Source organism: Streptomyces sp. NPDC091416 (assembly GCF_044756845.1).
GTDB lineage: Bacteria > Actinomycetota > Actinomycetes > Streptomycetales > Streptomycetaceae > Streptomyces.
Window position 1 is genome coordinate 238,828 of the sequence record NZ_JBIVTU010000005.1, and the last position, 113,562, is coordinate 352,389.

General features: G+C 71.7%; 101 protein-coding genes (2 of these 101 cut by a window edge). 51 read left to right on the forward strand and 50 right to left on the reverse strand.

Going from position 1 to position 113,562, the window contains the following annotated elements; all coding sequences use genetic code 11:
• Window positions 1-921, forward strand: the 3' portion of a protein-coding gene (locus ACIQMX_RS17260; RefSeq protein WP_402478811.1) for a cytochrome P450. 90 nt of this gene lie to the left of the window's left edge; 921 of the gene's 1,011 nt are visible here — the last part of the coding sequence; the start codon falls outside the window, past its left edge; it ends in the stop codon at window positions 919-921.
• On the opposite strand, the gene treY is transcribed toward ACIQMX_RS17260, so the two are convergent.
• Window positions 866-3,274, reverse strand: coding sequence for a malto-oligosyltrehalose synthase (gene treY / locus ACIQMX_RS17265; RefSeq protein WP_402478815.1), 2,409 nt, complete (start codon window positions 3,272-3,274; stop codon window positions 866-868). The two genes, ACIQMX_RS17260 and treY, sit on opposite strands and share 56 nt — an antisense overlap.
• A 66-nt stretch (window positions 3,275-3,340) precedes the next feature.
• The gene (gene glgX / locus ACIQMX_RS17270; RefSeq protein WP_402478817.1) at window positions 3,341-5,515 is read right to left on the reverse strand and encodes a glycogen debranching protein GlgX; all 2,175 of its coding nucleotides are present in this window, start codon (window positions 5,513-5,515) and stop codon (window positions 3,341-3,343) included.
• Window positions 5,516-5,901: 386 nt separating this feature from the next.
• Here glgX and ACIQMX_RS17275 point away from each other — a divergent pair, with 386 nt between their 5' ends.
• Window positions 5,902-7,134 (forward strand): SAV2148 family HEPN domain-containing protein, encoded by a 1,233-nt coding sequence (locus ACIQMX_RS17275; protein WP_402478820.1) that lies wholly within the window; start codon window positions 5,902-5,904, stop codon window positions 7,132-7,134.
• Window positions 7,135-7,212: 78 nt separating this feature from the next.
• Complete coding sequence (locus ACIQMX_RS17280; RefSeq protein WP_402478823.1) at window positions 7,213-7,959, forward strand: 3'-5' exonuclease; 747 nt, start codon at window positions 7,213-7,215, stop codon at window positions 7,957-7,959.
• A gap of 63 nt (window positions 7,960-8,022) precedes the next feature.
• On the opposite strand, the gene ACIQMX_RS17285 is transcribed toward ACIQMX_RS17280, so the two are convergent.
• Entirely contained in the window at window positions 8,023-8,889 is an 867-nt protein-coding gene (locus ACIQMX_RS17285) for an aminoglycoside phosphotransferase family protein (protein ID WP_363073343.1), read from the reverse strand.
• Window positions 8,890-9,014: 125 nt separating this feature from the next.
• On the opposite strand from ACIQMX_RS17285, the gene ACIQMX_RS17290 reads away from it, so the two are divergent.
• The 7 genes from ACIQMX_RS17290 to ACIQMX_RS17320 all read left to right on the forward strand — a co-directional run bounded on the left by ACIQMX_RS17290 (window position 9,015) and on the right by ACIQMX_RS17320 (window position 15,925).
• Complete coding sequence (locus ACIQMX_RS17290) at window positions 9,015-9,965, forward strand: carbohydrate ABC transporter permease (protein WP_402478826.1); 951 nt, start codon at window positions 9,015-9,017, stop codon at window positions 9,963-9,965.
• Window positions 9,962-10,801, forward strand: a complete 840-nt coding sequence (locus ACIQMX_RS17295; protein ID WP_363073339.1) for a carbohydrate ABC transporter permease — start codon at window positions 9,962-9,964, stop codon at window positions 10,799-10,801. The genes ACIQMX_RS17290 and ACIQMX_RS17295 overlap by 4 nt, the downstream gene beginning before the upstream one ends.
• Window positions 10,801-12,093 carry an ABC transporter substrate-binding protein gene (locus tag ACIQMX_RS17300; RefSeq protein ID WP_402478829.1) on the forward strand — a complete coding sequence of 431 codons (1,293 nt, stop codon included), beginning with the start codon at window positions 10,801-10,803 and terminating at the stop codon, window positions 12,091-12,093. Before ACIQMX_RS17295 ends, ACIQMX_RS17300 begins: the two co-directional genes overlap by 1 nt.
• A gap of 436 nt (window positions 12,094-12,529) precedes the next feature.
• Window positions 12,530-12,610 (forward strand): tryptorubin family RiPP precursor, encoded by an 81-nt coding sequence (locus ACIQMX_RS17305; RefSeq protein WP_402479412.1) that lies wholly within the window; start codon window positions 12,530-12,532, stop codon window positions 12,608-12,610.
• 114 nt (window positions 12,611-12,724) lie between these two features.
• On the forward strand, window positions 12,725-13,771 hold the full coding sequence (locus ACIQMX_RS17310; RefSeq protein ID WP_363073333.1) for a cytochrome P450: 1,047 nt from the start codon (window positions 12,725-12,727) through the stop codon (window positions 13,769-13,771).
• Between the two features lie 283 nt (window positions 13,772-14,054).
• Entirely contained in the window at window positions 14,055-15,257 is a 1,203-nt protein-coding gene (locus ACIQMX_RS17315; RefSeq protein WP_363073331.1) for a S8 family peptidase, read from the forward strand.
• A gap of 284 nt (window positions 15,258-15,541) precedes the next feature.
• Window positions 15,542-15,925, forward strand: a complete 384-nt coding sequence (locus tag ACIQMX_RS17320; RefSeq protein ID WP_363067088.1) for a nuclear transport factor 2 family protein — start codon at window positions 15,542-15,544, stop codon at window positions 15,923-15,925.
• A 27-nt stretch (window positions 15,926-15,952) separates the two neighbouring features.
• On the opposite strand, the gene ACIQMX_RS17325 is transcribed toward ACIQMX_RS17320, so the two are convergent.
• Together ACIQMX_RS17325 and ACIQMX_RS17330 are read right to left on the reverse strand one after the other, a co-directional pair.
• On the reverse strand, window positions 15,953-16,783 hold the full coding sequence (locus ACIQMX_RS17325; RefSeq protein ID WP_363067214.1) for an ATP-binding cassette domain-containing protein: 831 nt from the start codon (window positions 16,781-16,783) through the stop codon (window positions 15,953-15,955).
• 20 nt (window positions 16,784-16,803) lie between these two features.
• Entirely contained in the window at window positions 16,804-17,673 is an 870-nt protein-coding gene (locus tag ACIQMX_RS17330; RefSeq protein ID WP_402478833.1) for an aldo/keto reductase, read from the reverse strand.
• A 96-nt stretch (window positions 17,674-17,769) separates the two neighbouring features.
• Here ACIQMX_RS17330 and ACIQMX_RS17335 point away from each other — a divergent pair, with 96 nt between their 5' ends.
• Both ACIQMX_RS17335 and ACIQMX_RS17340 read left to right on the forward strand, forming a co-directional pair.
• The gene (locus tag ACIQMX_RS17335; RefSeq protein ID WP_402478836.1) at window positions 17,770-18,354 is read left to right on the forward strand and encodes a TIGR03086 family metal-binding protein; all 585 of its coding nucleotides are present in this window, start codon (window positions 17,770-17,772) and stop codon (window positions 18,352-18,354) included.
• Between the two features lie 83 nt (window positions 18,355-18,437).
• Window positions 18,438-19,070: a DsbA family protein gene (locus ACIQMX_RS17340; protein WP_402478839.1), complete on the forward strand. Its 633-nt coding sequence runs from the start codon at window positions 18,438-18,440 to the stop codon at window positions 19,068-19,070.
• A gap of 132 nt (window positions 19,071-19,202) precedes the next feature.
• Here ACIQMX_RS17340 and ACIQMX_RS17345 read toward each other — a convergent pair whose 3' ends face one another.
• From ACIQMX_RS17345 to ACIQMX_RS17410, 14 genes are all read right to left on the reverse strand, one after another.
• Window positions 19,203-19,961, reverse strand: coding sequence for a sirohydrochlorin chelatase (locus tag ACIQMX_RS17345; RefSeq protein ID WP_402478842.1), 759 nt, complete (start codon window positions 19,959-19,961; stop codon window positions 19,203-19,205).
• A 7-nt stretch (window positions 19,962-19,968) separates the two neighbouring features.
• Window positions 19,969-20,892, reverse strand: coding sequence for an ABC transporter permease (locus ACIQMX_RS17350; protein WP_363067093.1), 924 nt, complete (start codon window positions 20,890-20,892; stop codon window positions 19,969-19,971).
• Complete coding sequence (locus ACIQMX_RS17355) at window positions 20,879-21,667, reverse strand: ABC transporter ATP-binding protein (RefSeq protein WP_363067094.1); 789 nt, start codon at window positions 21,665-21,667, stop codon at window positions 20,879-20,881. Before ACIQMX_RS17355 ends, ACIQMX_RS17350 begins: the two co-directional genes overlap by 14 nt.
• A gap of 33 nt (window positions 21,668-21,700) precedes the next feature.
• Window positions 21,701-22,816: an aliphatic sulfonate ABC transporter substrate-binding protein gene (locus ACIQMX_RS17360; RefSeq protein WP_363067095.1), complete on the reverse strand. Its 1,116-nt coding sequence runs from the start codon at window positions 22,814-22,816 to the stop codon at window positions 21,701-21,703.
• A 243-nt stretch (window positions 22,817-23,059) separates the two neighbouring features.
• Window positions 23,060-24,403: a GTP-binding protein gene (locus ACIQMX_RS17365; protein WP_363067096.1), complete on the reverse strand. Its 1,344-nt coding sequence runs from the start codon at window positions 24,401-24,403 to the stop codon at window positions 23,060-23,062.
• 1 nt (window position 24,404) lies between these two features.
• On the reverse strand, window positions 24,405-25,340 hold the full coding sequence (gene cysD / locus ACIQMX_RS17370; protein ID WP_363067097.1) for a sulfate adenylyltransferase subunit CysD: 936 nt from the start codon (window positions 25,338-25,340) through the stop codon (window positions 24,405-24,407).
• On the reverse strand, window positions 25,337-25,882 hold the full coding sequence (cysC, locus tag ACIQMX_RS17375; RefSeq protein ID WP_402478848.1) for an adenylyl-sulfate kinase: 546 nt from the start codon (window positions 25,880-25,882) through the stop codon (window positions 25,337-25,339). Before cysC ends, cysD begins: the two co-directional genes overlap by 4 nt.
• A 23-nt stretch (window positions 25,883-25,905) precedes the next feature.
• Complete coding sequence (locus ACIQMX_RS17380; protein ID WP_363067099.1) at window positions 25,906-26,622, reverse strand: phosphoadenylyl-sulfate reductase; 717 nt, start codon at window positions 26,620-26,622, stop codon at window positions 25,906-25,908.
• Window positions 26,619-26,798, reverse strand: a complete 180-nt coding sequence (locus ACIQMX_RS17385) for a hypothetical protein (protein WP_363067100.1) — start codon at window positions 26,796-26,798, stop codon at window positions 26,619-26,621. Before ACIQMX_RS17385 ends, ACIQMX_RS17380 begins: the two co-directional genes overlap by 4 nt.
• Window positions 26,795-28,492, reverse strand: coding sequence for a nitrite/sulfite reductase (locus ACIQMX_RS17390; protein WP_363067101.1), 1,698 nt, complete (start codon window positions 28,490-28,492; stop codon window positions 26,795-26,797). The genes ACIQMX_RS17385 and ACIQMX_RS17390 overlap by 4 nt, the downstream gene beginning before the upstream one ends.
• A 114-nt stretch (window positions 28,493-28,606) precedes the next feature.
• A complete protein-coding gene (locus tag ACIQMX_RS17395; RefSeq protein ID WP_310739661.1) occupies window positions 28,607-28,690 on the reverse strand; it encodes a putative leader peptide in 84 nt (27 codons plus the stop codon).
• 181 nt (window positions 28,691-28,871) lie between these two features.
• Window positions 28,872-29,468, reverse strand: coding sequence for a GNAT family N-acetyltransferase (locus tag ACIQMX_RS17400; protein ID WP_363067102.1), 597 nt, complete (start codon window positions 29,466-29,468; stop codon window positions 28,872-28,874).
• A gap of 81 nt (window positions 29,469-29,549) precedes the next feature.
• Window positions 29,550-30,806: a GAF domain-containing protein gene (locus ACIQMX_RS17405; RefSeq protein WP_402479415.1), complete on the reverse strand. Its 1,257-nt coding sequence runs from the start codon at window positions 30,804-30,806 to the stop codon at window positions 29,550-29,552.
• Between the two features lie 288 nt (window positions 30,807-31,094).
• Window positions 31,095-32,732 (reverse strand): acyl-CoA dehydrogenase family protein, encoded by a 1,638-nt coding sequence (locus ACIQMX_RS17410; RefSeq protein WP_402478854.1) that lies wholly within the window; start codon window positions 32,730-32,732, stop codon window positions 31,095-31,097.
• A gap of 74 nt (window positions 32,733-32,806) precedes the next feature.
• Here ACIQMX_RS17410 and ACIQMX_RS17415 point away from each other — a divergent pair, with 74 nt between their 5' ends.
• On the forward strand, window positions 32,807-33,916 hold the full coding sequence (locus ACIQMX_RS17415; RefSeq protein WP_402479418.1) for a YihY/virulence factor BrkB family protein: 1,110 nt from the start codon (window positions 32,807-32,809) through the stop codon (window positions 33,914-33,916).
• Between the two features lie 9 nt (window positions 33,917-33,925).
• Here the strand turns inward: ACIQMX_RS17415 and ACIQMX_RS17420 are convergent, their stop codons facing one another.
• Window positions 33,926-34,288, reverse strand: a complete 363-nt coding sequence (locus ACIQMX_RS17420; RefSeq protein ID WP_402478857.1) for a CU044_2847 family protein — start codon at window positions 34,286-34,288, stop codon at window positions 33,926-33,928.
• A gap of 57 nt (window positions 34,289-34,345) precedes the next feature.
• Here ACIQMX_RS17420 and ACIQMX_RS17425 point away from each other — a divergent pair, with 57 nt between their 5' ends.
• Entirely contained in the window at window positions 34,346-35,077 is a 732-nt protein-coding gene (locus ACIQMX_RS17425) for a helix-turn-helix domain-containing protein (RefSeq protein ID WP_363067105.1), read from the forward strand.
• Here ACIQMX_RS17425 and ACIQMX_RS17430 read toward each other — a convergent pair.
• The 4 genes from ACIQMX_RS17430 to ACIQMX_RS17445 are packed head-to-tail and all read right to left on the reverse strand — an operon-like array spanning window position 35,059 to window position 38,910.
• Window positions 35,059-35,526: a VOC family protein gene (locus ACIQMX_RS17430; protein WP_402478859.1), complete on the reverse strand. Its 468-nt coding sequence runs from the start codon at window positions 35,524-35,526 to the stop codon at window positions 35,059-35,061. The genes ACIQMX_RS17425 and ACIQMX_RS17430 overlap by 19 nt on opposite strands.
• An 18-nt stretch (window positions 35,527-35,544) precedes the next feature.
• Window positions 35,545-37,119 carry a 3-hydroxyacyl-CoA dehydrogenase gene (locus tag ACIQMX_RS17435; RefSeq protein ID WP_402478862.1) on the reverse strand — a complete coding sequence of 525 codons (1,575 nt, stop codon included), beginning with the start codon at window positions 37,117-37,119 and terminating at the stop codon, window positions 35,545-35,547.
• A gap of 49 nt (window positions 37,120-37,168) precedes the next feature.
• Entirely contained in the window at window positions 37,169-37,945 is a 777-nt protein-coding gene (locus ACIQMX_RS17440; protein WP_402478864.1) for a CoA-transferase subunit beta, read from the reverse strand.
• A gap of 47 nt (window positions 37,946-37,992) precedes the next feature.
• Complete coding sequence (locus ACIQMX_RS17445) at window positions 37,993-38,910, reverse strand: CoA-transferase (protein WP_363067217.1); 918 nt, start codon at window positions 38,908-38,910, stop codon at window positions 37,993-37,995.
• A 160-nt stretch (window positions 38,911-39,070) separates the two neighbouring features.
• Here ACIQMX_RS17445 and ACIQMX_RS17450 point away from each other — a divergent pair, with 160 nt between their 5' ends.
• Together ACIQMX_RS17450 and ACIQMX_RS17455 are read left to right on the forward strand one after the other, a co-directional pair.
• Window positions 39,071-39,961: a LysR family transcriptional regulator gene (locus ACIQMX_RS17450; protein ID WP_402478867.1), complete on the forward strand. Its 891-nt coding sequence runs from the start codon at window positions 39,071-39,073 to the stop codon at window positions 39,959-39,961.
• Window positions 39,962-40,078: 117 nt separating this feature from the next.
• A complete protein-coding gene (locus ACIQMX_RS17455; protein WP_363067110.1) occupies window positions 40,079-41,305 on the forward strand; it encodes an acetyl-CoA C-acetyltransferase in 1,227 nt (408 codons plus the stop codon).
• A gap of 30 nt (window positions 41,306-41,335) precedes the next feature.
• Here ACIQMX_RS17455 and ACIQMX_RS17460 read toward each other — a convergent pair whose 3' ends face one another.
• Window positions 41,336-41,863 (reverse strand): cupin domain-containing protein, encoded by a 528-nt coding sequence (locus tag ACIQMX_RS17460; protein ID WP_402478869.1) that lies wholly within the window; start codon window positions 41,861-41,863, stop codon window positions 41,336-41,338.
• Between the two features lie 434 nt (window positions 41,864-42,297).
• On the opposite strand from ACIQMX_RS17460, the gene ACIQMX_RS17465 reads away from it, so the two are divergent.
• On the forward strand, window positions 42,298-43,251 hold the full coding sequence (locus ACIQMX_RS17465) for a nitroreductase/quinone reductase family protein (protein WP_402478871.1): 954 nt from the start codon (window positions 42,298-42,300) through the stop codon (window positions 43,249-43,251).
• Window positions 43,252-43,914: 663 nt separating this feature from the next.
• Here ACIQMX_RS17465 and ACIQMX_RS17470 read toward each other — a convergent pair.
• The 5 genes from ACIQMX_RS17470 to ACIQMX_RS17490 form a co-directional block, all read right to left on the reverse strand.
• Window positions 43,915-44,346 carry an NUDIX domain-containing protein gene (locus ACIQMX_RS17470; RefSeq protein WP_402478875.1) on the reverse strand — a complete coding sequence of 144 codons (432 nt, stop codon included), beginning with the start codon at window positions 44,344-44,346 and terminating at the stop codon, window positions 43,915-43,917.
• Between the two features lie 305 nt (window positions 44,347-44,651).
• Complete coding sequence (locus tag ACIQMX_RS17475) at window positions 44,652-46,115, reverse strand: sialate:H+ symport family MFS transporter (RefSeq protein WP_402478878.1); 1,464 nt, start codon at window positions 46,113-46,115, stop codon at window positions 44,652-44,654.
• A gap of 64 nt (window positions 46,116-46,179) precedes the next feature.
• The gene (locus tag ACIQMX_RS17480; protein ID WP_363067115.1) at window positions 46,180-46,860 is read right to left on the reverse strand and encodes an N-acetylmannosamine-6-phosphate 2-epimerase; all 681 of its coding nucleotides are present in this window, start codon (window positions 46,858-46,860) and stop codon (window positions 46,180-46,182) included.
• Window positions 46,857-47,813 carry an ROK family protein gene (locus tag ACIQMX_RS17485; protein WP_402478881.1) on the reverse strand — a complete coding sequence of 319 codons (957 nt, stop codon included), beginning with the start codon at window positions 47,811-47,813 and terminating at the stop codon, window positions 46,857-46,859. The genes ACIQMX_RS17480 and ACIQMX_RS17485 overlap by 4 nt, the downstream gene beginning before the upstream one ends.
• Window positions 47,810-48,769 (reverse strand): dihydrodipicolinate synthase family protein, encoded by a 960-nt coding sequence (locus tag ACIQMX_RS17490; RefSeq protein ID WP_363067117.1) that lies wholly within the window; start codon window positions 48,767-48,769, stop codon window positions 47,810-47,812. Before ACIQMX_RS17490 ends, ACIQMX_RS17485 begins: the two co-directional genes overlap by 4 nt.
• Before the next feature lie 150 nt (window positions 48,770-48,919).
• On the opposite strand from ACIQMX_RS17490, the gene ACIQMX_RS17495 reads away from it, so the two are divergent.
• Window positions 48,920-49,615, forward strand: coding sequence for a FadR/GntR family transcriptional regulator (locus ACIQMX_RS17495; protein ID WP_402478885.1), 696 nt, complete (start codon window positions 48,920-48,922; stop codon window positions 49,613-49,615).
• An 86-nt stretch (window positions 49,616-49,701) separates the two neighbouring features.
• Here ACIQMX_RS17495 and ACIQMX_RS17500 read toward each other — a convergent pair whose 3' ends face one another.
• Window positions 49,702-50,292, reverse strand: coding sequence for a TetR/AcrR family transcriptional regulator (locus tag ACIQMX_RS17500; protein WP_402478887.1), 591 nt, complete (start codon window positions 50,290-50,292; stop codon window positions 49,702-49,704).
• A 117-nt stretch (window positions 50,293-50,409) separates the two neighbouring features.
• Here ACIQMX_RS17500 and ACIQMX_RS17505 point away from each other — a divergent pair, with 117 nt between their 5' ends.
• The gene (locus ACIQMX_RS17505) at window positions 50,410-51,534 is read left to right on the forward strand and encodes an ABC transporter permease (protein WP_363067120.1); all 1,125 of its coding nucleotides are present in this window, start codon (window positions 50,410-50,412) and stop codon (window positions 51,532-51,534) included.
• Window positions 51,531-52,214, forward strand: a complete 684-nt coding sequence (locus tag ACIQMX_RS17510) for an ABC transporter ATP-binding protein (protein ID WP_402478891.1) — start codon at window positions 51,531-51,533, stop codon at window positions 52,212-52,214. The genes ACIQMX_RS17505 and ACIQMX_RS17510 overlap by 4 nt, the downstream gene beginning before the upstream one ends.
• Before the next feature lie 15 nt (window positions 52,215-52,229).
• Here ACIQMX_RS17510 and ACIQMX_RS17515 read toward each other — a convergent pair whose 3' ends face one another.
• The 5 genes from ACIQMX_RS17515 to ACIQMX_RS17535 all read right to left on the reverse strand — a co-directional run bounded on the left by ACIQMX_RS17515 (window position 52,230) and on the right by ACIQMX_RS17535 (window position 58,229).
• Window positions 52,230-53,411: an FAD-dependent monooxygenase gene (locus ACIQMX_RS17515; RefSeq protein ID WP_402478894.1), complete on the reverse strand. Its 1,182-nt coding sequence runs from the start codon at window positions 53,409-53,411 to the stop codon at window positions 52,230-52,232.
• A 106-nt stretch (window positions 53,412-53,517) separates the two neighbouring features.
• Window positions 53,518-54,954 carry an exo-alpha-sialidase gene (locus ACIQMX_RS17520; protein WP_402478897.1) on the reverse strand — a complete coding sequence of 479 codons (1,437 nt, stop codon included), beginning with the start codon at window positions 54,952-54,954 and terminating at the stop codon, window positions 53,518-53,520.
• 67 nt (window positions 54,955-55,021) lie between these two features.
• Complete coding sequence (locus tag ACIQMX_RS17525) at window positions 55,022-56,305, reverse strand: GDSL-type esterase/lipase family protein (protein WP_363067124.1); 1,284 nt, start codon at window positions 56,303-56,305, stop codon at window positions 55,022-55,024.
• 30 nt (window positions 56,306-56,335) lie between these two features.
• Entirely contained in the window at window positions 56,336-57,337 is a 1,002-nt protein-coding gene (locus ACIQMX_RS17530) for an acetylxylan esterase (protein ID WP_402479420.1), read from the reverse strand.
• 172 nt (window positions 57,338-57,509) lie between these two features.
• Window positions 57,510-58,229 carry a FadR/GntR family transcriptional regulator gene (locus tag ACIQMX_RS17535; protein ID WP_402478900.1) on the reverse strand — a complete coding sequence of 240 codons (720 nt, stop codon included), beginning with the start codon at window positions 58,227-58,229 and terminating at the stop codon, window positions 57,510-57,512.
• 170 nt (window positions 58,230-58,399) lie between these two features.
• Between ACIQMX_RS17535 and ACIQMX_RS17540 the strand changes: the two genes are divergently transcribed.
• The 5 genes from ACIQMX_RS17540 to ACIQMX_RS17560 all read left to right on the forward strand — a co-directional run bounded on the left by ACIQMX_RS17540 (window position 58,400) and on the right by ACIQMX_RS17560 (window position 65,072).
• Window positions 58,400-59,995, forward strand: coding sequence for an ABC transporter substrate-binding protein (locus ACIQMX_RS17540; RefSeq protein WP_402478902.1), 1,596 nt, complete (start codon window positions 58,400-58,402; stop codon window positions 59,993-59,995).
• Between the two features lie 215 nt (window positions 59,996-60,210).
• A complete protein-coding gene (locus ACIQMX_RS17545; protein ID WP_402478905.1) occupies window positions 60,211-61,161 on the forward strand; it encodes an ABC transporter permease in 951 nt (316 codons plus the stop codon).
• A 1-nt stretch (window position 61,162) separates the two neighbouring features.
• Window positions 61,163-63,136: a dipeptide/oligopeptide/nickel ABC transporter permease/ATP-binding protein gene (locus tag ACIQMX_RS17550; protein ID WP_402478908.1), complete on the forward strand. Its 1,974-nt coding sequence runs from the start codon at window positions 61,163-61,165 to the stop codon at window positions 63,134-63,136.
• Complete coding sequence (locus tag ACIQMX_RS17555) at window positions 63,133-64,140, forward strand: ABC transporter ATP-binding protein (RefSeq protein ID WP_363067130.1); 1,008 nt, start codon at window positions 63,133-63,135, stop codon at window positions 64,138-64,140. Before ACIQMX_RS17550 ends, ACIQMX_RS17555 begins: the two co-directional genes overlap by 4 nt.
• Window positions 64,137-65,072 carry a dihydrodipicolinate synthase family protein gene (locus ACIQMX_RS17560; protein WP_402478911.1) on the forward strand — a complete coding sequence of 312 codons (936 nt, stop codon included), beginning with the start codon at window positions 64,137-64,139 and terminating at the stop codon, window positions 65,070-65,072. Before ACIQMX_RS17555 ends, ACIQMX_RS17560 begins: the two co-directional genes overlap by 4 nt.
• Window positions 65,073-65,145: 73 nt before the next feature.
• Here the strand turns inward: ACIQMX_RS17560 and ACIQMX_RS17565 are convergent, their stop codons facing one another.
• Window positions 65,146-66,048: a chaplin family protein gene (locus ACIQMX_RS17565; protein WP_363067218.1), complete on the reverse strand. Its 903-nt coding sequence runs from the start codon at window positions 66,046-66,048 to the stop codon at window positions 65,146-65,148.
• 382 nt (window positions 66,049-66,430) lie between these two features.
• Between ACIQMX_RS17565 and ACIQMX_RS17570 the strand changes: the two genes are divergently transcribed.
• The 6 genes from ACIQMX_RS17570 (at window position 66,431) to ACIQMX_RS17595 (ending at window position 69,657) form a co-directional block, all read left to right on the forward strand.
• Window positions 66,431-66,832 (forward strand): rodlin, encoded by a 402-nt coding sequence (locus ACIQMX_RS17570; RefSeq protein ID WP_148016803.1) that lies wholly within the window; start codon window positions 66,431-66,433, stop codon window positions 66,830-66,832.
• Window positions 66,833-67,125: 293 nt separating this feature from the next.
• Complete coding sequence (locus ACIQMX_RS17575) at window positions 67,126-67,359, forward strand: chaplin (protein WP_363067132.1); 234 nt, start codon at window positions 67,126-67,128, stop codon at window positions 67,357-67,359.
• A gap of 442 nt (window positions 67,360-67,801) precedes the next feature.
• Entirely contained in the window at window positions 67,802-68,092 is a 291-nt protein-coding gene (locus tag ACIQMX_RS17580) for a hypothetical protein (protein ID WP_363067133.1), read from the forward strand.
• Between the two features lie 188 nt (window positions 68,093-68,280).
• Window positions 68,281-68,691 carry a rodlin gene (locus tag ACIQMX_RS17585; protein WP_363067134.1) on the forward strand — a complete coding sequence of 137 codons (411 nt, stop codon included), beginning with the start codon at window positions 68,281-68,283 and terminating at the stop codon, window positions 68,689-68,691.
• Between the two features lie 252 nt (window positions 68,692-68,943).
• The gene (locus ACIQMX_RS17590; protein WP_402478916.1) at window positions 68,944-69,138 is read left to right on the forward strand and encodes a hypothetical protein; all 195 of its coding nucleotides are present in this window, start codon (window positions 68,944-68,946) and stop codon (window positions 69,136-69,138) included.
• 108 nt (window positions 69,139-69,246) lie between these two features.
• Entirely contained in the window at window positions 69,247-69,657 is a 411-nt protein-coding gene (locus ACIQMX_RS17595; protein ID WP_363067136.1) for a rodlin, read from the forward strand.
• A gap of 124 nt (window positions 69,658-69,781) precedes the next feature.
• Here ACIQMX_RS17595 and ACIQMX_RS17600 read toward each other — a convergent pair whose 3' ends face one another.
• Window positions 69,782-70,282 carry a DUF5949 family protein gene (locus tag ACIQMX_RS17600; protein ID WP_363067137.1) on the reverse strand — a complete coding sequence of 167 codons (501 nt, stop codon included), beginning with the start codon at window positions 70,280-70,282 and terminating at the stop codon, window positions 69,782-69,784.
• A 377-nt stretch (window positions 70,283-70,659) separates the two neighbouring features.
• On the opposite strand from ACIQMX_RS17600, the gene rsgA reads away from it, so the two are divergent.
• Both rsgA and ACIQMX_RS17610 read left to right on the forward strand, forming a co-directional pair.
• On the forward strand, window positions 70,660-71,847 hold the full coding sequence (gene rsgA, locus ACIQMX_RS17605; protein WP_363067138.1) for a ribosome small subunit-dependent GTPase A: 1,188 nt from the start codon (window positions 70,660-70,662) through the stop codon (window positions 71,845-71,847).
• Between the two features lie 71 nt (window positions 71,848-71,918).
• Window positions 71,919-73,286, forward strand: a complete 1,368-nt coding sequence (locus ACIQMX_RS17610; RefSeq protein ID WP_402479422.1) for a bifunctional transcriptional activator/DNA repair enzyme AdaA — start codon at window positions 71,919-71,921, stop codon at window positions 73,284-73,286.
• A gap of 5 nt (window positions 73,287-73,291) precedes the next feature.
• On the opposite strand, the gene ACIQMX_RS17615 is transcribed toward ACIQMX_RS17610, so the two are convergent.
• From ACIQMX_RS17615 to ACIQMX_RS17625, 3 genes are all read right to left on the reverse strand, one after another.
• Window positions 73,292-75,565, reverse strand: a complete 2,274-nt coding sequence (locus ACIQMX_RS17615) for a glycosyl hydrolase family 95 catalytic domain-containing protein (protein WP_402479425.1) — start codon at window positions 75,563-75,565, stop codon at window positions 73,292-73,294.
• A 300-nt stretch (window positions 75,566-75,865) separates the two neighbouring features.
• Complete coding sequence (locus ACIQMX_RS17620; RefSeq protein WP_363067139.1) at window positions 75,866-76,348, reverse strand: DUF456 domain-containing protein; 483 nt, start codon at window positions 76,346-76,348, stop codon at window positions 75,866-75,868.
• Window positions 76,349-76,439: 91 nt separating this feature from the next.
• On the reverse strand, window positions 76,440-77,429 hold the full coding sequence (locus tag ACIQMX_RS17625) for a helix-turn-helix domain-containing protein (protein WP_402478922.1): 990 nt from the start codon (window positions 77,427-77,429) through the stop codon (window positions 76,440-76,442).
• 210 nt (window positions 77,430-77,639) lie between these two features.
• On the opposite strand from ACIQMX_RS17625, the gene ACIQMX_RS17630 reads away from it, so the two are divergent.
• The 9 genes from ACIQMX_RS17630 to ACIQMX_RS17670 all read left to right on the forward strand — a co-directional run bounded on the left by ACIQMX_RS17630 (window position 77,640) and on the right by ACIQMX_RS17670 (window position 90,968).
• Window positions 77,640-81,407 carry a S8 family serine peptidase gene (locus ACIQMX_RS17630; RefSeq protein ID WP_402478925.1) on the forward strand — a complete coding sequence of 1,256 codons (3,768 nt, stop codon included), beginning with the start codon at window positions 77,640-77,642 and terminating at the stop codon, window positions 81,405-81,407.
• A gap of 141 nt (window positions 81,408-81,548) precedes the next feature.
• Window positions 81,549-83,180, forward strand: coding sequence for a protein phosphatase 2C domain-containing protein (locus ACIQMX_RS17635; protein WP_402478928.1), 1,632 nt, complete (start codon window positions 81,549-81,551; stop codon window positions 83,178-83,180).
• A gap of 113 nt (window positions 83,181-83,293) precedes the next feature.
• Complete coding sequence (locus ACIQMX_RS17640; RefSeq protein ID WP_402478930.1) at window positions 83,294-85,036, forward strand: pyruvate dehydrogenase; 1,743 nt, start codon at window positions 83,294-83,296, stop codon at window positions 85,034-85,036.
• A gap of 85 nt (window positions 85,037-85,121) precedes the next feature.
• Window positions 85,122-86,303, forward strand: a complete 1,182-nt coding sequence (locus ACIQMX_RS17645; protein WP_402478933.1) for an NAD(P)/FAD-dependent oxidoreductase — start codon at window positions 85,122-85,124, stop codon at window positions 86,301-86,303.
• 78 nt (window positions 86,304-86,381) lie between these two features.
• Window positions 86,382-86,720 (forward strand): (2Fe-2S)-binding protein, encoded by a 339-nt coding sequence (locus tag ACIQMX_RS17650; RefSeq protein WP_402478936.1) that lies wholly within the window; start codon window positions 86,382-86,384, stop codon window positions 86,718-86,720.
• On the forward strand, window positions 86,701-88,164 hold the full coding sequence (locus tag ACIQMX_RS17655) for an NAD(P)/FAD-dependent oxidoreductase (protein WP_402478939.1): 1,464 nt from the start codon (window positions 86,701-86,703) through the stop codon (window positions 88,162-88,164). The genes ACIQMX_RS17650 and ACIQMX_RS17655 overlap by 20 nt, the downstream gene beginning before the upstream one ends.
• Before the next feature lie 64 nt (window positions 88,165-88,228).
• Window positions 88,229-89,137: a dihydrodipicolinate synthase family protein gene (locus tag ACIQMX_RS17660; protein WP_363067147.1), complete on the forward strand. Its 909-nt coding sequence runs from the start codon at window positions 88,229-88,231 to the stop codon at window positions 89,135-89,137.
• A gap of 90 nt (window positions 89,138-89,227) precedes the next feature.
• Entirely contained in the window at window positions 89,228-90,229 is a 1,002-nt protein-coding gene (locus ACIQMX_RS17665) for a proline racemase family protein (RefSeq protein ID WP_363067148.1), read from the forward strand.
• 70 nt (window positions 90,230-90,299) lie between these two features.
• Window positions 90,300-90,968, forward strand: coding sequence for a GntR family transcriptional regulator (locus tag ACIQMX_RS17670; protein WP_363067149.1), 669 nt, complete (start codon window positions 90,300-90,302; stop codon window positions 90,966-90,968).
• 252 nt (window positions 90,969-91,220) lie between these two features.
• On the opposite strand, the gene ACIQMX_RS17675 is transcribed toward ACIQMX_RS17670, so the two are convergent.
• Window positions 91,221-92,684 carry an aminopeptidase P family protein gene (locus ACIQMX_RS17675; protein WP_402478943.1) on the reverse strand — a complete coding sequence of 488 codons (1,464 nt, stop codon included), beginning with the start codon at window positions 92,682-92,684 and terminating at the stop codon, window positions 91,221-91,223.
• 247 nt (window positions 92,685-92,931) lie between these two features.
• On the opposite strand from ACIQMX_RS17675, the gene ACIQMX_RS17680 reads away from it, so the two are divergent.
• On the forward strand, window positions 92,932-95,316 hold the full coding sequence (locus tag ACIQMX_RS17680) for a M9 family metallopeptidase (protein WP_402478946.1): 2,385 nt from the start codon (window positions 92,932-92,934) through the stop codon (window positions 95,314-95,316).
• A gap of 77 nt (window positions 95,317-95,393) precedes the next feature.
• Here the strand turns inward: ACIQMX_RS17680 and ACIQMX_RS17685 are convergent, their stop codons facing one another.
• From ACIQMX_RS17685 to ACIQMX_RS17695, 3 genes are all read right to left on the reverse strand, one after another.
• A complete protein-coding gene (locus ACIQMX_RS17685; protein WP_363067152.1) occupies window positions 95,394-95,783 on the reverse strand; it encodes a barstar family protein in 390 nt (129 codons plus the stop codon).
• An 82-nt stretch (window positions 95,784-95,865) separates the two neighbouring features.
• Window positions 95,866-96,258, reverse strand: a complete 393-nt coding sequence (locus tag ACIQMX_RS17690) for a ribonuclease domain-containing protein (RefSeq protein ID WP_402478949.1) — start codon at window positions 96,256-96,258, stop codon at window positions 95,866-95,868.
• A gap of 112 nt (window positions 96,259-96,370) precedes the next feature.
• On the reverse strand, window positions 96,371-97,456 hold the full coding sequence (locus tag ACIQMX_RS17695) for a helix-turn-helix domain-containing protein (RefSeq protein ID WP_363067154.1): 1,086 nt from the start codon (window positions 97,454-97,456) through the stop codon (window positions 96,371-96,373).
• Between the two features lie 99 nt (window positions 97,457-97,555).
• Here ACIQMX_RS17695 and ACIQMX_RS17700 point away from each other — a divergent pair, with 99 nt between their 5' ends.
• Window positions 97,556-98,866, forward strand: coding sequence for an MFS transporter (locus ACIQMX_RS17700; RefSeq protein WP_402478953.1), 1,311 nt, complete (start codon window positions 97,556-97,558; stop codon window positions 98,864-98,866).
• Here ACIQMX_RS17700 and ACIQMX_RS17705 read toward each other — a convergent pair.
• Complete coding sequence (locus ACIQMX_RS17705; protein WP_402478955.1) at window positions 98,856-99,446, reverse strand: TetR/AcrR family transcriptional regulator; 591 nt, start codon at window positions 99,444-99,446, stop codon at window positions 98,856-98,858. The two genes, ACIQMX_RS17700 and ACIQMX_RS17705, sit on opposite strands and share 11 nt — an antisense overlap.
• Before the next feature lie 221 nt (window positions 99,447-99,667).
• On the opposite strand from ACIQMX_RS17705, the gene ACIQMX_RS17710 reads away from it, so the two are divergent.
• Both ACIQMX_RS17710 and ACIQMX_RS17715 read left to right on the forward strand, forming a co-directional pair.
• Window positions 99,668-101,578, forward strand: a complete 1,911-nt coding sequence (locus ACIQMX_RS17710) for a serine/threonine-protein kinase (protein WP_402478958.1) — start codon at window positions 99,668-99,670, stop codon at window positions 101,576-101,578.
• Window positions 101,579-101,724: 146 nt separating this feature from the next.
• Window positions 101,725-102,123 (forward strand): ATP-binding protein, encoded by a 399-nt coding sequence (locus ACIQMX_RS17715; RefSeq protein WP_363067158.1) that lies wholly within the window; start codon window positions 101,725-101,727, stop codon window positions 102,121-102,123.
• A gap of 53 nt (window positions 102,124-102,176) precedes the next feature.
• On the opposite strand, the gene ACIQMX_RS17720 is transcribed toward ACIQMX_RS17715, so the two are convergent.
• Window positions 102,177-103,253, reverse strand: coding sequence for a DUF2637 domain-containing protein (locus tag ACIQMX_RS17720; RefSeq protein ID WP_363067159.1), 1,077 nt, complete (start codon window positions 103,251-103,253; stop codon window positions 102,177-102,179).
• A 224-nt stretch (window positions 103,254-103,477) separates the two neighbouring features.
• Window positions 103,478-104,326 carry a (2Fe-2S)-binding protein gene (locus ACIQMX_RS17725; RefSeq protein WP_402478961.1) on the reverse strand — a complete coding sequence of 283 codons (849 nt, stop codon included), beginning with the start codon at window positions 104,324-104,326 and terminating at the stop codon, window positions 103,478-103,480.
• 146 nt (window positions 104,327-104,472) lie between these two features.
• Between ACIQMX_RS17725 and ACIQMX_RS17730 the strand changes: the two genes are divergently transcribed.
• Window positions 104,473-105,234, forward strand: coding sequence for a GntR family transcriptional regulator (locus ACIQMX_RS17730; protein ID WP_402478964.1), 762 nt, complete (start codon window positions 104,473-104,475; stop codon window positions 105,232-105,234).
• 105 nt (window positions 105,235-105,339) lie between these two features.
• Here the strand turns inward: ACIQMX_RS17730 and ACIQMX_RS17735 are convergent, their stop codons facing one another.
• A complete protein-coding gene (locus ACIQMX_RS17735; protein ID WP_363067162.1) occupies window positions 105,340-106,125 on the reverse strand; it encodes a hypothetical protein in 786 nt (261 codons plus the stop codon).
• A gap of 207 nt (window positions 106,126-106,332) precedes the next feature.
• A complete protein-coding gene (locus ACIQMX_RS17740) occupies window positions 106,333-108,057 on the reverse strand; it encodes a PucR family transcriptional regulator (protein ID WP_402478968.1) in 1,725 nt (574 codons plus the stop codon).
• 257 nt (window positions 108,058-108,314) lie between these two features.
• Here ACIQMX_RS17740 and ACIQMX_RS17745 point away from each other — a divergent pair, with 257 nt between their 5' ends.
• From ACIQMX_RS17745 to ACIQMX_RS17760, 4 genes are all read left to right on the forward strand, one after another.
• The gene (locus ACIQMX_RS17745) at window positions 108,315-109,205 is read left to right on the forward strand and encodes a xanthine dehydrogenase family protein subunit M (RefSeq protein ID WP_363067164.1); all 891 of its coding nucleotides are present in this window, start codon (window positions 108,315-108,317) and stop codon (window positions 109,203-109,205) included.
• A 2-nt stretch (window positions 109,206-109,207) separates the two neighbouring features.
• Entirely contained in the window at window positions 109,208-109,801 is a 594-nt protein-coding gene (locus tag ACIQMX_RS17750) for a (2Fe-2S)-binding protein (protein WP_363067165.1), read from the forward strand.
• Window positions 109,802-109,989: 188 nt separating this feature from the next.
• On the forward strand, window positions 109,990-112,374 hold the full coding sequence (gene pucD, locus ACIQMX_RS17755) for a xanthine dehydrogenase subunit D (protein ID WP_363067166.1): 2,385 nt from the start codon (window positions 109,990-109,992) through the stop codon (window positions 112,372-112,374).
• Between the two features lie 257 nt (window positions 112,375-112,631).
• Window positions 112,632-113,562: the 5' portion of an NCS2 family permease gene (locus ACIQMX_RS17760; RefSeq protein WP_363067167.1), read on the forward strand. Its footprint extends 527 nt past the window's final position; the window shows 931 of its 1,458 coding nt (coding positions 1-931); the start codon lies at window positions 112,632-112,634; the stop codon falls past the right edge of the window.

The window sequence follows — 113,562 nt, forward strand, 5'->3', positions numbered from 1 at the left end:
GCCGCCCGGGCCGGCGGCGGCCCCAGTCTCCTCGCGCCCGGCGCGGCCCACGACCCGTACCGCCTCTACCGGGTGCTCCGCGAGGAGTACCCGCTCTGCTACGACGCACCGCTCGGCGCCTGGCTGGTCAGCCGGTACGACGACGTGGCCACCGCCCTCACCGACCCCCGGTTCGCGGGCTTCCCGCACGACGGAGCGCCCCGGGGCGGCCCCGCGCCGCTCGGTCTCTGCCACGGATACTTCCGCTGCCTGCCCAGCGACCCCTACGCGGTCGTGCCCGCCTCCGTACCCGGGCATCTGGCCGAGCGCGTCGAACGTACGGCCTACGTGCTGGCCCGGCGCATCGCCACCCGCCCGCAGGCCGATCTCGTCGAGGAGTTCTGCCGCTGGCTGCCCACCGGCGCGCCCGCCGACGCGCCCTGCACCCGCCGCACCGCCCTGCGCGAGACGGCACTCGCCTCCTTCCTCGCCAATCTGCTGGACGACCCGGACCTGATGGCCGTCATGCGGATCGAACCCGCGCTCGCCGGGCGGGCCTGGACCGAGTCGCTCCGCCGCGACCCACCCGTCCAGATCGTGCTGCGCCGTACCGTCGCCGAGGTCACCCTCAGCGGCGGCACCCTGCCCGCACGGGCCCCCGTCGCCTGTCTGATCGGCTCGGCGGGCCGGGACCCGGAACGGTTCGCCGCACCGGACGTCTTCGACCCGTTCCGCCGCGACCAGGACCGCTCCACACCCGGGCCCGCGGGCTGCCCCGCCGTCATGCTCGGCCGGCTGGAGGCCGAACAGGGCCTGCGCGCCCTGCTCGACGCGATGCCGGACCTGCGCTGGGCGGAGGGCTTCCGCCCAGCGGCCACCGGCCTGCTCACACGCGGCCCGCGCTCCCTGCTGGTCCGGCCCCGGAACCTCCGGACCGGCTGAGCAGCGCCACCGGCCGCTCCGCGAACAGCTCCGCCGCCCGCACCGCCCCGCCGGTGAACTTCCGGCCCGGCGTCAGCAGGTCGTGCCACACCCCTTCGTCCGGCAGCGTCAGCTCCGTCCCGCGCCAGCCGCCCGACTCCGCCAGCCGCAGCGACAGCCGGGTCACCGCGGTGACCACCTCGCCGGAGCGGCAGAAGGCGAGCAGGTGCGCCGCCGCGGGACCGGACGAGGCCAGCGGGGTGTACGTGCCCGACTCGCCGAACACCTCGGGCCGCTCCCGCCGCAGCCGCAGCGTCGTCCCGGTGAGGCCGGCCTTCTCGTCGTCGGGCGCCCCGTCGGGCGGCTGCCGGAACGGCGTCCGGTTGTCCGGGTCGACCAGCGCCAGATACTCCCGCTCCGTTCCCTGGTAGAGATCCGGCACCCCCGGCATCGTCAGATGCACCAGCGCGGCGCCCAGCGTGTTGGCCCGCACGTGCGGGGCCAGCGTCGCGGCGAACCGTTCCAGGAGTGTCCGGACCGGGCCCGCGCCGGCGGCCGGACCGGCGGCGACGAAGTCCGTCGCCGCCCGCTCGTACACCGGATCGGGCTCGGTCCAGCTCGTGAACAGGCCCGACTCGCGCACCGCCTTCAGCAGCGCGGGCTCCAGCCGCCGGGCCTGCTCGTCCGGCGGGAACCCCACACAGCCGACCGCCGTCTGCCACGCCTGCCAGGCGAGCTGCGGATCGGGGGCCGCGGGGGCCGTCCGCGTCAGCTCGGCGACCAGATCCGTCCAGGGACCGGGGCACTGCGACAGCACCGCGATACCCGCCCGGACGTCGGCGCTGCGCTTGGTGTCATGCGTCGTCAGCGCCGTGCCGGTGGCGGGCCAGTCGCGGGCGAGTCGCCCGCAGAAGGCATGGAACGCCTCCGGTGCCACCGCCGGCTGCCCGGGATCGCCGCCCACCTCGTTGGCCGAGATCAGCGGCACGTACCGGTAGTACGCCGTGTCCTCGACCGCCTTGGCGTGCAGCGCGGACGCGGTCTGGGCGAACCGGGCGCAGAACGCCGCCCGGTCCCCGCCCCCGCCGAGCCGGCCCAGAGCCAGCTCCCGCACCACGTCGACGGCCGAGGCCTCCTCCCGTACCGCGAACGCGGCCTTGGCGTCGCTCACCGCGACCGGGGCGAGCGCCGCCTCGGCCGTCTCGGTGCAGGGTCCGCCCGCCGTCACGTACGGGCGGTAGACCGGGACCCGGACCAGCAGTTCGCGCACGGCGGTGTGCAGGGCCCAGGGGGCGTGGTCGCGCAGCGCGGGATCCTCGGCGCAGATGCGCGAGGCCAGCCGGGTCAGCAGCTCCGTCTCCGCGGCCAGCTCATGGGTGACCACCCGGTACGCCGCCCGGCGCACCGTCGCCGCCCAGTAGCCGCCGCGGTCGCCGGCCGGGGCGGCGGACTCGCGGTAGCCGCCGAGCAGCTCGGTGGCGCCCACCGGGTCGACGAAGAGACCGTCGATCCGGTGCAGCGCGTCGTACCCGGTCGTCCCGGCGACGGCCCAGCCCGCGGGCAGCGGCTCCGGGCCGGTGAGGATCTTCTCCACCACCGTCCACACACCGCCGCTGGCCACGGAGAGCCGCTCCAGGTAGCCGTCCGGATCGGCCAGCCCGTCCGGGTGGTCGATCCGCAGGCCGTCCACGACCCCGTCCCGGACCAGTTCCAGGATCTTCGCGTGGGAGGCGGCGAAGACCTCGGGGTCCTCGACCCGCACCCCGATCAGCTCCGAGATGGTGAAGAAGCGCCGGTAGTTCAGCTCGGTGCGGGCCAGCCGCCACCAGCCGAGCCGGTAGTGCTGGGCACCCAGCAGTTCCGGCAGATCGAGATGGGCGGTGCCCTCCCGCAGCGGGAACTCCTGCTCGCCGTAGCGCAGCACGTCCCCGTCGACCCGCAGCCGGTCCATCTCGTCGCCGACGCGTCCGGCGAGGACGGGCAGCAGGATCCGGCCGTTGCCCGCAGCCCAGTCGACGTCGAACCAGCGGGCGTACGGGGAGGCGGGCCCTTCGCGCAGGACCTCGCGCAGCGCGTGGTTGTGGCGGGGGTCGGCGGCCATGTGGTTCGGCACGATGTCCAGGACGAGGCCGAGCCCGTGCTCGCGCGCGGTGCGGGCCAGCCGGCGCAGTCCCTCCTCGCCGCCCAGCTCGGCGCGTACCCGGCCGTGGTCGACGACGTCGTAGCCGTGCAGCGAGCCGGGCACGGCTTCGAGGACGGGGGACAGGTGCAGATGGGAGACGCCGAGCGAGGCGAGGTACGGCACGGCGTCCTCGGCGGCCGAGAACGGGAACTCCGGCTGGAGCTGGAGCCGGTACGTGGCGGAAGGCGTCATGGGAACGTTCGTACCCAGATCCGGGCCGCCTCTGTCACCCGGACACGCACGAGTGCACGGCCGGTCTCATGCCGGCCGTTGCAGCACCACCATGCTCCGCCCCACCAGCGTCACCCGATCGCCCGCCGCCACCTTCGGACCCGCCCCGGTCAGCACCCCGTCCGGGCGGGCCGTGTCGACCACCGCCAGCCACTGCCTGCCGTGATTGACCGGAACGGCGAATTCCAGGGTCTCGGCGCTCGCGTTGAACATCAGCAGGAACGAGTCGTCGGAGATCCGCTCGCCGCGCGGCCCGGGCTCCGAGATGGCGTGCCCGTTCAGGAAGACCGTCAGCGCCTTGGCGTGCGCCGCCTGCCAGTCCCGCTGGGTCATCTCCTGGCCCTCGGGCGTGAACCAGGCGATGTCCGAGAGCTCGTCGTGCGTACCCTCCACGGGACGTCCGTGGAAGAAGCGCCGGCGACGGAAGACGGGATGGTCGCGGCGCAGCCACACCATCGCCCGGGTGAACTCCAGCAGACTGCTGCCGAGGCCGCCGTCGTCCTGCCCGGCTTCCTCGCCGTCACCGTCGTCCTCGTCGCCCGCCGCACCGGCCGGGGCGGGCCAGTGCACCCACGACAATTCGCTGTCCTGGCAGTAGCCGTTGTTGTTGCCGCGCTGCGTCCGGCCGAACTCGTCGCCGTGGCTCAGCATCGGCACGCCCTGCGACAGCATCAGCGTGGCGATGAAGTTGCGCATCTGACGCTCGCGCAGCTCCAGTACCTCGGGCCGGTCCGTCTCGCCCTCCACCCCGCAGTTCCAGGACCGGTTGTGGCTCTCGCCGTCCCGGTTGCCCTCGCCGTTGGCCTCGTTGTGCTTGTCGTTGTACGAGACGAGGTCGTGCAGGGTGAATCCGTCGTGGCAGGTGGCGAAGTTGATCGAGGCCAGCGGTCTGCGTCCGTCGTCCTGGTACAGGTCGGAGGAGCCCGTCAGCCGCCCGGCGAACTCGGCCAGCGTCCGCGGCTCGCCGCGCCACAGGTCCCGGACCGTGTCCCGGTACTTCCCGTTCCACTCGGTCCACAGCGGCGGGAAGTTCCCCACCTGGTAGCCGCCCTCGCCCACGTCCCACGGCTCGGCGATCAGCTTCACCTGGCTGACCACCGGGTCCTGCTGCACCAGGTCGAAGAACGACGACAGCCGGTCCACCTCGTGGAACTGACGGGCCAGTGTGGCCGCCAGATCGAAGCGGAATCCGTCCACGTGCATCTCGGTCACCCAGTAGCGCAGCGAGTCCATGATCAGCTGGAGCACGTGCGGGGAGCGCATCAGCAGGGAGTTCCCGGTCCCCGTGGTGTCCATGTAGTAGCGCTGGTCGTCGGCGAGCCGGTAGTACGAGGCGTTGTCCAGCCCCCGGAAGGACAGCGTCGGCCCCAGATGGTTGCCCTCCGCCGTGTGGTTGTAGACCACGTCGAGGATCACCTCGATGCCGGCCTGGTGCAGCGCGCGGACGGCCTGCTTGAACTCCAGGACCTGCTCGCCCCGGTCGCCCCAGGAGGCGTAGGCGTTGTGCGGGGCGAAGAAGCCGATGGTGTTGTAGCCCCAGTAGTTGGCGAGCCCCGCGTCCGCCAGCCGGTGGTCCTGGACGAACTGGTGCACCGGCATCAACTCGATGGCCGTGACGCCGAGCTCCGTCAGATGCGCGATGACCTCCGGATGGGCGAGCCCGGCGTACGTACCGCGCAGCTCCTTCGGCAGCCCCGGGTGGAGCATCGTCAGGCCCTTCACATGGGCCTCGTAGATCACCGTGCGGTGGTAGTCCGTACGGGGCCTGCGGTCGTCGCCCCAGTCGAAGTACGGGTTGACCACCACCGAGGACATCGTGTGGGGCGCCGAGTCGAGGTCGTTGCGCGCGTCGGGCCGGCCGAACGGATAGCCGTAGACCGCCTCGCCCCACTGGATCTGCCCGGCGACCGCCCGCGCGTACGGATCCAGGAGCAGCTTGGCCGAGTTGCAGCGGGCTCCGCGCTGGGGTTCGTACGGGCCGTGGACCCTGAACCCGTACCGCTGACCGGGCATCACCCCGGGCAGATACGCATGGCGGACGAAGGCGTCGGTCTCCCTCAGCTCCACCGCCGTCTCGGAGCCGTCGTCGTGCAGCAGGCACAACTCGATTCGGTGGGCGGCCTCCGAGAAGACCGCGAAGTTCGTCCCGGCGCCGTCGTACGTGGCACCGAGGGGGTACGCCTGTCCCGGCCAGACCTGCATAGGTTCGACTCTTCCCCTTCTGATGCGGTTGCCTGGGGATTGCGGGCTCCCTGGGGCAGATCTTCCCCGAAAGAGCGGCCCTTACCTAGGACCGGCCGGTTAACGGGGGCGGCGTCGCGGACACCGCCCGGGCCGGTCAACTTCGGGCCCCCTCGCGTCGCCCGGAACCGGAATCCGGCACCTCGCTCGGCCGCCTGTCCGGAATGCGGCTTCGGCTGGGGTGTTTAATCACTATGAATCCGCTCACTCCGGCAGATCTCGTCACGCGGAACATACGTGTGCCGTAGGGGAGTTGGGAAAGGAGCCTGCGCATCCGGCTGCACCGGCTCCCGCTCCCGGAGTACCCTTCCTTGATCGTTGGTGGGGGAGTGGAAGGCGGTGCGCGGGTGAGCTCGGGAGGGTTCGAGCTGCCCCCAGGTGACACGGGTCACGAGGGGGATCCGGCCGATGTCCCACCCGGGGCGGTCTCGCTGGCGCAGCCCCTGGAGATCGGTGCGGAACTGGAGTGGGGCGCGGAAGCCTGGAGCGAGGTGCGCACCCGCGCCCAGCGGGCCGGGCGCGCCTACATCTGGCTGAATCTCGTCGAGCAGCGGCTGCGCGCCGTGGTCGCCGCGGTGCTCCGGCCGATCTACGAACCGGTCCACGGCGAGGACTGGGTGGTGGCCGCGGCGGGACCCGCCGGGCAGGAGTGGGTGCAGCGCGCCGTCGCCGTACGCGAGGTGTCCCGGCGCAAGGGCTATCTGCTCGATCCGGCCGACGACAACGTCCTGAGCTTCCTCACGCTGCCGCAGCTGCGTGAGCTGATGGTCCAGCACTGGCCCTGCTTCGAGCCCTACTTCGACGACCGCCGCGACGTCGAGCTGGCGCTCGACGAGCTGGAGGTCGCGCGCAATGTGGTCTCCCGCAACCGCGCCCTCAACGAGGCGGTGCTGGCGCAGGCCGAGCGGGCGTCCGCCCGGCTGCTGGAGATCCTCGGCAGCGGCGCCGGCGTCCCGTCCGCCGACCGGCTTCCGGTGGACGCCGTGGAGGAGCTCGTCGGCGACCGGTACGCGGACGTGGTCTCCGTCCACCCCGACCGGGTGCGGCTCCAGCGCCAGCTGCCCGCCGAGGACCTCTTCGGCGGGGCGCGCCGGCTGGACGCCATCGGGATAGGGCTCAACCTGCTGGTGCAGAACTTCTCCGGGCGCCGGCTGATCCGGCTCGCCGAGTCGGGCTGCCGGGTCCGGCTGCTCTTCATCAACCCGGCCAGCAGCGCGGTCAAGCGCCGGGAGCGGGAGCTCGGCCTCAAGAAGGGCGAGCTGAGCCGGTCGGTGGAGATGAACATCCTGCACATGCGCCGGGTCCGCTCCAAGCTGCGCGACCCCGGGGCCTTCGAGATCCACGTCTTCGACGAGACCCCACGCTTCACCGCCTACCTGGTGGACGGCGACGGCTCCGACGCCGTGGGGGTCGTCCAGACGTATCTGCGCCGGGCACGCGGCATGGAGGCACCGGTGCTGGTGCTGCGGGGCGGCGGACGATCGGTCGTCCGGGCGGGCCAGGACAGCGAGCACGGGCTGTTCGAGACGTACCGCGAGGAGTTCGAGTCCGTGTGGACGGACTCCCGGCCGGTCTCCTGAGGGACCGTCCCTCCTCGTTGTCAGTGCCCCGTGCGAGGGTGGTCGTCATCTGGGGGAGCACCACGAAGGAGGTACGGGATGAGCTGGCACCGGCATGCGCTGGTCGGCTTCGACCTGGAGACGACGGGTACGGAACCGCTGGAGGCCCGGATCGTGACGGCCGCGGTCATCCGCGTCGACGGCCGGGACGGTGAGCCGGTGAGCCGGCACACCTGGCTGGCCGACCCGGGGATCAGGATCCCCGCACAGGCCTCGGCGATCCACGGCATCAGCAGCGAGCGGGCGGCGGCGGAGGGCCGGCCGGTGCGCGAGGTGGCCGACGAGATCGCCGACACGCTGACCGGGTACTGGCGGCGCGGCGTTCCGGTCGTCGCGTACAACGCGGCCTTCGACCTGACGCTGCTGACGGCCGAACTGCACCGCCACGGGCTGCCCTCGCTCAGCGACCGGCTCGACGGCGCGGGGATCGGACCGGTCATCGACCCGTACACGATCGACCGGTCCGTCGACCGCTATCGCAAGGGCAAGCGCAACCTCGAAGCGGTCTGCGTCGAATACGGCGTGGTCCACCAGGGAGCGCACGACGCGGCGGCGGACGCGCTGGCAGCGGTGCGCGTGGCGTACGCGATAGCCGCACGGCACGGCTCGGTGGCCGCCCTGACGGCGCAGGAGCTGCACGAGCGCCAGATCGTCTGGTACGAGGAGTGGGCCGCCGACTTCCAGCAGTTCCTGCGCCGCAAGGGGACGGCGGACGCGGTCATCGACGGCCGCTGGCCGGTGCGGGAGCCGGCACTCGAAACGCGGCCGGGCCCGTCCGGCGACTGAGAGGGACCGGCCGGCAGGGGCGGCGTCACGCCCCGGTGTCCGGCCCCTCCGAGGACGGAGCGCTCAGAACGGGTACCACCGCACCGCCGTGTCCCCGTCCCGCAGGGACGCCACCCGGCGGCGGAACTCGGCGAGTGCCTTCGGGTTGGCCGGGGCATGCTGCGCCACCCATGCGCAGCTGGCCGTCTCCCGCGCTCCGCGCAGCACCGCGCAGCCGTCCCACTCCCGCACGTCCCACCCGTACGCCGAGGTGAACGCGTCGTACGCCTCGGCCGCCAGACCGTACCGGTCGCGGGACAGGGCCAGCACCACGAGGTCGTGCTCGCGCAGATCCGCGGAGAAGGTCTCCAGGTCCACCAGGACCGGCCCGTCCGGACCGACGTGGACATTGCGCGCGAGCGCGTCGCCATGGACGGGGCCCGGGGGCAGGTGGGGGACCAGGCCGGCGGCCGCCGCCGCGAAGCCGTCGCGGCGCTCGCGCAGATATGCGGCGTCGGCCGGATCGATCGCCTCGCCCGCCAGGCTCAGCCACCGCTCGACACCGCCCAGCAGTTCCCGGCGGGGCAGGGCGAGGTCCACAGGCTCCGGCAGGGCGTGCACCGCGCGCAGCAACGGCGCCAGATCCCGCGGCTCGGCGGGCCGCACCGCGTCCGGCAGCCGGTGCCACAACGTCACCGGGTGACCCTCGACCAGCCGTGCCTCCGGCTCGGCCGCCCGCACGGCGGGAACGCCGGCCGCGGCGAGCCACCGCGCCACGGCCACCTCGCGCTCCGCCCGGTCCCGCAGTTCCGGGCTCCGCACGGCGTCCCGGCCGATCTTGACGACCAGGTCGCCCACGGCGAACACCGCGTTCTCGCCCAGCGCGATCAGCTCCGCGTCACCGGGCAGTCCGGCGGCGGTCAGCACCTCGCGCGCTCGCATCTCGTTCATGGATCCGATTTTCGCACCCGTGCAGGTTGTCTTGACGAACCGACGGCCCGTCAGCACGATGACGGAGGCCACCTGAGCGGCCAGAACGGTATAAAGCCGATCGAATGACGCAAGGGGGCTCATCTATGACATTAGCGAATGCAACCGTGCAGTCCGGGCGGCACGGTCCACCGGGCAGTCCGGTCGGCCGACGACCCGGGCCGGTCGACCGGAACGCCGGAACCTGGTTCCTGGTGCTGCCCGCCCTGATCCCCATCCTGATCCTCAGCGTCGGGCCACTGCTCTACGGCATCGCGCTGGCCTTCACGGACGCCCAGTCGGGCCGCACCCGGTCCACCCAGTGGGTCGGAGCACTGAACTTCCAGGACCTGCTCCACGACGGGCTGTTCTGGGAGTCGTTCCGGATCGGGCTGGTCTGGGCGGTCGGTGTCACCGTCCCGCAGTTCGTCCTGGCCCTGGGCCTGGCGCTGCTGCTCAACGAGAGACTGCGGATGCGCTGGCTGGCCCGCGCCCTGGCCATCATCCCGTGGGCGATGCCCGAGGTCGTCGTCGGCATCATGTGGCGCCTCGTCTACAACCCGGACGCCGGAATCCTCAACGAGACCATCCGGGACCTCGGGCTCGGTGACGGCCGGGACTGGCTGACCGGTCTCGCCACCGCGCTGCCCGCGGTGATCCTCGTCGGCGTCTGGGCCGGCATGCCGCAGACCACGGTCGCCCTGCTGGCCGGACTGCAGAACACCCCGCACGAACTCCACGAGGCCGCCGCCCTGGACGGCGCGGGCGCCTGGCGCCGGTTCCGTACCGTCACCTGGCCCGCGCTCAGGCCCGTCGCGCTGTCCATTACCGCGCTCAACTTCATCTGGAACTTCAACGCCTTCGCCCTGGTCTACGTGCTGACCAACGGCGGCCCCGGCGGCCGTACCCGGCTGCCGATGCTGTTCGCGTACGAAGAGGCCTTCCGGTACGGACAGTTCGGTTACGCCGCCGCGATGGGCTGTGTGATGGTCGCGGTGATCTCCGTGCTCCTCGCCGTGTACCTCGCCGGACGGCTCAGGGGAGGCGAGGACCGATGAGTTTGCGTACCAGCCGGCCCGTGCGCGCCGGACAGTACCTCGCACTGTTCTGCTACCTGGTCTTCCTTGCCGTCCCGTTCCTGTGGCTGATCTCCACCGCCTTCAAACCCGCACCCGAACTCGGCTCCCTGCATCCCACCTGGATCCCCGAGAACCCGACGCTGGACAACTTCCGGCAGGCCTTCGACGAGCAGCCGCTGCTGCGGGCCGCCGCGAACTCGCTGATCGCCGCGCTCTCGGCCGGTGTCATCGCCGTCGTCATCGCGACCCCGATGGCCTATGTGATGGCCCGCCACCGCTCACGGCTCTCCACGGCCGCCACCGGCTGGGTCGTGGTCAGCCAGGCGTTCCCCTTCGTCCTCCTGATCATTCCGCTCTTCCTGGTCCTCAAGAACCTGCATCTGATCAACACCCTGTGGGGGCTGATCATGGTCTACGTCGTCTGGGCGCTGCCCTTCGCGCTGTGGATGCTGGCCGGCTACGTACGGGCCGTTCCGCCCGAACTGGAGGAGGCGGCGGCGGTCGACGGGGCCGGCCGGCTGCGGACCCTGGTCTCGGTCACCGCACCGCTGCTGGCCCCCGGGATCGTCGCCACCGCGCTCTTCGCCTTCATCACCGCATGGAACGAGTTCTTCTTCGCGCTCGTCCTGCTCAAGACACCGGAGAAGCAGACCTTGCCGGTCGTACTGACCCACTTCCTCGGCGCGGAGGGCGCCAGCGACCTCGGACCGCTGGCCGCCGCCGCGTTCCTCGCCACCCTTCCCTCACTCGTCCTGTTCGCCGTCATCCAGCGGCGGATCACGGGCGGCATGCTCGCAGGGGCGGTGAAGAGCTGATGCGCGCACTGGCACGCACGGCAGCGGCGGCTGCCACCGCGCTCACCCTGCTGCTCACCGGATGCGCCGGGGACGGCGACGACGGCGCGGACGGGAGGATCCGGATCCGCTTCCAGTCGCTCGCCTGGCAGCAGGAGTCCGTCGACATCAACAAGCAACTGGTGAAGGAGTGGAACGCGAGCCATCCCGGCGTCGAGGTCCAGTACGTCCAGGGAAGCTGGGACAGCGTCCACGACCAGCTCCTCACCTCCTTCGAAGGGGGCGAAGCCCCCGACGTCATCCATGACGCGTCCGACGACCTCGCGGACTTCGCGTACGGCGGCTACCTCGCCGATCTCCGTACGCTCCTCCCCGACCGGCTCACCGACGACATCCCCGCGCAGAGCTGGCGGACCACCACCTTCGACGACGGCGTCTACGGGGTGCCGTTCCTCCAGGAACCGCGGGTCCTGATCGCCAACACCACCCTCCTGAAGGACTCGGGAGTCCGCATTCCGACCCCCGAGAAGCCCTGGAGCTGGCCGGAGTTCCGCCAGGTCACCAAGGAGCTGACGGGCAAGGGCCGTTACGGGATCGCCTGGCCGCTCAAGGAGCCGGTCTCCGTCACCCTGAACCTGGGTCTGTCGGCGGGCGGCCGGCTGTTCCACCGCGGCGCCGACGGAAAGGTGACGGTCGAATCGGGCGAGGGCGACCAAGTGGTCCCGGGCACCATCCACGACCAGGTCAACACCGACCACAGCGCCGCCCGCACCGCACTCGGCATGGGCGGCGGGGACACGCTGCCAGGCCTCTTCGGCGGGAAGTACGCGATGGTCCCGCTCGGGTTCTCCTACCGCCAGCAAGTGGTCGAACAGGCCCCGAAGGGCTTCGAGTGGACGGTACTGCCCGCTCCGGCCGGCAGTGAGGGCCTGGCCCAGGGAGTCAGCCCGCAGACCCTGTCCGTCGCCGAGGACAGCCCGCACAAGAAGGAGGCCGTGGAGTTCATCGACTTCCTGCTGCGGCCGGCGAACATGGTGCGCCTGGCCAAGGGGGACTGGATGCTGCCGACCGGCACGGCCGCACTGGCCGACCCCTCGCTGCACACCGCCGACCTGGGCTGGGCGACCGGCGCCGCGCTCGCCTCCGCGCTGCGCCCGGCGCCGGCGCAGTCCGTGCGCGGCTATCCCGAATGGAAGGACAAGGTCGCCACGCCCGCGCTTCAGGAGTACTACAGCGGTGCCATCGGCGAGGACGAGCTGAGGAAGCGTCTGGTGGAGGACGGGAACCGGGTCCTGGCCCGCTATCAGCGATGAATTCGGCCGAAGCGGCAGGGCATTACCGACCGGTCCGTCTCCTTCTCGCACCGAGGCGCGGCCGGTTCGGGCCCGGAAGGTGCCCCGGAACCCCGGCAGACATTCCTGAACAGCGTAAATTCAGACAGTCACCGGCCTGAATTCGCCTCTTCACTCGCTTGTCAGGACGTGGGCGTTCGAGTATGCCGGGGGAAACGTTCCGTTTCTTTTCGGCGCATCAGGTTTCGACGGTGCCGGGATGGATTTCGATCGGAACGGAACGCGCGGGCGCTTTTGGCGGAAGGATGATCATTGACAACCTCAATTGCTCTGAGCTGTACTCCTGTCGGCGGTCGGCGTGGTGCGGAATTCCCCGTAAAGGGAAGCCCGGATCACGAACATGACCAAGCCGTGTTTTCGTACAGGTAAATTCACAGCAAAAGATGGAGGTGACGTTATGAAGTTCCTTTTTCAGCTGAAGAGCAAGATGACGCCGGAGAAGAGCCTGAAGTCGTACGCCTGGTACCTCTGGTACTGAACCGGCGGACGAGTCCAGCCGGCCGAGGGGTTCCTGCCCTCGGCCTGAGCCCGTGCCCGGCGTGGCCGTACAGGCCCGCCGGGCACGGGCGCCTCCCGTCTCTTGGAGATCACGATGCACATGTCCGGTACCGGCAGCCGCGCCCGGGACGTCGTCTTCGCGCCGAGGCTCCAGGCGCTCCTGCGGGAGCACCGGGGCGAGGAGATCTTCCGGCTCGACGCCGACACCGTCGGTGTGGCCGGAGCCGGCCTGATGGACCGTATCCTCGCTGCCCGGCCCGCCACCGAGGGTGAGCGGCCCACCTTCAAGCCCCTCCACGGTCGGTCCGTCTCGCGAGCCGAGGCCGCCACCGTCATGCAGGCCGTCGGCCGCGACGTGCGTACGGCTCTGAAGAAGCCCGTCCCCGAGAACGTCGACCTCAGCGGTGAGTGGCCGCACGTGGGCCACGTGTATCTGCGTGACCTGATCCTCGGCGCCGACCCCTACCGGCTGCGCGTCCTCATGGACCGCGTCCTGGAACTGACGCCCAGACTGACCTGGTCGGTCATCGCCGCCGGTGCGGCCCTGCCGGGACGGCTCCGGCCAGGCGCCCCCGTCTCCGCCATCGCCGGACTGACCGCCGAGGCCAAGGGCTACGGGGACCGCCGCTATGCCATGGGTCTCTACCGCCGGGGCGCGGCCCCCGTCTGCTTCACCGTCTCGACACTCGTCGCCAACGCGCTCTGGCTCGGATCGCCGTTCGACGACGCGACGCCGAACCGGGGCATCATCCACGAGTCGCTGCGGCTGTTGCCGCCCTCCTGGAACATCCTGCGAAGGGCCTCGCCGGAGTATCCCGCGATCGATCCCCGGATCGGCCCCGGCGACGACATCCTGCTCCTTCCTCTGCTGAGCCACCGGGACCCCGCGCTCTGGGAGGACCCGGACGTGTTCCGGCCCGAGCGCTGGGACGGGCTCGACCCGGACGACCTGCCCGGCTACCTGCCCTTCGGCCATGTGTCCGAGCGCTGCTGGGGACGGCACATGGTGATGCCGCTGGCCGAGAGGCTGCTCGACCTGGTGCGCGGCGGCGGTCTGACCGTCGACCCCGCGCAGACGGCATCCGACGTCCCCCTGGCCGGGCTGATGGGGGTGACCGGCGTGCGGGTCGTCCGCCGCTGAACCCGCCAGCCGCCGCCCCGTTCGTGACGGATCGTCATGGACGGGGCGGCGCTCTGTGCGGGGGTGCTCGACTGACGGGGCGGCCGCCCCGGCCGTGGGTGCTTGTGACGGACTTGGGTGCGGCCGGTCGATTTTCTGTGACGAACCGCTGCCGGGGAAGTCGCAGGCGCCGGAGGGGTCTTGATCTGCGCGCGTCAATCGGGAAGGGTTTCGCATCAGCCCCCGGAGATCTTCCGGCCGAGGGCCAATCCCCCCACAAAGAATGACGAGGAGACCCCTCTTCATGGCAATTCACAAGCGTGCACGCCGGTTCAAGCTGGCCGCCTCCATCACCGCGGTGGCAGCCGCCGCCGGAGTCACCCTGATGACCGGTCCGTTCGCGGGAGCGGCACCCGCTCCCGCGATGGGCAAGATCTACGGTGCCGACGCGGCGACCGCCGTCTCCGGCAGCTACATCGTGATGCTGGACCAGAAGGCCGACAAGGCGAAGCTCGCCAAGGAGTACGGCGGCAAGCTGAAGCGGAACTACAGCTCCGCCATCAACGGCTTCTCCGCCAGCGGCCTTTCGGAGACCGAGGCCAAGCGCCTCGCCGCCGACCCGGCCGTCTCCAAGGTCGTCCAGAACAAGAAGTTCCACGCGAGCGCCACCCAGGACAGCCCGCCGTCCTGGGGTCTGGACCGCATCGACCAGGCGGAGACCGCCGGGGACAACGCGTACACCTACCCGGACAGCGCGGGAGAGGGTGTCACCGCGTACGTCATCGACACCGGGGTCCGCACCACGCACCAGGAGTTCGAGGGCCGGGCGAGCTCGGGCTTCGACGCCGTGGACAACGACGACAGCGCCGACGACGGCAACGGCCACGGCACACACGTGGCCGGCACCATAGCCGGGGCGACGTACGGCGTCGCCAAGAAGGCCAAGATCGTCGCCGTCCGTGTCCTGGACGACTCCGGCTCGGGCACCACCGAGCAGGTCGTCGCCGGCATCGACTGGGTGACCGAGAACCACCAGGGCCCGTCCGTCGCCAACATGAGCCTCGGCGGCGGCGCGGACGAAGCGCTCGACGCGGCCGTCCAGAAGGCCATCGCCTCCGGAGTCACCTTCGCGGTGGCCGCCGGGAACGACTCGAGCGACGCCGGCGAGGGCTCCCCGTCGCGCGTCCCGGAGGCGATCACGGTCGCCTCCTCCACGGTGGACGACGAGCAGTCGTCGTTCTCCAACTACGGCTCGGTCGTGGACATCTACGCTCCGGGCTCGGACATCACCTCGTCGTGGAACGACAGCGACGAGGGTTCCAACACCATCTCCGGTACGTCCATGGCGACCCCGCATGTCGTCGGTGCCGCCGCCGTGTATCTGGCGGGGCACCCGGACGCCACCCCGGCGGAGGTCGCCACGGCGCTGACCGGCGGAGCCACCCCGGACGCCATCGGCAACGCCACCGAAGGAACGGCGAACAAGCTGCTGAAGATCGTCGAGTAACACGGGCACCGGGGCCCTTCGTCCGGATCGCGACACAGCCGCGCGTGCCGGGCCTCGCGAGCCCGGCACGATCCGGGCGAAAGGCCCCGGCCGGCCGGCGGCCGCCGTGCTCTCCCCCACGGGGCGCGGCGGCCGCACGGCTCGGGCGGATCGTCCTATGGTGTGCCCATGATGATGTACGCGGTGCCGTCGTCCGGAACGGGCGGGAGCGGCCACCGGAGGCCCGTCGCGGCCGGGCCGCACGCGCTGCCCGCCGAACCGGCAGCCGCCCCCGGACGCGGCGCATGAGCGAGCCGACCCCCGGAGTGGCCGCGGCGGTCGAGGGCGAACTCCGCCTCATGGACCCGAGGGTCCGGGCTTCCACCGAACTCCTCGTCCAGGTCCTGCACCCCGACTTCCACGAGGTCGACTCCACCGGCCGCCACTGGGACCGCGCGATGGTCATCACCTCGCTGATCTCGGACGAGGCGCCACGGCCCGGACAGCTCACCGCCTCACGGATGCGCGGTGTCCAGCTCGCCGAGGAGCTCGTCCACGTCACCTTCGACACCGAGGCCAAGGGCAAGCGCGCCCACCGCAGTTCGCTGTGGCGGCTCACCGACGCGGGCTGGCTCCTCTACTACCACCAGGCCACCCCCTTCGTCACCGCGGCGGACGCCGACGCGTGAGAGGCGCCGGAGACCTCGCGGGCAGGGTCAGCCCCGGGCCGGCCGCTGGGCCCGCGCCGTCCACCGCCCGTCCGTGCGGGCGATCCGCACCGGATGACCGAAGCAGTCGCTGACCCGGTCCGTGGTCAGTACCTCGTCGGCGGACCCCGAGGCCGTACAGCGCCCGCCGCGCAGCAGCATCGCGTGCGTCGTGGAGGCCGGCAGCTCCTCCAGATGGTGCGTGACCAGCACCGTCGCCAGTTCCGGATGCTCCTCGCGCAACGCGTCCAGACTGTCCAGCAACTGCTCCCGGGCGGCCAGGTCGAGCCCGGTGGCCGGCTCGTCGAGCAGCAGCAGCCGGGGCTGCGGCATCAGCGCACGGGCGATGAGCGTACGGCCGCGCTCACCCTGCGAGAGGGCCGGCCAGCGCGCGTGCGTCTTCCCGCCCATCCCCAGCATCCCCAGCAGCCGCTCGGCCCGCTCCCGCTGCTCCGCCCCGGGCGACCAGCGCGGCAGCGGCTCGACCGAGTTGGTCAGGCCGGTCAGCACCACCTGGCTCACCGTCAGCGGAGAACGCAGCGGATGACGCGGATCGACATGCCCCAGCAGGGTGCGCAGCTCCCGCAGATCCACCCGGCCGAGCGTGCGCCCCAGCACCTCCACCGTGCCCCGGGTCGGGTGGGCGACCGCGCCCAGCAGCTTGAGCAGAGTGCTCTTGCCCGCACCGTTGGCACCCAGGAGGGCCCAGTGCTCGCCGCCGCGCACGGTCAGCGAGACCGAGTCCAGCAGGACGTTTCCGTCGCGTACGAGTGAGACGTCATCGGCCCGGATCACCGGCACCCCGGCGGACGCGGCGGGTCGGGCCTGGGCGGTGGTCATGGTCACGTGCGGGTACTCCTTCATGCGGGTGCGAGCGCCTCCAGGCGGCTCATGTCCTCGGTCGCCAGCCGTACCTCCGCCGCTCCCAGGTTCTCCGAGAGATGGACGGCCGACCCGGTGCCCGGGGTCGGGCACAGCACGGGGGAGCGGTGCAGCAGCCAGGCGAGGGCGATCTGCCCGCGGGTGGCACCGTGGCTCCGCGCGACCTCGTCGAGGGCGGCGGCGGCCTCGCCCGTCAGTGCGCCGTTGGCCAGGGGGAACCACGGGAGAAACGCCAGGCCATGGGATTCGCACACCTTCAGCACCGCGTCCGAGCCGCGGTCGAGGAGGTTGAAGCGATTCTGCACGGAGGCGATCCCGGTCAGGGAGAGCGCCTGCTCCAGCTGGTCGGCGGTGAGGGTGTCCAGACCGATGCAGCGGATCTTACCTTCCTGCCGCAGCGCGTCCAGAGCGCCCAGCTGCTCCGCCATCGGCACCCGGGGGTCCAGCCGGTGCAGCTGGTACAGGTCGATCCGGTCGGTCCGCAGCCTGCGCAGGCTGGCCTCGCACATCGCGCGCAGCTGCTCGGGCCGCCCCGCGATGTGCCAGGCGTCGTCGCCGGTCCGCACGACTCCGCCCTTCGTCGCGATCACGAGGTCGTCGCGGTACGGGTGCAGCGCTTCGGCCACCAGTTCCTCGGCGACGCCGGGGCCGTAGTTGTCGGCGGTGTCGATCAGCGTGACCCCCTGCTCGACCGCCGACCGGAGCACCGCCAGCGCGTCCCGGCGCTCGCCTCGCGGGCCCCAGTACCCGGGGCCGGTCAGCTGGGCGGTCCCGTAGCCGAGACGTCGTACGGGCAGCTCCCCGCCCAGGAGGAACGAAGCGGCAGGTGAGGAGAGCGAGGAAGACATGAAGGAACAGTAGTCCGGCGCTCCGGCGCCTTTCCGACCGGTTCCTGTCGCGTTTGTTCAAGACCGGGCGCGGGGGGCCTTCCTAGGCTGACGCGCATGAAGACCGAGCACACCCACATGACCGAATGCGCCGCCGAAGCCGCCCGGGTGGCCCGCGGCGTCCGCCCCGAACAGCTCGACGCCCCCGTCACTCCCTGCGCCGGCTGGGACGTCCGCGGCCTCGTCAACCACTGGGTCCTCTACACCTCGCACGGCATGGAGCACCGCGCCCTGCGCACGGAGATCCCCGAGGAACTCACCACCCGGGACTTCACGGCGGACGCCGACTGGGCCGAGCGCTACGCGGCGCAGCTGGACCGTGCCGTTGCCGCCTGGTCGGATCCGGCCGCCTGGGAGGGGGAGATCGGCACCGGTGACTCGGCCGCCCCGGCCGCGGACACCGCCGCGATGCTCATCGAGGAGACGGCCCTGCACGGCTGGGACGTGGCCCGGGCCACCGGCCAGGAGTTCCGGCTCTCCGACGAGGCGGCCGCCCACGTCCTGGCGATCGTCGAGAGCACCGCCGCGCTCTACCGCCAGTACGAAGGGTTCGCCGGAGAGGTCACGGTGGATCCGGGTGCCGACGACTTCACCCGCGCCCTGGCCCTGAGCGGCCGTGATCCGCAGTGGACCGCCGGCTGAGGGCTGCCCTGCGGGAATTGGCCCAGTCCCATGGGTACTGAATGGCCCGTGGGACTGAGCCACCGGCTGGCTAGGCTCCTCGCATGACCACTCACCGCAGTCCTGGTACGGCCGGGGCCGTCGTCGACTTCTACTTCGACCCCGCCTGCCCGTTCGCCTGGATCGCCTCCCGCTGGATGCTGGAGGTGGAGCAGCGGCGCGACATCGAGCTCCGCTTCCACGTGATGAGCCTCTACCTGCACAACGCGGGCAATGAACTCCCCGACTGGTACCGCACCCTCGTCGACAAGTCGATCGGCCCGGTACGCGTCGCCGTCGCCGCGGCGGAACTGCGCGGCGAGGCCGTGCTGCGCGAGCTGTACACGGCCTACGGAACGCGGATCCACCAGCAGAAGAACGAGGACTTCGACGAGGTGATCGAACGGTCCCTCGCCGAACTCGGCCTTCCCGCCGAGCTGGCCGCGGCCGCGCACGACCCGTCGTACGACGAAGCGGTGCGGCGCAGCCACGACGCCGGAAAGGACCCGGAGGCGGACGGCTACGTGGGCACGCCCACGCTCCACGTCGACGGGACCGTGTGGTTCGGTCCCGTGCTCCGGGCGGTGCCGCGCGGAGAGGAGGCGGCGCGCCTGTTCGACAGCTTCCGGGTGCTCGCCGTCCACCAGGACTTCTTCGAGCTCAAGCGGACCCGTACGGGCGGTCTGGACCTGGGCTGAGCGAAGGCCCGGCGCCCCGGACCGCACAGGCGAGCGCCAGGATCTCGGGACCGCCGTCGTTGTTCAGGTCGCCGGGCGCGACGAGAGGGCGTGCTGTGAAGGCCCCGCCGGCCCGGCGACTCTGAACGCGCCCTACGCGCTGACCCGCGCGGTCCGGGCCGCCCGGACGCGGGCCTCGTCGTACCGGTCGAGCAGCAGCCGCGCCAGCTCCGGCGAAGGGCCCAGCACGCCGGCCAGCACATCCGCACCGGCCTCGGCCGCCCCCGCCGCGATGCGGTCCGGGAGGCGGCCGGGCGCGATCACGTACGGGGCGACCGCCACCCGGCGCACACCGTCGGCCCGCAGGGCCCGTACCGCGTCCTCGGTACGGGGATGGGATGCGGAGGCGAACGCAGGCCGCACGGAACACCAACCGGTGTGCCGCAGCTCCCGCGCGATTTCAGCGATCACTGCGATCGCCTCCGGGTCTGTGGAGCCCGCCGAGGCCAGGACGAGCCCGGTCGAGCTTCGGTCGCCGGGGCGGACCCCGGCTTCGTCCAGCCGCCGCTCCAGGGCGGAGTTCAGCAGCGGCGACGGGCCGAGCACCTCGGCCTGCCGCACCCGCAGCCGCGGCAGCCGGGCGCGCGCCTCGCGCAGGACCGCCGGGATGTCGGACTTGGCGTGGAACGCCCGGGTGAGCAGCAGCGGCAGCGCCACCACCTCACCCGCCCCTTCCGCGTCCAGCCGCTCCAGGACCCGCGGCACCGACGGGGCGTTGAAGTCCAGGAACCCGGTCTCCACCCGCAGCCCGGGCCGCAGCGCCCGTACTCGCGCGGTGAGCGCGTGCACGGTCGCCGCGTGCCGCGGATCGCGGCTGCCGTGGGCGATGACGAGAAGGACCGGAGATGTCATCGGAGACTCAGTTCTTGACGAGGAGACCGCGGCTGCGCAGCACCCACCGCTCCAGCGGACTGAAGATGAGCAGATCGATCGCGATGCCGACGAACAGGATCAGCAGAATGGCGAGGAAGATCCCCGGCATGTCCGCGTTGTTGCGGCCGTTCTCCAGCAACTGACCGAGTCCCAGCCCGAGGTCGGGCGACGAGGCGATGATCTCGGCGGCCATCAGCGAGCGCCAGGAGAAGGCCCAGCCCTGCTTCAGTCCGGCCAGATAGCCCGGCAGGGCCGCCGGCATGACGATGAGCCAGGTCCCCCGCAGACCGGTCGCGCCGAGGGTCCGGCCCGCCCGGAGGAAGAGCGGCGGCACCTGGTCGACGCCGGAGACCAGGCCGTTGGCGATCGAGGGCACCGCGCCCAGCAGGATGACCGCGAACATCATCGAGTCGTTGAGCCCGAGCCAGATCACGGCCGGCGCCACCCACGCCACGGACGGCAGGGACTGCAGCCCGGACAGGATCGGGCCGATCGCGGCACGGACGAACCGTACCCGGGCCACCAGCAGACCCAGCGGCGTACCGATGGCGACGGAGAGCAGGAAGCCGAGCAGACCGCGCGAGACGCTGGTCCAGACGACCTCCAGCAGGGTCCCCTGCCGCCACATGTCGCCCACGCTCTCCCCGACCGCGGCGGGCGAGGGCAGCTTGTAGTCCTCGGTCACCTGCGCCCAGACGAGCAGCTGCCAGACGACGACGACCAGGGCGACCGCCAGCAGCGGCGGCAGCACCTTGCGCAGCAGGACCTCGCGCACCGGGGTGCGGTGCACCTGCACGGCGTCCAGCGCGTCCAGGCCGGCCTCCAGACCGGCCAGGTCGTCCGGCTTCACCGCGTCCGGCCCGGCCCCGCCGGACCCCGGTGCGCCCGACTTGGTATCAGTGCTGGCCATGACGGCGGATCTCCCCACGCAGTTGTTCGGTGATCTCGACGGACAGTTCCGCCACGGCGGTGTCCTCGATGCGGCGCGGCTGCTCGATGTCGACCGTCCACTCGTGGGCGATCCGGCCGGGGCGGGAGGAGAGCAGCACCACGCGCTCGGCGAGACGTACCGCCTCGCGCACGTTGTGCGTGACGAACAGGACCGAGACGTTCGTCTCGCGCCAGATCCGGGTCAGCTCGTCGTGCAGCACGTCCCGGGTGATGGCGTCGAGCGCGGCGAACGGCTCGTCCATCAAGAGCAGTTGACTGTCCTGAGCGAGCGCGCGGGCCATCGCCACCCGCTGCCGCATGCCGCCCGACAGCTCGTGCACCCGCTTGCCGTACGCCCCGCCCAGGCGCACCAGCTCCAGCAGCCGCTCCGCCTCCGCACGGCGTTCCGACTTCGGCACGCCCCGCAGGCGCAGTGCCAGTTCGATGTTCTTGCCCGCGGTCAGCCACGGGAACAGGGCGTGCTCCTGGAACATCAGGGCCGGGCGCCCGCCGGGGGTCTCGATGGTTCCCCCGGTCGGGCGGTCGAGTCCGGCCACCAGGTTGAGCAGCGTCGACTTTCCGCACCCGGAGGCTCCCAGGAGGGTGACGAACTCGCCCGGGGCGACATCGAGCGTGATGTCGTCCAGGACCAGCTGCGCTCCCGTGGGTCCGGCGAAGGACTTCGAGACATGTGCGATACGGGCGGCGTGCCCGACCTCGACACGGTCCTCGGCCTTGGTGAGGGTGTTCGCCATGGTCGTCACCTCCTGGGGTCTTCGAGCGGCTGGTTACTTGACGCCGAGACCGGCGTCGGCGACCTCGGGCTTGCCCGCGGCCTTGAGGATCTTGTTCAGCGGCTTCAGGTCGTAGATGCCGTTGAGGTCGGGCTCCTCCAGCAGGCCTGCCTTCACCGCGTGCTCGGCCTGCGCGTCGAGCGTGGCGGCCAGCGGGTCGTCGGTGATCTGGATCGACTTCCAGGCCGGGTCGATGATCTCGGCCGGCAGCGCCTTGCCGGTGAGCTTCTTCAGCGCGGCGTTCGCGGAGGCCTTCGCCTCGTCGGGGTTGGCGTTGATCCACGCGTTCGTGTTCACCGAGCCGCGCAGGACCGCCTCGACGACGTCCGGGTGCTCCTTGAGGAACTTCTGCGACACGATGATGTTCGTGATCACGAACTTGTCGCCGGGCCACAGCGTCGACTCGTTCAGCAGCTCCTTCGCACCCTCGGCGACCAGCTTGGAGGCGGTCGGCTCGGGCACCCAGGCGCCGTCGATGGAACCGGACCTGTAGGCGTCCGGGGTCACCTTGTTGTCCGTGCGGACGACGGAGACGTCACCCTTGCCGCTCTGGGCGTCGACCTTCCAGCCCTTCTCGGAGATCCAGTTGAGGAAGGCCACGTCCTGGGTGTTGCCGAGCTGCGGGGTGGCGATCTTCTTGCCCTTGAGGTCGTCCAGGGTCTTGATCTTGTCCGGGTTGACGACGAGCTTCACGCCGCCGGAGGCCGAACCGCCGATGATCCGCAGGTTCTTGCCCTTGGACTTGGTGAAGCCGTTGATCGACGGCGAGGGGCCGATGAAGCCGATGTCGATCGAGTCGGCGTTGAGCGCCTCGATCTCGGACGGGCCCGCGTTGAACGTCGACGTCTTGAGCCGCGTGCCGCCGAGCTCCTTCTGGAACAGGCCCTCCTGGTCGCCCACGAGCGCGGTGGCGTGCGTGAGGTTCGGGAAGTACCCGATCCGCACGGTGTCGGCGGAGAGCTTCTTTCCGTCGGCGGCGACGTTCGCCTTCCCGGCGTCGTCGTCCTTCGCCTCGGAGCCGTAGCCGCAGGCGCTGAGCACCACGGCGAGCAGCGGCAGTGCGGCGGCAGCGGCGAGGCTGCGGCGGAGCGTGGTACGGGGGGCAGACACGGGAGGCTTTCCTCTCGTTGGCCCGGCTCTCAGGCCCCCCGGAAGTAAGGGGGAGCGGCCGGGAAGTCGGCAGGTCTTCGTCTGAACTGGCGGTACAGGCGGTGCGGTTGGTGCTGCCGGGCGCGCAGGCAGTGCGCGTACGTCATCGCGCACATCGCGCAACCCCGCCCTGTCCGCTGCCGAGGGCGCCGCTGCCGACACGGCCGCCCTCCTTCGCGAAGGTCGAGAAGATGTCACGGCTCATCAGAAGTCCCACTCCGCGTCGTCGTCCGACGGGGCCCCGGTCTGCGCCACGGCGGCGAAGGAGGCGCCCGCCATGCCGGCCGAGAGGGTGGTGCCGTCCGCCGGGTCGATCAGCAGGAACGAGCCGGTGCGCCGCGAGTCGGCGTACGCGTCGAGCGCGAGCGGCTCGGCGGTACGGACCACGACGCGGCCTATGTCGTTGGCGACGAGCTGCCCGGGGGCCGGGTGCTGGGAGAGGTCGTCCAGGGTCAGCCGGGACGGGATGTCCTTGACGATCGCCTTGACCGTGCGGGTGGTGTGCTTGATCAGCACCCGCTGGCCGACGGTGAGCGGCTGGTCCGCGACGTGGCAGACGGTCGCCTCGACGTCCTGGGTGACCGCGGGCGAGTCGTTCGCCGGGGCGATCAGGTCGCCGCGCGACACGTCGATGTCGTCGGCCAGGCGCAGGGTGACCGACTGGGGGGCCCAGGCGATGTCCACGCCGGCGCCGAGCAGGTCGATACCGGTGATCGTCGACGTCACGCCGGAGGGCAGTACGGTGACGGGCTCGCCGACGCGGAACACACCGGCGGCGATCTGGCCCGCGTAGCCGCGGTAGTCGGGGTGCTCGGCGGTCTGCGGCCGGATCACGTACTGGACGGGGAACCGGGCATGGCAGGCGGTGAGGTCGTGGCTGACCGGGACCGTCTCCAGGTGTTCCAGGACGGTCGGGCCGCCGTACCAGTCCATGTTCGCGGACGGCTCCACGACGTTGTCGCCGGCCAGCGCGGAGATCGGGATGGCGGTGATCTCCGGGACGCCCAGGGAGGCCGCGTAGGCGGTGAACTCCTCGGCGATGGCGGCGAAGACCGGCTCCGCGTAGTCGACCAGGTCCATCTTGTTCACGGCCAGCACCACGTGCGGGACCCGGAGCAGGGCCGCGACGGCGGCGTGCCGGCGGGTCTGCTCGACGACACCGTTGCGGGCGTCGACCAGGACCACGGCCAGCTCGGCCGTCGAGGCGCCCGTCACCATGTTGCGGGTGTACTGCACGTGGCCCGGGGTGTCGGCGAGGATGAACCGGCGCCGGGTGGTGGCGAAGTAGCGGTAGGCGACATCGATGGTGATGCCCTGCTCGCGCTCGGCCCGCAGCCCGTCGGTCAGCAGCGCCAGGTCCGGCGCCTCCTGGCCGCGCTTGCGGGACGCGTCCTCGACCGCCTCCAGCTGGTCGGTGAGGACCGACTTGGAGTCGTGCAGGAGCCGTCCGACGAGGGTGGACTTGCCGTCGTCGACGGACCCCGCGGTGGCGAACCGCAGCAGGGTGGTGGTCGACAACTGCTCGGCCAACTGGGTGGGTGTGGTCATGTTAGAAGTACCCCTCGCGCTTACGGTCTTCCATCGCGGCCTCGGACATCTTGTCGTCGGCGCGGGTCGCGCCCCGTTCGGTGAGCCGGGAGGCGGCGATCTCGGTGATCACGGCGTCCAGCGTGGTGGCGTCGGAGTCGACGGCACCGGTGCAGGACATGTCGCCGACCGTGCGGTAGCGCACCTGACGGGTCTCGACCGTTTCGTGTTCCTTGGGGCCGCCCCAGTCGCCCGCGGTCAGCCACATGCCGGAGCGGTTGAACACCTCGCGCTCATGGGCGAAGTAGATCTGCGGAAGCTCGATGCCCTCGCGCTCGATGTACTGCCACACGTCGAGCTCGGTCCAGTTGGAGATCGGGAAGACCCGGACGTGCTCACCGGCGGCGTGCCGGCCGTTGTACAGCTGCCACAGCTCGGGGCGCTGTCGGCGCGGGTCCCACTGGGAGAACTCGTCGCGCAGCGAGAAGACCCGCTCCTTGGCGCGCGCCTTCTCCTCGTCGCGCCGGCCGCCGCCGAACACGGCGTCGAAGCGGTGCTGCTGGATCGCCTCGGTCAGTGGCACGGTCTGCAGCGGGTTCCGGGTGCCGTCGGGGCGCTCGCGGAGCTTCCCGGCGTCGATGTACTCCTGGACGGAGGCGACGTACAGGCGCAGCCCGTGCTCGGCGACCGTGCGGTCGCGGTACTCCAGGACCTCGGGGAAGTTGTGCCCGGTGTCCACGTGCAGCAGCGTGAACGGCACCGGCGCGGGCGCGAACGCCTTGAGCGCCAGGTGCAGCATCAGGATCGAGTCCTTGCCGCCGGAGAACAGGATCACCGGCCGCTCGAACTCTCCCGCCACCTCACGGAAGATGTGCACCGCCTCGGACTCCAGGGAGTCCAGGTGGCTGAGTGCGTACGGATTGTCGGTGCCTTCCGACACAGTCGCGACGGTCGTCACGCTGCACCCCTCTCGCTCAGCAGCGCATACAGCTCCGCCGCGGACTCCTGCACGGTCTGCCGGTGCGACTCGATCCGCAGATCGGGCGACTCGGGCGCCTCGTAGGGGTCGTCCACCCCGGTCAGCCCGCTGATCTCGCCCGCCGCCTGCTTGGCGTACAGCCCCTTCACATCGCGCACCGAGCACACCTCGACCGGAGTGGCGACATGCACCTCCAGGTATGTGGTGCCCTCTGCCTGGTGCCGCTTGCGGACCGCGTCACGGCTGTCCGCGTACGGGGCGATGACCGGGACCAGCACCTTCACGCCGTTGGCCGCCAGCAGTTCGGCGACGAAGCCGATCCGCTGGACGTTGGTGTGGCGGTCCTCGCGGGTGAAGCCGAGGCCCGCCGAGAGGAACTCGCGGATCTCGTCGCCGTCGAGCACCTCCACCCGGTGGCCCTCGCCGCGCAGCCGCCCGGCGAGTTCGTACGCGATGGTGGTCTTGCCCGCGCTCGGCAGACCGGTCAGCCAGACGGTGGCTCCCGTCTCCGTCACGCTCATCGAAGTCTCCTGATCAGTCGTCATCAGTCGTGCAGCCCGCATTCGGTCTTGCCGCGGCCGGCCCAGCGGCCGGCCCGCGCGTCCTCACCCTCCAGCACCCGGCGGGTGCAGGGGGCGCAGCCCACGGAGGCGTAACCGTCCATCAGCAGCGGGTTGGTGAGCACCCCGTGCTCGGCGACGTACGCGTCTACGTCGTCCTGGGTCCAGCGGGCGATGGGGGAGACCTTGACCTTCTGCCGCTTCTCGTCCCAGCCGACCACCGGGGTGTTCGCCCGGGTGGGGGACTCGTCCCGGCGCAGCCCCGTCGCCCAGGCCGCGTACGCGGTCAGGCCTTCTTCCAGGGGCTTGACCTTGCGCAGCTTGCAGCAGAGGTCCGGGTCGCGGTCGTGCAGCTTCGGTCCGTACTCGGCGTCCTGCTCGGCCACGGTCTGCCGCGGCGTCAGCGTGATGACGCGGACGTCCATCACCGCCTCCACCGCGTCACGGGTGCCGATCGTCTCGGGGAAGTGGTAGCCCGTGTCGAGGAAGACCACGTCCACCCCGGGCAGCGCCCGGGAGGCGAGGTGGGCGACGACCGCGTCCTCCATCGACGACGTCACACAGAACCGCTTGCCGAAGGTGCGGGTGGCCCACTGGAGGATCTCCAGGGCGGAGGCGTCCTCCAGCTCCCGTCCCGCGCGCTCGGCCAGCTCCCTGAGCTCGGCCGCGGAGAGCTCCTCGGTCTGCAGAGTGTCCGTCATATCCCGTCCCCTTCACCGTCGTTGCGCTCCAGCCCCCGGGCCAGCAGGCCCAGGAACTTCAGCTGGAACGCCCGGTTGCAGGAGGCGCATTCCCAGGCCCCGTGTCCGCTCTCGTGCGGACGCAGGTCCTCGTCACCGCAGTACGGGCAGTGGAACGGCGCGGCGCGCTCGCTCATGACAGCGACTCCGCACTGGCCCGCGCGGCCCAGGTCGCGAAGCGCTCGTCGTCCTCGCGCTCCTTCCGGAAGTTCTCCAGGACCCGCTCGACGTAGTCGGGCAGTTCGGCCGAAGTGACCTTCAGACCACGGACCTTGCGGCCGAATCCGGCCTCCAGGCCGAGCGCGCCGCCCAGGTGGACCTGATAGCCCTCCACCTGGTTGCCCTCGTCGTCCAGCATGAGCTGGCCCTTGAGGCCGATGTCCGCGGTCTGGATGCGGGCGCAGGCGTTCGGGCAGCCGTTGATGTTGATGGTGAGCGGCTCGTCGAACTCCGGGAGGCGGCGCTCCAGTTCGTCGATGAGCGCGGCGCCGCGCGCCTTCGTCTCGACGATCGCCAGCTTGCAGTACTCGATGCCGGTGCAGGCCATCGTGCCGCGGCGGAACGAGGACGGCCTCACCTGGAATCCGAGCGCCTCGAGACCGGCGGACAGGGACTCGACCCGGTCCTGCTCCACATCGAGAATGATCATCTTCTGCTCGACGGTGGTGCGGACCCGCCCGGAACCGTGCGCCTCGGCGAGGTCGGCGATCTTGGCGAGGGTGGAGCCGTCGACCCGTCCGACGCGCGGCGCGAAACCGACGTAGGAACGGCCGTCCTGCTGCGGGTGGACGCCGATGTGGTCCCGCCAGCGGCTGCTGGGCTCCGCGGGCGCGGGTCCGTCCAGCATCGGGCGCTTCAGGTACTCGTCCTCCAGCACCTGGCGGAACTTGGCGACGCCCCAGTCGGCGATCAGGAACTTCAGCCGGGCGCGGTTGCGCAGCCGGCGGTATCCGTAGTCGCGGAAGATCCCCACGACACCGGCCCACACGTCCGCGACCTCGTCCAACGGCACCCAGGCGCCCAGGCGTTCGGCCAGCCGGGGGTTGGTGGAGAGGCCGCCGCCGACCCAGAGGTCGAAGCCGGGGCCGTGCTCGGGGTGCTCGACACCGACGAACGCGATGTCATTGATCTCGTGCACCACGTCCTGCACCGGGGAGCCGGAGATCGCGGTCTTGAACTTGCGCGGCAGGTTGGAGAACTCCGGGCTGCCGATGTAGCGCTCGTGGATCTCGTCCAGCGCCGGCGTGCCGTCGATGATCTCGTCGGCGGCGATGCCGGCCACCGGTGAACCGATCATCGTGCGGGGGCAGTCACCGCACGCCTCGGTGGTGGAGAGACCGACGGCCTCCAGCTTCTCCCAGATGGCCGGGACGTCCTCGATGCGGATCCAGTGCATCTGGACGTTCTGGCGGTCGGTGATGTCCGCGCTGCCGCGGGCGTACTCCTCGGAGATCTCGCCGATGACGCGCAGCTGAGCGGTCGTCAGCCTCCCGCCGTCGATGCGGACCCGCATCATGAAGTACTTGTCCTCGAGCTCCTCGGGCTCCAGGACCGCCGTCTTGCCGCCGTCGATGCCCGCCCGCCGCTGCGTGTAGAGGCCCCACCAGCGCATGCGTCCGCGAAGGTCGTTGGGGTCGATCGAGTCGAACCCGCGCTTGGAGTAGATCGTCTCAATGCGCGTCCGCACGTTGAGACTGTCGTCGTCCTTCTTGAACTGCTCATTGCCGTTCAGCGGGGTGTAGTGCCCCAGGGCCCACTGACCTTCGCCGCGGTGGCGTCCCGCTTTGCGGCGGGGCGCGGCGGGCGCGGGCTGTTCCGGGGTAGCGGCCATGACAATACGTCCTTCGGGACTGCAGGAGGGCGGCTCTGAACTGCACACTCGCGTCTGGGCGCGGCGGTGCGCAGGGTTTGCAGAGAAAGGGTGATCGCGGCGGTGCTGGAACTCTCAGCTCGCCGGACAGATGGCGCTGGACATGCGGCCGAGGTCGACGTGGCGTCGACTCACCAAGGCAATTCCAGTTCCAGGCATGACGGAAGCGTGTCACGCGGGTCTCCGGGCAGTCCACCACTATCCATGATGTGGACGAGACAGTCCCGGCAGGTGAGACAATGTGGCGCCCGTCACGTAACTGACGGGCGCCCGGCGGCCGGAATACCGGACAACCATGTGCATTTCTTACCGGGATTTCCGGCCGGCTCCACGGAAATGACTACCGGCCGGATTCGGGCCACGGGCCCGGGGTGGCGACATCGGGCTCCAGCTCCGTCCGGGTGTCGAACAGCCGGAAGCCGCGGCGCAGATAGTTGCCCATCGCGTGCGGACCGTCCTTGGAGCACGTGTGGACCCACACCCGCTTCGTCGCGGGCCGCTCCGGCCACCGCTCCGCCAGGTCCCAGGCGCGGGCGACCCCGTACGAGAGCAGATGGCCGCCGATCCGGCGGCCCCGGAAGGCCGGGAGGAGACCGAAGTACATGATCTCGACCGCGCCGTCGTCCTGCGGGTCCAGCTCCACGTACCCCGCCGGCGTCCCGTTCACGTACGCCACCCAGGTCTCCGCGCCCGGCCGGTCCAGCACTTCCCGCCACTGCGCGTATGTCATCGACAGCCGGTCCGTCCACTGGATGTCGCCGCCGACTGCCGTATAGAGGAAGCGGCTGAACTCGGGCAGCGGGACCTCGGACCGCACGATCCGTACGTCCGGGCCGGGCTCGGCCGAGGGCCGCAGATCGTCGGCGGAGGTCTGCTCCAGGGACCAGACGGTCACCTCGGCCAGGGCGGGATCGGATGGACGCTCGGGGTTGCTCATGACTGCCAGAAAACCATGCCCCGCCCACCCGGCCCAAGCCGGTACCCGCGACGAGGCGCCCCGGACCTGCGGGAACGGGGTTCAGGAGGCGCTGCGGGCCGCCACCACCACGGGCGCCTTCGACCGGGGCAGCAGATCGCCCGGGTGCTCCGGACCGATCACCTCCACCTCGACGCCCTCGCCGAAACGGTACGGGCGGTGCGCCAGTACCTCCGCGAGATGGCGCCGCAGCCGCGAGATCTCGGCCCGGACCGTCACCGTCCTGGTCGGATCGCCGAAGATGTCCTCGGCCAGTTCGGACGCCGTACGCCCCTCGGGGCACCGGGCCAGCGCGTACAGCAGCTCGGCGTGGCGCGGGGACAGCCGCTGCGTCCACGTGCCCACCGGGCTCACCAGGTTCACCGTGAGGCTGCCCGGCATGCTCAGATCCAGCACGACCCGGCGCGGCGGGGTGTCCATCGTTCCGTCCGCCACCTGCACCAGCCACCCGCCCGGCAGCGGCTCCACCCGGCACATCCCGAGCGAGGGCAGCCACGCCGGGCCCGGCTGCACGGACTTGGGCAGCGGCAGCCGGTCCACCGGCGGCATCCCGGTGACCGCGGCCAGCCAGCCGTTCGTGTCCACCGCCATCGCCCGGCCCCCCAGCCGGCACAGCATCGGAGCCGCCACCGAACGCAGCCGGTCGATCGCCTGGAGGTGCCGGGTCCTGATCTCGCTCTCGGCCAGCCGGGCCACCGAACCGACCAGGGCGAGCGTCGTGGGATGGAAGGTGCTCGCCGGACCGCTGATGTCGACGATCCCCATCAGCCGGCCGTCGCGCGGGTCACGCACCGGGGCCGCCGCGCACGTCCACCCGTGCAGACTGCGCACGAAGTGCTCCGCGGAGTGGACCTGCACCGGCGCGCGCGAGGCGAGCGCGGTACCGATCGCGTTGGTGCCGGTGATCTCCTCCGACCAGGCGGCGCCCTCGGCCAGACAGATGTCGTCGGCCCGGCGCAGGATCCCCGTGTTGCCCTGCCGCCACAGCACCCGGCCCTCCACGTCGGTGACCACCATGATCTGCTGCGAGGCGTCCGCGATGCTCACCAGACCGTCACTGAGCAGCGGCATGACCTCGCCCAGCGCCGAACTCCGGCGCCGGTGCTCGATCTCCTCCAGCTCCAGCAGCACGCTCTGCGTGGTCTGCTCCGGATCGATCCCGCTGCGCAGCACCCGGTCCCACGAGGCCCCGATCTCGGCCCGCGGCCGGACCGGCATCCGCCGGCCCTCCATCCGCGCCTCCCGGGCACGGTGGAGCAGGCGCGCGGCCCGGCCCGCGTCCCGCTCGGCAGGCCGCATCACATCGACAGGACTTGTCTCCACGTCGGATCCCCCCAGGTGCCAGTGCCAGCGTCAGTACCAGGACCGTGCCAAGGGCCACGGGGTCATCCTGCCGCTTCGCGGGTCCCTTTGCCGCAACTCCACACAATGGTTGCAACCCTCTGCAACTCTGGCGACGGCACCCCCGCCGTACGAGAGTGGCGGAACACCGCACGGCGGGGTTTCGGCCCCGAAGTCCGGTGTGTACAGCATGGGGGGTGGTGCCGTGTCGGCGCAGCACCACCCCCTGTTGCTGCCCCGCCCGGATCAGCGCTCCACGGGCCGGGCCCGTTCCACGACCGAGGCCAGGTCCAGGGTGTGCGGCAGCGTTCCGAACGCCGAACCCCACTCACCGCCCAGGCGTGACGCGCAGAAGGCGTCGGCCACCTCGGACGGGGCCCAGCGCACCAGCAGCGAGCCCTGGAGCACCAGCGCCATCCGCTCCACGAGGCGGCGGGCCCGCGCCTCGATGCCCTGCAGATCGGCGAGCTCGGTGAGCAGGTCCCTGATCGCCCGGTCGAGCCGGTGGTCGGCGCCCCGAGCCCGCCCGACCTCCTGGAGGAACGCGTTCAGCGCCAGCGGCTCGCGCTGCAGCGCACGCAGCACATCCAGTGCCTGTACGTTCCCCGAGCCCTCCCAGATCGAGTTGAGCGGCGCCTCGCGCAGCAGCCGGGGCATGCCCGACTCCTCCACATAGCCGTTGCCGCCCAGGCACTCCAGCGCCTCGGCCACCAGCGGGGCGCACTGCTTCGTCACCCAGTACTTCGCCGCGGGCACCGCGATGCGCAGGAATGCCGACTCGCTCTCCGTCCCGGCGTCGTACGCCGCCGCGAGGCGCATCGCCAGGACCGTCGCCGCCTCCGACTCCAGCGCCAGATCGGCCAGCACGTTGCGCATCAGCGGCTTGTCGGCCAGCGGCCCGCCGAACGCGCTGCGGTACGTGGCGTGGTGGACCGCCTGCGCCACCGCCTGCCGCATCAGCGCCGCCGAACCGGTCACACAGTCCAGCCGGGTCGCCGCCACCATGTCGATGATGGTGCGCACCCCGCGCCCCTCCTCACCGATCCGGCGCGCCCACGTACCGTCGAACTCGACCTCGGCCGAGGCGTTGGACCGGTTGCCCAGCTTGTCCTTGAGCCGCTGGATCGCGAACACGTTGCGCGTGCCGTCGGGCAGTACCCGGGGCAGCAGGAAGCACGTCAGCCCGCCCGGGGCCTGCGCCAGCACCAGGAACCCGTCGGACATCGGAGCCGAGCAGAACCACTTGTGCCCGGTGAGCAGATACTCCCCGTCACCGGACAGGGGCTCGGCGCGCGTCGTGTTGGACCGCACGTCCGTGCCGCCCTGCTTCTCCGTCATGCCCATGCCGAGGAGCGCCCCGGTCTTCTGCCCGGCCGGCCGCAGCTCCTCCTCGTACACCCGTGAGGTCAGCAGCGGCTCCCACTCCGCCGCCACGGCCGGATCGGTCCGCAGCGCGGGTACCGCCGCGTGTGTCATGGAGAGCGGGCAGCCGTGCCCTGCCTCGGCCTGCGTCCACACCAGGAAGCCGGCGGTCCGCCGCACATGCCCGCCCGGCCGGTCCCAGGCATCGGTCAGACCGGCGGTGACGGCGTGACCGAGCAGCCGGTGCCAGGCCGGATGGAACTCCACCTCATCGACGCGGTTGCCGTAGCGGTCATGCGTGCGCAGCCTCGGCGGATTCTCGTTGGCCTGCACCCCCCACTCCGCGGCCTGGGGCGATCCGGCGGACCGGCCGAGCTCGGCGAGCCCGTCCCGGGCGTCATCGAGCAGGTCCGCCGAAAGGTGCCGTTCCACGGCTTCGGTGAGGACCCGGTCCGCGCCGAAGACGTCGTAGCCGAGGAGCGGAGGGGCCTGGTTGGACACGGTGTGGGTGGTGGCTGCCATGCCGATACGGTAAGGACGTGCAGGCAGCAAATGAAACACCCGAGCGGTCACCGGGCCGGCTCCACCGGGCCAGAGTGCTCTACCGCAACGTGTCCAAGCGGCAACTGGCCTGGCAGTTGCTGAAGGACACCGTGAACTCGTGCATGGAGTACCGCATTCTGGGACTCGCCGCCGAGGCGGCGTTCTTCACCCTGCTGTCCCTGCCCCCGCTGCTCCTCGGACTGATCGGCCTGCTCGGATACGTCGACGAGTGGACCAGCACCGCGACGGTCGCCTCCATCGAGCGCAACATCCTGAGCGCCGCCCACACGGTGCTCTCCGAGCGCGGCGTCAACGACTTCGCCAAACCGCTCCTGGCCGACGTCACCACCGGAGCCCGGCCCGACGTCATCTCCCTCGGCTTCGCGATCGCGCTCTGGTCCGGCTCCCGCGCGGTCAACGTCTTCATCGACACGATCACGGTCATGTACGGGCTCGACGGCCAGCGCGGCATCGTCAAGACCCGGATGCTCGCCTTCCTGCTGTACGTGGTGGCGCTGCTGCTGGGTGCGGTCGTGCTGCCCCTGCTGGTGGTCGGTCCCGACCGGGTCGTGGAGTTCATCCCCTGGGGCACCGAGGTCATAAGCGTCCTGTACTGGCCCCTGGTGATACTGCTGTCCATCGCCTTCCTGACGACGCTCTACCACGTGTCTGTCCCCGTCCGCTCGCCGTGGGTCGAGGACATGCCGGGCGCCCTGATGGCGCTGGCGATGTGGGTGCTCGGCAGCTTCCTGCTGCGGATCTACCTCACCAGCACGGTCGAGGGGCCCACGATCTACGGGTCGCTGGCCGCCCCGATCGCGGTCCTGCTGTGGATCGGCATCTCCGCGTTCGCGGTGCTCGTGGGCGCCGCGGTCAACGCGGCCATCGACCGGGTGTGGCCGTCGGTGGCGACGGCTGCGGCCCGCGCCGCCAACGACCGGGTGCGCGCCGCCCAGGCGGCCGAGTTCGTGGCCCGTACCCAGGCGGAGAGCCGGTACGGCGGCTGGGACGACGACGGGGACGGGGACGACGGCGACAGCCCTTACATGCCGTCCGAGTTCCCCGAGCGCTGGTCGCGGTTCCTGCCGCCCGACGACGTGAAGTCCCGGCTGCAGCCGAGCCGCGAGAAGGAACCGGACAAGCCGCAGCCGCACGGCGAGTGAGCGGGGGCGTCAGCCGGCGGGCGGGGCGGGCGGCGTCTCGGAGGGAGTCGCGGACGAGCCCGGTGACCACGACAGCTTGACCGTCAGATGGCCCTCCAGCGCGCTCTTCGCGATGACCGCCCCGGCCTCCGCGGTGATCTTCACCCCGAATTCGAGCTCCACCCCGTCCGGCTTCAGGGCACCGTCCCGGAACACCGCGAGCGCGGACTCGGCCGCCGACCGGATGCCCTGGAGCGCCTCGTCGAAAGTGCGCTCCGCCCGGGCCAGCGCATGGCCGTCGCGCGCCACCAGCTGCGCACCCTGAGCGTGCCGGTCGACCTCGACCGTCACCGTCTCGCCGCTCTCGGTGGTGAACTCCATCAATGCCGCCATGACCGCCCCCGGGATGCCCGTACCGCCCGTTCTCCGTCGGTCGACGACACTAGTGCCATGGGCGACCGTTACGAAGAGCGCGTCTCGCGGGTGGACGGTGCGAAGGTCTGGAGCCTGACCGTGCCGCCCGGCTCGTTCCACCCCGTCCTGCCCGACGGCTGCATGGACCTGCTCTGGACCGGCGGCGGGCTTCTGGTCGCGGGCCCGGACACCCGTGCGGAAGCCCCCTCCGGAACGGACGGCGGCAGCTACGCGGGCATCCGCTTCGCCCCGGGCACGGCACCCGCCCTGCTGGGCGTGGAGGCGCACGAACTGCGGGACCGCCGGATCGCGCTGGCCGACCTGTGGCCGGCGGCCCACGTCCGGGAGCTCACCGAGCGGGTCGCCTGCGCCGCCGATCCGGCCGCCGCGCTGGAGGACATCGCGGTGCGCCGGGCCGCGGACACCCCGCCGCCGGACCCGGTGATGCGCTCCGTCGCCGCACATCTGGACAGCGGCTGCACCGTCGCGCAGACGGCACAGGCGGCCGGCCTCGGCGCCCGTCAGCTGCACCGCCGCTCGCTGGCCGCCTTCGGCTACGGCCCCAAGACACTCGCCCGGGTCCTGCGGCTGCAGCGGGCTCTGGAACTCGCCCGGACGGGGACGCCGTACGCCGAGGCCGCGCTCCTGGCGGGATGCGCCGATCAGGCACACCTCGCCCGGGAGATGCGCGAACTGGGCGGCACCACCCTGACCGCGTACTTCGCGGATCAGGACCGCGCCGCCCCCGATCAGGCGGACACACCCTGAGGAGTCGCACCGGCGGGGGCGAACAGCGACACGGCGCAGCCGTCCGGGTCCAGGACCACCGCGTACCGCTGTCCCCATTCCGCGTCCCACGGCTTCAGATGGCCGCGGTATCCGGCGCCCGTCAGCTCCGCGTAGACGGCGTCGACCTCCGCCGGGCCGTCGCAGAGGAACGCGAGCCCGAGCCGTTCGCCGCCGTTCGCCCCCGACCACTCCGGGTCGAAGGAGCGGACGACGTCCTCGGTGTCCCACAGGAGCCGTTGCCCGCCCGGGAGCGTCACTTCGACATGGGGTGCGGATTCCGCGCCGGCGGGGATGTCGAGGCCGAGCCGGCGGTAGAAGGCGAGCGAGGCGGCCAGATCCGCGGTCGTGATGGAGAGAGCGTCGAGTCGTGGAGTCATGAACCGACCGTAGGCCGGGGGACGGCCCGCGGTCTTGAACGAATCGGTCATGTCACCCGCCCCCCCACCTCACACCACGCCGTCCCCCTCGCCCTCGCCCTCCAGGCAGTCCGCCGGTGACGTCCCCGGGTCCGTCAGCGCCAGGCCCAGCGCGGCGCGTTCGGTGACCCAGCGGGTCGGGCGGTGGCGCGGGTCGCCCGTCGTGGCGTGCAGGGCCCGGTGCAGCTCCAGCATCCTGGCCGCGCCGATCCGGTCGCCCCAGGCCAGCGGGCCCACCGGATAGCCGAGACCGGTCGTCACCGCCAGATCGATGTCGCCCGGCGTCGCCAGGGCGCGTTCCGCGATCGATGCCGAGACCGACACGATCGACGCGAGCAGCCGCTGCGCGACCGAGCCCGCGGTGTCCCGGACCACCGAGACCGCGAACGGCCCGCCGCCGTCCGAGGGCCGCGCCAGCACCGCGCGTGCGTCCCGTGCCGCCGCCGCCTCCACGCCCGGAGTCACGGCCAGCACCCGCCGGCGCCCGGCCGGCGGCAGCGGGTCCACACCGAAGGTGCGTCCCGCGGGCAGCCCGTGCTCGGCCACCGCCGAGGCGACCGTGGTCCCCCAGACCGGCACCAGCACCAGCGCCCCCGCGGACGGTTCCGTGCCGGTCCCGACCGTGGCACCCGCCGCGGCCAGAGCCTCCCGCAGTGCGGTGGCGTCGCGCTCCCCGGCCGGGGACGCGGCGACGACGCACACCGGCCGGTCCGGGTCGCCGGTGACCGGGGCCTCCGCTGCGGGCGAGGCGGCCCCGGCGCCGTACGGGAACCAGCCGCGTCCCGTCTTGCGGCCGTGCAGTCCGGCCGCCACCCGGTTCGGGGTCAGATATGAGGGCCGCAGCCGGTCCTCGTGGCGGAAGCCGTCCCAGATCGAGTCGATGACGGCGGCGGTCACATCGAGTCCGGTCAGGTCCATCAGCTCGAACGGGCCCATCCGCAGGCCCAGCACGTCCCGCGCGACGCGGTCGATGTCCGCCGGGCCTGCGACCGTCTCCTCCAGCAGTGCGAGTGCCTCCGTCACCAGTCCGCGTCCGGCGTGGTTGACGAGGAAGCCCGGCGTGTCGGCCACCGTGACCGCGCGGTGCCCGCAGCTCTCCACGAGTGCGGTCAGCAGCGGCGGGATCTCCGGACGCGTGGCGGCGCCGGGCACGACCTCGACGATCCGCATCAGCGGGACCGGATTGAAGAAATGCAGTCCGGCCAGGCGTGCCGGGTCCTTCAGGGTGGCGGCGATCCGCGTCACCGACAGCGAGGACGTGTTGGTGGCGAAGACGGCCGACGCGGGCAGTGCCCGCTCCAGCCGGCCGAAGACCTCCGCCTTCGTGGCCAGGTCCTCCCGTACGGCCTCGACGACCAGCTCCACGTCCGGGCCCGCGGCCCACGGGTCGTCCAGCGGAACCAGCCGGTCCAGGGCACCGGCTGCGTCCTCGGCGGACATCCGGCCCTTCTGCACGCCCCGCTCCAGCATGGACCGTACGAAACCGGCGGCCTCGGCCACCGCCTCCGCCCGCACGTCGCACAGCTCCACGGTGTGTCCGGCGACGGCCGCCCACTGGGCGATGCCGCGGCCCATGGCTCCGGCGCCGACGATCCTGATACGCATGGTGGTGAGGGTCCTCTCGATGGGGCGGGTGACGGACGGCGGCTGCGGATCAGCGCAGGTACACGCGGTCCGGGTCGACATCCTCGCGCAGCAGCCGCAACTCCGCCCCGGTCGGGGGCGGTACCTCGTCCACCGTGTCGGCGACCCGGAGATCCCAGCCGGTCGCGGCCCGCACCTGCTCCACGGTGACCCCGGGCTGGACGGCGACCAGCCGCAGCTCCTCGCCCACGCCCGCGCGGGCCATGACACCCAGCTCGGTGATGACGCGGGTGACGCCGGCGCCCAGCGGGCGGATGCCCTCCGCGAGAGCGCGGTCGGGCCCCGGAGTGGTGCAGAAGTCGAGCTCCGCCGGGAAGGAAAGCGGATGATGACGGCGCATCACCACGAAGACCTCGCGGGAGTTGGCCATCACCTCGACCCCGCCGCCCGAGCCGGGCAGCCGGACCGACGGACTGTCCCAGTCACCGATCACGGAGGTGTTGAGGTTGCCCCAGCGGTCGATCTGCGCGGCGCCGAGGAAGCCCACGTCGATGTGGCCGCCCTGCAGCACACAGCCGAAGAGCATCGGCATCGAGATCACCGCCTCCGCCCCCGTGATCAGGACCGCGTCGGCGATGGTCTCCGGCAGCCGCGCGGGGTGGGCGCCGCAGACCCCCGACTCGTACACCACCTCGATGTCCGGGGCGACCGTCAGATGGGCCAGTTCGGTGGCCAGGGTCGGCAGCCCGATTCCGGCGAACACCGTGCGGCGCGCCGCCAGTTCGCGGGAGGCGACGACAGCGAGCAGCTCGGACGAGGTGGCGGTGTCCGGTGCGGTGACGGTCATGGCCCGTTCCTTCCCGTGTCCGGTGGCGGCGGTCGCTCCGGGGGCGCTCACAGCCGTCGCCCGTAGTCGACCGGCTCGCTGAGCGCCTCGCCCACCGCGAGCCCCGCCCAGAACTCCTCGCCGAGCCTGTCGACGTACTCCGCGTGGTCCGACGTGCCGCGCACCCACTCGTCCAGCCAGTCCTGGAGCCGCTGCGGGTCCTTGCTGATGTGCGACCAGGCCCGGTAGAAGGCGTTGTCCCGGTCGTAGTAGCCCTGTGCGAACGAGGGATGCGCCCCGCGCGGGCAGCGGACCACCGCGTCGACGGCGTGCGCGGGGACGAGTGTGCGGTTGGGGTCCGAGCGGATCACCTCGTCGCCGACGATCTCCTCCACGACGACGACCGCCTTGTCCGCCGCGTACACGGCCTCGGCCTGGACGCCCGTCAGCCCCCATATCTGGGTGTTCCCGCGGAGGTCGGCGCGCTGGGCGTGGATGATCGTCACGTCCGGGTTGACGGGCGGTACGACATAGATCTGTTCGGGCTCGCCGTCCGGGCCGGGATAGGGCGAAGTGACCTTGCGCAGATCGCCGTTGACGGACGGGAGATCGCTGCCGCCGTAGGAGCGGAGCGGGTAGAACGGCAGCCGCTGCGCACCGGCGAGATAGCGGCAGATCATCCCGTAGTGGCTGTACTCCTCGAAGACGAGGGACGCCGGCTCCGCGCGCTCCACCCGCCGGCGGAGCTCACCGAGCGATCCCGCCGAGGAGTTGCCCACGAACGACGAGACCAGCCGGGTCACACAGCCCGCGGCGATCATCTGGTCCACGACGATGTCCGCGGTCATCCGTACGACGGTGAGGTCGCGGCGGCCCTGGCGGATGATCTCGTGACCCGCGGCGGTCGGGATGAGATGGGTGAAGCCTTCGAGGCAGACGGTCGCGCCGTCATGGACGAAGGCGGCGATCGCCTCCCGCATCGACATCGACTTGTCTGTCCGGTCCGTCGGGGTCACGGTCCTCCTCTGCGGGCACGGGCGCGCGCGTCGCCCCACGGTGCCAGCGGCCATTGATCGCTGTCCAATACCGAATTAAGCTCAGATCGAGACTGCTGAGCAATCAATGGGTGCTGAGGGAGGGGCGGGCATGGAACTGCGCCATCTCTTCGCGTTCGTCGCCGTGGCCGAGGAACTGCATTTCGGCCGGGCCGCGCAGCGCCTGCGGATGGCCCAGCCGCCGCTGAGCCAGCAGATCCGCCGGCTGGAGAAGGAACTGGGCGTCCAGCTCTTCGAACGCAACACCCGTTCGGTGCGGCTGACCAGTGCGGGGGAGTCGTTCCTCCAGCCGGTGCGGACGGTGATCGAGGACCTCGACACCGCCGTACGGGCCGCGAAGGCGGCCGGCCGAGGCGAGTACGGGCGGGTCAGCATCGGCTTCGCGGGAGCCTCCAGCCACGAGACGCTGCCCCGGCTGACCCGGGCGGTACGCGCGGCCCACCCCGCGATCGAGCTCGTGATGACCGGCCAGACCTACGCGAACGTGGCGCTCGCCCGGGTCGCGGACGGCTCGCTGGACCTGGGGTTCGTACGGCTGCCGGTGACGCAGCCGGGCGTGAGCTTCCGGGTGATCGACGAGGAGGAGCTGGTGTGCGCGCTGCCCTCCGACCACCCGCTCGCCGCCCGGGACAGCGTCGCGCTGGAGGTGCTGGCCGGGGAGCCGTTCGTCTCGTTCCCCGCGAACACCGGCTCCACCGTGCGCGACGCGATGGTCGGGGCCTGCGAGGCCGCCGGGTTCAACCCGCGGGTGGTGCAGGAGGCCCCCGACTCGTACACGATCCTTGCCCTGGTCGCCGCGGGCGTCGGAGTGACCCTCACCGTCACCTCCGTCCAGCACATCCAGCAGAGCGGCCTCGTCTACCGGCCCCTCGCCGGACCGCCGATCAGACGGCAGGCGGCACTGGCCTGGCGGGCCGACAACCCCTCGGCCGCGCTGTGCGCGGTGCTCGCCGTCGCGGAGGACGCGCTGCCCACCCCGTAGCGCCCCCTCATTGAGACGAGATGGGTCTTGAACCAGGGTGAACTGGATATTGGACCGACTCAGTCGGCAGGTGGGAAGGTCATGGCACACCCTTGTGCCGCTGAGGAAGGTCCCACTGTGCCCGACCCGAACGACGTCGTGATCTGCGAACCGCTGCGCACCCCCATCGGCCGCTTCGGCGGGGCGTTCGCCGGGCAGACGCCCGCCGGCCTCGCCGCCCGCGTCATCGCCGAGGTCGTCGCCCGTACGGGGATCGATCCGGACCGGGTCGACGAGGTGATCCTCGGGCACGCCTACCCGTCCTCCGACGCCCCGGCCATCGGCCGGGTCGCCGCCCTGGACGCCGGGCTCCCGCAGTCGGTCACCGGCCTCCAGACGGACCGCCGCTGCGGCTCCGGACTCCAGGCCGTCCTCGACGCGGCGATGCAGATCAGGGCCGGGTTCAGCGAGGTGGTGATCGCCGGCGGCGTCGACGTGATGAGCGCCGCCCCGTACTACACGCACGACGGCCGCTGGGGCATCAAGGGCCCCGGCCTCCAGCTCCACGACTCCCTGGCCCGCGGCCGGGTCACCGCCGGCGGCGTCCACCACCCGGTGCCCGGCGGCATGATCGAGACGGCGGAGAACCTCCGCCGCGCGTACGGCATCAGCCGCGCCGACCAGGACGCGCTGGCCCTGCGCTCGCAGCAGCGCGCCGGCCGGGCCATGGCCGAGGGACGGTACGAGGCGGAGACCGTGCCCGTGACCGTACGCACCCGCAAGGGCGAGACCGTCGTCACCGCCGACGAGCACCCCCGCCCCGACACCACGGCCGAACAGCTCGCCGGGCTCCGCCCGATCCTGGGCAAGTCCGACCCGGAGGCCACGGTCACCGCCGGCAACGCCAGCGGCCAGAACGACGCGGCGGCCGCCTGCCTGGTGACGAGCGCGGCCACCGCGGAGCGCCTGGGCCTCACCCCGCTGGTCCGGCTGGTCTCGTTCGCCCGCGCGGGTGTGCCCGCCGCCACCATGGGCATCGGCCCCGTCCCGGCCACCCGCACCGCGCTCGCCCGCGCCGGACTCACGTTGGCCGACCTCGACCTGATCGAGCTCAACGAGGCCTTCGCCGCCCAGGTCCTGGCCTGCACCCGTGAACTGGGCCTCGGCGAGAAGGACCACGAGGAGCGGATCAACGTGAACGGCTCAGGGGTGTCCCTGGGTCATCCCGTCGGCGCCACCGGCGCCCGCATCCTCGCCACCCTCACCAGAGAACTGCACCGCCGCGAGGCCCGCTACGGCCTGGAGACCATGTGCATCGGCGGCGGCCAGGGCCTCGCCGCGGTCTTCGAGCGCCTCGCGGTCTGAGAGTCCGGGACCTGCCGGAGGCGCGGCGGCCTACTCCGCCCCGGGCTCGAAGTCCTCGGTGAAGTAGCTGTCGTGCCGGATGCGGAACCGCTTGAGCTCCTCACCCCCGCGCTGCGAGACCTCCGCGACCCGTTCGAAGTACTCCTCGCGAGGGGCGCCCGGGGAGAACAGCATGAGCATGGACATCGGCTCGTCGGTCACGTTCTTGAAGGCGTGCAGCCCGCCGACCGGTACGTACAGGAAGTCGCCCGCACGGCCGGTGACCCACGCCTCGCCGTTGTAGAGCTCCAGTTCGCCGGACAGGACGTAGAACGACTCCGACATCGCCTTGTGGAAGTGGGTCCTGGCGCCGGCGGCCCGTGCGGCCAGATCCACCTTGTACAGGCCGAACTCGCCGCCGGTCGACTCGTTGGTCGCCAGGTAGTGGGTGGAGCCGCCACCGGGCGAGGAAATGTCGGGCGGAGTGCCGGCCGGCCGGAAGACCGCGTTCACTTCGCCCCTGTCGCCGAGATAGCGGGGCTCCGGGTACTCGGGGTGGCCGGCGTCCGGGTACGACATGATGCGCTCCTTCGGAAGGGTTCCACCCCATGGTGGCTTCCGCTCCGGGAAGGCGACATCGGGCTTGCGGATGATCGCGGGCCGGCGAGGAATGAGGACCCGGGACCTAGGGCCTCTCGTTCGGAACCTGCCGGGCTCGGGATGGGCCCAACCCCGTTATGCGGCACCCTGGTTGCCGTTGCCCATGCCCGAGTGGCGTTGCTCGCCATGCGGGGATGGTGTTACCTTCCTGCTGAGCCCCGTATGGGCCTACGCATGGAGGTAGCGGCTACTCAGCCATTACAGAGATCGGCACGTTCCGTCTCTCGCAGCTCGTCAATCCCTTCCTGGGATTACTGCGCCCATCTTTACTGCGTAAGCATGCGGGGTATTTCTGTGTCGATTTCCGGTGGCGTGGCCCTCCTCCGCGATCGAACGCCACGGAAAGGCAGTGCATGAGCGAGGACAGGGCAGAGAGCCGGGAAGCGCAGCCGGAGTCCTGGGCGGGCTTCGACGTCAATGAGTTCCAGCGTCGGGTCATCGCCGAGTTCCGGGCGAACAACGGGAAGATGAGCGGCATGTTCGAGGGCTGGACATTGACCGTGCTGACCACTGTCGGAGCCAGGAGCGGCCTGCGCCGGGAGAGCATCCTGGGTTATCTCGAGTTCGACGGAAAAGGAATTGTCGTTGCGTCCGCCAATGGCGCCGACAAGCACCCCGCGTGGTACCACAACATCCGCAGGAACCCGATCGTGACGGTCGAGACGGGCACCGACACCTACCAGGCGATCGCGGCCGTCCCACCGGCCCGGGAGCGTGACAAGCTCTTCGACCGCGTGATCACCGAGGCACCGGGTTACGCAGACCACCAGGCACGGACGACCCGGGAGATCCCGGTCGTCGTACTGAACAGGATCGGCCCCCGGCCCGGCGAGGAGCGGGTCAAGGGCATGGGGGACTGGGTCGTCGAGGTGCACGGCTGGCTGCGTGAGGAGCTCGGGACGCTCCGCACCCGGGTGGACCGGGTCATCGAGGGCGGCGCGGACACGATCGAGCGGACGCAGCCGGACCTCGCCCAGCAGATGCGCACCCACTGCCTCAGCTTCTGCGGGGCGTTGAAGAAGCATCACGGCGGCGAGGACGCGGCCGTGTTCCCGATGCTGGCCAGGCAGTTTCCCGCGCTCGCCCCGGCGCTGGCCCGGCTCGGCGAGGAGCACAAGGTGGTGGCACGGCTGCAGGACGACATCCAGCAGCTCGTCGACGGCTTCGTGCCGGGTGAAACCGACCCCGCGCAGCTGCGCACCGACCTGGAGCGGCTGGCGAACCAGTTGGAGTCCCACTTCGCATACGAGGAGGAGACGATCGTGACGGCGCTCAACGCCACCGCTCCGGCCCCCAGGTTCGGCTGACCATCCACCAGCGCCCCGGGCCGGTTCCTGCCTTCCCTGCCCGGGGCAGCCGTCCGTCGCGCCAGGATCAGCGTTTCATCAGGGCGAACACGCCCCGTCCCAGGTACCCCGCGCCGGCACCGGACGTACTTCGCCGGCCCCGTGGTGAGCTCCGCGCGCATCTCTCGGGACAGCCCTGAGAAGCCATCTCATTCGGCGAGTCTGCGGGAGCAGATGAGGGGGTCGGCGATGCTGGTGAAGGCTAGGAAGTGCTCGGCCTTGAACCGGAGTCCTGACTTGCTTCAGAGCCGTCTTCGCCCGGTCGTGGAGATCCCAGGTCAGGGGCTCGTGGTGCGGGGGGCGTCGTGGAGCCGACTCGCGGCTGCGGGACGTGTTCGCCGAGCCGCTGCCGCTGCTGGACGGGGCCGCGGCGGCGGGTGAGCCGCTGGCGGTGCTGCCAGTGCTGTTGCACCTGCTGTGGTCGCACGAACTGGCGGTGGATGTGTCGGTGCCCCCGCACGGCAGCTGCTGGCTATCGAGGACGGCAGCGAAGCCGTCACCAAAGAGCTGCTGGAGTGCGTCCCGATCGACGTCGCCGGTGGGCAGTCCGGACAGCTCACTGCCGGCGCCCAGGCGACCCGGAGGAGGCGCGCGACGTGAGCTTGAGGCAACACGGTCGAGTCGCTACTCGCAGATGAGTCCATTCTTCCTCAACAGCGGGAGAACGTGATCCCGAACGGCAGGAGCGAGCGTTACATCCGTCTCGTGACCGGAAATCCACCGCATGCCTGCCAATTCAGCCGCGGGCTGCGGTTCATGGCTGATGCCTGCCTCGAAGACCGTCATACGCATAGGGATTCCCTCCAGCGCGGCCACAGCCTCAACTTCTGTAAGAAACCGTGGCCCCACAGGAGAAACACCGAGTTCCTCCATCAACTCCCGAGTCAGCGCCTCCAATGCGTCCTCGCCCTGGTCCGGCTTACCGCCCGGCAGATAGAACACCTCAGGAGCCGCCTTCTTGCTCACGACCAGCAGTCGCCCCTCCGAGACCACTGCGGCAGCTGCCACGAGCAGAGGGGCGACGGTGTCGTGACTCATAGGGTCCTCTCGTGTCATGCGGACCATCCTGCCAGGCATCGCCGAACAGGTTTCACCACCCCTCTACTTCGCAGAAAGGCACCGATGCTCCCGCGCACGTTGCCCGACCCCGTTCCGGCTGACCGTCTCGAAATCCCCCTTCTTGGCCGCCATCTCATTTGGATGCTTCGGTATTCCGTGGGTCATGGTGGGGGTCGTTGAGCGTCTGGTGCCGGACGAGTTGTGGGAGTTTTTCCAGCGGGTGGTGTGGGCGACGAACTGCCTGCCGGCCCACGGGGGCACGGCCGTCGGTGTCATTGCCACCGCTCCGTCGGCACGCGTGCCTACCGGTCCACCGGCACGCGCGCGTCGGCCGACGGCGTCGCCACGGCCGCCAGGTGGTCCCGTTCGGCGTCCGGGTCCGTCAGCCGGTTCAGCCGGGCCGGTACGTCGAGGCCGACCAGCAGGACCACGATCACCGTGCCCGCGAACGTCAGCACCGCCAGCGCCCGGCCCAGGTCCATCCCGGAGGCGAGATGGGCGCCGAGGACCGGGGCGACGGCCCCGCCGAGGGCGCCCACGTTGTACGTGAAGCCGAGTGCCGCACCCCGGCTCGCGGTAGGGAAGTGACCGCCGATGTAGCGGGGGAGCAGCCCGGAGATGCCGAAGCTCGTCGCCTGGAGCAGGAAGAGCAGGATGCCGAGCAGCATCAGGTTGTTCCGCACCGCGAAGACCGGATAGACGAAGGCGAGCGAGGCCAGCAGCGTCAGCGCGTACGCCTTCTTCGTGCCGAGCCGGTCGCCGAGGAAGCCCGCGACCCAGCAGCCGACCATGGTGCCGAAGCCCGCGAAGTACAGCACGTCGGTGACCTGGTCCGTGGTGTAGCCCAGTTCCGTCTTCAGGTACGTGGGCAGCAGGGCCTGGATCGGCCAGGAGTACAGGAAGGCGAAGAACAGCGTCACGATCATCGACAGGTACAGCACCCAGCCGCGCTTGCCGCCCAGCTGCACGGCGAACGCGGCGAGCGAGAGACCGGCGATCACCGAGAGCACGGGGACCAGACCGGCCCCGCCCGGCGTGAAGACGAGGAAGAGCGAGAGCGTGGCGACGACGGCCAGGGCCGTGTTGGCGGCTGCCCGGGCCCGGGTCCGGAACAGCGGCCGGAACGGATTGGGCTTCGCGCCCGTGTCCGCCACGGACTCCGTCCATTCCTCCGCCTCCGGCAGTGCCCGCCGCATCCACAGCGCGATGGCGATCGGGATGAGGCCCAGATAGAACATCCAGCGCCAGCCGAGCGAGGGCACCACCCAGTTGTAGACCTGGGCGGCGAGCACCGAGCCGACCGAGAAGCCCGAGATCAGGAAGCCGCTGGCCCGGTTGCGCAGGCCGGCGGGCCAGCTCTCCATGACGTACGTGGAGCTGGCGCTGTACTCCCCGGCCATGCCCATGCCGATGGCCAGCCGGGCGGCGAACAGGCTGGTGTAGTCCCACGCGAATCCGCAGGCGAAGGTGCCCACCGAGTACAGCAGGATGCTGAGCACCATGGAGAGCTTGCGGCCGAAGCGGTCGCCGATGGCGCCGAGCACGGCGCCGCCCAGCCAGCGGGTGATGAACGCACCGGAGATCAGGCTGGCCGCCTGCACCGTGCTCAGGCCGAACTCGTCACTGATCTCGGTCAGCACGAGGGTGATCAGCACGAAGTCGAAGCCGTCGAGGACATAGCCGATCCAGGCGGCGAAGAACGACTTCCACTGGGTGCGGCTGATCTGGCGGTACCAGGGGAGCGTGGGGGGTGTCGAGGTCTGCACGGTGACTCCAGGGTGCGGGACGGCGCCCGGTCATTTGAACAGCCGTCCCGCGTATGGGGACAGATCAGGGCCGGGTGATGCCTGCCACGAAGCGGGCGGTCAGAGCCGTGGGAGCGGTGATGGCGGTGCCGACGACGACACTGTGGGCGCCGCGCTCCAGGGCCTCGGCCGCTTCCGCGGGGGTGTTGATCCGGCCTTCGGCGACCACGGGGACGTCGATGGCGGCGGAGAGCGCCGCGACCAGACCGAGATCGGGGCCGGTCAGCTTCGGCGTCCCGGGAACGTAGCCGGACAGGGTCGTGGAGACGAAGTCCGCCCCCAGCTCCGCCGCCGCGATGCCCTCGGCGAGGGTGGAGACGTCGGCCATGACGAGGGCGCCCGCCGCGTGGACCGCCTCGACGAGTTCGGCGAAGGTCGAGCCGTCGGGGCGCGGCCGGTCGGTGGCGTCCGCGGCCACGACGGCCGCGCCCGCCTCGGCGACGGCCAGGGCGTGCCGGACGGTCGGGGTGATGAACACGCCGACGTCGCCGTCCTTCCACAGGCCGATGACCGGCAGGTCGACGGCGGCGGTGATCGCGGCGACGACCTCCGGATCGTTGGCCCGGATCGCGGAGCCGCCACCGGCGACGGCCGACAGGGCCATCCGTACCAGCGTGGACGTCTCCCGCATCGGATCGCCGGGGGGTGCCTGGCAGGACACGATCAGTCTGCCCCGGAGGGTGGTGGCCAGTTCCTGCGCGGTCATCGGAGAGCTCCCGGGTGGTGGAGGGGAAGGGTGGTGGTGAGCAGTGCCGCGCCGAGCACGGCCGCGTCGTGGCCGAGCAGCGGGGCGCGGGGGACGAGCCCGCGCAGCGGAGCCATCAGCTCGGCGGCGAACGCGGCGCGCAGGGCGTCCTCGTGCAGCGCGCCGATCCGCGGGACCCCGCCGCCGATCACGACCCGGTCGGGGCCGAGCACGTTGGCGAGCCCGCCGAGGACATGGCCGGCGGCGGCCGCGCCGGTGGTGATGGCGGTGACGGCGTGGGCGTCGCCCTGGGCGGCGCGGGCGGCGACGGTTTCGAGGCGGTCCACGGGGGCGCCGGTCAGCCGCTCGTAGTGGGCGGCGATCCCGGGCCCGGAGGCGATGACCTCCAGGTGGCCGGTGGCGCCGCAGGTGCAGGGCAGCCCGGCCGCCTCGGGGCTGGGCAGGTGGCCGATGTGCCCGGCGATGCCGGCCGCGCCGTGCAGCATCCGGCCGTCGACGGCGACGGCGCCGCCGACTCCGGTGCCGATGGCGGCGAAGAGCAGCGAGCCGTGGCCCCCGCTCCGCGCGTTCAGGGCGGCGAGCTCCGGACCGGCCGTGGCGCGCACGTCGTTGTCGCAGGCCACGGCGTAGCCGGTGCGGTCGGCGAGCCCGGCACCGAGCGGGGTGCCCGCCCAGCCGCGGAGGGAGTCGGTGGCGCTGGTGACCATGCCGGTACGGGGGTCGATGACGCCGGCCGCCGCGATGCCGAGCACGGACGCGCTGCGGGCCGGGTCGACCTCGGCGGCGGACGCGGCGAGCGCGTCGAGCACCGCCGCGGCGCCTTCCCGGGCCGGGGTGGGCCTGCTGTGCCGGGCCAGGACCGTGCCGTCCGCGGCGAGGAGTGCGGCGGCGATCTTCGTGCCGCCGAGGTCGAGACCGACGACGGGCCCCGCGGCCGGTGCGGAGGAGGTCATCGGACCGGCGGCAGGCCGGCGTCGCGCAGCCGTCCGGAGACGAGCGCGACGGATTCGGCGGACAGCTGGATCTGCGGGAACGCGGTGTCGCCGCACGCGATGACGCCGAGCAGCTGGAGCGCCGACTTGAACGAGCCGAGCGCCGAGGAGCTGCGGCCCATGTCCGCCTCGGGACCGGCGTCGACCATGGCGAACAGCTCGATCAGCCGCTCCTGTTCCTTGGCGGCCAGCGTCCAGTCGCCGGCCCGCGCGGCCTCGTAGAGCCGTACGTAACCGGCCGGGTCCACGTTGCCGATGCCGGGGACGACCCCGTCGGCTCCGGCGAGCAGCGCCGCGTCGACGGTCAGCTCGGAGCCGGTGAGGATGCTGAAGCCCGGGACCGGGCCGTTTGCGCGGCCCTCGCGGCCACCGAGTTCGACGATGAGCCGGCGCAGCCCGCCCTCGTCGCCGCTGCTGTCCTTGAGTCCGGCCAGGGTGCCGTCCTCGGCGAGTTCACGGACCAGCGCGGCGGACAGCTTGCTGTGCACGGCGACCGGGATGTCGTACGCGAACAGCGGCAGGTCCACCTCGGCGCGCAGCCGGCGGAAGTGCCCGGCGATCTCCTTGGCGTGGGTGCGGGTGTAGAACGGCGCGGTCGCGACCAGCGCGTCGGCGCCGAGAGCGGCCGCGGACTTGGCATGCTCGACCACCCGGGCCGTGGTGGTGTCGATGACTCCGGCGAGGACCGGGACGCGGCCGTCGGTCGCGTTGACGACGGTCTCCAGGACCGTGGCGCGCTGTTCGTCGGTGAGATAGGCGACCTCGCTGGTGGACCCGAGCGCGAAGAGGCCGTGCACGCCCCCGCCGATGAGGTGCTCGACGAGGCGGACGAGCGAGGCGGTGTCGATCTCCCCGCGGGAGTCGAGCGGGGTGCAGACGGGCGGGACGACGCCGCGCAACGGTGCGGTCAGAGACATGGTGAAGGCTCCAGCTGATCGGGACACCGATCCGTGGCCCGAGTGGCTACCCGGATCGAGACATGAGACGTAAGATGTCCTATGTCTGGCCCACCTTAAACAGATGCTCCTGGGAACGGTCAAGGGGCGACGGCACCTCAGGAGGACGTTGTGGCGCGGCCCACCATGGCTCAGGACATCGAGCGCCGGATCAAGGAACTGATTCTGGAGAGGCGGCTCGCGCCGGGCGACGCGCTGCCCACGGAGTCCGAGCTGATGGAGCTCTTCGAGGCCGGCCGGGTATCGGTGCGCGAGGCCCTCAAGTCGCTCCAGGCGGTCAACGTCGTGGAGATCCGCCGGGGGTACGGCACCTTCGTCGGCTCGCTCTCGCTGTCGCCGTTCGCCGAGGGCCTGGCCTTCCGCGCGGCCGTCCGCCACCGTCAGGGCGAGCTGGGGCTCGCCGAGCTGATGAAGGTGCGCGAGGCGCTGGAGGCGGGGCTCGTCGGGACCGTCGCGGCCGGCGTCCCGGACGAGGACCTCGACGTCCTGCGCGCCCTGGTCGCGAAGATGGAGGAGGAGGCCGGTACGGGCCGGGTGGCGCGCTCCACCGACCGGGCCTTCCATCTCGCGCTCTACGCCTCGCTGGACAACCACCTGCTCAGTGAGGTGCTCGACGCGTTCTGGGCGGCCATGGACCGGGTGCGCGAGGACTTCGACGACGGCCATCAGGACCCGTCGGTCACCTGCGCCCAGCACCGCGAGATCGTCGAGGCCGTCGCCGCGGCCGACGGCGTACGGGCGGTACGGGCGATGCGTACGCACTTCGACGGCATCCGCTCCCGGCTGGAAGGCTCCCCGGTCCGGTGAGTCCGGGGGACGTCACGCCTTCGGCGTCGGCCCGGCGGGTTTCCGGCGTCTGCCGGCCGGCGTCGTCCGGGTGAGCCCCGGGGTCCTCACCGCTCCGGCGTCTTCCCGGTGATCGCGGTGACGGCCATGCGGACCGCCCGGTCCGTCACCGCGGCCGCGTCGTCGCCGTTCTCGATCGCGGTCGTGGCCGCGTTGACGATTCCCTGGAGGAGCACCGCCGTGCGGCGCGGGTCCTCCTCGCCCAGTTCCGTCAGTGCTCCGATCAGCGGAGTGAGCAGCTCCCGGTGGACCCGCGCCGCGCTCTCCCGCACCACTGCCGCGTCCCGCACCCCCGCCAGCGCCTGGGCGATCCGGTGCTCCCCGCCGCGCACCAGGTCCAGCTGCGACGACACGTAGGCGGCGATCTTCTCCTCGGCCGTGCCGGCCGACGACATTCCGGCCCGGATGGCGTCCGTCCAGCGCGGCATCGCGTCCTCGACGACCGCGGCGAGCAGCTCGGGGCGGCCCGGGAAGTACTTGTACACGCTGTTGCGGGCGAGGCCCGTGGCCTTGGCGATCGCGGTGAAGGTCACGGCGTCGGCGTCGCCGCTCTCCAGCAGTTCGCGTGCCGCCCGCACCAGGGCCAGTCGCTGCTGGGCGTGGTGCTCGGCAACCGTGGCGGCTCTGATCCTGGGCACCGGCCCAGTCTAGAAGCCACCGGTCTCCGGACCGACCCCCACTTGGGGACGCGGCGTCCCCATCATCTATGTTGGCGACACACCGTCCCTAACATCGATCCACCGAAGGGAACCGCCGTGTTCCTCGCTCTGCTGGAGCTGCGCGCCGCCCGAGGCCGCTTCCTGCTCATGGGATCCGTCGTGGTGCTCGTCGCCGCACTCGTCGGCATCGTCTCCGGGTTCACCACCGGCCTGGGCGACGACACCATCTCCGCGCTGCGCCGTCTGCCCGCCTCGCAGCTCGTCTTCGCCTCGGGCGCGAAGTCCGACCAGTTCGCCCGCAGCCTCCTCGACGAGAAGACCGCTGCCGCCTGGAGCGCGGACGCGGACGCGGAGACGACTCCGCTGGGCGTCTCCATCACCCGCGGCACGACGAACCGCGGCGCCGAGGTCGATCTCGCCGCCTTCGGCGTCGAGCCCGGCTCCTTCCTGGCCCCCTCGGTGACCCAGGGTGCCGGCCTCGCGGGCGCGGGGGCCGGCAGCATGGTGATGTCCGCCAAGCTCGCCGACGAGGGCGTGCGCGTCGGCGACACCCTCGTCATCGACCGGCTCGGCATCGAACTGCGCGTCGTCGGACGGACCGAGCGCTCCAGCTACGGCCATGTGCCCGTCGCCTACGTCCCGTTGAAGACCTGGCAGCGCATCCGCTTCAGCACTCCGGGCGCCCCGGCCTCGCGGGGCGCCGCGGTCCCCGGCCAGTTCAGCGCGCTGGCCCTGCGCACCACGCCCGGCGGGTCCTCCACCGCCACCCTCGACGCGCGGTACTCCACCACCACGCTCGCCAAGGAGAAGGCGTACGAGGCGGCCCCCGGCTACACCGGCGAGCGCCTCACCATGAACTCGATCCAGGTCTTCCTCTATCTGATCGCCCCCCTCGTGGTCGGCGCCTTCTTCGCCGTGTGGACCGTGCAGAGGCAGCCCGAACTCGCCCTGCTGCGCGCCATGGGCGCCTCCCGTAGGCGCCTGCTCGCCCACACCGTCCTCCAGGCGGCCCTGGTCGTCGTCCTCGGTACGGCGGCGGGCGCCGTGCTCGCCGGAGCCGTCGGGCTGCTGGTCGGCGAACAAGTGCCGTTCAGCCTGCCCGCGTCCACCCTCGCCCTCACCATGTGCACCGTCGCGGCCGTGGGCCTCGCGGGCACCGCCCTGACCCTGCGCCGGGTCACCCGAGCCGACCCGCTGACCATGCTGGGAGCCAACCGATGAGCCTCGAACTGAGCGGCGTCACCGTCACGTTCGGCCGCACCGACGCCCGTACCACCGTCCTCGACGCTCTCGACGTCGCCTTCGAACCCGGCCGGATGACCGCTCTCGTCGGCCCGTCCGGCTCCGGCAAGTCCACGCTGCTCGCCGTCGCGGGCGCGCTGCTGCGGCCCACCGCGGGGCAGGTCCTGCTCGACGGTGAGGACCTGGCCGGGCTCTCCGACTCCCGGCGTGCCAAGGTCCGCCGCGAACGGATCGGATACATGTTCCAGAGCGGCAACCTGCTCTCCGGCCTCACGTCCGCCGACCAGCTGCTCGCCGCCGTCCACATCGGCGGCGGACGCCCGCGCGCACACCGTGCCCGCGCGGAGGAGGCCCTGACCCGGGTCGGGCTCGGCCATCGGCTGCGCCACCGGCCCGAACAGCTCTCCGGCGGCGAACGCCAGCGCGTGGCCCTGGCCCGTGCCCTCTTCCTCTCGCCGAAACTGCTGCTGATCGACGAACCGACGGCGGCCGTCGACCGTTCCCAGGCCGGCGACCTGGCCGCGCTCCTCGCCGAACGCGCCCACCAGGACCACTGCGTCACCGTCGTGGCGACGCACGACCCGGCCGTGGCGGAGGCGGCCGACCGGGTCGTGGACATGGCCGCTCTGACCACGGACGCGGCACCGGTCACCCGCTGAATCCCTCCCGCGACGTCACTCCCGCCGGATCCTGCCGTACAGGTAGCTGCCGGCGCCGTCCAGCGTGGCGCGGCTCCACCCGGCCACCTCGGCAGGGCCCATCACCCCCCAGTCCGGGGTCCGTTCGACCATGGCGTGTCCCAGTCTCCGGCCGAGGGCGACCAGACGGGCGCCCTCGTCCGACCGCTCGTCGGCGTACCGGTGCAGGGCCTCGGCGGCCGACGAAGAGGCGCGCAGGGCCCGCTCCAGGCAGAGCGCGTCCTGCAGCGCCTTGGTCGCGCCGCTCGCCGTGTGCGGCCGGGTGATGCTCGCGGCGTCGCCCGCCAGCAGGAACGGCGGCTCCGCGACCCGGGGCACATGGAAGTCGGCGACGTCGTGGCAGGCCAGGGAGGTGTGCGCGCCGAGGCCGACGATCTCGGCCCAGTCCGCGGGGAAGTGCTCCTCGGCGACGCGCCGCACGTACTCCTCGCGCCCGGCGGTCCACGACGGCGGGGGAGGCGGGCCGTAGATGGCGTAGGCCAGCAGCCGGGAACCGTCAACGGCGCCCGGGATCAGGTAGAACACGCCGTGCCCGCCACGGAATCCCAGCGTGATCCAGGCGGTTCGCACCAGTTCCAGCGCGTGCGGGCGGCCGGCGAGGGCATCGAGCGGGAGGGTGCCGCGCCACACCGCGTAGCCCGCCGGAACCGGCCGTACCTCCGGGGCGACGGCCGCTCGTGTGACGGACCGCGGCCCGTCCGCCCCGACGACGATGTCGTACCGCTGCTCGGAATCCGCCGTACGGATCAGGGCACCGCCCGACGGCTGACGCAGTACCTCGGTGACGGGGCGTCCACGGTGGTACGTCACACCGGCGGCGTTCGCCCGCAGTGTGCGCCACAGCAGACCCCAGTGACATGGTGTCACCGCAGCTTCCTGTCTGGCCAGTTCACGTGCCTCCTGCCGACCGGGTTCCCGGGCCAGCCAGATCCGTGAACGCACCGGGGCGGTCGGCATGCCGGCGTCCAGATAGCCGGCCCGCACCAGCTCCGCGTGGAGCGGCGGCGGGACGACGATGCCGAACCCCCGGTCCTCCAGCGCCCCGTCGCTGCGCTCGTACACCGTGACATCGGCCCCGGCCCGGGCCCCGGCGATCGCCATCGCGCAGCCGGCGACGCTCCCGCCGACCACTCCGATGCGTAATCCGGCTCCCGCCACGTCCGCCACCGCCCTTTCCGGTCACTGTGCGTGGCACCCATTGAACGGGGCGCCGCAACCCGCGTCCAACCGCCACGGGGCGGCCGGACGCGGGGCAGCCGGCCGGCTACGGCGTGACGGCCACCGTCGCGCTGCCCGAGGCCTGCTTGTCCTGGGCCCGGTAGGTGGCGGTGAGCACCGCGTTCCCCGACGCACCCGCGGGCACCGTCACCGGGACCTTGACGTTGGCGCCCTCACCCGGCCGCAACGCGGGGATCGCGGTCCGCGTGGCCGTCCAGCCGCTGGGCACGGTCAGGTCGACGGTGCCCGCGCCGCGGGTCACGTCCATCCGGTTGACGACCCGGACCGTCACCACGGCGCTCGTGCCGGCCCTGAGCGTGGCCGGCGGGGTGATCGTGATGTCGGCGCAGGTGCCGCCGAGCCACTTCAGGTCGAACGAGGAGTACGTGATGTGCTCGTAGTTGCCCCGTTCGTACAGCAGTCCGAGCCGGCCGTCGGGCAGCCGGGTCAGCGTCGAGTAGGCCGCGGCGCCCGCGTCGACCACCTTCTTGATCGGCCAGGTCTTCCCGTTGTCGCAGGACATCTTGACCGTGAGGTTCTTGCGCGAGGTGGCGTCCGTGTTGCTGAACAGCAGCCAGGAGGACTGCGGGTTCGACGCCGCGGCATCGGGGGCGTACCGCATGACCGAGCCGTTGTTCGCCGGGTCCGGGAGCTCGGTGTCCTGGACGAACGGGGTGTAGGTGGACCCGCCGTCCGTGGAGTACGCGATCGTCCGGTAGGGCGCCGAGCGGTTGTTGAGCATGATGGTGCCGTCGTTGAGCTCGACGGTCTTGTTCTCGTCGCCGCCCGGCCCGACCGGGGTGCCCATCCGCCAGGTCGCGCCGTGGTCGTCGCTGTAGGCGCTGACCGCGTAGTTGGCCCCGTTGTTCCGGATGGCGTACTGCTGGATCAGCCGGCCCTTGTACGCGCCGTTGCGTACGTGGATGCCTTCGCCGGACGAGGCGAACATCCCGCCCCAGGCCGGGTTCTTGATCTGCTGGGTGATCCGGCGGTGGGTCCAGGTGAGCCCGTCGTCGTCGGAGTAGCTGTAGTCCGCCTGCAGGACGTTCGGGTCGGACTCGTCGTTGCCGGTGGCCGAGCCGAAGAAGCCCTGGTTCACCCCGGCCGCGTAGAACAGGAAGACGCGGCCGGTCGTCCGGTCGACGAGCAGGCTCGGGTCCCCGTAGCCCTGGGGCGCGGCGTCCTTGCGCACCACCTGCTGCGCCTGCCAGGTCGTACCGCCGTCGGTGCTGCGCCGCAGCATGATGCCGATGTTGGACGGCAGGTCGCCGAGCGTCGGGCGGGCGTCGTACGCGGCCAGCAGGGTGCCCTTGACCGAGGTGGTCAGGGCCGGGATCCGGTAGTAGGGCGAACCCACGCCGTTGACGGTCAGGTCCTGGGAGGTGAGCGTGCCGGGGGCGGGCGACGCGGCCTGGGCGGTGCCCGTCGTGGTGGCCACCAGCAGGGCGGCGCCGAGCAGGGCGAACGGGACTGTTCTCTTCATGGACGATCTCTCTTCTCGGAAGGGGTGGGGCTTCTCGAAGGGTGGGAGACGGAGGACGTGCGCCCGGTTACGGGACGTTCAGGGAGCAGACCGCGCTGCTCGCGTCGAAGATCCGCAGATCCTTGATCATCCTGAGCGCGACGCGGTGGTGGCCGCGCTCGTTGGGGTGGAGTCCGTCGCTGAGCAGGGACAGCGGGACCTGGCCGCCGCCGCCGTCCGTCCAGTCGTTGTAGTGGTCGACGAAGACGGCCTTCTCCTGCGCCGCGACCTCGCCCATGACCTGCGCGTACTGCGAGAGGTTCACCCGGCCCGGCCACTTCGCCGGATCCACCGGATTGGGCGACTGGAGCACCGGCACCGGGGAGCCCGGCAGAGCGCGTACGGAGCGCACGAGCGAGACGAGGTTGGCCCGGTGGGCGTCGAGGCCGAGTCCGGCCGTCGCGATGTCGTTCGTGCCGATCATGATCGAGACGACGTGCGGCGAGAAGGCGGTGACCCGCTCGCCGAACCGCGCCACGAGCTCGGCGCTGGTCGCGCCGCTCACCCCGGAATCGATCATGAAATCTCGGTTCTTCGGCTTGCCCAGCTCCCAGCGCACCCGCTCCATCCAGTGCTCCGGGTAGCTGCGCCACCCATGGGTGTGCAGCGCGCCGTGCGTGATGCTGTCACCGGTGATGACCCAGGTGGCCGGGGTGTCGCTGTTGAGGATCGTGGAGATCCGGCCCAGGTCCGCCAGATCGGGGCGGGGGCACTGCGCGACCAGTTCGGACTCGCTCAGCACCCGGTCCCAGACGGCGGCCCGCTCGATGGTGCCGGTGCAGAACCACTCGCCGCCGGGGTGGTCGCTGTCGGTGTTGCGCCCCAGCGCGAGGGCGCTCAGCCGGGAAACGCTCCCGAAGAAGGAGTGCCGCGCCGTCTCGAACACGGTGCGCCCGCCGGCGGACAGCCGGGTGCCCGACGCGTCGACGGTGACGGCGACGGTGTGGCTCAGCCCGTCGTCGTAACGTGTCCTGGTCATGACATTGATGAGGACCGAGCCCTTCTCGCGCACGGAGAACTGAAGGGCGCCGCCGCTCAGGTTCAGCGTGATGTTGGAGGAGGGGGCGGTGGGATCCGAGGCGCTGAGCAGCGTCATCGCCTGGTTGTGGCTCGTGGTGCGGAAGGTGACGACGATGGTTCCCGTGGCGAGCGGGGCGAGTGTGCCGGTCTGGTTCGACAGATCGACGTACTCGGTGCCGTCCAGGTCCACGGGGGTGTCGTGGTCGAGGACCGGGCCGCTGCCCGGCTCGGCGGCGAAGGCGCGGCCGCCGAGCCGGGTTCCCAGGGCTGCCGCGCCTGTGGCGAAAAGCATGGATCGTCTGCGCACGGAAGGTGCCTCCGGTCAGGAGTGGCCGGCCTGCCCCGACGGCAGGCCTGCGAACAGGGAGGCCACCCAGGCCAGTTGCTCCCGCTGCTGGTACTCCGCGCCGCCCTCGTGCCCGTTGAACGCGTAGATCCGCACGTCCTTCGGTCCGGCGTAGCCGTTGTAGGCGCTGAAGCAGGTGGAGGGCGGGCAGATGTCGTCCATCATCGCGATGGAGAACAGTGCGGGGGCCGTGGCCCGGGTGGCGAGCAGTGCGGCGTCGAAGTACGACAGGGTGGAGAAGACCGATTCGGTCCGGTCGCGGTGGAGTCTGAGGTACTCGGCGATCTCGGTGAACGGCGGCCGCCCCGCAATCTCGGCCCCGCGGCGGAAGTCGCAGAGGAACGGAACGTCCGGCATCACCCCCGCCAGCCCGGGAACGAGCCCCGAGACGGCCAGCGCGATCCCGCCGCCCTGGCTGACGCCGGTCACCACGATCCGCTCCGGATCGATCTCGGGACGGGCGCGCACCGCGTCGACACAGCGCACCGCGTCGGTGAACAGCCGCCGGTAGTAGTACGTTTCGGGGCTCTCGATGCCCCGGGTGAGGAAGCCGGGTACGACTCCGGCCGCGCCGCCGTCCGGATCGGCGGTGTCGCCGCCCGCGGCCGACCAGCCCTGGCCGCGGGTGTCCATCAGCAGATGGGCGTAACCGGCCGACGCCCAGAGCAGGTTCTCGTGCGCCAGGCCCCGTCCGCGGCCGTAGCCCAGGAACTCCACGACGCAGCCGAGTGGTTCGCTCGCCCCGGCCGGCATCCGCAGCCAGCCGCGCACCGGCTGCCCGGCGAAGCCGGGGACCGTCACGTCGTACGTACGGACCTGGGTCAGCCCCGTCTCCACCGCCGTGAACGCGGGCTTGTCCGCCGCGCAGGACCGGGCCTCGTCCAGGGTCCGCGACCAGAAGGCGTCGAGGTCCGCCGGAACGGGAAGCGTCGGCCGGTAGTCGCGGCAGTCCGCGAGCGAGAGGTCCGTGAACGGCATGGAGGTGCCCTCCTGGGGCGCGGCGGGAAGTGCGAGGTGCGGGTTCGGACCGGTCATCAGACGGATGACGTCAGATGTCCTGTCGGCACACGGACCCTAGGCACCCACCGAGGCGGGCGTCAAGAGTCCGTCGGGCCGGCCGCACCGGCTCAGGAGGATGCGGGCGGGCGGCTCAGCTCCGGGCCCGGGCCTCGGAGATCCGGCGCCTGACCGGGGCGTAGTGCTCACCGAGCGCCTTGACGAACCCGTCGATGTCGCCGGCCCGGGCGGCGTCCACGATGGCCTGGTGGGCGGCGATCGTCTCCGTCTCGTCGCTGTGCGTGAAGCCGTCCAGGTGCGGCGCGACGATCGCGTACACGTCCCAGAACGCCATCGAGAGCTGGCCGATCAGATCGTTGCCGAGCGGGGCGACGAGCAGGGCGTGGAAGGCGCGGTCGGCGGCGACGAAGCCGTGTCCGTCCTGGGCCCCGGTCGCCCGCATCGTGGCCACCAGGCCGTCCAGGGAGTCCAGCTGTTCCGGGGTGAGCAGCGAGACGATCCGGTCGGCCCGTCCGCGCTCGAAGAGCTCGCGGACGTCGACCAGGTCGGACATCACCTGGAAGTCGTCGTCGGGCGAGAGCAGCCCGCGGAACGTGAGGCTCTCCACCAGGGCGGACAGGCTCAGCCGGCCGACGTAGGTGCCGTGCCCGTGCCGGACCTCGACGATGTCCAGCGCGTTGAGGATCTTGACGGCCTCGCGGACGCTGGAGCGGCTGGCGCCGAGTGCCTCGCAGAGGGCGGGCTCCGTGGGCAGCGGGTCTCCGGGGCGAAGCCTCTTCTCGAGGATGTACCGCTTGATCCCGTCGACGACTTCCTGCCGGAGCAGTTGTCGCCCGGGCCTCGTTCCGGACATATGTGAACTCCCCACCTCTTGACCCCCATCGATTGTCAAGCTACGTTCCCACGCTATCAAGGCATCAGACATCTGACGTCTGATGCATAAGGTTCCGCGGTCCCTCGTGAACCCCTGTCGGACCCACCGTGCCTACCCCTGACGCCCCACCTCAAGTCCCTGGAGGACCCGTGCCCGAGCTGAGATCAGCCGGTGTCGAGCGCCGCACCTTCCTGCGTTTCACCAGTGCCGTCGGTGCCGCGGCCGCCATCACGGCGGGCCTTTCCGCGTGCGGCGGACCGTCCTCGACCTCCAATGGCTCGACGGGAGAGGGCGGCGACACCGGTCTCATCGAGGCCGGCATGTCCTACCCGCTGTCGACGGGCTTCGACCCGATGATCACTTCGGGTGCGACGCCGTACGCCGCCAATATGCACATCTTCGAGGGGCTGGTGGATCTCGATCCGGCAACACTCGTGGCCCGGCCCGCGCTCGCCACCGAGATGCCGAAGAAGATCAACGCGACCACCTACCGCGCCACGCTGCGCAAGGGCGCGACCTTCCACGACGGCTCGGCCGTCACCGCCGACGACGTCGTGTTCAGCTTCGAACGCATCCTCGACCCGAAGAATGCCTCCCTGATGGCACAGTTCGTGCCCTTCATCGACACCGTCAAGGCCGTCGACGCCTCCACGGTCGAGTTCAAGCTCACGTACCCCTTCGCGCTCTTCCCGTCCCGCATCGCCGTGGCCCGGATCGTGCCGAAGAAGATCGTCGAGGCGGACGTCAAGGCCTTCGACGCCAAGCCCGTCGGCTCGGGTCCGTACAAGTTCGTCTCGGCGACCCGCGAGGACAAGATCGTCTTCGAGAAGTTCGACCAGTACAACGGCGCGCACCCCGCCAAGGCCAAGAAGATGATCTGGCGCCTCATATCGGACCAGTCGGCCCGCGTCAGCGCCATGCAGTCCGGCCGTGTCCAGGCCATCGAGGACGTCCCGTACATCGACGTGAAGGGGCTCTCCGCCTCGGCGAAGACCGAGTCCGTGCAGTCCTTCGGCCTGCTCTTCCTGATGTTCAACACCGCCGACAAGCGGTTCGCCGACAAGCGGGTCCGGCAGGCCCTGCACTACGCGCTGGACACCGAGAAGATCATCAAGACCGCCATGGTCGGCAACGCCACGGCCGCCACGGGCTACGTCCCCACCACGCACCCCGACTACCACGAGGCCGCCACCGTCTACACGCACGACGTGGCCAAGGCGAAGAAGCTGCTCGCCGAAGCAGGGGTGAAGGACCTCAAGTTCACCGTCCTGACCACGGACACGGGCTGGGTCAAGGACATCGCCCCGCTGATCAAGGAGAGCTGGGCCGCGGCCGGTATCGAGGCCACCCTCGGCATCGCCCAGTCCGCCGCCCAGTACGCCAAGGTCGACAGCGGTGACTTCGAGGTACTCGTCGCCCCCGGCGACCCCTCGGTCTTCGGCAACGACGTGGACCTGCTGATGCGCTGGTTCTACTACGGCTTCTGGCCGGAGAACCGCTACGGCTGGTCGAAGACCGCAGAGTACAAGAAGGTCAAGCAGCTCCTCGACAAGGCGGCCCAGGCCGGTGACGAGGCGACCCGCAAGCAGCTGTGGGGCCAGATCACCGACATCGTCGCCGACGAGGTCCCGCTCTACCCGGTCCTGCACCGCAAGCTGCCCACCGCCTGGAACGAGAAGGGCCTGACCGGCTTCAAGCCGCTGCCGACCACCGGCCTCTCGTTCCTGGACGTCGCCCGCGCCTGACCGCACGCCCGCCGGGTGGTACCCACGCACCACCCGGCACCCGCCTCCTCCCGTCCGGACCGCCACGGGCCGACCCGACCCGGACCGTTCCGTTCCGTTCCGGACGAGAGGCCACCCGCCGGCGCCGTCCCAGAGCGCCCGACAACCCGGTCCGGGACACCGAGCACCCCCGGTGTCCCGGACCGGACTACCGCCCAACCGCAAGGAACCCGACGATGGTTGCTTTTCTCCGGCTCGCGCTGCGCCGCGTCGCGATGATGCCGGTGATGATCCTCGGTATCGCGTTGCTCGTCTTCGTGGTGCTGCAGTTCTCGCCGGTCGACCCGGCCTACAACGCGCTCGGGGAGAGCGCGAGCCCCGAGGCCCGGGAGGCCTTCGCCGAGGCCAACGGGCTCAACGACCCGCTGCCCGTCCGCTACTTCCACTTCCTCGGCCAGCTGATCCACTTCGATCTCGGCTCGACGGTCCCGCCGAGCCAGCCCGTGATCGACCGGATCACCGCCGCCTTCCCGCTCACCCTCCAGCTCACCGTCCTCGGGCTCGTCATCGCCATCGTCCTCGCCGTCCTCGGCGGCGTCCTGGGCGCGATGTACCGCGACCGCTGGCCCGACCAGCTCTTCCGGGTCCTGTCCATGGCCGGGGTCGCCATCCCGTCCTTCTGGCTCGGCGTCCTGCTCATCCAGCAGTTCGCCCTGAACACCCAGCTCTTCCCGACCGGCGGATACACCAACATCGCCGACTCGTTCGGCGGATGGCTCGAAACGATGATCCTTCCCGCCGTCTCGCTCGCCGTGCCGGTCGCGGCCTCGCTCGCCCGCCTGATCCGCACCGCGATGGTCACCGAACTGGACCGGGACTACGTCCGCACCGCCCAGGGCAACGGCCTGCCGGTCCTCCTGGTCATCCGCTCCGTGCTGCGCAACGCGCTCGTCACCCCGCTCACCGTGCTCGGCGTCAAGGTCGGCTACCTGCTCAGCGGCGCCGTCGTCATCGAAGCGATCTTCGACCTGCCCGGCATGGGCAAACTCATCCTCGAAGGTGTCACCGGAGGCGACATCGCCCTGGTCCAGGGCACCGTACTGACCATCGCCATCGCGTTCCTGGTGGTCAACGTCATCGTCGACCTGCTCTACCTGCTGGTCAATCCGCGCATCAGGACGGTGTGACATGTTCGCCACGGGCCGTCTGGCCAAGAAGCTCTCCCGACCGGGCGTCGCCTTCCGCGCCCTCCCGGTAACCTCCCGCGTCGCCCTCGGCGTCCTGATCGTCGTCCTCCTCGGCGCCGTACTCGCCCCCCTGCTCACCCAGGACCCCCTGACCACGGGCACCCCCGTCCAGGCCCCGAGCGGTGAGCACTGGTTCGGCACCGACCGGGCAGGACGCGACGTGTTCGCCCGCGTCCTGCACGGCTCGCGCTACTCGCTGGTCATCGGCCTCGGCGCGACCGCCTGCGCCCTGGTCGCGGGAGCCCTGCTCGGTTCCTTCGCCGCCACCTCGCGCAAGCTCGGCGACGAGTCCGTCATGCGCACCCTCGACGTCGTCATGTCGTTCCCGCCGATCGCGCTCGCGGCCGTCCTGGTCGCCGTGTTCGGCACCAGCATTCCGGTGATCATCTTCACGATCGCCTTCGTGTACACCCCGTCGCTGGCCCGGGTGGTCCGCGCCAACGTCCTCTCCCAGTACGGCGAGGACTACGTCGCAGCGGAGAAGGTCGTCGGTGCCCGGCGCGGCTACATCGTGCTCCGCCACGTCGCCGTCAACTGCATGGCCCCGGTCATGGTCTTCGCGACCGTCATGGTCGCCGAGGCCATCATCTTCGAGGCCAGCCTCTCCTTCATCGGCGCCGGCGTACAGGACCCCGACCCCAGCTGGGGCAGCGTCCTCGCCTACGGCCGCCAGATCCTCCTGGCCGGCGGCTGGTGGGCCACCTTCTTCCCCGGCCTGGCCCTGCTGATCACCGTCCTCGCACTCAACATCCTCTCCGAGGGCCTCACCGACGCCTCCGCGGCGCCCAGGAGCGCCCGCGCCGCCGTGGACCCCACCGCCACCACCGCACCGGACCCGGTCGAGGCCGCCGCCACCGTCGACATCGACGCCGCCCTCGCCGAGCTGGCCCGGCACATCAACGCCACCGAGCCCACCATCACGCCGGTCCGCGCCGACGCCGACGAACTCCTCGTCGTCCGCGACCTGGCGATCCGCTTCCCGGACCGCTACGGCGAGATCCCCGTCGTCGACAAGCTGAACTTCACCGTCCACGAGGGCGAGACCCTCGGTCTGGTCGGCGAGTCCGGCTGCGGCAAGTCCATCACCAGCCTCGCCGTCATGGGCCTCCTCGCCCGCAACGCCGAGGTCAGCGGCGAGATCCTCTACCGAGGCCGGGACCTGCTGAAGCTCCCGCCCAAGGAACGCCGCGCCCTGATGGGCCCCGAGATCGCGATGGTCTACCAGGACGCGCTCTCCTCCCTCAACCCCTCCGTGCTCGTCGGCACCCAGCTCAGGCAGCTGACCTCGCGCGGCGGCACGAAGACGCCCGCCGAACTCCTGGAGCTCGTCGGCCTCTCGCCCGAGCGGACCCTGCGCAGCTACCCGCACGAGCTGTCCGGCGGCCAGCGCCAGCGCGTGCTCATCGCCATGGCCCTGTCCCGCAGCCCGCGCCTCCTGATCGCGGACGAGCCGACCACCGCCCTCGACGTCACCGTCCAGGCCCAGGTCGTCGAACTCCTCATCCGGCTCCGCGACGAGCTCGGCTTCGCCATGGTGCTGGTCTCCCACGACCTCGCCCTCGTCGGCGACCTCTCCCACCGGGTCGCCGTCATGTACGCGGGACGGCTCGCCGAGGTCGGCGACACCCGGTCGGTCCTCACCGACCCCGCCCACCACTACAGCCGCGGACTCCTCGGCTCGGTGGTCTCCCTGGAGGCCGGCGCCGAGCGGCTCCACCAGATCCGCGGCGTCGTGCCCGCACCGCAGGGCTTCGGCGCGGGATGCCGCTTCGCCGGCCGCTGCGGCGCGGCGACCGACCTCTGCCGCACCACCACCCCCGCACTCACCGGGCGCGGCGCCGCGAAGGACCACGGCTTCGCCTGCCACCACCCGGCCGAGGCCGCCGCGAAGAAGCTGGAAGGGAGCGCCCTGTGATCAGGCTCAACGGCGTTCACGTACGCCACAAAGCACGCAGCGGAGGTCTCTTCAGCCGCGATGCCGTCCACGCGCTGACGGACGCCACGCTGGAGGTCGGGCGCGGCGAGATCGTCGGCCTGGTCGGCGAGTCGGGCTGCGGCAAGTCGACGATGGCGCGGGTGCTGACCGGACTGCAGAAGCCCACCGAGGGAGAGGTCCTCTTCCACGGCCGCGACCTGTGGGAGATGTCGGGCGCCGAGCGCAGAGGCGACTTCGGCTCCGCCGTCGGCGTTGTCTTCCAGGACCCGTCCACCGCGCTCAACCCCCGGCTCACGGTCGAGCAGATCCTGCGCGACCCGCTCGATGTCCACCGCCGGGGCACCCGTGCGGAGCGCCAGGCCCGGGTCGAGGAACTCCTCGACCTGGTCGGCCTCCCCGGACACACCCTGGCCGCGCTGCCCGGACAGCTCTCCGGCGGCCAGCGCCAGCGCGTCGCCATCGCCCGGGCCCTGGCCCTGGAACCCGAGCTGATCGTCGCCGACGAACCCACCTCCGCACTCGACGTCTCGGTCCGCGCCCAGGTCCTCAACCTCCTCGTGGACCTGCGCGAACGTCTCGGCCTCGGCATGGTGTTCATCTCGCACGACATCCAGACCGTCCGCTACCTCGCCGACCGCATCGCCGTCCTCTACCTCGGCCGCATCGTCGAGGAGGGGCGCGCCGCCGACGTCGCGGGCAGCCCCCGGCACCCGTACACCGAAGCCCTGCTCTCCGCCACGCCCAGCCTGCTGGAGAGGACGGAGCGCATCGTGCTCACCGGCCCGGTGCCCTCCGCGACCAACCCGCCGCCCGGCTGTCCCTTCAGTACCCGTTGCTGGAAGGCCGACGACGCGTGCTCCACGGTCTTCCCGGCGGAGACCTTCGGGTCCGGCGAACACCGCTGGCACTGCGTCCACCCCCAGACCCCCGCGTCCCCCACCGGGGACCCGAATCCCGTACCGTCCGCAAGGAGCACCGCATGACCGCCCGAACCCCCCGCTACTCGGGAGTGATCCCGCCCGTCGTCACCCCGCTCACCGCGGACGGCGAGCTCGACCGCCCCTCTCTCGAGCGCGTGGTGGAGCACCTCCTCGACGGCGGCGTCACGGGGCTCTTCGCCCTCGGCAGCTCCGGCGAGACCGCCTACCTGACGCCCGGTCAACAGGACGAGGTCATCAAGGTCATCGTCTCCGCGGCGGCCGGCCGGGTGCCCGTCATCGTCGGCGCCATCGAGACCACCACCAACCGCGCGATCGAACGGTCCCGGAGCGCGGCCGCGCTGGGCGCCGACGCGGTCGTCGCCACCGCGCCGTTCTACACGCGCACCAGCGACCAGGAGATCGACGGGCACTTCCGCGACATCGCCGCCGCGATCGAACTGCCGCTCCTGGCGTACGACGTACCGGTCTGCGTCCACAGCAAGCTGACCCCGGAGCTGCTCCTGCCGCTCGCCGCCGACGGCGTGCTGGCCGGTGTGAAGGACTCCAGCGGGGACGACGGCTCGTTCCGCCGGCTGGCCATCGGTGCCCACGAACTGCCGGACTTCTCCGTCCTGACCGGGCACGAGCTGGTCGTCGACGCGATGATGCTCGGTGGCGCCGACGGCTCCGTACCCGGTCTCGGCAACGTCGACCCGCACGGGTACGTACGCCTCCACCACGCCGCGGTCGCCGGTGACTGGGCGGCGGCGAAGGCCGAACAGGACCGTCTCGTCGCGCTCTTCGACATCATCCGGGCCGCCCGCCCCGGCACCGCGTCCGCCACGGCGGCCGGACTCGGCGCGTTCAAGACCGCGCTGATGCTGCGCGGGATCATCACCACCAACGTGATGAGCCCGCCGATGCGCCGGCTGGACGCCGCGGAGACGGCGGCGATCGCCGACTGCCTCGACCGCGCGGGACTCTCCCGGGCCTGACACCCGGACGTGAGAAGGTCCGGCCGGACAGCTTCGCGCTGTCCGGCCGGACCTTTTCGTGTGCGGGGCTACGTCACTTCTGCGCGGCGCGGCTGCGACGCATCAGCAGGCCACCACCGAGCACGAGGGCGGCACTGGCGCCACCCGCGATGCCCAGGTTGTCATTGGCACCGGTGTGCGCCATCTGCGGCGGCTTGTGGTGCTTGGGCGGCGTGTGGTGCCAGGTGTGGGTCGGCGGGTTGTGCGGGTGCCAGGTGTGCGTAGGCGGGTTGTGGGTCGGCGGGTTGTGCGTCGGGGGGTTGTGCGTGGGCGGGTTGTGGGTCGGGGGGTTGTGCGTGGGCGGGTTGTGGTGGTGGCTGGGAGGGCAGTTGTGGTCGTGGTGGTGCGTCGGGGGCTTCGGGGGCTTCGGCGGCTTCGGCGGGTTGTGGGGGTGCCCGGGCGTGCAGGTGCAGTCGTGGTCGTGGTGATGTGCCGGCGGCTTGTGGTGCGTCGGCGGCTTGTGGTGGGTCGGGGGCTTGTGGTGGTGCGGAGGCTTCGGGGGCTCCGGGGTGTCGACACCGCCACCGCCCGACTCGTTCTCGCACTCGTTGCCGAACGCGGGGTTCAGCGCGCCGATCACGTTGACCGTGTTGCCGCAGACGTTGACCGGAACGTCGATCGGGGCCTGGATCAGGTTGCCCGACAGCACGCCGGGGGAGTTGGCGGCAACCCCGGACGCCTCCGCACCCTGGGAGCCGCCGCCCTCGGAGTCGTCGCCCGACTCGTTCTCGCACTCGTTGCCGAACGCGGGGTTCAGCGCGCCGATCACGTTGACCGTGTTGCCGCACAGGTTGACCGGGATGTGCACGGGCACCTGCACCACGTTGCCCGAACCCACACCGGGCGAACCGATCGCGGCGCCGTCGGCCGAGGAGTCGGCGAACGCGTAGCCGCCGGAGGCGGTCAGGATGCCTGACGCCGCCGCCATGACGAGCACGCTTTTACTCAAGGCTTTTCGCATGATTGCCCTTCCTTAGGACCTAACGCGCGGGTGGTATTGACCCGCATTTCATTCATCAGGCGGTCCAGCAGCCTTCGGGCCTGCCATGTGCGCTGGGTCGGCGTCCGTCGGGCGAGCTTGACGACACCATAACGACACAAAAGCGAGTGAGAAACGTTGGGCCCGTGAGAATTCTGTAACCACTCGGACGGACTACGTATGCGTGTTCGCACGGCTTTTCGTTTTCCGTCGGCCGGGCTATTTTTCGCACGGGCGTCCGTTCGTCACAGCATTCGGGTGAATGGAGATAACCAAACGTCCGGAAGCCAGTTGGTCAGTGTGCTCCGGTACGGGGTATCCAGTACGAGAAGGGTTCATCGTGATCAAGAAGGTCCTGGCTACGGGCGCCGTCGCCGCCTCCATCCTCGGTCTCGGCGCGACGCAGGCGATGGCCATCGGCGATGCCGGCGGCACGACCTCCGTCAACGGCAACGGCGCCTCGCAGTCGTTCGGCAACGCCGAGACGCACGGTGACGGAAGCCCGCAGTTCGGCCTGGTCCAGGGCTCGCTGAACAAGCCCTGCATCGGCCTGCCGGCCAAGGCCAACGTCGGTTCGCTGATCGGCCTCATCCCGATCGCGGTCCAGGACGTCAACGTCCTGTCCTCCCCGCAGAACCAGCAGTGCACCGAGAACTCCACCCAGGCCAAGGGCGACGAGCCGCTGTCGCACATCCTGTCGGGCATCCCGGTCCTCTCCGGCAACGGTGCCGGCAACAGCTGATCAAGCTGTCAACAGGCCCGGGCCTTCGGCGTTCCCCGTCCGCAGGCCCGGGCCTGTTGCTGCCCTTCTCGGGATTCGCCCGAGAAATCAGAACCAACCGATCTCGGCGGTAACAGCACGTGACCGGAACTGCGTCATTCGGGCGGATTCAGGAGAATCTTCCCGCCGAAGAGTTTCGCTTACCGCTTGAAATCGTTACGAATTACAGCTGCGGAGTTACGAGTGATCAGGACCGCGCTCGTGCGGCACGAAAGTCGTGGCCGCTCCGGACTCCGTCGAAGAAAGGGTTGAAAGTGAAGTACACCAAGATCGCCGCCGTCGCCGCCGGAACCCTCATGGCGATGGGTGCCGCCGCTCCGGCCTTCGCCGACTCCGGCGCCGAGGGTCTGGCCGCGCACTCCCCGGGCGTGCTGTCCGGCAACCTCGTCCAGGCCCCGATCCACGTTCCGGTCAACGTCTGCGGCAACACCGTGAACGTCATCGGTCTGCTGAACCCGGCCTTCGGCAACTTCTGCGCCAACCACTGATTCGCGCACGCCGAATCCGTTCGGCACCGGTCTGCCCCGGATCGCATTCCCTGCGATCCGGGGCTTTCCTCTTTTCTGCGTTCCGTCCCGGGAGCGGCAGCCCTCCTGGAAGCGGCGGAACGGCCCGAGGCGGTCCGCCGGCCCGAGGCGCGGTGCGCCGGCGGCTGGAGGCGGACATCCGGGCGGGCGCGCGGGACGGAGTACGGACAGTGCACCACCGGGTCGTGCCCGCTGTCCCGCCTCGCACTCGAATCAGTGATGAGTAGTGCAATCTTCCGGAGTCCCGGGGAAAGCGGCCCGGAGAAAAGCGGGAACACCCAGTTGCCCGGCCGCAATCGGATCGTTACCCCAGAGAGAAAGCGGCAGAAGTCACAGCTAAAGAAGGCTGGTGCGGCGCGGGGACGCGACCGAAACGGATGCCGCTGCAGAAGGGAACCCGAAAGTGAAGTACGCGAAGACAGCTGCGTTCGTTGCCGGTTCCGTGGTTGCTCTCGGAACGGCTGCTCCCGCCTTCGCCGTTACCAACGCCACGGCCCCCAGCTTCAGCCTCGACGGCGGTGTCAACCAGGTGGTGGCCGCGGCTCCGCAGGCCGTCGACCCGGTCGTCGACACCGTCGGCGGTGCCGCCGAGGCGCTGCAGAAGGACGGCACGGTCACCAAGGTCGCCGGTCAGGCCACCGGTGCCGCTCGGGGTGCCGCCCCGCTCATGGGCGGCCTCCCGCTCGGCCGCTGACCCGTCCCCACGACGGCGGTTCCCGCCTCGTCGCGAGGCACGCACATTTCTCCGGTGCCGCGTACTCCGTGACCGCACGGATCGCGGAAACACCGTTCGGGTGAAGCGCCACAACCATTTCCGCCACCGCGAGTTGATCAGGTCGCTCCGGACAGGCGGGCAACAGAAAACCCCAGGAAGGCTTTTTCATGATCAAGAAGATTATGGCCTCGGCAGCCGTCGCTGCTTCGATCGTCGGCGTCTCCGCCGCGGCCGCCCCCTCGGCCATGGCGATCGGGAACGAAGGCGGCACCACCTCGGTCAACGGCAACGGTGCCGTTCAGTCGTACGGCAACTCCGCCACCCACGGCGACTGGAGCCCGCAGTTCGCGCTCATCCAGGGCTCGCTCAACAAGCCCTGCATCGCCCTGCCGGCCAAGGCCAACGTCGGCTCGCTGCTCGGTGCCATCCCGGTCTCGGTCCAGGACCTCAACGTCCTGTCCTCCCCGCAGAACCAGCAGTGCACCGAGAACTCCACCCAGGCCAAGGGTGACGAGGCTCTGTCGCACATCCTGTCCGGGATCCCGATCCTGTCCGGCAACGGCGTCGCCAACGACTAGTCGTTCCCGAGGCGCCCGCGGTTTCCGCGGCGCCGCGGTTCCTGGATCACCCGTGGGGCCGACCCGTCCTCGTGGCAGCCGGAATTCCGGCCGCCCGGACGTGTCGGCCCCGCTTCGTGCAAGGGCTGTCCCGCCAGGAATTGCGGGACAGCCCTCAGGCGCGGCCGGAGGCTCCTCCGAAAGGACGGGCCCGCTGGGCCGGTTGCCGTAGTGACGGCACAGGCCCCCCGCCGTACCGGGTAGAGCCCCCTCATGGACCAGTACGACAGTCAGCGACGGCGGGACCCGAACCGGTACCCGCGGAACGGCACACCGATCTACGACCGTCTCCTCGCCGAGTGGCAGGCGGCGGCCCGCGGCGACACGACACCGCGGGGCGACGCGGAGACCGGACCGTCCGACGCCTGCGGCCTCGTCCCCGGAGCGCGTACCTCCGGCGAGAGGTAACGAACTCTCGGCGGATCGAACCCGTTTGAGTGGAACCGCGGAACCGATGCCTCCGTAAGAGGTTGATCAGTACGTTCCAGAACGGAACGCTCCGAAAGGTGAAGCGTGATGAAGAAGATGATGGCCGGCGCAGCAGTGGCCGTGTCCCTGGTCGGTATCTCGGCCGCCGCGGCCCCCTCGGCCATGGCGATCGGGAACGAAGGGGGTACCACGTCGGTCAACGGCAACGGCGCCGTGGACTCGTTCGGCAACAGCGTGACCAAGGGCGACGGCAGCCCGCAGGCCCAGCTCGTCCAGGGCTCGCTGAACAAGCTCTGCGTCGGAGCGCCGGTCAAGGCCAACGTGGGTTCGCTCGTGGGCATCCTCGTGCCCGTCGCGGTCCAGGACATCGACGTCCTGTCCTCGCCGCAGAACCAGCAGTGCGCCGACAACTCCACCCAGGCCAAGGGCGACGAGCCCCTCTCGCACCTGGTGAACGGCATTCCGGTCCTCTCCGGGAACGGCATCGGCAACAACTGATCCCGGACACACACCGCGGGCGGCCCGGAAGGTCTCGGGCCGCCCGCGGTGCGTGGGTGAGGCACTCGGCGTGCGGATGCCCACCGCTCCACGGGGGCGGTGGGCATCGTCGTGCCGGGGAAGGTCAGCCCAGGCTCCGTACCGGGAGGACACAGTGGGCGGAGCTCGCGATGACCTCCGGGTCGCCCGCGAAGAGGCGCAGTTCCTCCTCGCCCACCGGGAGTCCGGGGGCTCCCTGCGGCCAGGGCCGGGTGGCGAACATCGCGTGGACCTCGCCCTGTGCGGTGGCTGCCGCCAGCCACTGGGGCGGTACGGGGTACTGCGCCTTGAAGTGAGGCAGCGTCAGGACGGCCTGGCCCGCCTGGACGAGGAGCTTCACCGGCAGGCCGGGCCTCTCGTCGGCGCGCACCGTGTCACCGCCGGCCGGGAGTCCGCAGCGGTCCAGGGCGATGCGCATGGCGGCCTCGCCGACCGCGGGTCCTTCCGAGCCGTCGCCCAGCGAGTAGGCGAGCAGGAAGGCGACGTCGTGCCCGTCGTGGGGGTGCTCGCCGCTCCAGCCGATCAGGATGAGGGTGCCCAACTGGGCCTGGGTGAACGTGCCGGGGGCTGTCTGGGGGGAGGTCATGTCCGGCACCCTAACCGTCCGCGACCGGTCGATCTCCATGCGTATCACCCGATCGAGGGAGGGCATGTGATATTCCGGCCGATGTGCCCGTTCCGGCACCCCGTTCCCGCACACCGGAACGGAGGCCCGTGATAAATCCGTTGACGCCGCCCGGCCGCCGCGGGCTATGGTGTGCAGCGTTACGGACGGCGGAGAAGACCGCCGATGCCGGGCCGTGTGTGAGACCGGAGGTGAGGACATTGATGACTGTCGCCGCGATGGGCGCTGCCCACAAGCCGAAGAGCATCGTTCCCACCCCCGTGGCCGCCGGCTGACCTTCCTCAAGAACTTCTGCGCCGCAGAGCGCACCGCCGGGGCCACCCTGTGAAGGGTTTCCCTTGTCTTTCCCGTCTTCATCCTCTTCTTCTTCCTCCCTCTCCACTCTTCAGGGCTCCTCGTCGTCGCACCCCCTGTCCGCCTACGGCTGGGACGACGACTGGGCTGCCGAGTTCGCCCCGTACGCCGAACAGGGGCTGCTGCCGGGACGCGTGGTGCGGGTCGACCGCGGGCAGTGCGACATCGTCACCCCGCGGGGCACGGTCCGCGCGGACACCGCGTTCGTCGTGCCCCGTGACCCGATGCGGATCGTCTGCACGGGCGACTGGGCGGCCGTCGACCCCGACGGTGACCCGCAGTTCGTCCGTACGCTGCTGCCGCGGCGCACGGCCTTCGTCCGCTCGACCTCGTCCAAGCGCTCCGAGGGCCAGGTACTCGCCACCAACGTCGACCACATCGCCATCTGCGTCTCCCTGGCGGTGGAGCTCGACCTGGGCCGGGTGGAGCGGTTCCTCGCCCTGGCCATGTCCAGCAGCGGCGGCGACGCGCTGCTCCGTGACGCGGCATCGGACGCGGACGGCGTCGCCGAGACCCTCGTCGTCCTGACCAAGGCCGACCTGGTCCCGGACGCCGTGACCCTGTCCCACCTCGTCCAGGACGTCGAGCGCCTCGCACCGGGCGTGCAGGTGCTGCCCGTCAGCTCCGCCACCGGTGAGGGCGTCGACGTGTTCTCCGCGATCGTCTCCGGCGGTACGAGCGTGCTGCTCGGCGCCTCCGGCGCGGGCAAGTCCACCCTCGCCAACACCCTGCTCGGGCACGACGCGATGGAGGTGCAGGCCACTCGTGACGTGGACGGCAAGGGGCGGCACACCACCACGACCCGCAACCTGCTGGTCCTGCCCTCCGGCGGCGTCCTGATCGACACCCCGGGACTGCGCGGGGTCGGCCTCTGGGACGCGGAGACGGGCGTTGGCCAGGTGTTCTCCGAGATCGAGGAGCTGGCTGCGCAGTGCCGGTTCCAGGACTGCTCCCACGCGGCCGAACCGGGCTGTGCGGTGCTGGCGGCGATCGAGGACGGAACGCTGCCCGAGCGGCGCTACGACAGCTACCTCAAGCTGCTGCGCGAGAACCAGCGCATCGTCGCCAAGACCGATGCCCGGGTACGTTCCGAGATCCGCCGGGACTGGAAGCGCAAGGGGGCCGAGGGCATGGCCAACTGGGAGGCGAAGCGCGGCCGCCGCGTGCGGTAGCCGGAGCACCCTGGTCGGCGTCCGAAAACCGCGAGTGCGGCCGGGTCCGGTGGCGCACACTGGACGGTGTGATGGACGAAGAGACCAGGTACGAGGCGGTGAGCAGCCGCGACGCGCGTTTCGACGGGGAGTTCTTCTTCGCCGTCGAGACGACCGGCATCTACTGCCGGCCGAGCTGCCCCGCCGTCACCCCCAAGCGGAAGAACGTCCGCTTCTACCCGACCGCGGCCGCCGCGCAGGGCAACGGCTTCCGGGCGTGCAGACGCTGCCGCCCGGACGCCGTGCCCGGCTCCGCGGACTGGAACGTCCGGGCGGACGTGGTCGGCCGCGCCATGCGCATGATCGGCGATGGTGTGGTGGACCGGGAAGGCGTCCCCGGGCTCGCCCACCGGCTCGGTTACAGCTCGCGGCAGGTCCAGCGCCAGCTCAACGCGGAACTGGGCGCCGGGCCCGTCGCCCTGGCCCGCGCCCAGCGCGCGCACACCGCACGGGTCCTGCTCCAGACCACCGGGCTGCCCGTCACCGAAATTGCGTTTGCGTCCGGTTTCGCCTCGGTGCGCCAGTTCAACGACACCGTCCGGCAGATCTACGCGCGCACCCCGAGCGAGCTGCGCGCCGAGGCCGGTACCGGGCTCGGCGCCCCGCCCCGGCAGGCCCGGACCACCGGCATTCCGCTGCGGCTCGCACATCGCGGCCCGTACGCCGCCCGCGAGGTCTTCGACCTGCTCGCCGCCGGGACGGTCGCCCGGATCGAGGAGGTCAGCGGTGCGCTCGGAGCCCGGACGTACCGCCGCACCCTGCGCCTGCCGCACGGTACCGGGATCGCCGCCGTGGACGAGCGGTCCGCCGGTTCCTGGCTGGAGGCCCGTATCCACCTCACGGACCTGCGTGACCTGACCACCGCCGTGCAGCGGCTGCGCCGCCTCTTCGACCTGGACGCCGACCCGTACGCCGTGGACGAGCTGCTCGGCGCCGATCCGCTGCTCGCGGCCGGGGTGGCCGCCCGGCCCGGGATGCGCTCGCCCGGGACGGCGGACCCCGAGGAGTTCGCCGTACGGGCGCTGGTGGGTCCGGCGGCCGCCGGTGAGCTCGTCGAGGCGTACGGGAAGGTCCTGGACGTGCCCTGCGGCGGGCTCACCCATGTGTTCCCCGAGCCGGGCGTCCTGGCCGGCGCGGAGTCCGGCCCGGCGCTGCGGGCGCTGGCCACCGCGCTCGCCGACGGCGCCGTACGGCTCGACGCGGGCGCCGACCGGGACGAGGCCGAACAGGCCCTTCTGCGGCTGCCCGGCATCGGTCCGGCCACCGCGAAGCTGATCCGGATGCGCGGCCTGGGTGATCCCGATGTGGACCCGTACGGGACGCCCGGCTCGGACCGGTGGCGGCCCTGGCGCTCCTACGGCGTACGCCGTGCGGAGGCCGCGGACCGGGTGCCCGCGTAACGGGATCAGGCCGGCAGGCCCCAGCTCGGCGCGGGTCCGTTCGCCGCGACCGGGCGGACGGTCAGGTCCGGGCGGTCGCCTGCTGCGGTGATCAGCGCCGATTCGCCCTTGCGGAGCCGGATGCGTACCGCGCCGCCGTCCAGTTCCTCGTGGGCCAGGGGGCGTCCGTGCCGGTCCCGGACCTCGATGGCGCCCTCGATGCCGTGCCGGACCACGCAGGGCGCGCCCGCCTCGCTCGTGAGCCGTACCCAGCGCGTCCGGCCGTCCTCCCGCACGGCGCTGAGCAGGAAGGCGCCCTGGGTACGGAAGTCGTGGACGGTCAGGTCCCGCCAGGCGGCGGGCAGGGCGGGGAAGACCCTGATGGTGTCGCCCCAGGACTGGCAGACCATGTCGTGGAGCGACTGCGCGGCCGACAGCGGGGTCTCGATGACGGGGCCGGACTCCTTGTACATGGTGTTGGCCTGGATGAACCGGCTCATCAGCTGACCCAGGTACGTGAGCGCGTCCTCACCCTTGCCGAGCAGGGCCGACATGGACGCGGCACCGGTGAAGGTGTAGCCCTGCAGCGCGCCCTCGAAACCGACCCAGTGGGCGAGGGACTTCTCGATCAGGGCGCGTTCGGCGTCGTTCGCGCCGGTGACCTCGTACAGCGGATAGACGGCGAGCATGTGCGAGTAGTGACGGTGGGACTTGGCGAAGGGCACCCCAGCCCCGATCATGTAGCCGTTCTCGTCGACCGGGTACGGGGCGAGCCGGGCCAGCACCTCCTGCCAGCGGGCGGCCAGCGGATCGTGGATGTCCAGTTCGCGTGCCGAGTCGAGCAGGGTGCGGCAGCCCCAGCGCAGCAGCATGAGGTCGTAGTTGCAGTCGGGGGCGTTGACGCCGTATTCGGGGGAGAAGGTCGCCGGGAGGTGCAGCTTGCCGTCGGCGCCCGGGGCGAGGAAGTGCAGGTAGTAGTTGACGGCCTTGCGCAGCAGCGGGAAGAGGGTGTCGCGCAGGACGGACCGGTCCATCGTGTGGCGGTAGGAGAGCCAGACGTTGTGCAGGGCCCAGGTCAGGTTGCCGACCTCGGGGGTGGGCGGGTCCTGGCCGGGGATGCCGACGCCGTAGCCGCCGTCGGTGACCGCGGCACCGTTGACCAGCTGCGGGTCGGTGGTGCGGGGGATGCCGGCGGAGTCGGCCCGGTAGGGGGCGGCGACCTCGCGGGAGAGCTGCTCGCGGAATTCGCTCAGGGCCCGGGTGACGGCGTCGAGCTCCAGGTGGTTGGAGCCGTGGATCAGCCAGTACTCCAATTGGACGTTGAGGTTCCACCAGGTGTTGGGCCACGGTGTGGGCTCCAGCCAGGGGCCCGAGGTGGCCATCACGGGGGCGTCCTTGCGCGCGGCCGACGCCGTTTTGTACAGCTGGATCCAGTAGAAGCGCTGCAGCCGGGCATCGGGCAGCGACAGGAAGCTCCTGCGGTAGAAGCGGTCCCACCAGGCGCGGTGCGGGGCCGCGAGCAGCGGGTACGGGAGGACGGAGGCTGCCGTGACCGTACGCAGCGCGCGGGCACGGGCGGTGTTCGCGGGGTGGGAGTGGGAGACCGTCACGTAGAGGGTGCGGGCGGCGCCGCGTGACCGCTCGCGCCAGGCGGTGACGTGCTCTCCGCCCGCGAGCAGTGGCTGCACGGCCGCGGTCGCCGGGCCGTGCTCCTCCACGACGGCCGGGGGGTTGCCCGTGTAACCGTCCGGCAGCGGCTTGAAGGCGGCCCGGGGACTGATCGCCTCGGCCGGGTGGAAGACCCAGCGGAAGTCCTTCTCGCCGGGGCTCGGGGTCACCTCGACGGCCAGCACGTCACCGGTCGACTGAACGAGGGCGCGGAGTGCGAGGGTCCCGGCCGAGGTGGTGACGGTGCCCTGCAACTCGGCGGTGTGCAGCCGCATCCGCCAGTCGATGCCCGTGATGGTGCCGGCCGGCTCCAGCGTGAAGTGGCCGATCGGGAGCCGTGCCAGGCCGAAGAGCGAACCGAATTCGGGCCGGTGGTCCTGGACCTCGGAGTGCTGGACGTTGAAGCGGATCGCCGTGGTCTCGGCGCCGGGCTCCGCGTAGATACCGGAGCCGAGCCGTCCGTTGCCCAGGTACGGGCCCTCGTACCAGGTCTTCGGCATGCGCTGCCAGCGCAGGTCGGCATCGTCGAGGACGGTGTTCCAGCTGTCCGCGGGGGAGTGCACCACGACGGGGGCGGCAGCCGGGGCCGACGGGGCCGCGGCCTGGGCGGGAACGGCGGCGGCGCCCACCACGAGGGCTCCGCCGAGCGCGGTGCCGGTGGCGAGAACGCTCCTGCGGGAGGGAGCGGGCCGGGAAGGAGCGGGCCCGGAGAGGTCGGACGGGGAATCGGTGCGGGGGGAGGAGGCGTGGTCCGGTGCGGTGGGCAAGGAATCTCCTGACGATTCGTACGCAGATAGGCGCGTCAATTCATCCGAGCTTTGTCCTCACGGAACGTAGACTTGAGCCTTCTGGGCGTCAATAGGGCGCGAGAGATCCGATGTGTTTCTCTCCATGTGATCGGACTTCGCCTATGTGACGGACGCGGAGGCGCGTCAGCCCCAGATCAGCGCGCCCAGCCACGCCCCCGCCACCAACAGGCACGCGAACAGTTCGACGAGTACGGAGTAGCCGGTCGCCCGCATCACCGAGCGGACCGACGCCCAGCCCGCCCCGCGACTGCCCAGCCGCAGTCGCTCGGCTCCGTAGATCACGCCCACGTACCCGGCGATCGCCCCGACCACGGGGACCACGAAGAATCCGGTGATGGCCCCGATCCCGCCGAGCATCAGCGTCCGGCGCGGCGCTCCGGACTCGCGAGGCCGCCGCGGGGGCAGGAGCGGTTTGAGCGCCTGGTTCAGCAGCAGCAGCGCCGTGGCCCCGATCAGGACCCCCCAGGCGGCCGGCGTCATGTCGGTCAGCGCCCACCACAGGACGGCGGCCCAGACGATCGCCTGTCCGGGGACACCGGGCACCAGTACGCCGATCAGGCCGAGCAGCATGACCAGGCCGACGGCGACGAGCTGCCACACACTCATCTGACCAGCCTGCCGGAGACCGGCCGGTCCCGCCCGTCGTCGCGCCTGGCTCCGAGCCCGTAGGCGCAGCTCAGAGGCGTGCCGGGCCGCTCTACGGGCGGGGTTCGCGGGCGACCCAGCCCCGCTCGTACGCGTGCCAGCCCAGCTGGAGCCGCGTCGACACCCCGGTCAGCTCCATCAGGCCCTTGACCCGCCGCTGCACCGTCCGCAGCCCCAGATCGAGCTGCTTCGCCACGCTGGCATCGGTCAGGCCGGCCAGGAGCAGCGAAAGGATCTCCAGATCCGTCGGATCAGGCCCCAGCACGTCCTCCCCGAGCCGGCCGCTCTCGGCGAGGCGCAACGGCATCGCCTCGCGCCAGACCGCCTCGAAGAGCCCCGTCAGCGACTCCAGCAGCCCCGACGCGTGCACCACCAGGGCCGCCGGCTCCGCGCCCCGGGGGGTCAGCGGCACCATCGCCAGCGCCCCGTCCGCGACGACCAGCTTCGTCGGAACCCGGTCCACGACCCGGCACTGCTCGTTGCGGCTCAGTGCCGCCGACAGCTCCAGAATCCCCGACGGCAGTCCCAGCACCTCGCGCTCGACCACCACCCGGAACGACACCCCGCGGGTGGCGGCCTGCTCCTCGGACTCGTTGTCGAGCCCGCTGACCGCGATCGGATTCCCGGTGACCAGGGCGCACACCTCGCTCGACGCGCCCAGCTGCAGCTGATGGAAACGGTGAGCCACGGCGCTCGCCCCGGTGACCACCTCGACCAGATCGTGCACGGCGGGTTCGGCCGCGTCCGCCCGGTACTCCTCGGCCAGCAGGACCGCGGCCAGTTCCGCCTGCTCCAGCTCGTGGCGCTGCTGGGTCAGCAGCGCCCCCAGCGCGACCCCCGGCGGCGCCGCCACCCACCTGCCCGTACGGGCCGACGACTGCGCGGCCAGCCCGTGCTGCTCCAGCCGCCGCAGCGCCCGCTCGGTGTCCCGTTCGGACAGCGCCAGCCGGTGCGAGAGATCGGAGACCTCCGCGGCTCCGACCGCCACGAGCGCGCGATAGGCCGACTCCTGCGTCTCGTCGAGACCTATGGCTCCCAGCATCCCGGACCCCTCCCCGCCGCATTGCTTCCCTGTTGGTGCCTGCCGCCCGGCCGACCGGCCGTGGCGGAAAACAGCCACGGCGTAAACCCGCCGTGGCACATCATCGCTGTACCGCCCGTCACTCTGCCAATGTGGCGCCACCGCAGCACCAACAACCTCCGGAATACGGGCCTTTGCGCCCTCTTGTTCTGGTTTCACTTGGGGAGAGCGATGCGTCCGATATCGCGTACGGCACTGGGGGCGGCCACCGCCGCCGTCCTCGCCGTCACGGTGATCGCACCGTCCGTGGCGGCGCCACAGGGCGACGCGGCCACGGAGAGACCACTGACCGGCAGTGCGGCCGCCACCGCCAAGGCGGACGAACCGGTCACCGTCACCTTGGTCACCGGTGACAAGGTGCTGGTGAGCACCGACGGTTCGGGCAACGCCTCCGCCACCGCGCTGCCCCGCGAGGACGGCACCGTCCCCCTCGTACAGACCCGCCGCTCGGGCGAGAACCTGTACGTCTACCCGGACTCCGCCGTGAAGGCGCTCGCCGCCGGCACCGTCGACGAGGAGCTCTTCAACGTCACCGGGCTCATCCGGCAGGGATACGACGACGCGCACACGGACTCCGTACCGCTGATCGCGACCTATGCCGCGGACACCGCCCGCAGCGCGCCCGCCACCCCGCGCGGTGCCGAGCGCGGCCTGGCGCTCCCCGCCATCGACGGGGTGGCGCTCAAGGCCGACAAGAAGCAGACCGCCGGGTTCTGGTCGGACGTCACCGGTCCCCGCTCCCGCTCCACCGCCGGTCTGAAGAAGCTCTGGCTGGACCGCAAGGTCGAGGCCAGCCTCGACCGCTCCACGAAGCAGATCGGCGCCGACCTCGCCTGGGCCGCCGGCTACGACGGCAAGGGCACCAGGGTCGCCGTCCTGGACACCGGCGCCGACGCCGAACACCCGGATCTCAAGGGCCGGATCACCGAGTCGAAGAACTTCACCGACTCCGACACCACCGACGACCGCCAGGGCCACGGCACCCACACGCTCTCCACCGTGGGCGGCAGCGGCGCGGCCAGTGACGGGAAGAAGAAGGGCGTCGCACCCGGCGCCGATCTGCTCGTCGGCAAGGTGCTCAACGACAGCGGCTCCGGCGACTCGTCCTGGATCATCGCGGGCATGCAGTGGGCCGTCGACCAGAAGGCCGACGTCGTCTCCATGAGCCTGGGCAGCCAGACGCCCACCGACTGCACCGACCCGATGAGCCTGGCCGCCGAGGAACTCGGCAAGAGCAAGGACACCCTGTTCGTCATCGCGGCCGGCAACTCGGGACCGACGCTGAACACCGTCTCCTCGCCCGGTTGCGCGCCCAGCGTGCTCACGGTCGGGGCCGTCGACCGTGACGACTCCACCGCCCGGTTCTCCAGCCGCGGACCCGCGATCGTCTCGCACACCCTCAAGCCCGAGATCGCCGCCCCCGGCGTCGACATCTCCGCCGCCGCGGCAGGCGGCCGCGGCGTCTACGCCTACCGGTCGATGTCCGGTACGTCGATGGCCACGCCGCACGTCGCGGGCGCCGCCGCCATCGTCAAGGAACGCCACCCCGACTGGACGGCGCAGCAGATCAAGGCGGCCCTGGTGTCGTCCGCGAAGAGCGACATCCCCGGTGACGTGCGGGAGACCGGCGGTGGCCGGCTGGACGTCAAGGCCGCCATCGACACCACGCTCACCGGCGCACCCGCCGTCCAGGGCGGCACCTTCAACTGGCCGCAGGACAAGACGGACCGCACCACCGTGCAGATCCCGTACACCAACACGGGCGACAAGCCGGTGAAGCTCTCGCTCACGGTCCAGGGCGTCACGGGCAACGACGGCTCGGCCGTCCGGTCCTCCGTCGCCGCGCTCGGCGCGAAGAGCGTCACCGTGCCGGCCGGAGCGACCGTCGAGGTCCCGCTGAGGCTCGACCCGGCCGCGAAGCTCCAGGACAGCCAGTACGGCGACGTCACCGGCCGGGTGCTGGCCACCGCCACCGGCGGCGGCAAGGTCTCCACCCCGTTCTCGCTGTACGTCGGCGCCGAGACCGTCACCCTGCGCGTCAAGCTGATCGACGGCAACGGCAAGCCCGCCACCGGCTCGTCCTCGCTGGACGTCATCGGCACCGACACCGCAACCGGCGAGCGCCGCTTCAACGACGGCTCGGCCGACCAGGTGTACGAGGTCCGCCCCGGCGCCTACTTCGTCTCCGGCTTCATCGTCTCGGCCGACCCCGAGGACGCCACCGGGACGCTCGCCAAGTCGGTCGGCTACCTCGCCCGGCCCCAGCTGAACGTCACCAAGGACACCGTTCTGGTGCTGGACGCACGCAAGGCACACCGGATCAAGGTGAAGACCGAGGACCGCGCCACCGAGACCCGCGGCGCCACCCTGGCCTTCGGCCGCAGCTGGGACGATGTCTGGCTGCACTCCGGGTCCATCTCCGGCAGCGGCATCGTCAAGGACTACCTGGTCGACATCCAGGGCAAGGCCCGGGACGGCGATTTCGAGTTCGACAGCTTCTGGCGCGCGTACGCCCCGCAGATCGAGAAGCTCGCGGTCGTCGGGGGTGCCACCCTGCACCCCGTCCCCGCCTCCTACGGGTCCGTCAACCTCGACGGAACCGGCCGGGCAGAGCTCGTCGACGCCGGTACCGGCACCCCCGGCGAGCTGAAGGCCGCCGACGTCACGGGCAAGATCGCCCTGATCCGCGTCGAGGACGGCGCTCCCATGGCCATCCAGGCAAGTGACGCCAAGGCCGCCGGCGCGGTGGCGGTCATCGCGCACCGCCCGTCCGCCGGTCCGTGGAAGCCGTCCGTCGGATACGGTGCGGCGCCCCTGCCCTCGCTCGGCATCCAGGCGGACGAGGCGGCCGGTCTGACCGCCGCGCTGGCCGCAGGACCGGTGGAGCTGAGCTGGAAGGCCACCGCGTCCAGCCCGTTCGTCTACAACCTGGCCTTTCCCGAGACGGGCACCGTCACCTCGGGCCGCACGTACAAGGTCAAGGACAAGGCGCTCAGCACGGTCGAGTCCACCTACGAATCGATGGGCGTGAGGACCGACTTCGTCGACACGCTGCTCGTCGCGAGCCCCTACGGTGCCCAGTACGGCGTCGGGTCCTTCGACAGTGTGCCCGCACCCGGAAAGCGCACCGAGTACTACTCGGCCGGCGACAGCGCCTGGCGGCAGGGGGTCTCCTCCAGCTTCCCGTGGGGCGAGTTCATGATGGACAGGTTCCGTACGCACAAGGCCGGCTCGAAGCGCTCGGCCAACTGGTACCAGGGCGTGATCGTGCCGTCCGCACCCCGGGACGAGCAGGGTGAACAGATGCTCGCCGCCGAACGCCAGGACAACCTGATCGGCGTGGCCCCGGGCTTCTGGAGCGACAGCGAACACGGCGGCCTCCAGGGCTCCTTCGGGGACATGGGCAACATGCGTCTCACCAGCGGAGGCCAGGTGCTGGGTGAATCCGGCTGGCCGTCCGGGGTGTTCACCGTCCCGGCCGAGGACGCCGCGTACGAACTCAGCATGACGACCATGAAGTCGGGCCAGCCCGCCGCGGTGTGGAAGCGGTCCACCATGACGCAGACCACCTGGAAGTTCCGCTCGCACCGCGACGAGAACGCCTACTCGCAGGGCATCCCGCTGCTCTTCCCGGGCTACGACCTGCCGGCGGACGGCATGAAGACCCTGGCGGCGAAGAACGGTCAGCGGATCGGACTGAGCGTCACGGGTCACGCCGGCTACACGCCCGGCAAGGTCACCGCGGCCAAGGTCTCGTACTCGTACGACGGCGGCGAGACCTGGGCCGAGGCCGCCACCGCACAGCAGGGCGGCCGTTGGACCGCGACCGTGAACCACGCGGACGCGGCCGGCAAGCCGGTCACCCTGCGCACCGAACTGACGGACGCCAACGGCAACTCCGTCGTCCAGACCGTGACCGACGCCTACGCCGTGCGCTGACGTCGCGTCACCCGAGCCGGTCCGCCGGGCGTCCTTCCCGTGGGGGGTGGGGCCGCCCGGCGGACCTGCTTCGCGACGGGACTCAGCCACTTTTTCCGGCTGTCCCGTTTTCGCACGGCCCTCGCGGTGGACAATAAGGGCATGAGTCAGCAGGGGGAGTGGCCCGCCGCCCACGAGGACGACTGGTGGCGCAGGCTGTACGACGAATCGGCACCCGACACCGGAGCGAGCCAGGCGGCCGACAGTCTCGACGACCGCTTCGACTCGGCTTCGGGCGCGGTGGGATCCGACGGCGGTGAACCCTACGGGAGCGCCGCCACGGTGCCCGAACCGAGGGCGGCAGCCTCCGCGGTCACCCGGACGGCGGACCCGGCACCCGCTCCGCCGTCCGAGGCGACCGCACGCGCCCCGTGGGAGCCACCGGCCGGCCCACCACGTCCCCGCACCTTCGCGGGCCCACCACCACCACCGCCCGTCGCCGATCCGGTTCCCGCGCCGCCCCCGCCCCCGGTTCCCGCGCCGGAACCTCAGCGTCCTCCGGCCGATCCCCGCATCGCCCAGAGCCTTCCCGAGCCGGCGGGGCCGCAGGCCGCGCCACCGGCTCCCGCCGCGCCGCCCGTGCCTCCTGGGCCGCCGACGCCCGCCGAGGCGCCCGGCGCCGCGGCCCGGCCGCCCGTCGAGCCGGACGAGGCCGTGCCGCCGCTGCCCAGACGTCCGGTCGTCGAGCGCACCCATGACACCTCGCCGCCCGAACCGGCCCCGGAACCGGCCCCCGCCCCCGAGGCGCCGCGCCCGCCGGTCGTCCACGTGGGCGGGCGGCCGCCCACGTACGACGCCGAGCCCACCGCGCTGCCCGAGAGCGACCCGCGCGAACTGGACGGCGTCGTCGCCGACACCGTGCTCGACGGCGCCCGGTACGGCACGTACACCCTGAGGGCCGCATCCGTGCGGGGCGACTCCGCCCGGTTCCGGGGCGAGCCCCGGCGCGACGCGCTGCTGACCGCACGGTTCGGCACCGCGGAGGGCGCGCTCGTCCTGGTCGCCGTCGCGGGCGGAGCCAGGTCCTCCGAGAGCGGGCACCTGGCCGCGGCCGACGCCTGCCGCTGGATCGCCGAAGCCGTCGGACGCAGCCACGCGCGGCTGTCCGACGACATAAGGGCAGGCCGTCGCGGTGACCTCAAATCAGGGCTGCACCGGCTGACCGACCGCGGCTACGGCAAGCTGCGCGCACGCGCCGCCGAACTCGGCCGTGAACCGCACGAGTACACAGTGGGCCTGCGCTGCCTCCTGCTGTCCGCCGACCCCGACTGCCGCACCCGGGTCTTCTTCGGGGTGGGCGGTGGCGGGCTCTTCCGGCTGCGGGACGGCCATTGGCACGACCTGGAACCGATCGTGCCGCAGCCGGGCGCCCTCGCCGGCGAGGCCGTGGTGGGTTTCGGGTCGTCGGTGCCCGAGAGCGGCCCCGACGGCGACCGGCTGACCATGGACCTGGGGGTCACCACCGCCCCGCCCCCGTACATCGAGGACCCGGTCCCGCCGCCCGCCGAGCCGTTCCGCTTCCGCGCGTCGGTCGCACGGCCGGGCGACACCCTGCTGCTGTGCAGCCCCGGCCTGGCCGATCCGCTGCGCGGCGAACCGGACCTCGCCCGGGAACTCGCCGAGCGCTGGACACCGGCCGCCGCGCCCGGCCTCGGCGCGTTCCTGGCCGACACCCAATTGCGGGTGAAGGGGTACGCAGACGACCGGACGGCGGTCGGTGTCTGGGAGGCGTAACCGCCCGGGTCATGGGTTGATGGACTCCGGAGAACCCGTCCGGCGGGGGTTTCGCGCCCCGGGATCCGGACAGCCGATCGTGCACGGAGCACAGGCAGAGGGAGTGCGCACCCATGGCCAAGCAGAACGTGTCGGAGCAGTTCGTCGACATCCTCGCCCGGGCGGGCGTCAAGCGCCTGTACGGGGTGGTCGGCGACAGCCTCAACCCGGTCGTCGACGCGATCCGCCGCAACCCCGGCATCGACTGGATCCAGGTCCGGCACGAGGAGACGGCCGCGTTCGCCGCCGGTGCCGAGGCGCAGATCACCGGTGAGCTTGCGGCCTGCGCCGGGTCGTGCGGACCCGGCAACCTGCACCTCATCAACGGCCTCTACGACGCCCACCGCTCCATGGCGCCCGTCCTCGCGCTCGCCTCGCACATCCCGTCGGGCGAGATCGGCCTCGGCTACTTCCAGGAGACACATCCGGAGCTGCTCTTCCAGGAGTGCAGCCACTACAACGAGATGATCTCCAACCCGCAGCAGATGCCGCGGCTGCTGCAGACGGCCATCCAGCACGCGATCGGCCGGGGCGGCGTCGCCGTCGTCTCCATGCCGGGTGACGTGGCCTCCCAGCCCGCGCCGGAGAAGTCCGTCGAGCACGCGCTGGTCACCTCGCGGCCCTCCGTGCGCCCGGGAGACGCGGAGATCGAGAAGCTCTGCCGGATGGTCGACGAGGCCAAACGGGTGACGCTGTTCTGCGGCAGCGGCACGGCGGGCGCGCACGCCGAGGTGATGGAGTTCGCCGAGCGGGTGAAGGCGCCGGTGGGCCACGCGCTGCGCGGTAAGGAGTGGATCCAGTACGACAACCCGTACGACGTCGGCATGAGCGGGCTGCTCGGCTACGGCGCCGCGTACGAGGCCACGAACGAGTGCGATCTGCTGATCCTGCTCGGCACGGACTTCCCGTACAACGCCTTCCTCCCCACCGACGTGAAGATCGTCCAGGTCGATGTGCGCCCCGAGCACCTGGGCCGCCGCTCCAAGCTCGACCTCGCGGTGTGGGGCGATGTCCGCGAGACGCTGCGCTGTGTGACGCCGCGGGTGAAGGCCAAGAGCGACCGCAAGTTCCTCGACCGGATGCTCAAGAAGCACGCGGACGCGCTGGAGGGTGTGATCAGCGCGTACACCCGCAAGGTCGACAAGCACGTTCCGATCCATCCGGAGTACGTGGCCTCGGTCCTGGACGAACTCGCCGACGAAGATGCCGTGTTCACCGTCGACACCGGTATGTGCAACGTCTGGGCGGCCCGCTATCTGACGCCGAACGGCAAGCGGAGGGTGATCGGTTCGTTCAGTCACGGCTCGATGGCCAACGCGCTGCCGCAGGCCATCGGCGCCCAGTTCACCGACCGGAACCGGCAGGTCGTCTCGATGTCCGGGGACGGCGGATTCACCATGCTGATGGGGGACTTCCTGACCCTCGTCCAGTACGACCTGCCGGTGAAGGTCGTCCTGTTCAACAACTCCTCGCTGGGCATGGTCGAGCTGGAGATGCTGGTCGCCGGGCTGCCGTCGTTCGGCACGACCAACAAGAACCCGGACTTCGCGGCCGTCGCGCGCGCCTCGGGGGCGTACGGCGTCCGGGTCGAGAAGCCCAAGCAGCTGGAGGGAGCGCTCCGGGACGCCTTCAAGCACAAGGGGCCGGCGCTCGTCGACGTCGTGACCGACCCGAACGCGCTCTCCATCCCGCCGAAGATCAGCGCGGACATGGTGACCGGCTTCGCGCTCTCCGCCAGCAAGATCGTGCTGGACGGCGGTGTGGGCAGGATGGTGCAGATGGCGCGGTCCAACCTGCGCAACATGCCCCGGCCGTAGCGCCGCCCGCCGAGCTGACGGGGTGTCAAAGGAACGTCCTTGACGCCCTCTTGGCGACCGCAGAGCAATGTGACATATTACTGGCGTGTTCACGAGACAGCCTTTGGATGTGGTCGTCGTCGGCGCCGGAGTGGTCGGTGCCGCCTGCGCGTACTACGCCGCCCGGTCCGGACTCGCCGTCGCGGTGGTGGACAGCGGACCGGTCGCCGGCGGCACCACCGGGGCGGGGGAGGGCAACCTCCTGGTCTCCGACAAGGTGCCCGGCCCGGAGCTGGACCTCGCGCTCCTGTCCGCCTCGCTCTGGCGGGAACTGGCGCACGTGCTGCCCCCTGCCGTGGAGTTCGAGCAGAAGGGCGGCCTGGTCGTCGCGGCGGGTCCCGAATCGCTGGCCACCCTGACCGCGACCGCAGCCGGACAACTGGCGGCAGGGGTGCGGGCCACCGCGGTGGCGTCGGACGAACTGAGCGCACTCGAACCGCACGTGGCGCCCGGACTCGCCGGGGGCTTCCTCTACCCTCAGGACGCCCAGGTCCAGCCCGCCCTGGCGGCCGCCCACCTCGTCCGCGCGGCCCGCGACGCCGGAGCGAGCCTTCACCCGGGGCGGGCGGTCACCGCGGTGCTGACCGGACCGACGGGCGCGGTGCGTGGTGTACGGACCGCCGCGGGCGACCTGCTCGCCCCGGCGGTGGTCAACGCGACGGGCGTACGGGGCGGTGAACTGGCCGCCCTGGCGGGTGTGGAGCTGCCCGTGCTTCCCCGGCGCGGCTTCGTCCTCGTGACCGAGCCGCTGCCGCGCCTGATCCGGCACAAGGTCTATGCGGCGGAGTACGTGGCCGACGTGTCGAGCGCGTCGGCCGCACTGCAGACCTCACCCGTCGTGGAAGGCACCCAGGCGGGCCCCGTCCTCATCGGCGCCAGCCGTGAACGGGTGGGATTCGACCGGACGTTGTCCGTTCCGGTGGTCAGCCGGCTGGCTGCGGCGGCGGCCGCGCTCTTCCCGGTCCTGGCCGACGCCCGGGTACTGCGGACCTACCACGGATTCCGCCCCTACCTGCCCGACCACCTCCCGGCGATCGGGCCCGACCGCCGGGTGCCGGGCCTCTTCCACGCCTGCGGTCACGAGGGTGCGGGCATCGGACTCGCGCCCGCGACCGCCGTGCTGGTCACGGCCGCGATCCGGGGCGAGGAACCCGCCCTGGATCCGGCGCCGTTCCGCCCCGACCGGTTCGACGCGGTGCCCCGGACCGGTACCGGTAGCGGCGGCTGAGGCCGCCGTGAAGCCCTACGCCCCGAGAAGCCCGCTGACGGGCCGGACCGACCGGCCGCCGACTGAGCAGGAGCCCTGGTGAGACGTCCCCGCACACGCACGGCCGGACGGACCCCGGCCGCCCTGGCCCAAGCCGCTCCCGGCCCCGCATTCGAGATCGCCTTCGACGGACACCCCGTCCGGGCCCTGCCCGGTCAGAGCATCGCGGCCGCCCTCTGGGCCGCCTCCGTCCTCACCTGGCGCACCACCCGGGTGAACGGACGGCCACGGGGCGCCTTCTGCGGGATCGGCTCCTGCTTCGACTGCCTGGTCACCGTCAACGGGGAGCCCAGCCGGCGCGCCTGCCTGCTGCCCGCCCGCCCCGGCGACGTCGTCACCGCGCAGGAAGGGGACGGACATGCCGCTCCCGTCCGCTGAACAGCCCGGCGCCCGGCCCGAGCGCACCGAACTCGCGGTCGTGGGCGCCGGACCCGCCGGCCTCGCCGCGGCCGTCACCGCGGCCGACGGCGGACTCGACGTGGTCCTGCTCGACGCAGCGGACGCACCGGGCGGCCAGTACTACCGCGCCCCCGCGCCGGGCCTCGGCGCCACCCGTCCCGAGGCACTGCACCACGGCTGGGCGGAGTTCGCCGCCCTCACCGCACGGCTCGGCCGGCACCGCGCGGCGGGCCGGATCCGCCATCTCACCGGACACCACGTCTGGGCCGTCGAGCGGAGCGGAGCCGACTGGACGCTCCACGCGGTCACCGGGCCCGACGGAAAGGACGGGGCCACGGCACTCGACGCACGCCGCCTGCTGGTCGCGACCGGTTCCCACGAGCGCCAACTCCCCTTCCCCGGCTGGACCCTGCCCGGCGTCGTCGGAGCGGCCGGAGCGCAGGCCATGCTGAAGTCGGGCCTGGTGCTGCCGGGCCGCCGCATCGTCGTCGCCGGCAGCGGACCCCTCCTCCAGGCCGTCGCCGTCTCCCTCGCCCGGGCGGGTGCCCGCGTCCCCGCGCTGGTGGAGGCCGCCGGCTACGGGGCGTACGGACGGGCGCCGCTGGTACTGGCCGCGAACCCCGGCCGGCTCGCGGAAGGGGTCCGGCACGCAGCCGCGCTGGCCCGCCACCGGATCCGGCCGCTGACGCACCGGGCGGTCACGGCCGTGCACGGCACCGACCGGGTGGAGGGTGTCACGGTCAGCCGGCTGGACCGCGACTGGCGACCGCTGCCCGGGACCGGGCGCCGCATCGACTGCGACGTCCTGGCCGTCGGGCACGGGCTGGTACCCCAAATCGACCTCGCGGTGGGGATCGGCTGCGCCACCCGGTGCGGCGCGGACGGCTCGGCAGCGCTGGAGCTCGACGACGAACTGCGTACCACCGTGCCCGGAGTCTGGGCCGCGGGCGAGACCGGCGGCATCGGCGGCGTCCACCTGGCCCTGGCCGAGGGCGAACTGGCCGCCCGCTCCGTGATCGCGGACGCCCGCGGCGGCCCGGGCACGCCCCGCACCGCGGCGCTGCTCCGGTCCCGGCGCCGGATGCGCGCGTTCGCGGCGCTCATGGGCGCGGTACACCGCCCCGGGCCGGGCTGGACCGACTGGACGGCGGCCGACACCGAGGTCTGCCGGTGCGAGGAGGTCACCGCCGGTGCCATCCGTACCGCCGTCCGGGAACTCGGAGCCGGGGACAGCCGCACGGTCAAGCTCCTCACCCGGGCCGGGATGGGCTGGTGCCAGGGCCGGACGTGCGGATTCGCCGTGCGGGAACTCGCCGGCCCCGCCGCCGGCGCCGGGGCCCCGGACCGCCGGCCGCTCGCCTGCCCCGTCCCCCTGTCCGTACTCGCCCGCGCCACCCGCCCCGAGGACGGCGGGGACGCGTGACGCGCGTCCCCGCCGTCACCCACTTCCTCCCATCCGCCTCCGCCCCATCTCACAAGGAGCCCTCATGACCACGGACACCCCCGCACGCACCCGCCCCTGGCGGGGCGTCATGGTCGCCACGCCGCTCACCCTGCGCGAGGACCGTTCCATCGACTTCGACGCGTACGCCGCCCATGTGTCCGACCTCGTCGCCGCAGGCTGCGACGGCGTGGTGCCCAACGGCTCACTGGGGGAGTACCAGACGCTCACGGACCAGGAGCGCGACCAGGTCGTGCGCGTCGCCGTCGAGGCGGCCGGGGACGGGGCCAGGGTGATGCCGGGCGTCTCCGCGTACGACAGCACCCAGTCGCGTCGCCGTGCCGAGCAGGCGGCCGAGGCGGGCGCCGGTTCCGTCCTGCTGCTGCCGCCCAACGGGTACGCGTGCGACGACGCGGCGGTCCGCGCGCACTACGCGGAGGTCGCCTCGGCGGGTCTGCCGGTCGTCGCGTACAACAACCCGTACGACACCAAGGTGGACCTGACACCGCGGCTGCTCGCCCAGCTCCACGCGGAGGGTTCCGTCGTCGCGGTCAAGGAGTTCAGCGGGGACGTCCGCAGGGCCTACGAGATCGCCGAGGAGGCGCCGGGGCTCGACCTCCTGGTGGGCGCCGACGACGTCCTGCTGGAGCTCGCGCTCGCCGGGGCCGTCGGCTGGATCGCGGGCTGCCCCAACATGCTGCCCGCCGGCTGCGTCGCGCTGTACCGGGCCGCCGTGTCCGGGGACCTGGAGACGGCGCTTCCGCTGTACCGGCGACTGCACCCGCTGCTGCGCTGGGACTCCAAGCCGGAGTTCGTCCAGGCCATCAAGGCGTCGATGGACATCGTGGGACGGCACGGCGGCCCCACCCGGCCGCCGCGCACGCCGCTCGACGCCGCCTCCCTGGCCGCCGTGCGCGCGGCCACCGAGAAGGCCCGTGCCGAGGGCCTCGACTGACCTGGCCCGATCTCCCACCCACCGTCACCACAGCAGACACCGGCCGGCCGGAGCACCGTCCCGGTCCGGCCGGACGACCGAGGGGGCCCCTTGCGCACGCGTCACATCTTCCACGCCGTCGACTCGCACACCGAGGGCATGCCGACCCGGGTGATCACCGGGGGCATCGGCACGCTGCCCGGCGCCACCATGGCCGAGCGCCGCACCTACTTCATGGCGCACCGGGACGCGGTGCGCACCCTGCTGATGTACGAGCCGCGCGGCCACGCCGCCATGAGCGGGGCCGTGCTCCAGCCGCCGACCCGCCCCGACGCCGACTTCGGGGTCCTGTTCATGGAGGTCTCCGGCTGTCTGCCGATGTGCGGGCACGGCACCATCGGGGTGGCCACCGTCCTGGTGGAGACCGGCATGGTGGAGGTCACCGAGCCGGTCACCACCGTGCGGCTGGACACCCCCGCCGGGCTGGTGAGCGTCGACGTCCGGGTGGAGGACGGGGCCGCCACCTCCGTCACGCTCACCAACGTGCCGGCCTTCAGCGCCGGACTCGGGCTCACGGCGAAGGTCCCCGGCCACGGCACCGTGGAGTACGACCTCGCGTACGGCGGCAACTTCTACGCGATGGTCCACCTGGACGACCTGGGCCTGCCGTTCGACCGGTCCCGCAAGGACGAGCTGCTGGCCGCCGGGCTCGCCCTGATGGACGCGGTCAACGCCACCGACCGGCCGGTCCATCCGCTCGACCCCGGCATCCACGGCCTCAAGCACGTCCAGTTGATCGCCCCCGGCTCGGACGCCGTCAGCTCGCGGCACGCCATGGCCATCCATCCCGGCTGGTTCGACCGCTCGCCGTGCGGCACCGGCACCTCCGCGCGCATGGCCCAGCTGCACGCGCGCGGCGAACTGGCCCTGGACACGGACTTCGTCAACGAGTCGTTCATCGGTACCCGGTTCACCGGCCGGCTCGTCGCCGAGACCACCGTGGGACCGCTGCCCGCCGTCGTGCCCACCGTCACGGGCCGTGCCTGGCTGACCGGGACCGCGCAGTACTTCCTCGACCCGGCCGACCCGTTCCCCGAGGGATTCCTGCTCTGAAACCGCCGAGTCCGGGGCGGACAACGTCACATTGTATTCTTGGGCTCCGCACGGTCCCGGAGGAGCAGACATGGCCCGTCTGACATCGCTCAACGTGATCTCGGCGCAGGAGCATCTGCGCGACCAGGTGGCGCACGCGCTGCGGGCAGCGCTCATCTCCGGTGAACTGAAGCCGGGGACCGTCTACTCCGCACCCGCGCTCGCCTCCGAGTTCGGTGTCTCCGCGACGCCCGTCCGTGAGGCGATGCTCGACCTGGCCCGGGAGGGCCTGGTCGAGGCCGTCCGCAACAAGGGCTTCCGGATCACCGAACTCACCGAGCAGGACCTCGACGACTTCACCGAACTCCGCGCCATGATCGAGGTCCCCACCGTGGGCCGGATCGCCCGGATGGGCCTCACCGAGGAGTTGGAGGCGCTGCGGCCCGTCGCGCTGGAGATCGTCGAGGCCGCGCGGCGCCACGACATCCTGGGCTACCTGGAGGCGGACCGCCGCTTCCACCTGGCCCTGCTGGCGCTGGCCGGGAACCGCCGGCTGGTCGAGGAGGTCGGTGAACTGCGCAAGCGCTCCCGGCTGTTCGGACTGAACCGCCTCGCCGAGTCGGGCCAGTTGGTCGCCTCCGCGCAGGAGCACGTGCAGCTGCTGGACCTGGTCGTCGCCGGGGACGCACCGGGGGCCGAGGCCTGCATGCTCGCCCATATGTCGCACGTCCGCTCGCTGTGGGCCGAGGAGAAGCCCTGAGCAGCGCCTCGGGAGTGCGCGACACGCGTCGCGGGCCGGACGAGACCTTGCGGGCCAGTACGGAGTCAGCGCTGAGCGGGGGCGACCGACGACCACGCCGCAGATGCGCGTGCCGGACCTCGCGAGCCCGGCACGATCCGGACGAGAGGCCCCAGGCCGCCATCCCCTGCCGGGGATGGCGGCCTTCGCGCGCTCAGTCGTCCAGCAGCCCCGCCGTCCAGCACCCCTGCCCGCGGTGGCGGCTTCGCGCGCTCAACTGTCCAGCAGCTCCGCCATCCAGGCCTCGACGTCGTCAGGCGTGCGGGGCAGCGCGGACGACATGAGGCGGGCGCCGTCCCCGGTGATCACGAGGTCGTCCTCGATCCTGATGCCGTTGCCCCGGAGCGAACGCGGCAGCGTCTCGTCGTCCGGCCGGAGATACAGCCCCGGCCCCACGGTCAGCACCTGCCCCGCCTCCAGCACCCCGCCCGGGTAGATCCCGGCCCGGGCCCTCGCGCAGTCGTGCACGTCCATGCCGAGCATGTGGCCGCTGCCGCAGAGGGTGTAGCGGCGGTGGAGGCCGCTCTCGGGGGTCAGTGACTCGTCCGCGGGGACCGGGAGCACGCCCCAGTCGTGCAGGCCCTCGGCGATGACCCGCATCGCGGCTTCGTGGAAGTCGTGGAAGCGGGCGCCCGGCCGTAGCGCGGCGATGCCCGCGTCCTGTGCCGCCAGCACCAGTTCGTACACCGTGCGCTGGACGGGCGTGAAGGTGCCGGACAGCGGGATCGTGCGGGTGAGGTCGGCCGTGTAGAGGGAGTCGGTCGCCACGCCCGCGTCCAGCAGCAGCAACCTGCCGCGCTCCAGCGGACCGTCGTTGCGGGTCCGGCGCAGTACGCACGCATGGTCGCCGGCGGCCGCGACGGTCGGAAAGCCGGGGCCGTTGCCTTCGAGCCGGGCCCGCAGCCCGAAGACTCCCTCGACCCGGCGCTCTCCGCGCGGGTCGGCGATCGCCTGGGGGAGGCAGCGGACGACGTCCTCGAATCCGGCGGTCGTCGCGTCGACGGCACGCTGCAACTGGGCCTGTTCCCATGAGTCCTTGACGAGTCTGAGCTCGTCGATCACCGCGTCGAGCCCGGCCGGGGCGGACCGGACGGCGGGTATCCGGCGGGCGTCCCCGAGCCAGGCGTCGACGGACGGGTCCACCCCGGTGAGGACCCGGGTCGGGGGCTGGGTGCCCGTCAGGAGCTTGTCCCACGCGTCCCGGTGCTCGCACCGGATGCCGGTGAGTGCGGCGGCCTCGGCCGGATCCGGTCTGCGGCCCACCCAGAACTCCCCGTGCTCGCGGTCACGGTGGAAGTCCTGGCCGCTGCGGGGCGAACCGGGCCTCATGTACAGGACCGCCTCGTGGCGCGCGTCCCCGTCCGGTTCCAGGACGAGGACATGGCCGGCCTGGTCCCCGCCGGTGAGACCGGTGAGCCAGGCGTAAGCGGTGTGCGGACGGAATCGGTGGTCCGCTTCGAGGGACGGGACGGCGGGGGATCCCGCCGGGATGACGAGCCGCTCGCCCGGGAACCGTGCGGCGGTGCGGGCGCGCCGGGCCGGGGTGAGGGCGTGGGCGGGGACGCGGGCGTCGGCCCGGCGCGTGGCCGTGGCCCAGCCCGTACGCATGAAGGCGTCCAGGGCGGGGGACACCGGCAGGTCGTGACTGCCGTGCGGGCGCGGCAGGGGTTCGGTCACGGGCGGAACTCCTCGGGCTGAAGCGGCATCGTCCACAAGCGGAGTGCCGCGGACGGGAGTTGGCGCGCAGATGAATGTGCGCCCAGCGCCTTCCAAAGAACATGTGACATGTGCCATTGTACAGACGGCCGCGGTTGAGGTCGTGCTCATGTCATGGGCTGGTTCATGGACCGGCCCTCCGGCCCCGACCGCGCCATCCCCCACGCCGCGCACCGTCGCGCGGCACCACACCGCTGGGAGGCGGCACGTGAAGAACCGTTTGGTTCGACAGAGATTGACCGGCTTGTCCACCGTGGCCCTGGCGGCCTGTCTGGGTGTCGGCATGCTCGCCGCACCGAGCCGGGCCGCCGAGCCCCGGCCCTCCACGCCGGCGGCCGTCACCACGACGGCCGCCGCGGACGAAGCCGTTGCCTCCGGGACGCCCGAGCCGGGCGGCCCCACCGCGCAGGCCCTCACCGCACCCGTCCAGGACCCGGGCCACATGGGCGGCACGGCCCTGAAGCCCGCGGACCGGGCGCCGCAGACCGCGTCCAAGGACGCGCTGAAGCGGGACTACGACGACCCGCGCGCCGCCGCGCCGAGCCACCCGGCGCCCTCGATGAAGGCCAAGGCCCGCTCCGCCGCGAAGGCCGCCGGGATCGCCCCCGCCGCCTGCTCCGTCGCCGACTTCACCAGCCGCACCGGCAGCGACCTGGTGCGGCAGATCAAGTCGTCGACGACCGCCTGCGTCAACACGCTGTTCACGGTCAAGGGCAACGACGGCTACCTCGCCTTCCGCGAGGCCCAGATGGTCACCGTCGCCTACGCCCTGCGCGACGGTTCGGCCGCGTACCCGGGTGACAGCAGCACCGGCATGCCCCAGCTGGTGCTGTTCCTCCGGGCCGGCTACTACGTGCAGTACTACGACCCCGCCACCGTCGGCGCCTACGGCGACGCGCTCCGCACCGCCATCCGGAGCGGGCTCGACGCCTTCTTCGCCTCCGCGCACGCCTACGACGTCACGGACGCCAACGGGGAGACCCTGTCCGAAGCGGTCATCCTCATAGACAGCGCCGTACAGAACGCCCGCTACCTCTCCGTCGTCAAACGCCTGCTCGCCGGTTACGACTCCTCGTACAACAGCTCCTGGTACATGCTCAACGCCGTCAACAGCGTCTACACGGTGACCTTCCGCGGCCATCAGGTACCCGAGTTCATCAGCGCCGTCGAGGCCGACCCGAGCCTGCTCGACGCGCTCGCCGGCTTCGCCCGTGACCACCTCGACCTGCTGGGCACGGACCGCTCCTACCTGGCCTCCAACGCGGGGCGCGAGCTCGGGCGTTTCCTCCAGGAGGAGTCGCTGCGGCCCAAGGCGCGCCCGCTCGTCATCGACCTGCTCGGCCGCAGCTCCCTGACCGGGCCCACCGCGCCGCTCTGGGTCGGTCTCGCCGAGATGACCGACTACTACGACGGGGCCAACTGCGCCGCGTACAACACCTGCGACCTGGCGGCGCGCATCAAGAGCGCCGTTCTTCCCGTCGAGTACACCTGCAGCGACAGCATCCGCATCCTTGCCCAGCAGATGTCCTCGTCCGACCTCTCGGCGGCCTGCACCAGCCTGAAGGGCCAGGACGCCTACTTCCACGGGATCGCCCGTGACAACGGACCGGTCGCCAAGGACAACAACACCACCATCGAGGTGGTCGTCTTCGACTCGAGCACCGACTACCAGACCTACGCCGGAGCCATCTACGGCATCGACACCAACAACGGCGGCATGTACCTGGAAGGCGACCCGGCAGCGGCCGGCAACCAGCCGCGCTTCATCGCCTACGAGGCCGAATGGGTGCGCCCCGACTTCCAGATCTGGAACCTCAACCACGAGTACACGCACTACCTCGACGGCCGGTTCAACATGTCCGGCGACTTCGAGGACGGACTCACCACACCGACCATCTGGTGGGTCGAGGGCTTCGCGGAGTACGTCTCCTACTCCTACCGTGACGTGACCTACGACGACGCCATCACGCAGGCCGCCGCACACACCTACACCCTGCGTTCCCTGTTCGACACCACCTACGAGAACGCCGACCAGACGCGCATCTACAACTGGGGCTATCTGGCCGTCCGTTACATGCTCCAGTCGCACCGCGCCGACGTGGACACACTCCTCGGCCGCTACCGCGGCGGCGACTGGAACGGCGCCCGGACCCTGCTCACCTCCACCATCGGCAGCCGCTACGACGCCGACTGGAACGCCTGGCTGACCGGGTGCGCGGCCGGCAGCTGCGGCACCACCACCAACCCGCCGACCGAGCCGACGGCCGAGTGCACCGCGAGTGACGTACGGGAGCTGGGCGAGGACTGCGCCCGCAGCGGGCGGCAGGCCACCCGGGGCAACTACTCCTACCTGTACCTCTACATCCCCGCCGGAACCACCCGGCTCACCATCACCACGAGCGGCGGCACGGGCGACGCCGACCTCTACTACAACGCCAACGGCTGGGCCACCACGGGCGCCTACACCTCACGGTCGACCGGCAGTGGCAACGCCCACACGCTGACGGTCGACAACCCTGCGCCAGGAGCACACTTCATCAGCCTCTACGCCGTGCAGGACTTCGGCGGGGTGAAGGTCTCCACGCAGTACTGACGGTCCCGGAGGGCCACGGACGCGAAGTACTGACGGTCCCTGAGGGCCACGGACGCGACAGGCCGCGTCCGTGGCCCTCAGCGCAGTCGCAGGGTGCCGGGGGCGGTCTCGTCCCGGATGATCTCCAGCAGCCGGTCGAAGAGCGTCGGCCCCAGACCGGCCTCCGCCTGCGCCAGTTCCTCGCGCAGCCGCGGCAGGTTGCTCACGTGGGCGCGGTCCAGCAGGCCGCGGAGGTGGTGCGCGGTCGCGGCGTGGTCCAGGGCGCGCGCGGACCGTACGTGGTCCCGCCACTCAAGGACGAAGTCGCCGTCGTCCGGCGTGCCCATTCCGCCCCGCAGGCAGTCCGCGAAGGAGTCGAGGCCCCGGCCGAAGTAGCCGCCCGGCCCGTTCACCGCTTCGCCGACCACGTCCCAGAAGCGCTCCGGGCCGGTGACCTCGGAGCCGTCGATCACATAGGTCACGGTCATGGGGCGAGCGTACAAGTACCTCGCTCCGGTGATCCGCGCCGCAGGTGGGGGACTACGGCGCGGACCGGACCGGGGTTGCGGCTCAGCAGCCGTGGTCGACGAGGTCGAAGGTCGCGTAGTGGTCGGCGGTGTAGTAGTCCTCCTGGACCTCCTCGCCCGTGACGATGCGTCGCGCGCCGCGGGTCGGGGAGTTGGGGGTGATCACGGTGTACTCGTGGTAGTACCCGGTGCTCTGTCCGGGCAGGACGCCTTCGCGGTTCTGGAAGACGGTCCCGTCCTGGTCGTACGGGAAGGGGCCGCCGGCGTCGATGAGGTCGAGGGTGTCGTGGGCCTGGGACGGCAGCGCGGAGTAGCAGATGCTGCCGACGGAGCTGGTGGCGGCGGTCGCGGCAGCCGTGACCGGGCCGCCGACGAAGAGGAGGGACAGGAGGGCGGCTGCGCCGCCGAGCGTGGTGATCCGTGGGGGGATTCGCATAACCACCATGATGACGCGCGTAGATACCCTCCCGTCAACGCCAACAAGAGTGAATTTTCCTGGAGTTAACCGAGAAGACCGCACACACGTCCGGCCGGCCGGACGGAGCCGCTCAGCGCAGTACGGCCGACAGCAGGTCCGTACCGAGCGTCGTCATCGCGGACAGGTCGAGGGTGTGGTGCACATAGCGACCCCGCCGCCGGGCCGTGAGCAGACCGGCGCGGCGCAGCACGGCGAGGTGGCGGGACACCTCCGGGGGCGAGAGTTCCCAGGCCTGGGCCAGCTCGCCGGTGGTGTGCGGGCCGCGGGCCAGCGTGCGCAGCAGCCGCAGCCGTACCGGATGAGCGAGCGCCGTCAGCCGTAGCGTGACGGTTTCCAGGGGTACCGGCCCGGCCGGGACCGGCTCGGCCACGGGGTACTGCACCACCGGCCGCCACCCGGGCGCGTGGACCACCACCAGGTGCGGGCGGCCGAAGACGCTGGGGAGGAAGGTGGTCCCGGCGCCGTGGGCGGCGGTCGCGTTGTCCTGCAGCTTGTCCACGATGATGCTGTCGCCGTCCGGCGCCAGGGCGACCGCGTCGGAGACCGACGCGAGTGCCGCCCCGATGCCCTGATGCTTCAGCAGGTCGTTCTTCAGGCGCAGGTCGGTGGCGAGCCGCACGGCGACGCCCGCCCAGGCGGCGTCGAAGAAGGCGTCGGCGCACTGTTCGAGGGTGCGTCGTACCCGCGCCCGCACAGTGGCCGGATCCGCCAGCAGCCGTTCCGCGAAGGCCTCCTGGAGCGGGCCGCGGGCCTGGGCCCGGTCCAGGGCGCGCTCGCGCGCCGCCGCGTCGGCGAGCGGCGACGGCGCGGCGAAGTGGACCCGGTTGCTGCCGCACGTGGTGACGAGCGCGGACGTCACGTACGTCTCGTCGTCGATCCGGTCCACGTCGTCCAGCTCCTCGGCGAGGGTCGGCCGGGGACGGGCGGGGACCAGGAAGTCGGCCCGCGAGGAACGCCAGAGGAACTCCGCCTCCCTGAGCCGCTCGGCCAGCTCGGGCCGCATGCCCGCCCACACGCCCCCGGCCCAGTCGGCGAGCAGTGGATGGTGCCCGGGTTCGGCCAGGACGTGCAGCATCGCGGTCAGCTCGGCCAGCGGCGAGGCGGCGAACCGCAGACGTTCGGACGGCCGGCCGCTGATATCGATCCTCAACGTCACCCCCTCATCATCACCGACCCCGCGGCGGCGACGGCGTCGGTTGACGATGTCCGTCAACCGACGTGTCCCGTCCGGCGGTCCGGACCGACCTTTGACGCCATGGCAACCATCACGAAGCTCCGGCCACACGCCCTCGTCCGTGCCTCCGGAGGCCCGCGCTACGCGGTCGCCCTGGCGGTGGACGCGCTGGGCACCGGCCTCCTGCGGCCCTTCCTGCTGCTCTACGGTGTCACCGTCCTGAGGCTGTCCGCGCCCGCCACCGGCATCGCCATGACGGTGGGCGTCGTCGTGGGCCTGGTGTGCATGCCCGCGGTCGGCCGGTGGCTGGACCGGGGCGCACGCAGCACGGTCGTGGCGGCGTCGATGCTGGTGCGGGTGGTGGGCGTGGCGCTGCTGACGCTCACCCCGGCGGGACATGTCTGGCTCTTCGCGACGGCGGCGCTCTTCCTCGGCATCGGCAACCAGGCGTGGCCGGCCGCCCACGCGGCTCTCGTCGCCACGGTCGCCCACGGCCGGGAACGCGACGCCGCTCTCGCGGCGGGCCGCGCCCTGCGCAACGCCGGGCTGGGCGTCGGCGCGCTCCTCGCCACCGCGTGCCTGGCGGGCGGCGCCACCGCCTTGCAGGCGCTCGCCGTGGTCACCGGCCTGGCGTACCTCGCCGCGGCGGCCCTGGCGTGGTCCGTCCATGTGCACGCCCGTCCGGCAGCTGCCCGGGCCGAGGAGAGCGACGACGGGCCGCCGCCCCGCATGCGCGTACTGCTGGCCGCCAACGTGATCTACGTCTTCTGCCTCAACGTCCCCGAGATCGCGCTCCCCCTGGTCCTGGTGACCCAGTTGCACGCGTCCCCGGTGTGGTCGGCGGCCATCTTCGTGGCGAACACGGTGCTGGTGGTCACCCTGCAGGTTCCCGTCACCGTCCTGATGTCCCGCTTCCCCCGGCGGGCGGTGCTGGCCCTCGCCGGCGTGGTCATCGCCGCGTCCTACCTCGGGTTCCTCGCGGCCACCTCACTGGGACTCGGCTGGAGCGCCCCGGCCGTCGCCGCGGTGTCCGTGGTCTGCACCCTCGGCGAGATCATCTACGCCGGGAGCGCCACCGCGCTCGTCACGGCCCTGGCCCCGGAGCGCGTCCTGGGACGTTCACTCGCGCGCTTCCAGTTCTCCACGGGCTTCGGCCTCGCCGTCTCCCCGGCCGTCATCACCACGCTCGCCCCCCACGGCCCGGCCGCTCTCTGGGGCAGCCTCGCCGCCGCGACGCTGGTGTCCGCGTCCGCCGTGGCCGCCGAGAAGGATCGGGGTGAGGGCCGACGGCCGAAGCCGCCGGGCGCGAGCCGGCCCGTGCGGCCGGTGATCGCGCCCGCCGACGGGGCGAAGGAGCAGCGGACGTTCTCCCGAGGCCCGGTCAAGGGCTGACGGAGAGCCAGATGCGGTCCGGGACCGTCCGCGCGGCCTCCTCGATGTCGATGTCACCGACGGAGAGCCAGCGCCTCGCGATGCCCGTCACCGGGCCCAGGACCAGCGACTCCACCACGGGCAGCGGCAGATCGGCGAGCTGACCCGACTCCTGGTGGGCCTGGAGCCAGGCGGCGAGGGGGCTCAGCCGGGCCTCCTGGGCACCGCGGATCTGATGGGCGCGGGCGGCGAACTCGCGGTCCACGGTGACGGAGTGCATGAGCCGGGCCGCGTCGGGGTGGACCTGGATGAAGCGCAGGTAGGCCCGCACGGCCGCGTGGATGCCGCTGCGCGCGTCCTCCGTCCGCGTCAGCTCCCCGACCAGCTCGTCGAGGAGGCGCCCCAGCCAGGACTGGGCGAGTGCGACCACGACCCCTTGGAGACTGCCGAAGTGGTGGTAGATGGTTCCCGCGCTGACCCCGCCGGCCGAGGTGATCGCGGCGAGGGTGAGTCCGGCCTCGCCCTCCGACGCGTAGATGTCCAGCGCGCAGTCGAGGACATGGGCCGCGGTGGCCTCGCCGCGCTGTTGCTTCGGGCTCATCGATGCCACCCCGGTTCACGGATCCAGAACGGCCTTCACGGCGCCGCAGGTAACAGCTTAGAACTACTTCCGGAATTTTCTCCGGAACTGGTTCCAACTCCTGGGCGTCGTCCTCCAGACTGAGTGCCGCCTTCACCAAGTTGCTTCAGATCATGGGCAATTCAGGATACGGATGCGGTCCACCGGGACCGTGCGGCGGGACATACGGGGAGCGCTCGAAGATGACCGGCGAGCATGAGCACGAGCACGAGGACCACCTTCACGGCGGCATCAAGCCGCTGGCCGCGACCGACCCGGCCCGCATCGGGCCCTACGTGCTGCTCGGCAGACTCGGCGCCGGCGGCATGGGACGGGTCTACCTCGCCCGTTCCGAGGGCGGCCGCACGGTCGCGGTCAAGGTGGTGCACCCGGAACACGTCGCGGACCCGCAGTTCAGGGCCCGGTTCCGCCGCGAGGTGGACGCGGCCCGGCGGGTGGACGAGCGCTACACCGCGCCCGTGCTGGACGCGGAGCCCGACGCCGAGTCCCCCTGGGTCGCCACGGGCTATGTCCCGGGGCTCTCCCTGGAGCAGGTCGTCCGGGGCCACGGGCCGCTCACCGCGGCGTCTGTGCTCACGCTCGCGGACGGTCTGCTGCGCGCGCTTAAGGACATCCACGGCGCCGGAATCATCCACCGCGACCTCAAACCGTCGAACGTGATGCTCACCGTCGAGGGGCCCAAGGTCATCGACTTCGGCATCGCCCGCGCTGTCGGTACCTCCGTCGAGTCACTGCTCACCAGCACCGGCATGGTGATCGGCTCGCCCGGCTTCATGGCCCCGGAGCAGATCCGCGGGGAGACCGCGGGGCCGAAGAGCGATGTGTTCACCCTCGGCTGCGTCCTGACGTACGCGGCGACCGGTGTGCTCCCGTTCGGCGACGGCGTGAGCAACCAGCACGCGGTGATGTACCACATCGTCGAGGCGGAGCCCGACCTCACCCGGGTCCATGACGAGGGCCTGCGCACCCTGATCGCCCGGCTCCTGGCCAAGCGGGCGGCCGACCGTCCCTCCGTGGACGAACTGCTGGCCGAGCCGGGGCGCGGGGCCGCGACGGGACCGTGGCTGCCGGCTGCCGTGGTCGGTCACCTCGCACGCCGCTCGGCGCGTCTGCTGGACGCGGAGGCGGCCCCGATGCGGCAGGAGGCCGACCGCGCGACCCTCGACCTCCAGGCGCCGAAGGAAGCTCCGGGGGCCGTTTCCCCCGGTGCGAAGAGCAGTCCGAGGCCCGGGCGCAAGCGGCGGCGCCGGTGGTTCGTGGCCGTGCCTCTTGTCGTCGTCCTGGGCGGCGGAGGCGGCACGTTCGTCGTGCTCCAGCCGTTCGGCGGCGGCGAGGGCGCCCAGGCATCGCCGTCGGCCGACGGGCCGGCGAGGCCTTCGGATCCCGGTTCGCCGTCGCCGGCCGGCAGCGCGTCCCCGGCGGGCGCCGGGAGCCCCGAGGCATCCCCCGCCAAGGACCGGGCGGACGGCGACGGGAAGGACGGCCGGGACGGGGAAGGCGGCGCCGCGTCCTCGGGCAGCGGCGGTACATCGTCCACGGGCGGCTCCGGGGCCGGTGGCACATCGGGCGGCGGCGCCACCGGAGCGACAGGGGGCGGGAGTCCGGAAGGCGGGACTCCGGGCGGCTCGACGTCAGGCGGCACCGCATCGGACGGCACGTCGGGTTCCGCCGGCGGTTCCGGCAGCACGAGTGCCGGCGCCACGAGCGCGGGCGGCACTTCGGGCACCTCCGGCTCCACCGGTACCTCCGGCTCCACCGGCGGTTCGGGCGGCGGGAGCGCCGTACCGTCGTCGTTCGTGGGCACCTGGAAGATGGGCGAGGTGTACAACCCCGGCCAGCCCGGCACCATCACCATCTCCCGGACGGGTGGGGTGCGCCTGTCCGACTACCCCTACAACTCCTGCCCGTACGAGGCGAAGGTGACCTCCACGTCGAACGGCGGCGGCCGTATCAACGTCGGCGTTCCGAAGCTGGTCGGACCGAATCCCGGCTACTGCTACACGACGCTCGAAGCGACCGACTTCACGCTCAACGGCAGTGGCATCGAGCACAACGTCAGTGGAGGCATGGGCTATTACTACAAGCCTGCCTGATTTCCGCACGACAGCGACCCGTTCTCACCGCCCGTCCGGATTCGTCCCGTGGCCCGCCACAAGCGTGACTGCTCGTAGGCGGGGCATGCATTGCGTGAGCACCTTCGAGTAACAGGAGGCGATTCACTGTGTCGGCGGGGGAAACGATGGAGCGTCAGGAACTGGCCCGGCTGCATCGCAGAGTCGGCCGCGCCGATGTGGCGGCCGTATCGGAAGTCCGGGGAGCGGTAAGGGAGTTACTGCGATACCGATGGAAGGAGGAGCCCGCGCAGGTGGCCGAGCTGCTGCTCAGCGAGCTCGTGACCAACGCGCTGGTCCACACGGACGACGGAGCGGTCGTCGCCGTGAGCGTGGCCCCGCGGAGGCTGCGCGTGGAAGTACGGGACTTCGTCCCGGACATGCCCGTGTCGCACGTACCGGACGCCGACGACGGTACGCACGGCAGGGGGCTCGTTCTGGTGGAGAGCCTGGCGGACTCCTGGGGGATCAGCTCCCACCCCCTGGGCAAGATGGTCTGGTTCGAGCTGAACGGCGAACGGCCCTGACGATCCGCTCGGATCGTCAGGGCCTGTGTCCCGCAGGACCGCCTTCCGGCGTGTCAGCCGAACTGCTGCTCCAGGTCCTTCAGCTTCTGCTCCAGCGAATCGAGCCGGGGCAGTGCCTGGGTGTCGTCCTCGGTGGTGAGGTCGACCGTTCTCGGATCAGTCGCGTTCAGCTCCGGTACGTCCCTCGATTTCGGGCCGTTGACGGCTTGCAGGGATGGCCGGGGTCTTAGGGGCAGTTGGCCCGGCTCGGATATGGCGGGCTCCGCGACGGACTGCGCGGAGCCCGTCGCGGGGGCGATGGCCTGGACGTCCACATGGGTGCCCCGGCCGACCCGTCCCCAGGCCCGGTTCTGCCGGTTCAGGGCCTTGATCTGCGCCCGGTCCAGCTTCTCCTGGTCCCTCCTGCGAAGACGGTTCTGCTCCTTCTCCCGGCGGTCCTCGCGTACCTCGTCGACCGCCTCGTCCAGCGTGCGTACGCCTTCGAGCAGCATCAGCGACCAGGCGCCGAAGGTCTCACGGGGTGCGCGCAGCCACCGTACGATCCGGATCTGCGGCAGCGGGCGGGGCACCAGGCCCTGCTCGCGCAGTGCGGCGACCCGGGTCTGCTTCAGTGCCCGGTCGAAGAGCACGGCCGCCGAGAGCGACATGCCCGCGAAGAAGTGCGGAGCGCCCGCGTGGTTCAGTCCGCGCGGTGCGTGCACCCAGTTGAACCAGGCGGCGGCACCGGCGAACGTCCACACCAGCAGGCGTGAGCCGAGCGCCGCGTCACCGTGGCTGGCCTCGCGTACGGCGAGCACGGAGCAGAACATCGCCGCCCCGTCGAGGCCGAACGGCACCAGGTACTCCCAGCCCCCGGAGAGGCCGAGGTTCTGCTCGCCGAAGCCGACGAGTCCGTGGAAGGAGAGCGCGGCGGCGACCGCCGCGCAGCAGAACAGCAGGACGTACGAAGCGGTGGCGTAGAGCGTCTCCTTGCGTCTGCGCCGTTCCTCGCTGCGTTCCCAGGAGTCGTCGGCCGCGGATGTGTCAGAGGCGCGCTTGCCGCGCGCGACCACCGCCACCGCCGCCATGACCCCCGCCAGCAGCACGGCAGCCGGAAGCAGCCAGTCAAGCGATATGTCGGTCAGTCTCATGCGCGGTCCCTTGCGTTGCGATAGGGCGTTTCGGCCGCCATCGTGCCGGGGATTTCCACGCGTCCAGGCGGTTTCGGGGCAAGAGAACGCCAATGGGGTGGCAGAGCCGACGGATTACCGCGATCTGGTCGAATGCCCGTATGTCGCGGGCGAGTTGTGTTCGATTTTCGCCACTCCTGCGGGCGGTGTGGATCAGGGCCGGCACGGCCCTGATCCGACACGGCTCAGGAGGCGGGCGTCAGTTTCCGGACCCGGTCCGCATCGCAGGTGCGCGGGCAGGTGACGCAGGTGTCCTCGGGCCGCAGCGTGTAGAACATGCAGCAGCTCGCCCGGTCCCGGGTCGGCAGTGACTCGCCGTCCGGTCCGGTCAGCTCGCGGAAGCCCGCGGTGCCGACGTACGGCTTCGTGGTGCCCGGCAGGAGAGCTTCCAGCTCGGCCATCGCGCGCCGCTCCTCGCCGAGGAGATGGGCGATGTACCAGAGGCCCTCGACGATCTCGTCCGTGGCCATGCCCCACAGCGCCCGCTTGCCGCGCCGCATCCGCGGGCCGAAGCCGTCGAGCACCGGGCCGAGGTGTTCGGCCACGGACGCCAGTACCTCGGCGCGCAGCGCGGCCTCGTCGGCCACCACGCGCGCGCCGGGCAGCTCCGCCGCCGGATCGCCGGGCAGGCAGGCGAACTCCTTCACCCGCACGGTCAGATGGCCCAGTGCCCGCTGGAAGGCGACGTCCTCGACCGGGATCCGGGGCACCCGCCGGTGCAGGAACCACGGCACCGTCACGAGAAGACAGGCCGGCCAGGCGTACCGGTGCAGTCCGAAGCCGGCGATCACATCGGGCCGGGCCTGCTGCCCGTAGTCCCGCAGCACCTGCGCCTCGTCCCAGGCGAGGAAGGCGTCGAGTCCGCTTCCCCCGGCCGCGAGCTCATGGGCGCCCACCCAGCCGGCACCGCCGGGGGAGGGGCGGCCGTCGTCGAGCGCCTCGGCGCGCAGCCCGGGAAAGACCTCGGCGAGGCGCGCGTACGCGTCCGTCACCGCCGAGGCCGTCGTGCCCGGAAGGAGAGTGGGAAGGGTCATGCAGGGACCACCGAATCGCGATCGTTTGCAGGTAAGCCTTACCTTACCCGACGCGATCGATGTTTGAACTGCGGCCTCCTCCGCCTATCGTGCACAGGAGGCGCCGCCCACGCGAGCCGCGCCCGTGACCGGCAGAGGAGGTATCCGTGGAGCAGGGCAGAGCCCGTGACGAGGCGTGGGCGCCGCACGCGTCCGCCGCGCCCATGTCCGCCTCCTCGTCCCTCCGGGTGCCCGAGCAGGCCCGCGGCGAGCACACCCACAGCGAGGCGCCCGCACCCCGGGCCGCGGTGCGGCGGCACTCCGTACGCGGTCAGATCCTGGACGCCCTGCGCGCCGCCCTCGTCGACGGCGAGCTGGTACCCGGGCAGGTCTACTCCGCCCCGGCGCTCGCCGCCCGCTTCGGGGTCTCGGCCACCCCCGTGCGCGAGGCCATGCAGCGGCTGGCCGTGGAAGGCGCCGTCGAAGTGGTGCCGAACCGCGGCTTCCGGGTCGCCGAGCGCGGGCCGGGCGAGCTGGCCGAGCTGGCCGAAGTACGGGCGCTGATCGAGGTCCCCGTCATGCTGCGGCTCGCCCGCACCGTCCGGCCGGCCGGCTGGTGCGCCCTGCGCCCACTGGCCGACGCCACCGTCGCCGCGGCGGCCGTCGGTGACCGGGCGAGTTACGCGGAGGCCGACCGGGCCTTCCACGGAGCGGTGCTCACGCTGGCGGGCAACGCCCAGCTGGTGATGGTGGCCGACGAACTGCACCGTCGCTCCCAGTGGCCCCTGGAGGGCAACCCCGTCACCCGCCGCGCCGACCTGCTGGCGGACGCGGCCGAGCACACGGCCCTGCTGGACGCGCTGATCGCCCAGGACCTGGCCGTCGTGCAGTCACTCGTACGGGAACACTTCGCGGGCTCCGGCGGCTGATCCCCGTTCCGCCGGCCGGCAGCGAGCCCGGCGGCGGGCATCGGGTCCGGCGGCCGGTGTCGGGTCCGAGGACGCCGGCGCCGCCCCCGGACCCGCCCGTCGGTCTCAGTTCGCCCCGGCGGTCTCCGGACCCGGCGGGTCCAGATGCGGCGCCAGCCAGGTCGGCACGCCGCCCAGCAGCCGGAACAGCCGCCCCGCCTCGGCGCGCAGCCGCGTGGCGGCCTCCGGCTCCGGCTCGGCGTCCGCCATCGCGATGAGCGCCGGGGCCGTACCGACCAGGTAGCCCAGCTCCTCCCTTATCCGCAGGGACTCCGAGAAGCCGTGCCGGGCCTCCGCCAGCTCGCCCTCGCGCAGGGCGATCAGGGCCAGATGGCGCCAGGTGGAGGAGAGCAGCAGCGCGTCACCCTGGGCGGTGGCGCCCGCGTGGGCCCTCCGGTACGCGGCGCGGGCGGCCTGGGGCGAGTCGGCGATGTTCTGCGCGATCAGGCCCCGCCGGAAGTCCAGCAGCGGACGGGCCGGGGCGGCCGGGGCCAGGAGCGCCGCGGCGCGGCTCAGCGCCACCCGTGCCTCGTCGGCCCGGTCCCGTACGCCGAGGAGGGTCGAGGCGTAGGCGAGATATCCGCGTTCGCAGGCGGCGGCCCCCCGCTCGGCGTCGTCGTGGGCCATGGCCTCGGAGATGCGCAGCGCGTCCTCCGCCTCGGTCCAGCCCTGTCCGGTGTACAGACACCGCTCGGTCAGCAGCGCCGTGCGCTGGAGCGCCGCGGCCGGGTCGGTGGCGGCGTCGTGTTCGAGCAGTGCCGCGGCGTCCGTCCAGCAGGCGCGTGACCGCAGCCGCCATACCGCTGTCTGGAGCGGCGGATCGTCATCTGCTGTCGTTCCGGAACCAGACATGGCGGTATCCGCCACATTGCCCTCCCCGAGCGCGCCATCGAGCTGTGGAGAACGTCCGGCCGTGGAGCGCCGGATGCTCTGAGTCTGGCCGCATCACAGCACGGAATGGCACGCCGGGCCAAGAGGTCGAGGCAATGTCAGGTGAAACTTTTCACAATCGGCGGGACCCCGCAGGAACCCGGCAGGAGCCCCCGTGGCCCCCGGAATTCAGCTCATGCGCAGGGCGAGGAAGAAATCGAGCTTGTCCTCGAGCCGCGAAAGGTCACGCCCCGTCAACTGCTCGATTCGCCCGACGCGGTAGCGCAGCGTGTTGACGTGGAGGTGCAGCCGGGCCGCGCAGCGGGTCCACGAACCGTCGCAGTCCAGGAACGCCTCCAAGGTCGGGATCAGTTCCGCGCGATGCCGCCGGTCGTAGTCGCGCAGCGGGTCGAGCAGCCGTGCGGTGAACGCGCGACGGACGTCGTCGGGCACGAACGGCAGCAGCAGCACGTGCGAGGCCAGCTCGTGATGGCCGGCCGCGCAGACCCGGCCCGGCCGGGCCGCCGCCACCCGGCGGGCGTGCCGGGCCTCCTCCAGGGCGCCGCGCAGTCCCTCCGGGGAGTGCACCGAGGCGCTGACACCCAGTGTCAGGCGGCCGTCGTCGGCCAGGCCCGCAGAGAGCGGCGCGCGCACGGCGGACAGCAGGGCGTCGGCGTGCAGCGCGGGATCCTGCGCCGAGGCCTCGCCGTCCTCGGGCCCGTCCGTCTCCGGCCGGGCGTCGGACAGGGCGGGCAGCGGTACGAGCGCGATGGCCTCGTCACCCGTGTGGGCGACCGCGATCCGGTCGGCCGAATCCGGCCCGGTCACCGCCGGGTCGACGAGGATCTCCTCCAGCAACGCCTGGGCGACCGGGCCGCCCGCGATCCCGGAGCCCGCGCCGCCGGGCGCGTCCGCCGCGTTCCACTCGACCCGGGCCACCACCACCTGCCAGTGCGGCGCGGCCCCGACGCCGGGCAGCAGGACCGGGGCGGCCACCCGCAGCCTGGCGGCGATCTCGGCGGGCGGGGCGCCCGCCTGGACGAGCTCCAGAACCTCCTGGGCGAGTCTGCGGCGCACCGTACGGGCCGCGTCGCGCCGGTCCCGTTCCACGGCGATCAGCTGGGTGACGCCCTGGAGCAGGTCGAGCCGCGCGGCCGGCCAGTCGCCCGCGTCGGCCTCGACGGCCAGCAGCCAGTCGGAGAGCACCGACTCCCGTACATCGCGGGAGGCCGGCACGGCGCCCCGGCCGTTGTTGCGGATCGGGAAGAGCGAATACGTCACCCCGTCGACCGTGACCCGGTGCGGGGCACGCCGGCCGGAGCGCACCGCGGCCAGATGCAGTCCGGCCAGCTCCGCACCCGCCGGCCCGGACAGCGGCGCGCCCGCGCCGGCGATCTGCCGGCCGGTGGGCGAGAGCACCCAGGCGTGCAGGTCGAGGTCGGAGCCGAGCAGGTCGAGGACCACCTCGGGACCACCGCCCGCCGGACCCGAGGTCATCAGCCTGCGGTGCCGGTCCACCACCGCGGCCAGGTCGCCCGCCCGCTCACCGGACACCTGACGGACCACATGCTCGGTGATCGTTGCGAACGCGACGGTCTCGTGGACCGCGAAGAGCGGCAGCCGGTGGCGACGGCACGCCTCGACCAGGTCGTCCGGGATGGCGCCGAGCTCCGCCTCGCCCGCCGCGAGCCCGGCGACCCCGGCGCCCGACAGGATCCGTACGAACGGCTCCGAGTCCTTCGCGTCCCGGTGCCAGGCCAGCCCGGTCAGTACCAGCTCGCCGCCCGTGAGGTAGCGGCTGGGGTCCTTCAGGTCGGTGGTCATCACGCCACGGACCGACCGGTCCAGCTCCTCGTCGCCGCCGAGCAGCCGCAGGCCCAGCGCGTCGGTCTCCAGCAGTGCGCGCAGCCGCATCTCGTCGCCGCCGATCTCATTCGTTGGTGCGGGTGAAAACTGGGTATTGCGGTGAGGTCACCGATCCCCGCCATTCGTTCGAATCTACAAGACGCGAGTGGAGACCAGCCAACTCCTTCATGGTTTCGGTGACTGCACCAGGTGGAGGAGGGCTTGTGTACTGAGTCACACACCGCGTGAACAAGACATGAACAGAGTCGAGGGCCGGCCGTCCCCCGCCCCCAGCGAACACCCGATTGAGAAGAAGAGAGCCACTCATGGACTTCCTTCGCCCCGCCAGCTGGGAGGAGGCGCTCGCCGCCAAGGCCGAGCACCCGACGGCTGTACCCATCGCCGGCGGCACCGATGTGATGGTCGAGATCAACTTCGACCACCGGCGGCCCGAGTACCTCCTGGACCTGAACCGCATCGGTGAGCTGTCCGAGTGGGAGGTGGGCCAGGAGAGCGTACGGCTCGGCGCCTCGGTCCCGTACAGCGCCATCATGGAGCACCTGCGGGCCGAGCTGCCCGGGCTGGCGCTCGCCTCGCACACCGTCGCCTCGCCGCAGATCCGCAACCGCGGCGGCGTCGGCGGGAACCTGGGCACCGCTTCGCCCGCCGGTGACGCCCACCCGGCGCTGCTCGCCGCGGGCGCGGAGGTGGAGGCCGAGTCCGTCCGCGGAACCCGGCTGATCCCCATCGACGACTTCTACACCGGCGTCAAGCGCAACGCCCTGGAGCCGGACGAGCTGATCCGGGCCGTGCACATCAAGAAGGCCGACGGGCCGCAGCAGTACTCCAAGGTCGGCACCCGCAACGCGATGGTCATCGCCGTCTGCGCCTTCGGCCTGGCCCTGCACCCCGAGACCCGCACCGTCCGCACCGGCATCGGATCGGCCGCCCCGACACCCGTACGGGCGAAGGAGGCCGAGGACTTCCTGAACGCCGCGCTGGAGGAGGGCGGGTTCTGGGACAGCCGGACCATCATCACGCCCTCCGTCGCCAAGCAGTTCGCCACGCTCGCCGCGGGCGCCTGCAACCCGATCGACGACGTGCGCGGCACCGCGAGCTACCGCCGCCACGCGGTCGGGATCATGGCCCGCCGGACCCTCGGCTGGACCTGGGAGACGTACCGCGGCAACGGCCGCAGCACCGAAGGAGCTGCCTGATCATGCGCGTCAATTTCACGGTCAACGGCCGGCGTCACGAGGCCGACGACGTCTGGGAGGGCGAGTCCCTCCTGTACGTCCTGCGCGAGCGGATGGGCCTGCCCGGCTCCAAGAACGCCTGCGAGCAGGGCGAGTGCGGCTCCTGCACGGTCCGCCTCGACGGCGTCCCGGTCTGCTCCTGCCTGGTCGCCGCCGGACAGGTCGAGGGCCGCGAGGTCGTCACCGTCGAAGGTCTCGCCGACTTCGCCGCCCACCGCTCCGAGGCCCACCCCGGCACCGGCTGCGCGTCGGGCGCCTGCGGCACCACGGTCGACCGGGCGCAGCGGTGGAAGGCCAAGCCGACCGGTGAGGAGGCCCGTGACACCGGGGAGCTCTCCCCGATCCAGCAGGCGTTCATCGATGCCGGAGCCGTCCAGTGCGGCTTCTGCACCCCCGGACTGCTGGTCGCCGCCGACGAGCTCCTGGAGCGCAACCCGGAGCCGTCCGACGCGGACATCCGCGAGGCGCTCTCCGGCAACCTCTGCCGCTGCACCGGCTACGAGAAGATCCTCGACGCGGTCCGCCTCGCGGCCGCCCGCGCGGAAGAGACGGTCTAGGTCCTGTCCGGAGTCCCGCCTCCGCACCCCGACGCCCGGCACGCAAGCCCGCCGCACGTGGTCGCAGGACAGGTGACTCCGCCACATGACCTACGACCACGCACACCGACCGCACGCACCGACCGCACCGACCGCCGCTGCGCCCGCGCTCCGCGCGGACGACGCGGGACTCCAGACAGGACCTAACGATGGGCGTTACCGGTTCCCCCACCAACATCAACCAGGGCACCCGCACCAAGGGCGGCATCGGCGAGTCCACGCTGCGCCCCGACGGGATCCTCAAGGTCACCGGCGAGTTCGCGTACTCCTCGGACATGTGGCACGAGGACATGCTCTGGGGCCACACCCTGCGCTCCACCGTCGCGCACGCCGAGATCGTCTCGATCGACACCTCCGAGGCCCTGGCCACCTCCGGCGTCTACGCCGTCCTCACCCATGACGACCTGCCGACCGCGGTGAAGAACTACGGCCTGGAGATCCAGGACACCCCCGTCCTGGCCCACGGCCGGGTCCGCCACCACGGCGAGCCGGTGGCACTCGTCGCCGCCGACCACCCGGAGACGGCCCGGCGGGCCGCCGCGAAGATCAGGATCGACTACCGCGAGCTGCCGGTCGTCACCGACGAGGCCTCCGCGACCGCGCCCGGCGCGCCCCTCATCCACGAGGGCCGCGACGACCATCACATCGGGCACGTACCGCACCCCAACATCGTCCACCGCCAGCCGATCGTCCGCGGCGACGTGGAGGCGGCGAAGGCCCGCGCCGACGTGGTGGTCAGCGGCGAGTACGTATTCGGCATGCAGGACCAGGCCTTCCTCGGCCCCGAGTCCGGCCTCGCCGTGCCGTCGGAGGACGGCGGCGTCGACCTGTACGTCGCCACCCAGTGGCTGCACTCCGACCTCCGCCAGATCGCCCCCGTCCTCGGCCTGCCCGAGGACAAGGTCCGCATGACGCTCTCCGGCGTCGGCGGCGCGTTCGGCGGCCGCGAGGACCTGTCGATGCAGATCCACGCCTGCCTGCTGGCGCTGCGCACCGGCAAGCCCGTGAAGATCGTCTACAACCGCTTCGAGTCCTTCTTCGGGCATGTCCACCGCCACCCCGCCAAGCTCTGGTACGAGCACGGCGCGACCCGTGACGGCAAACTCACGCACATGAAGTGCCGCATCGTGCTCGACGGCGGCGCCTACGCCTCCGCCTCCCCGGCTGTGGTCGGCAACGCCTCCTCGCTCTCGGTGGGCCCGTACGTCATCGACGACGTCGACATCGAGGCCGTCGCGCTCTACACCAACAACCCGCCGTGCGGCGCGATGCGCGGCTTCGGCGCGGTCCAGGCCTGCTTCGCCTACGAGGCGCAGATGGACAAGGTCGCCGCCGAACTCGGCATGGACCCCGTCGAGTTCAGGCAGCTCAACGCCATGGAGCAGGGCACCCTGCTGCCGACCGGCCAGGTGGTCGACTCGCCCGCCCCGGTCGCGGAACTGCTGCGCCGGGTCAAGGCCAGGCCGCTGCCGCCCGAGCGTCAGTGGGAGAGCGCCGGCGAACACCCCGACGTGCGCGCACTGCCCGGCGGACTCTCCAACACCACGCACGGCGAAGGCGTCGTACGCGGGATCGGTTACGCGGTCGGCCTGAAGAACGTCGGCTTCTCCGAGGGCTTCGACGACTACTCGACCGCCCGGGTGCGCATGGAGGTCATCGGCGGCGAACCCGTCGCGACCGTGCACACCGCCATGGCGGAGGTCGGGCAGGGCGGCGTCACCGTCCACGCCCAGATCGCCCGTACCGAACTGGGTGTCTCCCAGGTCACCATCCGCCCGGCCGACACCGCCGTCGGCTCGGCGGGTTCGACCTCCGCCTCCCGACAGACGTACGTCACCGGCGGCGCGGTCAAGAACTCCTGCGAGGCCGTCCGGGAGCAGGTCCTGGAGATCGGCCGCCGCAAGTTCGGTACGTACCACCCCGCCTGGGCCACCGCCGAACTCCTCCTGGAGAGCGGCAAGGTCGTCACCGACGGCGGCGAGGTACTGGCCGACCTGGCCGATGTGCTGGAGGACGAGGCGGTCGACGTCGAGCTGGAGTGGCGCCACCGGCCCACCGAGGCGTTCGACCTGCGGACCGGACAGGGCAACGGCCACGTCCAGTACTCCTTCGCCGCGCACCGTGCGGTCGTCGAGGTCGACACCGAGCTCGGCCTGGTCAAGGTCATCGAACTGGCCTGCGCCCAGGACGTCGGCAAGGCGCTCAACCCGCTCTCAGTCCTCGGCCAGATCCAGGGCGGCACCCTCCAGGGCATGGGCATCGCCGTCATGGAGGAGATCATCGTCGACCCGAAGACCGCGAAGGTGCGCAACCCGTCCTTCACGGACTACCTCCTGCCCACCATCCTCGACACCCCGACCATCCCGGTCGACGTGCTCGAACTCGCCGACGACCACGCCCCGTACGGGCTCCGTGGCATCGGCGAGGCCCCCACCCTGTCGTCGACCCCGGCCGTCCTCGCGGCGATCCGGAACGCGACCGGGCTGGAGCTCAACCGGACCCCGGTCCGCCCGGAGCACCTCACCGGCACCTGACCGGGGCTCCGCCACAGCTCTCCGGGCGGTGCGCGCCCGACGGGAACGTCGCAGCTCCCCGGCACCCGCACCGTCCGGAGATTCCAAGTTCCGCACCGCTAGCGGCCCTTGACCTGAAGTACGCAGTTCCTTCTCCACCCGCACGAACAGTTCGTCTCGGGCCGTCCCCCGGGTCGTGCAGCCAGAGCATTCATCCCAAATCCCGCATCTCCACTCACCATCGCGGGTGCCCCTGTGAACCTTGGGAGTCAGGCATCATGACCCAGCAGTCAGTGCAACCGAAGACCGGCGCGGAGGACGCGGGCCCAGGCTCGCGCGTCCCCGCGGGCAGATCGTGGCTCGACCGGTACTTCCACATATCCGAACGCGGATCGACCGTGGCCACCGAAGTGCGCGGCGGTGTCACGACCTTCATGGCCATGGCGTACATCCTGCTGCTCAACCCGCTGATCCTCGGCGGCAAGGACGTCGACGGCAACCTCCTCAGCCAGCCCGGCCTGATCACCGCGACCGCGCTCGCGGCCGCGGCGACCACCCTGCTGATGGGCTTCGTCGGCAAGGTCCCGCTCGCGCTTGCCGCGGGACTCAGCGTCTCCGGCGTCCTGTCCTCACAGGTCGCCCCGGAGATGACCTGGCCGCAGGCCATGGGCATGTGCGTGATGTACGGCCTGGTGATCTGCCTGCTGGTGGTCACCGGTCTGCGTGAGCTGATCATGAACGCGATCCCGCTTCCGCTGAAGCACGGCATCACCATGGGCATCGGCCTGTTCATCGCCCTGATCGGCCTCTACAAGGCCGGCTTCGTGGGCAAGGGCACGGCCACTCCGGTGACCCTCGGCCCCGCCGGTGAACTGGCCGGCTGGCCCGTTCTCGTCTTCGCCGTGACCCTGCTGCTGATCTTCATGCTGCAGGCCCGCAACATCCCCGGCGCGATCCTCATCGGCATCGTGGTCGGCACGGTCGTCGCCGTCGTGATCAACAAGGTCGCCGACGTCGACCCGAAGATCTGGAGCAGCGGCCCGCCCGAGCTCAACGGCTCCGCGGTCTCGTCACCCGACTTCTCCCTCTTCGGCGACGTCGAGTTCGGCGGCTGGGGCGACGTCGGCGCGATGACCGTCGGGTTCATCGTCTTCACCCTGGTGCTGGCCGGCTTCTTCGACGCGATGGCCACCATCATCGGGGTCGGTA

Bases quoted from the DNA above. Each gene is read 5' to 3' on its own strand.
- ACIQMX_RS17635 (WP_402478928.1), top strand. From the start codon at position 81,549: ATGAGTCAGCAGGGGGAGTGGCCCGCCGCCCACGAGGACGACTGGTGG.
- ACIQMX_RS17750 (WP_363067165.1), top strand. From the start codon at position 109,208: ATGCGCGTCAATTTCACGGTCAACGGCCGGCGTCACGAGGCCGACGAC.
- ACIQMX_RS17300 (WP_402478829.1), top strand. From the start codon at position 10,801: ATGCGCGCACTGGCACGCACGGCAGCGGCGGCTGCCACCGCGCTCACC.
- ACIQMX_RS17690 (WP_402478949.1), bottom strand. From the start codon at position 96,258: ATGCGAATCCCCCCACGGATCACCACGCTCGGCGGCGCAGCCGCCCTC.
- ACIQMX_RS17710 (WP_402478958.1), top strand. From the start codon at position 99,668: ATGACCGGCGAGCATGAGCACGAGCACGAGGACCACCTTCACGGCGGC.
- ACIQMX_RS17310 (WP_363073333.1), top strand. From the start codon at position 12,725: ATGCACATGTCCGGTACCGGCAGCCGCGCCCGGGACGTCGTCTTCGCG.
- ACIQMX_RS17280 (WP_402478823.1), top strand. From the start codon at position 7,213: ATGAGCTGGCACCGGCATGCGCTGGTCGGCTTCGACCTGGAGACGACG.
- ACIQMX_RS17525 (WP_363067124.1), bottom strand. From the start codon at position 56,305: ATGCTTTTCGCCACAGGCGCGGCAGCCCTGGGAACCCGGCTCGGCGGC.
- ACIQMX_RS17365 (WP_363067096.1), bottom strand. From the start codon at position 24,403: ATGACCACACCCACCCAGTTGGCCGAGCAGTTGTCGACCACCACCCTG.
- ACIQMX_RS17350 (WP_363067093.1), bottom strand. From the start codon at position 20,892: ATGGCCAGCACTGATACCAAGTCGGGCGCACCGGGGTCCGGCGGGGCC.
- ACIQMX_RS17550 (WP_402478908.1), top strand. From the start codon at position 61,163: ATGTTCGCCACGGGCCGTCTGGCCAAGAAGCTCTCCCGACCGGGCGTC.
- ACIQMX_RS17430 (WP_402478859.1), bottom strand. From the start codon at position 35,526: ATGACCGATTCGTTCAAGACCGCGGGCCGTCCCCCGGCCTACGGTCGG.
- ACIQMX_RS17590 (WP_402478916.1), top strand. From the start codon at position 68,944: ATGGACCAGTACGACAGTCAGCGACGGCGGGACCCGAACCGGTACCCG.
- glgX (WP_402478817.1), bottom strand. From the start codon at position 5,515: ATGCAGGTCTGGCCGGGACAGGCGTACCCCCTCGGTGCCACGTACGAC.
- ACIQMX_RS17595 (WP_363067136.1), top strand. From the start codon at position 69,247: ATGAAGAAGATGATGGCCGGCGCAGCAGTGGCCGTGTCCCTGGTCGGT.
- ACIQMX_RS17435 (WP_402478862.1), bottom strand. From the start codon at position 37,119: ATGCGTATCAGGATCGTCGGCGCCGGAGCCATGGGCCGCGGCATCGCC.
- ACIQMX_RS17585 (WP_363067134.1), top strand. From the start codon at position 68,281: ATGATCAAGAAGATTATGGCCTCGGCAGCCGTCGCTGCTTCGATCGTC.
- ACIQMX_RS17410 (WP_402478854.1), bottom strand. From the start codon at position 32,732: ATGGCAGCCACCACCCACACCGTGTCCAACCAGGCCCCTCCGCTCCTC.
- ACIQMX_RS17385 (WP_363067100.1), bottom strand. From the start codon at position 26,798: ATGAGCGAGCGCGCCGCGCCGTTCCACTGCCCGTACTGCGGTGACGAG.
- ACIQMX_RS17745 (WP_363067164.1), top strand. From the start codon at position 108,315: ATGGACTTCCTTCGCCCCGCCAGCTGGGAGGAGGCGCTCGCCGCCAAG.
- ACIQMX_RS17395 (WP_310739661.1), bottom strand. From the start codon at position 28,690: ATGCCTGGAACTGGAATTGCCTTGGTGAGTCGACGCCACGTCGACCTC.
- ACIQMX_RS17290 (WP_402478826.1), top strand. From the start codon at position 9,015: ATGACATTAGCGAATGCAACCGTGCAGTCCGGGCGGCACGGTCCACCG.
- ACIQMX_RS17535 (WP_402478900.1), bottom strand. From the start codon at position 58,229: ATGTCCGGAACGAGGCCCGGGCGACAACTGCTCCGGCAGGAAGTCGTC.
- ACIQMX_RS17305 (WP_402479412.1), top strand. From the start codon at position 12,530: ATGAAGTTCCTTTTTCAGCTGAAGAGCAAGATGACGCCGGAGAAGAGC.
- ACIQMX_RS17465 (WP_402478871.1), top strand. From the start codon at position 42,298: ATGAGCGAGGACAGGGCAGAGAGCCGGGAAGCGCAGCCGGAGTCCTGG.
- ACIQMX_RS17490 (WP_363067117.1), bottom strand. From the start codon at position 48,769: ATGTCTCTGACCGCACCGTTGCGCGGCGTCGTCCCGCCCGTCTGCACC.
- ACIQMX_RS17400 (WP_363067102.1), bottom strand. From the start codon at position 29,468: ATGAGCAACCCCGAGCGTCCATCCGATCCCGCCCTGGCCGAGGTGACC.
- ACIQMX_RS17610 (WP_402479422.1), top strand. From the start codon at position 71,919: ATGGACGAAGAGACCAGGTACGAGGCGGTGAGCAGCCGCGACGCGCGT.
- ACIQMX_RS17390 (WP_363067101.1), bottom strand. From the start codon at position 28,492: ATGGCCGCTACCCCGGAACAGCCCGCGCCCGCCGCGCCCCGCCGCAAA.
- ACIQMX_RS17340 (WP_402478839.1), top strand. From the start codon at position 18,438: ATGACCACTCACCGCAGTCCTGGTACGGCCGGGGCCGTCGTCGACTTC.
- ACIQMX_RS17420 (WP_402478857.1), bottom strand. From the start codon at position 34,288: ATGGCGGCATTGATGGAGTTCACCACCGAGAGCGGCGAGACGGTGACG.
- ACIQMX_RS17285 (WP_363073343.1), bottom strand. From the start codon at position 8,889: ATGAACGAGATGCGAGCGCGCGAGGTGCTGACCGCCGCCGGACTGCCC.
- ACIQMX_RS17740 (WP_402478968.1), bottom strand. From the start codon at position 108,057: ATGCGGCTGCGCGCACTGCTGGAGACCGACGCGCTGGGCCTGCGGCTG.
- pucD (WP_363067166.1), top strand. From the start codon at position 109,990: ATGGGCGTTACCGGTTCCCCCACCAACATCAACCAGGGCACCCGCACC.
- ACIQMX_RS17470 (WP_402478875.1), bottom strand. From the start codon at position 44,346: ATGACACGAGAGGACCCTATGAGTCACGACACCGTCGCCCCTCTGCTC.
- ACIQMX_RS17640 (WP_402478930.1), top strand. From the start codon at position 83,294: ATGGCCAAGCAGAACGTGTCGGAGCAGTTCGTCGACATCCTCGCCCGG.
- ACIQMX_RS17460 (WP_402478869.1), bottom strand. From the start codon at position 41,863: ATGTCGTACCCGGACGCCGGCCACCCCGAGTACCCGGAGCCCCGCTAT.
- ACIQMX_RS17480 (WP_363067115.1), bottom strand. From the start codon at position 46,860: ATGACCGCGCAGGAACTGGCCACCACCCTCCGGGGCAGACTGATCGTG.
- ACIQMX_RS17705 (WP_402478955.1), bottom strand. From the start codon at position 99,446: ATGAGCCCGAAGCAACAGCGCGGCGAGGCCACCGCGGCCCATGTCCTC.
- ACIQMX_RS17655 (WP_402478939.1), top strand. From the start codon at position 86,701: ATGCCGCTCCCGTCCGCTGAACAGCCCGGCGCCCGGCCCGAGCGCACC.
- ACIQMX_RS17345 (WP_402478842.1), bottom strand. From the start codon at position 19,961: ATGACATCTCCGGTCCTTCTCGTCATCGCCCACGGCAGCCGCGATCCG.
- ACIQMX_RS17450 (WP_402478867.1), top strand. From the start codon at position 39,071: ATGGAACTGCGCCATCTCTTCGCGTTCGTCGCCGTGGCCGAGGAACTG.
- ACIQMX_RS17545 (WP_402478905.1), top strand. From the start codon at position 60,211: ATGGTTGCTTTTCTCCGGCTCGCGCTGCGCCGCGTCGCGATGATGCCG.
- ACIQMX_RS17405 (WP_402479415.1), bottom strand. From the start codon at position 30,806: ATGCGGCCTGCCGAGCGGGACGCGGGCCGGGCCGCGCGCCTGCTCCAC.
- ACIQMX_RS17315 (WP_363073331.1), top strand. From the start codon at position 14,055: ATGGCAATTCACAAGCGTGCACGCCGGTTCAAGCTGGCCGCCTCCATC.
- ACIQMX_RS17445 (WP_363067217.1), bottom strand. From the start codon at position 38,910: ATGTCGATGCGGGAGGCGATCGCCGCCTTCGTCCATGACGGCGCGACC.
- ACIQMX_RS17660 (WP_363067147.1), top strand. From the start codon at position 88,229: ATGACCACGGACACCCCCGCACGCACCCGCCCCTGGCGGGGCGTCATG.
- ACIQMX_RS17715 (WP_363067158.1), top strand. From the start codon at position 101,725: ATGGAGCGTCAGGAACTGGCCCGGCTGCATCGCAGAGTCGGCCGCGCC.
- cysC (WP_402478848.1), bottom strand. From the start codon at position 25,882: ATGAGCGTGACGGAGACGGGAGCCACCGTCTGGCTGACCGGTCTGCCG.
- ACIQMX_RS17355 (WP_363067094.1), bottom strand. From the start codon at position 21,667: ATGGCGAACACCCTCACCAAGGCCGAGGACCGTGTCGAGGTCGGGCAC.
- ACIQMX_RS17335 (WP_402478836.1), top strand. From the start codon at position 17,770: ATGAAGACCGAGCACACCCACATGACCGAATGCGCCGCCGAAGCCGCC.
- ACIQMX_RS17440 (WP_402478864.1), bottom strand. From the start codon at position 37,945: ATGACCGTCACCGCACCGGACACCGCCACCTCGTCCGAGCTGCTCGCT.
- ACIQMX_RS17425 (WP_363067105.1), top strand. From the start codon at position 34,346: ATGGGCGACCGTTACGAAGAGCGCGTCTCGCGGGTGGACGGTGCGAAG.
- ACIQMX_RS17725 (WP_402478961.1), bottom strand. From the start codon at position 104,326: ATGACCCTTCCCACTCTCCTTCCGGGCACGACGGCCTCGGCGGTGACG.
- ACIQMX_RS17295 (WP_363073339.1), top strand. From the start codon at position 9,962: ATGAGTTTGCGTACCAGCCGGCCCGTGCGCGCCGGACAGTACCTCGCA.
- ACIQMX_RS17560 (WP_402478911.1), top strand. From the start codon at position 64,137: ATGACCGCCCGAACCCCCCGCTACTCGGGAGTGATCCCGCCCGTCGTC.
- ACIQMX_RS17330 (WP_402478833.1), bottom strand. From the start codon at position 17,673: ATGTCTTCCTCGCTCTCCTCACCTGCCGCTTCGTTCCTCCTGGGCGGG.
- ACIQMX_RS17670 (WP_363067149.1), top strand. From the start codon at position 90,300: ATGGCCCGTCTGACATCGCTCAACGTGATCTCGGCGCAGGAGCATCTG.
- ACIQMX_RS17700 (WP_402478953.1), top strand. From the start codon at position 97,556: ATGGCAACCATCACGAAGCTCCGGCCACACGCCCTCGTCCGTGCCTCC.
- ACIQMX_RS17600 (WP_363067137.1), bottom strand. From the start codon at position 70,282: ATGACCTCCCCCCAGACAGCCCCCGGCACGTTCACCCAGGCCCAGTTG.
- ACIQMX_RS17325 (WP_363067214.1), bottom strand. From the start codon at position 16,783: ATGACCACCGCCCAGGCCCGACCCGCCGCGTCCGCCGGGGTGCCGGTG.
- ACIQMX_RS17630 (WP_402478925.1), top strand. From the start codon at position 77,640: ATGCGTCCGATATCGCGTACGGCACTGGGGGCGGCCACCGCCGCCGTC.
- ACIQMX_RS17625 (WP_402478922.1), bottom strand. From the start codon at position 77,429: ATGCTGGGAGCCATAGGTCTCGACGAGACGCAGGAGTCGGCCTATCGC.
- ACIQMX_RS17720 (WP_363067159.1), bottom strand. From the start codon at position 103,253: ATGAGACTGACCGACATATCGCTTGACTGGCTGCTTCCGGCTGCCGTG.
- ACIQMX_RS17735 (WP_363067162.1), bottom strand. From the start codon at position 106,125: ATGTCTGGTTCCGGAACGACAGCAGATGACGATCCGCCGCTCCAGACA.
- ACIQMX_RS17380 (WP_363067099.1), bottom strand. From the start codon at position 26,622: ATGACGGACACTCTGCAGACCGAGGAGCTCTCCGCGGCCGAGCTCAGG.
- ACIQMX_RS17320 (WP_363067088.1), top strand. From the start codon at position 15,542: ATGAGCGAGCCGACCCCCGGAGTGGCCGCGGCGGTCGAGGGCGAACTC.
- ACIQMX_RS17520 (WP_402478897.1), bottom strand. From the start codon at position 54,954: ATGAAGAGAACAGTCCCGTTCGCCCTGCTCGGCGCCGCCCTGCTGGTG.
- ACIQMX_RS17510 (WP_402478891.1), top strand. From the start codon at position 51,531: ATGAGCCTCGAACTGAGCGGCGTCACCGTCACGTTCGGCCGCACCGAC.
- treY (WP_402478815.1), bottom strand. From the start codon at position 3,274: ATGACGCCTTCCGCCACGTACCGGCTCCAGCTCCAGCCGGAGTTCCCG.
- ACIQMX_RS17685 (WP_363067152.1), bottom strand. From the start codon at position 95,783: ATGACCGTGACCTATGTGATCGACGGCTCCGAGGTCACCGGCCCGGAG.
- ACIQMX_RS17485 (WP_402478881.1), bottom strand. From the start codon at position 47,813: ATGACCTCCTCCGCACCGGCCGCGGGGCCCGTCGTCGGTCTCGACCTC.
- ACIQMX_RS17620 (WP_363067139.1), bottom strand. From the start codon at position 76,348: ATGAGTGTGTGGCAGCTCGTCGCCGTCGGCCTGGTCATGCTGCTCGGC.
- ACIQMX_RS17530 (WP_402479420.1), bottom strand. From the start codon at position 57,337: ATGCCGTTCACGGACCTCTCGCTCGCGGACTGCCGCGACTACCGGCCG.